Raw genomic sequence first — 114,919 nt, forward strand, 5'->3', positions numbered from 1 at the left:
TGGGTCCGGCTTAGATTGCCCCAGACACCCCGAAACACCCGAAGTGGGTCCCGCTTAGATTGCCCTGGTGGGTCCCAATAACGCTGCCATAGTCAGGAGATCATGATCAGGCAGCCCCATCATCTCGAGAGCTGTTTTGGCGAGATCGTGCGAAGCGCCGATGGACTGTCCGTCCGCGATGGACGCATAGAAGCGCGCCGCGTAGTTGATCGCATCAGAATCTCCGATCGAATCGGAATGACCGATAGCAAAGGCCGCAATGCCTTCTGTGAGGCGACGGGCCTGTTCCGCGGTCTTGCACGCATTCAGGACGACGAGAAGGGGAGTTTCGTCGACAGCTTGTAGAGCACGGCCAAGTAGCCGGCCGGACATCGCGCGGCCGTCATTGTGGGCGTCGACATCCTCTTCGAAGACGATGACGTCCTCGTTGCCGTGGCCGGAGAAGTGGACGACGTGAGGGGTGCCCTGCGTGAGACCGTTCAAGAGGTCCTCACCCGTCGCAGCCGGCCGGACGTCTAGCCGAACCTGATCGCGACCAGACGCGAACCGAACTGCATCCTGGATTTGCTTTTGCTCGCGTCCGACACGGAGGTCATCTCGGCCTGACGAGGTGAGGACGAGGATGCGGAGGCGCTCTTTCTTCGGCTGTCGAAGTTCGGCTATCGCTCTCTCGTGCACGTCGAAGCGCATCGCCGTCTCGTCGCGCAGACGGCCCGTCTCAGCTCTGGCTGCCGTCACTTGCTGAGCTCGTTGCCGTTCTAGGGCTGTGTCGGTCTGCTCACGCTTCCGCTCCGACGCCTTCTGTTCCGACCTCTCGGCGGCTGACAGCTGCTTTTGTAAAGCCACTTCCTCAACCAGGTACTTGCTCGCCTTGGTCTGCCAAGCGGCGGCGTCCTTGCCAGCGGCATTGGCGTCCTGCTCGTACCTGTCCGCGTCCCGCGATCGTGACTTTCGCGTCGAGTCGTTGCTCGTCTTGGATGCCGCAGCCCGAGCCTTCGTTGCATCGGCGCGCTTGGCGTTCTCCTTCGTTCGCGCCGCCGACGCCTTCTTCTCGGCATCGGCCTTTTGTGCGCGCTTCCGCTCGAGTTGAGACCGAATCGTCGAGCTGCTCATGGGACGAGGTTAAGGGAACGGCCCGACTCTCGAACGCGAAAGCGTCCAAGAGGCCGCACGGCGCGGTGACCTCGGCGCGCCCCCTGCGTCCGCGCATGGGGTGCTCATGCTCGAGGATCCCCCACTGGGCCGCGGGGCGGCCCGCCACCGCCCAGGTCAACTCGTCAACCATCTGGCGCCGTGGGGAGGCTTGCCCGATCGCAGGCGCGGCCACGGCAAGTCCAGTGCGCTTACGGGGTTGAGGGAGCCCGCAGGGGAAATCGCAGCGACCCTCGGGGGAAATGCAGCTTCATTAGGGTGTCCAAGGCCCGACTCCGCGGCGATTCAGGGGTTGTGCAAACAACCCGCCACAGAAAACCCCTGGTCATCCAGGGGTTTTCGCTTTTCCCCGAGGCCCGGTGGTGCGTATGTGGTGCAGCCTGCGAGGAGAGCCGCCTTGCGGAAGGCGTCCCGAAGCGTCAAGCGGGCGTGTTCCGTCGGAGTGCGGCGGTCCCGGCCCAGGCCTCGCGCGATCCGATGCGCGCGGATGGTGACGGGTTCCGGCGGCCCTACATCCGTCGCAGAGGACTCTGTGACGCTGGCGGGCTTTCCCGGGACGTACGGGTCTGAAGGGCAGCAGGCTCGAACAACGCGACTACCGGCGTTCGACCTCAGGCTGCTTCGCGGCATCTGAGCCCGGCCACTGCCGACGACAGGATGACCTGTACCCGATAGGCGGTCGTTCATCGGGGACCCAATAGGAGACATGACTTCTCTCGGTCTCCTACCGTGCCAGTGCACTGGTGGAAGCCGGGTCGCTTTCACCCCGAGGTTTGCGACACGTCACAAGTCTTCCTTGACCCACTGCGTCAGGCAGTTTTCGTTCTAGCTTGCCGATGTTGCTGAACGATCCCTATTCGAGGGCCCGGTGCCAGTAGGGTCGAGTTTTATTCAGGTTGCTCGTTGCCGAAGGCGGAGAATGCAGCGCTTCTCGAACTACTTTAATCTCGGTCTCACGCAGGCCTCTCTCGACTTCGTGAACATTGATGTCGTCGAGGATTCGCCCGTCTACATCGATCCGCATGCAATTCGTACCCAGCAGGGAACCTGGATCGAGGCTTGCCAGGACTCGATTACGTCGTACTTCGATTCGCTTCTCGATGCCATCCGGAACGACGATGCAGCGTATCTACGAGACCTGATTGGCCCACTCACGGAGCCGAATGAGACGCATCTCGGCGAAAGCAAGGGGAAGTCCAGCGGCAGATCCCTTGGAAGCGAAAAGCGGGCTCAAGAGCTCATCTCAGCGCTTCGAAGGAGCCGCGCAATTCAGAGCGGGCAGCTCACCGACCTGGAAGAGAGCATTCTCTTCGTCGACGGTGTCGGCATAGATATCTTGAGCGACATTACGACCTGCCTCATTCGGTCCCACCTGATCGACTACACGAAGAATCAATGCAGCTTCCACGGAGTGACCACAGAGCCGCAATTTGCGGAGCAGACGTGGGACGCGAGGGCACGAGCTTGGATGCCCGGGATTGAGCACGACCTGCCACGCGGTCCTGACGGGAGCTTGTTACTCGTACCGAAATCCATCGTGCGTGTTCGGCCCGAGTTGGACAAAGACAAATTCTTCAAGGGGTACATTCGGCCGTTCTATGAGCAGGCTGAACTGAGCAGAGGCGTTGCATCCGACTTCGTTCGACTGATCGCAGCCGGGACTAAGCGAGCCCGAATGAAGGTCAACTTGACCGACCTGGGAGATCACGTAGGTACGACCAAGGCCGCCATCGCGCGGCACGCCGAAGATTTTCCCGAGGCGATCAAGAACTACAGGGCTGACAAGAGCACGCCGACCGTGCCGCTCGACAACGCGCAGCTCGCTGAGCGAGTGAACGATGTCCTGCCTGATTTTGGAGAACTGCTCGATACGGTCAATGCGATCGCCTCAGGAAGAGCTGGGGCGACGCCCTACCACCGTTCTGTTGCGGCCTTCTTGACGGCAGCCTTTTCTGCAAGTCTCGGTAACGAGCGGCTTGAGAGCGTGCAACACGGGGGCCTGAAGCGTGTCGACATCACCTACGACAATGTCGCCGGTGATGGTTTTTTCCGGTGGCTGTCACTCCACTATCCCTCGGCCATTGTGGTCGTCGAGTGCAAGAACTATGAGGACGACCCGGCGAACCCGGAACTGGATCAGATCGCTATGCGATTTTCGCCTGATCGCGGTCGCTTTGGGCTGTTAGTGACACGGAGAATCGTTGACAGGCCGCGGATGGAAGCGAGGTGTCGCAGCGCGGCGACAGATGGGCATGGCTATGTGATTGCCCTAGACGATGCCGATCTGCGGCGCATCGCCGCGGATATCCAGGAGGCACTCGCTCACGACACGAACCCACGCGAGTTTCCACTCCTACGTGAACGCTTTGGCAAGCTCATAGGTCAGGGCTGAATCCGCGCGGGTGAGGTAGTGGCAGCTGACGTGGGCGCCCGATAGTCGATAGGTGATCGATCAGCGCCCCACAGGACCTTGCCGAGGGCCAAAACGTCCATGAGCGCTCACGACAGCAGCGTACGGAACCTCACAAGGTCGCGGGCGGTGAACGGCGTGAGCCTGTCGTAGCGGCCAGACGTCGGCCCACTGAGGAGATAGCCGAGGACCTGCGTCGTGGATAGCCCGAGTGCGCGCAGCTCCTCCGCCGCGTTGCGTGCACGGGCTTTCGACCGTTCGTCGGTCCAGCCTTTGTAGCCAGAGTCGACCAGCTCGTCCAATGCGTCTTGCGTGGGGTCGTCGACGTCCGCGGTGAGGACTTCATCCGTCACCATGTTCCGCGCACCGGTGAACTGTGCCCATCCACCAAGCGGGTCGCTAGGGTCCTCCGCGACGACGGCGAAGCCGTTCTCGGGTACTCGGACCTGTGCGAGTAGGTCATAGCTCGGCCGAATGATGGCCACGACGTCGTCAGCGGTGATCGCGGTCCGTGTTCTAAGTGTTCGATGCGGCCACGCACGAAGTTCGTCGGGAATCACCGTCATGTGATCGACGACAACGAGCCCGCGGGCGTGCGTCTTATCGCAGAGCTCGAGCGCGAGCTCAGCTGCGGTGGTGACACTCTCAGCACTCCACGGCACGTAGAGCACACGCGAACCAAGCAGTGCGGCAATTTCCTTACCAGTCATCGTTTCCCGGGTTCATCAACCACGTCCTTCCGGTGAAAGTCCCTGCGTCGGAGGTGTCGATCCGGTGGCGCAGGCGGCGCAGTCGAATAGAGGTCGGGTCGAGTCGCAGTAGCTTTGGGGTCTCAGGCCCGTGTAGGTCCATGCCAGGGTGAGCCCGCTGGCGGACCTCTTCGCCGGATTTGTCCTCAATATCGTCGGCCGTGGCGAAGACGACGTAGTTCGACCTCCCCGTGTGCGAGCTTGGAAAAACGATGCCATCCACCTTGGGGGTGGCAGCTCGTCGAAAGAACTCCGCGACGATCTGTGTGGGGACGTATTCGACGTGTTGGCGGCCGTCTGGCCGAATGGGCCGGCTGACCACCTGCTGGAATTCGTCAAGGAACATCAGCAGCACACGGAGTTCGAGTTGTGTCTCGTCGAAGGGCGACGGCAGCAGAGCTTTGGCGTGCAGCGACAGCATGCGAAGAGGCCGGCTGGGGTGAAAAGTTCCAACAACCGCGTGGTTGTCGGTCGTGTACGCAGCTACCTCGGTGAGGGCTGTTTCTTCGTCCTCAGCGCCGTAAAACATGGGGATTCCGGCGGGCGACATTCGGTTTGCGGACGCCTGAGGGGCGGGTGCAGGTCCGAGCGCGCGAGCATCTGCCGGGAGCTGGCGCCCCGGGTCGGCGTCGTGATACCAGTCCAGATCGTGAGGGAGCGTACGTGCACGGACGAAAGCGGAGGGCGTAGGCATGTGCTTGATTAGGCCGCTGTGGTCGGAGGCCAGTTGTCCTAGGCGATCTAAAAACTCGATGACCTCTCGGCCCGGTCCGGTCGAACCGGCGAACACGAAGCGGCTTTCATGCTTGACGGTCTCCTCGAACCGGCTCCACGCGAAGCTGATCTCGTCCGTGCCCACGGGTGCATCGAGAGTACCGACTTCCGGATCGTCGATCGCGGCACTAAAGAGATCCGAAAGCCGATCAGAGTGCGTCGATTCGAAGGCTATGGACGCAAGCTCGGAGACAGCCCAGGCTGTGTCTGTGGTCAACACATAAGATCCGTTGAAATACGGCGCTTGATCCATGCGGGTGTATTCACGCCAGAACGCCTCCATGAACGACGTCAGAACGTCGTTCAGCGGCACTGCGAAGGGTGGCTCCTCGGGCTGTCGCGTTCGACCACAGATGCTGCACGCGTACTCAGAAGCCGGCACGACGGCTGCCCGCAGGGAGGGATCGGCGACATGCGACAGGCAAATGGTCCCGTCGACGTCGCTCCATCCGCGATCGTCGTCATCGTTGAAGTACCCGGGCGGCATGAAAGGACGGTATCGGAAGCTGAGCCCATTGCGGCACCTTGCTTGACGAGTGCCCGGCTCACAGAAGTCTCAATAGCCGATCGCTATTCAGGCAAGCGGATGCGACCACAAAGGTCGGCGCTAGTTAGGTGGCAGATCCTCGTCGAAGGGCCACGAATGGCGACGGCGGCTCTCTACTCGGGCATTTCGGGGCCAGATGGGCCGAGGCCGGTACGTCGAATTAGTCGCCAGCCGCCGAATAGCCCACGGCGCTCTACGACAGACGGTTGGGGCTCGCGCTGACCAACGCCTTCCTGCCCTTGAAGGGTGGCCTTGAGCCGGTCGGTCTGCTTTCTTTGAACCGACGGTCCAAAGGCGAGTCCGAAGAGGAACGCGCCCACCCCAAGAACGGCAGCGACGGTGAAGATGGTGCCGTTGATCCAGTCCCAGACCCAAAACGACTGGTAGGCGCGGATACCGGACGAAATCGCTCCAACAGCTACGAGAGTTATTGCCGTCCAGCCCCAGACACCGAATCCAGGCGACATCTCAGCGACGACGACTCGGCGCACGAGGTGCTGGCGAGTGATCTGCAGCAAAATCGTGTGTTCCTGGTCCAAGTCCGTGTCGCGAAGTAGCGCGTCGATCCGCTCAAGTCGTTGCAGGACTGCGCGGTCGCGGAGCGGCAGGAAGGCCGTAATGACTAGTGCCGGGACACCTAAGAGGGCCGCTAAACCGGCGAAGTCAAAGCCGCTCAAGTCCATGTGTGCCCTCTGCCTTCCTCGCCCCTGATCGTAGAGGAAAGGCCTCCTGCAGCCGTTCTGCTCCGCACCCTACGCAGGCCACGTGTGGGAGCACGAATGCCAATTTGAAACGGCCGCATCAGCATCGCTCAAGGCTGTAAGCCGCTTTACCCCGGTGCCTTAAGCCATGGTCGGCCTCCCTCCTGAGAGCTCAGAGGCGTCCCGATAGACGATCGTTCACCGGGGCGCCTTTGTGGGTCCGTCTCAACCGGCTAAAGGCAAGTGGCGGTGTGGACCGCAGCGATAAGTGGCCGTGCTCCGACGCGTCATTCGTCGCCCCAGCACGTACTCCGATCGGCAATTGCTGCTCAGGAAGGGTGTGTCGAGCTGCTGCGAGTGTCGAACAACCGTCCCCTCGTCGAGATGTGATCCGGACCGACCTATCGAGACGACTGATTAGCGGCGCGAAGCGTGGGAGGGATTCGTTGTCAGGCGACCGCGGCGCGCTCTTCTTCGATGCCATCGACAAGGCTCTGAAGCGTTCTCGTCTTCAGTATCGGTTCAGCGTCGGCACGGTACCTGGCGTTGACGAGGTCCCGGAGTTCGAGGGCGCGTTGCAGCCGATCGGTCTCGACCTTTCCGCGCCACGCAGTCGGTGTCGCCAGAAGACGAGCCGCTTCGGCGGCCCTCGAGTGCAGGTAGTGGCTCCGGTAGTCCGTGACGGGGCCCATCAGCGAGTTTGCGCAGTGGTCGATTCGGCACAGCAGCTTCGTGCGGACGTCGCTGTGTCCAAGTAGAGCTCGAGCACGTTTCATGCTCAGCGTCGCCGCGAGCCCCGGAATGTAAACGCCCTGCCAAACGCCGCCGCCCTTGATCTTGTTGCCGGCCTCATCAACTTTCGGTTTCTGCTTCTGGCGGCTGATGTCACCAGCGTGATCGACGTGCTCCATCTGGCCAATGCCCATCGAGTAAGCGTCGACATGGCCGAGGGCGAACGCGGTCTGTCCGACGTTGCCGGATCGTCCCAGTACGACCCGGAGGCCGGCCGCTCGGAACGTATCCGCGATCGAAAAGGTTGCGCGGATCTTCGGAATGCCGTCGTCCTCGCTGCCCAGGGGTGTGAAGCGCAGCTCAATTTCATCGAATCCAGCAGCGGCGTACTCGGCGGCTAGTTTCGTGGCGTCGGCGGCGTTGAACCGAGCCCGCAGCATGAGAACAGGTCGAACGCGAGTGTCGGTGCTGAGCTTGGTGGCTTCGGCAAGGGCGAGGTTCAGATGACTGGTCCGAGAGTCGCGTGCGAGGAAGTGAGGCGGAGTGACGATGGTCACCGCAGAGGGTGTCGCTTCAAGAACCGCGTCAACGAGCTGCTGGCGCCGATCCAGGCTGGCGGCGAGGAGGCTGAGATCGTAGGGCGTCCCGGTGTAGCCCGGGAGGCCCTTCAAGGTGTAGCCGTGGTGCTCGAGTCGCTCAGTGCGAGGGTCGTAGAGCACCTCCAAGCCGGCGTCACGTGCTGCCTCTGCAGCGCCAAGCTGATTTGCCGCAGCTTTAGGGTGCAGCGTGATCGCGCTGAGCCCTTCGGGAGAGCGAGCGATGAAGTCTTCGACCTTTTTGTGGTCCTGGTGATCCAGTTGCAACTCGAGAGCCATCGTCGACGCACCTTCCTTGGTTTGGTGCCATACTAGCGACAGAATGACCGACAGAACTAGGACACGCTCATGAGCGCAACAGTGGATCGCGGCGCACTCGCGCACAAGGTGACCGACATCATCGACGGTCTAGGCCTTACCCAGGAGGAAGTCGGGACGATCGTTGACGCGTCGGCACGCTCCGTCGCTCGATGGTCAGTCGGCGAGGTCGTGCCCCAGCGGCTCAACAAGCAACGGCTTCTCGAGCTGGCATACGTGGCACAAGCGGTGACGGAGATTCTTCCCGCTGATGACGCAAATGTCTGGATGTTCACCCCGAACCGTCTCCTGCGCCACAACAGCCCGGCTGAAACAATTCACTCCGGCGAGTACCGCGACGTCCTGAACCTCATTGAGGCGATCGCGGAAGGCGTCGTAATTTGACCCAGCTCGACGACGAACTGGTCCAGCGCATCGACCAGCTCGGCGCCACCGCCTGGTCCGGCACCACGTACCGTTACACCACGGCACGACGGGAGCCACTTTCCGGAGCGGGTGCTCGCCTCAATGGTGGCCGGTGGAACCCGCCCGACATCTTCGCCACCGTCTATTTGGGAGCTCCGCTGAACGCAACAGTGGGTGAGCTCGAGCGTCTCGCCGATTCGCAGGGTTCCACTCCGGAACGCATGCTGCGTGTGCCCTACGTGCTGCATACCGTCGAGGTCACTGACCTGCCCATCCTGGATCTCACCGACCCCGCCGACCTCGATCGACTCGGTCTTACGACCGCGGACATCGCCGATGAGGACTGGACAGCATGTCAGTCCATCGGCCAAGCTGCATGGTTCCTTGGGCTCGGCGGAGTGCTTGCTCCTTCCGCATCCGGTGCGGGCCTCGTGTTGGCCGCATTCGAAACACGGGCAGTCATCTCGCTCGCCGTTAGCAAGAGCACGCCCTTCACGCCAGAGGTTTTGGCGGTCATTAGGGCAACCGGGCAACTCCCTGGAGTAGCGCCGTGACCAAGCGGTCCCAACTGGGCCGGCAGAAGTCACGACAGCTAGCGGCAAGCAAGTTCGTTCCTTACCTCACCGACGCGGTACTCCCTGCCGCGCGCGGTTACCTCCCCGCCGGACCCGACGCCCGGCTTACCGCCTCAGACGTCAAAAGGTTTTGCCGCGAGACGGCGTCGGAACCAGGCACCAGAATCGCAGTCCTCGGGGTGCTTAGAGCCCACGCCTCCAATGGTGCGGAAGTAGGCATCTCCGTCACCGCGCTCATGGTGTCTGTCCTTGGGTTCGCGTTCAGCTTGCTCAATACGATTGCGCGACCCGCCGGCTGGTTAACGGTTGTTCCGATTCTCGAGGCCATAGCCGTCTTCGTCTTCGCCAGCCTGGTGATCAGGGCTGCAGTCGCTGCGCACTTCCGAAAGATGATCGCAGTGACCTGGCTTGGTGCTTATCAAGATGCCCTCGCTGAAAGACCACTCCCCACTGCGACTCTAGCTAGGTTTTGGTCCCGATAGAGGACCCTTACCGGAGCCTTTCCGGACTGACCTATCGAGACGGTTTGAGCCATGCGGCTGCAGGAGAGGATCTGGTGCGCGCGATCGTTCGGCTACCGGACGCCGGCAAGGGCTAAGAACGCCTCCGCCGGTCAGCGAGCTTGCACGAGACCGTGGAGCCCGCTGAGGAGCGAGCTCTTTGGCTCTGCGTCATCCGAGATGAGCGGATCTCCGGGCGTGTCACCGCCCCGCAGAAATGCTCCGGGATTACGCCAGGGATCAGAGCAGCTGCGCGGGGACGTCGGCCAAGACGTCCTCAACCCGCGGGTGTCGACGGTGTCTCGTAGTGACGGAGGGTCGCCTTACGCTCCCGCCGTGGGAGTTCGAGGGTCAGGTGAGACGGCGGCGAACATTCTGCGCCGGCCGATCCCGACGCATCCGTTCGCGGTGCCGCCGGCCCCTGGCACGTTCGGTGTCTGGCAAATCCGCCGGGACCGTTCCGCACCCCTCGGCTACGTCCTCTCTCGCCACGACCTCGGTGGCATCGTCTACCACTGCTACGCCCACGGCCGAGACGATGCCGGCGGCCGCCCGTGGCTGCGCCGGAGCGAGAGCCTGAACAGTGCCGTGGCGTGGATGATCCAGCACGAGCGCGAGCTGTCGGCCCTGACGGGCCGGTTGCACCCCGAGCCGGACGAGTGGCCCTCGTGACGGCGGTAGCGCCCGGGCCTGAGCTGGTTCGTCAGGCACCGTCCCAAGGGCGACACCAGCGCCTACGCCGGCCGACGCGATCGACCAGGTGCGCGCCACGCTCCCTGAGGATCGCATCGTGACTTCGGTCGCTCCCTACTGAGGCCGGGAGGGCCGCCAGGGGCCGCGCGTAGCTTGGCTTCGGTCAGCTTTCCCCCAAGTTGGCCGAGAGCTGCCGGGCGGTCCCTAACCCGCTAGGCAGCAGCAGCCCCCGCATTCCGGCTCCCCCCAATCGGGCGGGGGCTTCTTCGTGCGCGCGGGCCGTTCTCGAGTCCGGTGCCGGCCCTGGTCACGGCCCGCTGCGCGCTCCCGGGGAGCCGCTGCTCGGTGCTGAATGCCCTTCCGGCACGTCTTTTTGCCGTGAAGCCTTCGGCGGCTCGGTCGCTGCGCTCCCTCGTAGCCACCTCCGGGTCTCCGTTCAAGTGGCTACGCCACCGGCTCCTCCGAGATTTTCGGCACGCGGTCGCAAGCTCCGTTATTTCGCGCCGGAATGCTCTCGCCTGCCGCCTTTCGGGTTGCACTGCACCCTTTGGGAGGCAGAGACGGTTGACGTCCTCGGCAGGGCACCACGACGACCGTGCGCCTCGAGAGGGAGTAGCAAGCCACCGCTTTACGGTCCGCCCACGACTTTTAGCTTTACGAGAGGTTTCTCGTGGCAGGGCCAGTGGCAACCGGTGTGGGAGCTGCCCGGGCTTGGAGTAGCGAAAGCGCCCGAGGGAAGCACCCTCGACCCGAGGTTTGCGCCTACATTGCCCTGCGGATACGTCGCAGACCATGACGGGCAGCGTTCCATTTGCTCGGCAATGTGTCGGGGATGCGGTCCATGAGTGGTTCGTGGGCACGGGTCAGAGCAGCTGGACGAGCACGATTGTCTACCCAATGCTCAGAAGCTGTAGCGATCGGCTTGAGTCGCCTCACGAAGACCATGTGGATGAGCGGGACCTGGCAGTGGATGGAGCGTCACCGGTCGAAGATCACGGCGAGCAGCTACCACTCGGTGGAAAGCGCTTGGCGCATCCACGTTCTCCCGGAGTGGGGCGGTTACGCGGTCGGCGCGGTTACCAAGCGGCAAGTGGAGGCGTGGCTGACGCAGCTCTCGGCTACGCGCTCGTCATCTTCGTGCTCTGCGTCGTCATGGAGATCGTCTCCAGCTCGGTGCGCGCCGCCATGCTCGGCGTCGCGCCGACCGGTCGCGGCCTCGGCGACCGCGTCGTGCGACGGGCCACGAGGAGGCGCGCCGCCGTCGGGTGCGTGAACTGAGACCATCTTTGTCGACACCCCGACAAGTTGTTGCTGCGCGATCTCATCTAGCGCATCGACTACATCGACTGGACGTCGGCGACCGGAAACGGTGCGTGGTCAATCCGTCCCCGATGGAACGTGGTCTCGGGACTTCGAGAAGTACCCGGCTCTGCCCGCAGGGCATCTCCTCCGAACCCTGAGCCCGGCTAGCCGTCGCACCGTGCCAAGCCTGCTCGTCAGCATTGATTGCGCGGGCTAGGCGAAGCGAGTCGACTTCTCAACGCGTTGAGCGACGAGGCACACCCCTACGCTCACCAGGCAGAGGGCGGCAGCGATGAGAAATATCCCGGCTTGATAGCCCGGAACGAGAAGCGGTAAGACGGCACCCAGGATGGAGCCTGTTTGGATGACGGTCATGAAGAGGGCAGCGCCTTGTCCGACATCTCGCCCCGTGACCCGGGCCAAGAGCACCACGCCGATGCTTTGGAAGCCTGCGGCGAATGCTGCGTAGACCACCTGCGAGGCCAGCAATCCGCCGTACCAGCGGAACACGAACAGCATGCAGAAAGCAATGATGCCGAGGGCGCAGATTGCTGCCAGAGTTCTGAGCTCCCCCCATTTGGATGTGCAGCGACCGATGAGGGGCAGTAGGGCGAGTTCTGCAACTGCCGTGACAATAAAGAGGGGGGCGATGGCTTCGCTGGGCATACCCGATTGGATAGCGAAAAGCGGTAGGTAAATGCCGCGGAGGGTGTCCACGCCCTTCATCATCGCGACAACCGCAATCGCCGCAACGAGAAGGGTTGCCGTTGCTTTGCGTCTCTCGGCTGTGCGTGGTTGGGGCTGCACCCTAGCTCGAACGGGAATGGACCTCGAAAAGTACGGGCTCCACGCGGTCAGAGCGCAGCAAGTAGCACAAGCCGCGCTCAAGGCGAGCGGGTGAATTCCCGCAAAGGCGGCGGCTGAATAAAGGCCGAGGCCGAGGATAAAGCCGAGCACCATGGTCTGACGGAGTTTAAAGACGATTCCATCCTGGCTGTCGGGATTCGCGGCAGCGACCCTGCCGAAGACCTGAGGCAAGGACGTCGTTGTCAGAAGCATCACGGCCGCGCCAAGGTAGAGATAAAAAGGTTTACTGGCACCAAAAAGAAGTACCAAAGTCCCGATCGGCACCAAAGCGGTCGTCAGTCGCAGAGGGCCGGCCGGGTACCCCCGTCGAGCTACGCGTGGCACGATCCCGAGACTATAAGATACAACGATGACTGCACTGGCGATGAAGTAGCAGACGATCTCCAGCTTGCTGAGCCCCGCGGCATTGAGGTGAACCGGTATCGCAACGGAAGTCATTCCGCTAAAAATTGAGGCGGCTAGTAGCAGCACCGAGGGGCTGAAATGTATCGCTCGAGCGCGCAGGCTCTGCAAGGTACTCATGGGTAGTTGCCCGCTCGTATCAGTTTCTCTGCCTCCTGTGTTGGGCTCGTTTGCGCTCACCTGAGGGCCTACTTGTGCGACTGTCTCGCTTGAACCGTGGGCACGACAGATCCCTGGCGCTTGAGAACCAGAATCCAGAACCACGATCCACGGGAAGCTGACCATGCCGGACGTCTGTTCTCTCGCGCCGAGAGAGGTTTCGGAGTAACGGCTTGTCCGAGTTGTGACGTCCTCGAGACGTGACGGGTAGGCGAGGTCATTTCGCATTCAGGCCCGCCGCGAAGCGCGCGCACAGATTCAGAAGGCGGAGTTGCGTCATCAATGTGGCGTCAGCGACTGGTGGACGCCATGCCCGATGTTCAGGTCGGCAGGCATGAACCTGTCCAGATCGTTCTGTTCGAGACAAGCAAGAACAATGCAATTCGAGGCCACGGCCCCATCCATCCAGCGAGGATCATACGGTGAATTCGCGTGGAGTCGTTTCTCCTCCCAAGCCGCCATATCATCCGCGAAGGCTTTGAAATCTCTGTATGAGCACCATGAATTGGTCATCGGTACGCCGAAGTGCTCAAGGTAGGTGCGCTCTCCACCTGTGTATGAAAACAGGCCGAGCCATTCAGGTAGTTGTCGCGCAACGAATGTTTGACACGCCTCGATTTGCCTTCGCTCGGGCACATCGGTGAGGCCGAATTCCTTGTTGAGGTCTGATATTCCGAAGGGCAGAAGATGCTCCCTGCCGTCACGGGAAATGATTTGAATACTGCCGCCGCCGACGTTGATGGCATCCGTGCCCTTGGCGTCGCTCGAGGTCGACACCGCCAGACGCAGCAACTCCGCTTCGGCTTCTTGGTCGATGATCTTGACCCTGAGTCCGAGTCGATCACAAGCGAACGAGAGCGCTTCTCCAAGATCGTGATCTTGCCGAAAGGCGGCAGTAGCAACGGCCTCGACGCTGCGCATGTCAGGAACATCGGTAAGCACGGAGGCCAAGACTGCCGCCAATTGGTCCACTCCCGAGGCACTCTCCATCACCTGCCAAGTAACAGTCTGTTCCAGCGTCAGTTCTCCTTCGACCCGTCGATACAACTTCACGCTGTGGCTACCCAGATCCAGGAAATGAGAGTCGCTCATTCTCATAGTGGCCTTCGTCAACGACGCCTCGTCTCTGATCGGTCGGCCTAGCTCGTCAAGGCTTCGTCGAGAACAAGCCGACGAATGGTGCCGAGCTCGTCATCGAAGCGAAGACCTATCTGCGGAAACACCTCGTCCAAGGTTCGGCTGTAGCCGGCAATGTTGGGATCGGTCATTGGTTCGAGGGTCAAGATTTGAAGGCCTTGCGCGATTGCGTACCCGACTTCCATAGACGCTGCCGTTCCGAGGTACCCGTCGACATTGGCAAGAACGAGGAACGACGAACGACGGATCATGGCGAAAATCGAGTCTTGTAGTGCGCGTGGGTCCTCGATGGGGTCTTCGTCGAGCAGGGCGAATTCCTGCCCGACATTGGTGACGATGTCGCTGACGGGCGCCGTGACTGCAACGTTTTCCGCGATGAGAGAGCGCTTCAGTGCGATCATCTCGTTGAAATGCTTGCGGTATGAACCACTGATGATCGTCTGCAGGGCCTGGTTGTTTGCGTTCATGGTTTGTGCCTTTAGATGGAAGCGAAAGTCGAGTGGGGGTTGATGCTTGACGGCGTCGTCAGCAGATCAACCAGTTGCTGGGAGCTCTGGTCGGCAGCGTCCTGGGATGCGGGGCTGTGAAGACGCGGTGGAAGGTGGTCGAGCGCGGCGCGCACGTCCGACCAAGCAGGCCTATCGCCTGTCACGTCGACTGCAGGGCCCCACACGGGCCCGGTATTGACGTCCGCATGCATCACAATCGCCCGCCCCAAGCGTTCGGCCCGTTCCCCGTTCGCGGTTCGTTCGGGGTTCGGGCCAGGGAGGACGACGGCAGGTATGCCCTCAGCGATGCACCGCAGAGTCGTCCCATGTCCTCCGTGATGCACCACAGCGCGGAGGCCCGGCCCTATGGCGTCGAGGTCCCAGAGCGTCCCGATCTGCACGCGCCCACGAGAAGGTTCTCCCGGGGCCGCGCCGACCATAGTTTCTCCGGTCGCGATATAGATGCTCCCGTTCCAGTCGGCGAAGGCGGCGAGAAACTCCTCGTCGGCAGATCCGGCCGTCCTGTAGAACAGCAGATCAGCCGCTCGACTGCCTGAAGTGCTGGCCTGCTTGTTCAGAAGGCCGGTGTGGACGATGTCCAGTTCTTCGACATAGGGGCCGACGATCGGCTCGAGTTCTGCTGTGCTAGGAACCGCCATTGTGCCCCGGGCGAAAAGCCACCGCGCGTCATCCGCAATGGGGTCAATCTCGAGCAAGGCCAGGACCTTGTTGATCGCATCCACAGGCAGCGTCCACGTTGCCGGAATCGTGGAACCGTCGTAGCAGTAGCCGGGTACTTGGTTGTCTTGGCAGATGGTAGCGAATTGGATTCCCTCTGCCAGGGCGGCGATCACCATCGGAATTCGACAATCGTTGATCACCATCGACGGCGCAACGTCGCGCAGAGTCTGCCGATCGAGCTCGACCGCTCGCATCAGGACATCGGGGTCGCTCCAGCTCAACCAGGGATCGACGGCTTCGGCCCAGGGCGGGTACGTCTTCGAGGGCCAGCCAGCAGCCTGGACGTGCTCCATGTGCAGTGAGTTGGAGTAGCCGTAGACGTACGGTTTCCAACCCGCATTGCCAAAAGCCTCCCCGATCCGAATGAGTCTGGTGATGTGGCCGTTGCCCCGGCCCCAAGACGTCAAAAGAACCGTCTTGCTTGAGCCCGTCAGGTGCTGGGCCGGGTCAAGCCCAGGGGCCTCGTCCCGCTGTACGGCAACGTCGTGCTTGATTCTCTGATCATTCACATCGTCACCGACGTAGATGTGTTGATGTTCGTTTTAGCGATGCGCAGCGGTCGCCTTCGACCCGAGCTTTTCGTCAAGACCTTGACCCCCTCGTCAATTCTTCTCGCGCCAGGGGAACCAGTAGTGCTTTCCCGTGGCGTCCTCGAACGTAACCAAGTGTTCACCAAGGCGTCAAGCGTTTGACATCAACTGCTACTTGCCGAACCTGTGCCAATGTAGAGGCACCGCGATACCGGGTGGATCGATTTTAGTGCGACTTACCGGGCATGTGACGTGCGTGGAGTCGCTCAAATCGTCCATGCCCGGCGGGGGACATCCGTGGGCGAACCTGTCCCATCAGGTGCGACATGCCACGACGCCATTGCGTCCAAATAGTGTCGTGGTTTCTGGGTCAGTGCGACAGTGCAGTCGATGAATGAGGAGGCTAAATGAGAATTCTGGTCGTCACGCCCTACTGGCCTTGGCGGGACAATACCGGTGCGCCGCAACGTGTAGGTGTTCTCCTCAGCGGACTTGCCCGCCTAGGGGAAGTGGATGTCCTCGCTCACTCTGACTTGGGGGATCCGTCCCAGGGTTTTGATAGTTACCCCGGGATTAGCGAGCTGCAGTCGGCCATGTACCCTGGGCCCCGTTCACCCCTGCGGCGCGTCCTAGCCGCCATAGTCGGCGCGGAGCAGGCTCGGATTGTCGCAGCCCGACGCGTATGCCTTCCGCTTGCTCGAAAGATGCACGGGAGGCGCAATTATTCCTTGATCTTCTACGTGCGCGAAATGAGCTGGTTCGTTGCGGCCGGCAGGCTCTCCTGCCCTGCCATCGTCGATGTCGACGACTTCGCGGAGGTCGTTCTGGATCGCTGGCTCGACGTGAACAAGAACGACCGCGGCGATAGCATCGGGCGACTCGAGGCAGGGCGTATGCGGCGACGATCGGCTCTTCTGCGCCGTCAACACCTGATCGTGGCCCGATCGGGAGCGCGACGACTCGTGGTCAGCGCGGCAGACGCCCGGCGAGTCCCGGGGGCGAACGCCGACATCGTCCCGAACGCTTATCCCCCCACCACAGAACCCGGCGGCGTCCCCCTGCATGAACGTAGGAACGTCCTGCTCTTCGTGGGAATGCACTTGTACGCGCCAAACGACGATGCGGCCCGATGGTTCGTGCAGGCCGTGCTGCCCCTCGTCGTAGACCACATCCCTGACGCTGAATTCCGGATCGTCGGGCGAGCCAACGATCGATTGTTCGCGCTCAATAGCAATCCGAACGTGACGGTCACCGGGCCCGTAGATGACGTGAAGGATGAGCTCTCGATGGCACGAGCGGTGGTCGTTCCGCTGCGTGTGGGCGGAGGCAGTCGCATCAAGATACTCGAGGCCATGGCCAGCGAGGTCCCTGTGGTCAGCACCACCATAGGAGCGGAGGGCCTCGAGGTGCGGCCCGGCACACACGCCCTCATCGCGGACACTCCTGGGGAACTCGCAGAGGCGTGCGTGCGAGCGCTTCGGCTCGGGGCAGATGTCACGAATATGGTCGAAGCGGGAGCCCGCCTTGCTCGACAGCACAGTCCCGAGGTCATTGCGAGACGCGTGCAAGATATTGCAGCCGAAGTCGGTCGCCCGGCAGAACGCTAGGTCGCGTGATCACGTCTCGGATTGATGCGTTCCTTCGCGTGATCGACCGCGAGGCCGGGCGGCTTCATGGCGTTTGTGAAAGCCAGGTGTACCTGAGGCTGCAGATCACGGGCCTTTGTGACGGCCCAGATGACCGTCGGCAGAAGGCTACGCCGAGTCAATCTCGGGGGAGCTGAAGCGGCCAGGCCAAACACAGGGCATCGGTGATGAGGGAGCTCGATTCCGGCCGGAGGATCTCGGGGTTGCACCGGGAGGATGAGCCGAGGTTCGGCCAGAACCGGGCCCTGTCGTTCCGCGGTGCAGCGAGTGTTCGTCAGCAGCCCGCCGGTGAAAGCCCCTGCATCGCAGGGGCTTTCCTCGTTCTCGGGCGAACTCGTCGGAGCCGGAAGCTCTAGCCCGCCCGCAGCACCTTCGGGCGCGACCACCCCGAGGAGGCGCGGTGTCGGTTCCGCCCGCACCGCGCCTCCTCGGGTGTCACCGTCGGGTGCGCTCGTCGACGGGCCGGCGGCCGGCGACGCGTCGCTCTGTGCCCGAGGGGCCTCCGACGGAGAGATCGACCTCGGCGTCCAGCCCGAACGTGCGTCTCAGGGCGGACCGTGCGGCGTGCCAGCCTGCCATCCCGTGCACACCCGGACCGGGGGCGGCGGATTGCGAGCAGAGGTAGATGCCCTCGCCCATCCGCCAGGGGTCGGGAGACAGCATCGGTCGTCGCACGAGCTGGCCCAGGTGGGTGCTGCCACCGAAGACGTCGCCACCGACGTAGTCGGGGTTCGCGGACGCGATGTCCGTGGCGGTCGTCGCATGCGTGGCCAGGATCACGTCGCGGAATCCGGGCGCGAAGCGCTCGACCTGACGGGTGATCGTCTCGACCGGGTCTTCCACGGAGCCCGCCGGGACGTGCATGTAAGACCACAGCACATGCTTGCCGGCCGGGGCGCGGCTCGGATCGACGACCGTGGGTTGAGACGCCAGCACGTACGGCGAGGAGGTCGATCGACCTCTGGCCACCGCCCGTTCCGCCGCCGCGATCTGCGCCCTCGTCCCGCCGAGGTGCACCGTGCCGGCTCGGCCGGCCTCCGACCGGGTCCACGGGACGGGGTCGGTCAGGGCGAAGTCGACCTTCGCGACCGCGTTCCCGAAGCGGAACCCCCTCAGCGACCTCCGGACCCACCACGGCAGCCTCACGCCCGCGACCTGCAAGAGAGTGGGGATGCTCGTGTCGAACAAGACCGCCTTCGCATCGGCGACGTCATCCCAGTGCGTCACGGTCCGCCCTCGCTCGATCGTGCCCCCGTGTCGCTCCAGGTCCGTCACGAGGGCATCGGTGATCACGCGGCTGCCACCTTCGGGGATCGGCCAGCCCCCGGCGTGCGCGTAACTCGTCAGGGCCAGCCCCACCGCCGCTGCGCCGATCGACGGCAGGGGCTGATTGCCGTGCGCTGCCGCGCCGGTGAGCAAGGCCGGCGCGATGTCGTCCGAGAAGCGAGCACCCCAGGCGACGCTTCCCTGCTCGAGGACGCGGAGACCCATGCGCACGGAGGTCGGCATGTCGCGGGGAAGACGGAGTAGTGGTCCCGTGGCGAGCTCGGCGACGGCGTCGACGTGGTCGACGAGAGGCTTCATCAGCCGGGTGTAGGCGACGCCGTCCCGACCGAGGGACTCAGCGGTCCGCTCGAGGTCGCGGTAGGCCAGACCGATCCTCCCACCGTCGAGCGGATGGGCGAACTGCACGTCGGGTACGACGAGGTCGACCCTCTTGTGCATCTCGAAACGTGACATGAAGGGGGACTGGAGCGCGAGCGGGTGAACGGCCGACCCCACATCGTGGAGGAACCCGTCGGCGGTCAGAGCCTCCGTGCGGGTGCTGCCCCCCGGGTGCGCTGCCCGCTCCACGACCTCGACGCTGAGGCCGGCACGAGCAAGGGTCACTGCTGCCGCCAGGCCGTTGGGGCCTGATCCGACGACTATCGCGTCAACCATGTTTCTCCCTCGCTGTGATGGGTGATGATCCAGTTGTTCGTCACCAGGACTTCTCGGTGACTCTGGGCTCTACTTGCCGGAATCGGGTTGGAGTTGCGCCTCGATGACCATGTTCTGCACCGAGGGGCCGCCCTGGGGGCGCTGGAGGCACGTGATCACGACGAGCCTGCCGGGCGAGTCGGCCCAGATGTCGCTTCGGTCGGCGATATCCGTCTTCTGGACGGGCCCGGCCTGGGTGACGGTGTAGCGGGACGCGCCGACGGTGATGGCATCTCCCGGCTGCACCTTCGATCGCCGGTTCTGCACATCGATGAGGTAGTTGCCCGGCGCGACTCCTCCGCCCCGCAGCGAGTGCATCGCGACGAAGACGGTGCCGTCGGCCGGATTCTCGAAAGACACACCCCGGTTCTCCACCCAATAGGCGGACGTGAAACCGGGTGGTTCGATGACACCGTCGGTCGCATCGAGAGTGTCGAGTGGAACGTCGAGCCCGACCGCGCCGACGGTGAACCTCGCCCTCGTGGGCGAACTGGCGGTTTGCCCCTCGGGAAGGGGATCCTCCAGATGGACCCTGTTTCCCCCCATGTCGACGGGAGCCGCGTCGGGGGCGGAATCGATCTGCAGCATCAGGGCGGCTGCGCTCACGAAGAGAACGGCGACCACCACGGCCGCGCTGATGATGAAAGCCACCGGGCTCGACCTTCTCCGGCGCCGTCCGGTCGATCCGGGCATGCTGTCGCTCGCTCGTGCTGATCGTTCTCGCACTTCGCACAACCTTTCGTGTTCGGGGACGGCGGCCCGAGCCCCCACAGGGACGTGTGTGTGGCGCACAGGAGAAAGCTCTCCAGCGGTCGCTGAGCTGGTCTTCTGTGCGATGTGTGGTGGGGCGCGAGCCCGGCCGTAGCCGAGCTCGCGCCCCACCAGGGAGGGGTCAGGCGTTATTCGCTGTCAGCCTCTTCGCGACGCCGGCGGCTGAACAGGCCGACCAGGAGCGCGAGCCCAGCAGCGCCCGCTGCGGCGAGACCGAGCCACGGCCAGGCCAGCGGGTGCTGTTCGACATAGCCACCAGTGGCCACGTGGAGCCCGTCCGCAGCTCCCTGCGTGCCCTGCGCAGCGGCCGAGGCGCTCGCGTTCGTAGCGGTGCTAGCGGTCGCGTTCGCTGCGGTACCGGCCGACGCGGTCGCGTCCGTGGCCGCGTTCGCGTTCGCGGTCTTCGCCGCGTTCGCGTTCGTTGCCGCGTTCGTGTTCACCGAGGCGTCCTTCGAGGCGTCGGCGATCGCGGCGGCTTTCGCTGCGGAGGATGCGTCACCGTTGGCCTTGGCGGATGCCTTGGTCTGGGTCTGGTCCGAGGCGTTGGCTTGAGCGGCTTGCTTCGCGGCGGCTTCCGCGGATGCTCCGGCGTCCTTGGAGGCGTCGGTCGAGGCATCCTGGGTCGCTGCGGCCTTCGCTGCGGCGTTGGCTTTGCTGTCCGCCGCGGCCGAGGCGTTGGTGGTGGCGTCAGCCAGTGCTGCGGCCTGGGCTGCGGGGTTCGCGTTGGAGTCAGCACCAGCGGACGCGGACGCGTTCATGTTCGCGTCCGCGTCCGCGGCCGTGTTGGAGTTCGAGTTCGAGTTCGAGCTCGAGTTCGCGTCGGGGTCCGGTGCAGGCTCGACGATGGTCGTGGCGCTCGACGTGTTGTTCTTCTCGACTTTGTCGGTGTCGTTGGGGAGGACCTTCGCCGTGTTGGTCACCTTCTGCGGTGTGTCCGTCGAGGTCGCCGCACTGAATTGGAAGCTCTGCTCCTCGCCCGGAGCAAGCCTCTTGACCGAGCACGTCACCATGTCGCCCGTCACTGAACAGCCCGGGTCTGTCACCTCGACGTCGGAGAGTCCCGCGGGGATCTTGTCCTGGATGATTGCGCCAGACGAGTTGACCTTAGACGCCTCGTTCTTCACGGTCATCGTGTAATCGATACGATCACCCGCCGTGACGCGCGCCGACGCCGTCTTCGTGATGGAGAGGTCGACAAAGGACGGGTTATTCGGCACATAGGTGCCATCTGCCCCGTCGGCGCTGGGACCTGACTGGGACGCGAGAAGAGTGAATTTCGGGTCACCCCCTGCATCTTGCAGGTCGTACTGGTAGACCGTGAGCTTCTCAGTGCTAGATGGCGACATACCGAACACGAGGTTGCCGTTGGGGTAGGTCCACGCCGCGATCGCATGAGCGTTGTCGCCCATCCCGGAGATTTTTCCGGCTCGGACGTTCCCGGTCTTGGGGTCAACGCGATACCACTTGCCATCAGTTACACCCCACAGATATCCACCTGCAGGTGCCAAGTCAGCCGTCGAGATCGGCTCGCTGAGTGGGATCGTCCTGACCGAGGGGGACCCAGAGGCGAAATCCACTGCCCAGATAACGTTCTGCGGATTTTGCGCCTGCACGAACATCGTGTCCGCATATTCACCTTCACCGAACGTCGCACCGTTGTACTGAGACTCTTGGTCCAGGGGCCCGAGAAGCTTGCCGAAATTGGCAGTCTCTGCTCCGGTAGCATCGATTTGGATCAGATTGTCGCCGCGTGTGAGTGCGTACATCATGCGATCCTTGGCGCGGAATGCCAAGGCGTTGTAGTTGTATTCGGCCGGATTTCCGCGCGCCTTGAAGTCGAATGCACCTTGGTCGTCCCGTACGGTTTCCCAGAGCTGGGTCTTCGCGTCAGATGCGCCGTTAATATATACTGTTGTGCTGGCGTATGCAGCCGGAGAATCATCCGGGAAAGGGATAGCGGCCGCCGGGGCTGCGGACGTCACAGGGTCGGCGACCGCGGGGGACTGCGCCCCCGTAAGGGCCAGAGCCGCGACACCGGTGCACGCGAGCCCGATGGTGATTCCACGCCGTGTGCGCCTGAAGAGGGAATCTGCTCTCAAGCCTTGTCCTGAGCTATCAATTCGATTGTTCGAAGTCACTTGTGTCATAGGAATTGCGTTCCTTTAGTTGCAGTTGCTGAGTCGTAGATGGGCTGCGAGCTCTTCGCCAACGGGGGTCCTCGCGCGACGTCGGCCCACGTTCGTCCGCGCCACCGAGCCAAGCGTTTCCCGCTCAGCGGACGTCCTCCGAGACGGCTCTCACTTCTCGGCACCGGGTCTGCCGAGTGTGGGGAACGCGCGCAACGTGGCATTCGAGAAGCGGTGGTGACACCGCTCGACCACGGTGGTTCGCACAGTTCTGGCGATGGTCATGTATGTCTTGTCGCGGATGAAGATCGCGTCGAGGGCGACCATCGTCAGGGAGAACCAGGGGAGGCCCATGAGCACGGCGATGCTCACGTGGAAGATCAGGATGATCAGCAGTGCGGCGATCCGGGTGGGGCGTCGCATGAGCATGAGGGGGAAGCTCACCTGGACGAGCACGGTGAGGACCGTCGCCAGGGCGACCAGGGGGGCCCAAGCGGTGAGGAGCTCGCTCAGTTCGGGCCAGGTGCCGAATTGCCGGGTCGTGATCGGCGCGTAGATGGCATAGCCGCTGTACCAGGGTTCGCCTTGTGCCTTGTAGAGCCCGCCTGAGGCGTAGACCATGCACAGCTGAGCCCCGATGACGATCACACTCAAGTTGTGGAAGAGATTCGGTACCCACGGCGGCAGGAGGGACCGAACACGGCCACGCAACGCCCCCATCGTGGTGGAGGGAGCCGGGCGAGCCCGCTCACGCCTGCGAGCGTCCACCGACCACACTTGGGACGGTGCGGTGAAGAACAGCGAGATCAGGGCGATGCGGGACAGGTTGTCGCTCTGGTCCTGGACGAGTGTGTTGATCGAGAGCAGCCCGACCCACTGCACGAAGAGGACCACGGTGACGAGCCTGGTCTTGTAGCCGACCAGGAAGAGGGTCGCGGTCACGAGGATGCTGAGCATCAGCAGGGTCAGGGCGGAGTCGTTGGTCGCGAGTCCGTTCACGAAGCTGAACGGCCAGATGGTGGCGAAGTCGCTGTTGGGATAGGCCAGTTCGCCGGTCCAGGCCGCTCCGGCGCCGAACGTGTACACGCGTGTCGAGAAGTTGCTCAGCGTGAACCCGATGATCGTCAACCCCAGGAGGATGCGAGCGACGGCGAGCCCGTAGACGGCATGCTTCTCGGCAAGGAGCCACTGCTCAGCCACGTGGAGCGACTCCACGATGCGTCGGAGGGAGGTGGCACCTACGCCTGACACGCGTTTCTCCGCTGCCTGCGGTAAGCGGTCGCCCGGAGAGCTCGTGTCGTCGATAGTCGTGATCGTGTGAGTGTCAGTGCGCATCGGTGCGCCCCCGTCCTGTGTCGGCCGTCGAGGGATCGGTAGGGAAGAGCTCGTGGAACGACGTGCCGTCTTGGTCGGGCAGGGTGATCAAGCCCCGCCATCCCGTGCGGAAGACCTGGACCGTCGGCCGTTCAGCGTGAGGTGAGTTGCGATCTGCGTAGGGCACGACGTTCTGGCGACTCGCTTCGTATTGCACGCGAACCACCTCGTCGCCCCACGTCGATTCGGCGACTTGGGTCGCGTAGGCGTCGGCGTATCGCTCTTGGACGATGAAGTCGATGACAGCTGAGCGGTTGTCCCCCTCGGCGAACATCGCGTCTCTCTCTCGACCCAGCCAGGAGTCGCCGGCGAAGTAGTTGAGCGCAGCGGTGTCCTTCTGCTCGCTGGTCAGAGCGTCGCCTGTGTCCTTCAGCGCACTGGCCTCTTGGACGGCGAGGCCTGCCGCACGGGGAGGAAACAGATTGTGATGCGACAGGGATTGCTCGACGTCGCTCGCGGCGACCCATTTGGTGGTGACGAGTCCTTGCTTGGTCGCGAGCACGGCGCGCACCTTGAGCTTGTAGTCACCGTTGATCGGTTCCGGGGCGAACACACTCCAGCTCTGGCCGAACCACGGGAGCATGTACGCGCGCAGGATGTCGCCGGGAACGAGTTGCCTCAACGCGGTGGGGGGTGAGATCCACAGGAACGAGGCGAAGATGTGGAACACGGTGAATGCGACCGCCCCGATCGCGACCGCGCGCATGACGGCTCGTCGTGATCGGGTATCGGGAAGAGGGGCTGGTACGGGTTGCATGATGAATCTGTCCTTTTCGGGTGTGTGCGAAGGCGGGCGCGGAGGGTCGCTACGACCTCGGGGGCGCCAGAAGGCACCCTTCGGGCGGCCGGGCGCGCCGATGCAGCACCTGCCCTCGGCAGAGCGTTCATGCCGAGGGGAGATGCCAGAAGATCCGGGCTGGTGTGTGAACAGTAACATTTACGACCAGAAAAGTAAGGAAATATCGCATGTTGGTCTGGTCAGGCCGTCGACGAGGCTTGATTTAGCGGGGAAAAAGCGATTCATAAGAATCAGCTGAGTGGCATCAATCCAACATTTGCCGTCGGCAGACCTCTGCGTCTAGGTTGATCTCCGCGCCGGGCAGGCGCAGCCGATGCGGGTTCGTGCTGCCTGCCGGCACCTCGCCCCATGGGGCCTGCCGGTTCGGGTCGACAGGCCCCATGGGGTCTTCGGCCCCCGGGTGCGGTCAGGCGTGCCCTCGTGCGAGCCCGACGGGCCCCGTGCTCAGTGCGTCTCTTTCGCCACGCGCAGGAAGGTCGAGACCCCTCGTCCCATCTCGTCGGACCAGATCGCGCGCAGGGACCGGGCGAGGGGTGGCCCTGCCAGCTCGACGCGGACGAGAGTCCCCGCTGCGAGGTCGGTCTCGACCGTTCGTCGGCTCATCGCCGCCGGTGCGATGCCGGCTCGAGCGGTTGAGCGGACGATGGCCGTCGTCTCGAGCACGGCTGCGGGAGTGGCCAGCGTCAACTCGGACGCCTCGAGCCAGGCCTCGACGGTCTCCCGCGTCCCGGACCCGGGCTCGCGCATCAGCAGCGCCGTGTCGGCCAGATCCCTGGCACTGATGCTCGGCACCATGGCCCATGGATGGTCCGGGGTGACGACGACGACCAGTTCGTCCTCGGTGATCACGGTCGACGAGAGTCCCGATGGGGCCGAGGGGGTCTCCACGAACCCGATGTCGGCGTCACCGGAGCGGACCAGCGCGACGACCGTGGCCGAGTTGTCGGCCAACAGACGTGCAGTGCAGTCAGGGGCGCGGCGCCGGAATTCTCGCAACCAGGACGGGGCCAACAGCTCAGCTATGGTCTGCGACGCCGCCACCACGATCGAGCCGGGCGCATCGCCCAGCGCGGCCACGTCCGCCTCGAACCTGCGCGACGCTTCGAGGACCGGCCGCCCCAATTCGAGAAGGAGCCGACCGGTATCGGTCATCGCGGACCCCGCGGCGGAACGGCGCACCAACGGCTGACCGACGGCGAGTTCCGCAGCTCGCACGCGGCCGGACACGGCCTGTTGGGTGACCCCGAGGGCCGAGGCCGCGCGCGAGATCGACCCGGTCTCGGCGACCCGCTCGAGGACCTCGAGGGTGTCGAGGTCCAGCGTCCGATCGGTCAGGCGTTTGGGCGTCACAAGAAGACATTGTGCCCCTCCCAAGACGATCGACGTATCCCGAGCGGCCGGAAACGGAGACGCTTGTCGCATGACCTCCGTCGACTCCGCCCCTGTCCCGGCGCCGCCCCGGCGCGCCGAGAGGCCTCGCAAGCGAATCCTCCGAGAGCTCGAGCGACCGGGGCAGATCGTGTCGAACCTGACGCCGAACTGGTTCGCCTCCGTCATGGGGACGGGCGTCGTCGCCGTCGCCGCCTCCTCGCTTCCGCTGCAGTTCCCCGGTCTCCGCACCGGCGCGACGGTCGTCTGGTCGATCTCCGCGGCTCTCCTGGTCGCGCTCACCCTCGCGACCGGACTGCACTGGTCGCGACACCGCAGCACCGCGATGACGCATCACCGGCACCCGGTGATGGCCCACTTCTACGGTGCGCCGCCGATGGCGTTGCTCACCGTCGGCGCCGGTGCCCTCTTGCTCGGCAAGGACTGGATCGGGCTGCCCGCCGCGGTCGCCGTCGACTGGACGCTCTGGACGATCGGGACTCTCGGCGGGCTGGTCACGGCGGTCCTCGTGCCGTCTCTGGCCTTCACCCGACACGAGAACGGGCCTGCCGCCGCGTTCGGTGGCTGGTTGATGCCGGTCGTGCCACCCATGGTCTCGGCCTCGACGGGCGCCCTGCTGCTGCCCTACACGCCCGAGGGCGAGGCTCGCGAGACACTGCTGTGGGCTTGCTACGGTTTCTTCGGCCTCAGCCTGATCATGTCACTCATCGTGATCACGCTGATCTGGCATCGACTCATGCAGCATCGGGTCGGCCCCGCCGTGTTCGTGCCGACCCTCTGGATCGTCCTCGGTCCTGTCGGACAGTCGATCACGGCGGTGAACCTCCTCGCGTCGAACGCTCCGACCGTCGTCGATGCCGGCACCGCGCACGCCCTGCTCGTCATCGCGCTCTTCTACGGGTTCGCGATGCTCGGGTTCGGCCTCGCCTGGACGGCGACGGCCCTCGCCATCACGATCCGCACGGCACGGCAGCACCTACCGTTCAGCCTGACCTGGTGGTCGTTCACATTTCCCCTCGGCACCTGCGTCACCGGCCTGAACGGTCTCGCGCTGCACTCCGGCCTGCATGTCGTGGGCTACCTCGCCGTGCTCTACTTCGCGGGTCTCGTCACGGCCTGGATCGTCGTCGCGGCCCGGACCTTCCACGCATCCGTCATCCGAGGAACCCTTTTCGCGCCCCCGGCGGTCAGCGTGGTCGACGTGGACTGAGGCGCCTTCAGCGCCCGGCTACTCGCCGCGGGTGAGGGTGCGGGCGTGACTGATGATGTTGTCCCAGTTGATGGCGGCGTCGAGGTGCTGCAGATGGAACTGGGCCTGCGATCTGACGCGTTGCTCCGCCTCGGTGATCAGCGGGTTGTCGATCTGGGCGGCGAGTGCGCCGAACTCGTCGTCGAACGTCATCTTCGCCCCGCGGTCGTGTTCGAGCAAGCGCGGCAGGAGGTCTGCCATGTGCTCACGGGCGACGCGGAGCGCATCGTCGGGGATCCGGTCGAGGTGCTCCAGGACGAAGGCGCGGATCATCTGCATGTACTCCGCCGCGCGACGGTACGAATCGGCGGAACGGTCCGGGACGCGGGTGTAGCGATTCGGCTCCATCTCGATCAGGCCGTCCACGGCGAGCATGGCGAGGGCCTCCCGGATGGGAGTGCGGGACACCCGCAGCCAGGTGGTCAGGTCCGCGTCGTTGATCTTCTCGCCGGGTTCGAGTTGTCCCTTCAGGATCTCCTCCCTGATCTGGGAGTAGACGCGGTCGCGGATGAGCTGACGCGGAGGCTCAGGTGTCGGCTGCGGAACTGGCATGCATGAAAATATATGGCATCGGCCGTGTTTCGCCGCGTCAGTGCTCTGGGTGCAGGCTCTCGTCGGCCGGGGTGGTCGTCCACGAGGTGAAGTGCACCGTCAGGTCGGCACGCGACGGGGCGCAGCAGAACGGGCCCGCACTCACGACGGCCTCGGGGGCGAGCGGGGCCACACGGACCAGACGCCATGGCTCGGCGTCGACGCGGGCCCGCACCGTGACCGCGTCGCCCGACCGGCTGGCTCGGATCGTCACGGTCCGGCCGGTCCAGTCCACTGGGGAGAGTGACCAGTCCGACTCGCCTCGGGTCACCACGGCCCCGAGGCTCTGCTCGCCGTCACTGAGTTCCACGCCGGCCTTGACCCAGGTCGTGGGATCGACCGAGACGAAGACGCCGGCCTGGTCGAACTGGGCCGAGAAATCGAGGACGAAGGACACCTCCATCGCCGTGCCCTGGGCGAAGGGGGCGACCAGGGCGTGCTCGGTGTCGTGGACGAACCCGTACGACGTGATGCGCCAGGCGTCACTGCCCTCGGCCGCCGTGACGCGCATCCCGTCGTCGGCGACGTCCACCGCGGTGGGCTCGGTGGTCCAGGTGCCGGTGGCCCAGGCGATGTCGGTCATGGGGTCCCCCTTCTCGGTGGTGGTCGAGGCCGTCGAGCTCGTCGAGGACGTCCCTGCCAGCGTAGGCCCGGCTGGTGTCGGGCGCGACGTCGCGTGACGGGCACCGCGCCTCCTTGGTTGTCTGGGTGCGGCGCGTCAGCGACCGCGACGCACGAGAGAGAAGAGGCCACATGTCGACCTGGTTGATCACCGGATGCTCCACGGGGCTGGGGCGAGCCTTCGCCGTCGAGGCGCTCACCCGCGGGCACGACGTCGTCGTCACCGCGCGCGACGCCTCCGCCGTGCAGGACATCGCCGACGCCCACCCCGACCACGCCGTCGCCACCGCCCTGGACGTCACCGACGCCGACCAGGTGACCGCGGCCGTGGACCTCGCCACCGACCGGTTCGGCGGCGTCGACGTGCTCGTCAACAACGCCGGCTACGGCTACCGCTCCGCCGTCGAGGAGGGCGACGACGCGGACGTCGCCCGCCTCTTCGACACGCACTTCCACGGCAGCGTCCGCACCATCAAGGCCGTGCTCCCCGGCATGCGCGCTCGCCGCAGCGGCACGATCGTCAACCTGTCGTCCATCGGCGCTCGCCGCACCGGGCCCGGCTCGGGCTACTACGGCGCCGTCAAGGCCGCTCTCGAGCAGATGACCATGGCCCTGCGAACCGAGCTCGCTCCGCTCGGCATCACCGCGACCGTCGTCGAGCCGGGCTCGTTCCGCACCGACTTCTCGGGCCGCTCGCTCACGCAGTCCGCGACCCCGATCGCCGACTACGCCGAGACCGCCGGTAAGCGCCGCATCGAGGCCGACACCTCGGACGGCACCCAGCCGGGCGACCCCGCCGCGGGCGCCCGCCTGCTCGTCGACGCGGTCGAGTCGGGCCGGTCGCCGTACCTGCTGCTGCTCGGCTCGGACGCCGTCGAGATCGTCACGGGCGCCCTCGACGACCTCCGGGGTGACGTCGAGGCCTGGGCGGAGCGCAGCCGCGCCACCGACTTCGACGCCTGAGAGGTGCCGACCGCCCGCGTTTGTGCGGAGAAGTTAGCCTCGTCGGATGAACGCGTTCCCGAGGCAGCTCCACGTCGGTCTCGCCGCCGCCGGAGCGTTGGCCGCCGGCAGCGTCGTCGCCCTCGTCGTCGAGCGCGTGCCCCTCGCCTTCGCCCTGTGCGCGGCAGCGGCGGTGGTCTCGAGCCTGGGCCTGTGGCTGGCCATCCGCCGGCAGGCGGTCGACCGCGACCGCCTCGTCGACCTGGCCGAGCTCGCCTCGCGCCGGGCCGACCAGGCCGCCGTCCTCAGTCACGAGATCCGCACTCCGCTCGCCGTCATCCAGGGTGCGGGCGAATTGCTCGCCGAGCAGGACGCCGGCCCGCTGACGGCCCAGCAATCGGTGTTCGTCGACCGCATCGTCGACAACGCGGTCCGCATGCACACGTTCTCGGAGCAGCTGCTCACCCGGGCCCGACTCGAGGCCGGCCTGTTCTCGCTCGACCGGACGGTCGTCGACCTCCGCTCGCTCTTCCGCAGCGTCGTGGACGACCTCAACCAGGTCACCGACACCACCATCGTCCTCGACGCTCCCGGTGCGCCGGTGAGGGCGTTCATCGACCCGCAGTTGATCCGGCAGGTGCTCGTCAACCTGGTCGACAACGCGGTGCAGCTCGAATCGGCCGACGACCGGGTCGAGGTGCGCATCGTGCCGGGTGACGACGAGGTCTCGGTCTCGGTCAGCGACGGGGGGACGGGCATGACCGACGAGCAGCGTGAGAAGCTCTTTCGACGGTTCTCGAGCGGTCGCCCGCTCGGCAACGGCACGGGCATCGGGCTGTTCATCTCGCAGCAGTTCGTCCAGTTGCACGGCGGCCGCATCTACGTCGACACGATCTCGGGGAAGGGCACGACGATGATGTTCACGCTGCCCCTGACGCCTCCGGGTCGCACCGGCGGTCCGGCCGCCCGCCGGGCACGACGGGAGCTGCGCCGGTGACCGACCACGCACCGCTCGCGTTCGTGGTCGACGACGAGCCCGCCATGCTCGACATCGTCACGTTCGCCCTCGAGACCCAGGGCTTCGAGACGAGGTCGTTCAGGTCGGCCGAGGCGGTCTGGCCCGAGCTGCTCCGCTCGAGACCCGACCTGGTCGTGCTCGACGTCATGCTGCCCGGGGTCTCGGGCATGACCCTGTGCACGCGCATCAAGGACCGGTGGGACGTGCCCGTCATGCTCGTCACGGCCAAGGGCGAGACGCCCGACCGCATCGCCGGTCTCGAGGCCCGAGCCGACGACTACATGGCGAAGCCCTTCCACCCGCGAGAACTCGCGCTGCGCGCCCAACGACTCGTGAGGCGCCCCGAGGTGGGACGTGAGGCCGTGACGTCGGCCGGGGGCCTCGAGCTCGACGCCGTCGGCCACGAGGTCGTCGTCGGCTCGGAACGGGTCGCCTTGACGACCAACGAATTCCGACTGCTGGCCGCGCTCATGGCTCGCCCGGGGGTGCCCGTCAGCTTCACCGAACTGTTGCTGCTCGGTTGGGGCGAGTCCGACCGGCTCGGTGACCGCGACATGATCAAGGCCGCGATCTACCGCATGCGTCACAAGCTCGACGCCGTCGCGCCGGGCAGCTCGGGCGTCATCGAGAGCATCCGCGGCACCGGCTACCTGCTCCGCCCGCTGCCCTGACCCCGTGCCGTGCCGTGCCCGTGCCGTCCGCGTGTCCGTGGGGGACGCCCGTCGGTGACGAGCTCGTCACCGTTCGTCACCGACTCGTGACGAGCGCCGGGCGCCTCGCTGCCTAGCCTCGAAGAGCGAGCTCGCCGCGCTCGCCAAGACATCCGCGTCGGGTCGGCCCCGCCTCCCGACGTGCGCACCTGAACGAAGGAGTTCACCCCATGCACCGTCGCACGGTCCCCACGTCCCTCGCCGCCGCCGCCGTCGTGGCCGTCCTGGCCGGCTGCGCCGCCGGTGGGAACGGTTCAGGAGGCGCGGAGGGGTCGAGCGATCCCGTCACGTTCATCTGCACCCCGCAAGAGGACTGGTGCCAGCTCGTGGCGTCGGAGTTCACCTCGGCCACCGGCATCCGCGCCGACTACGTCCGCCTCAGCGGAGGCGAGGCCGTCGCGCGACTGAGCGCGACGGGGGACTCGCCCGAGTTCGACGCGTGGTTCGGCGGCGGGGCCGAAGGGCACCTCGCAGCCGACGAGGCCGGCTTCATCGAGCCCTACACGTCCCCGAACGCCGAGCGGATCGCCGACGAGTACAAGGACCCCGACGGCCGGTGGACCGGTGTCTACGTCGGCGCCCTGAGCTTCTGCTCGAACACCGACGTGCTCGACGAGATCGGGGCGAAGGCGCCCACCTCGTGGCAGGACCTGCTCGACCCGAAGTTCAAGGCCAACGTCGCCATGGCGCACCCGGGTACCTCGGGCACGGCGTACCAGGCGCTCTGGACCGAGGTCGACCTGAACGACGGAGACCAGGACGCGGCGCTGGCCTACTTCACCAAGCTGCACTCGAACATCCTGCAGTACTCGAAGAGCGGCAGCGCGCCCGGTCAGATGGCCGGTCGCGGCGAGGTCGCCACGGGCGTGATCTTCGCCCAGGACTGCCAGAAGTTCATCAACGAGGGCTTCACGAACCTGACGACCACGTTCCCGAAGGAGGGCACCGGGTACGAGGTCGGCGCCGTCTCGCTGCTCGCCAACGCCCGGAACCCCGAGGGGGCCAAGGCGTTCATCGACTGGACCCTCACCGCCGAGGCGCAGGACCTCGCGGCCACCGTGGGCAGCTACAGCGTCCCGACGAACCCTGACGCGACCCTGACCGACGACATGGTCGACCTCGACGAGGTCACGCTCGAACCGGTCGACCTCGACGACGCCGGCGCGGCGCGCACCGAGCTCGTGGCCCGCTTCGACACGGAGGTGGCCCCCGCTCCGAAGGAGTAGGTGCCGAGACGACATGACCACGACACTCGACGCGGCCGCCGGCGCGCAGACCGCCGCCGCCGCACCTCCACCCCCTCCCGGCCGGCGGCCGGCGGCCCGGACCCGTTCACGAGCCGACCCCGGGGTCGTCGTCCTCGGCCTCGCGGTCGCGGTGGTGATGGCCTTCCTCATCGGCTACCCGGTGCTCAGCCTGTTCTCGGCGGCCTTCGCCCCCGACGGGCTGGCCGTCCTCGGACGCATCGTGACCGAACCCACCAATCACCGCATCGTGCTCAACACCCTCGTGCTGGGCCTGGTCGTCGGTACCGTCGGCACCCTGATCGGGTTCCTCTTCGCCTTCGCCCAGGTGCGCGTGGCGTTCCGGGGCAAGCGGGCGTTGCACCTGCTCGCCATGATGCCGATCGTGGCACCGCCGTTCGCCGTCGCGACCGCAGTCATCACGCTCTTCGGTCGCAACGGTGCCATCAGCAACGGGCTGTTCGGCATCAAGGGTGACGTCTACGGGCTGCCGGGGCTCGTGCTCGTGCTCTCGCTGTCGTTCTTCCCCGTGGCGTACATGAACTTCCGCGGCATGTTGCAGTCGCTCGATCCGTCGCTCGACGAGGCCGCGTCGGGGCTCGGAGCGAGCAAGCTCCGGGTGTTCTTCTCCGTCACGATCCCCATGCTCGTCCCGGGGTTCGCCGGGTCGTTCCTCCTGCTGTTCGTCGAGGCCATCGCCGACCTCGCGAACCCGCTGGTGCTGGGCGGCGACTACACCGTGTTGGCCAGCCGCGCCTACCTGGCGGTCACCGGCGACTACAACACCAGTGCGGGTGCCGCGTACTCGTTGACGATCCTGGTGCCCGCGCTGTTGGTGTTCCTCGTCCAGCGCTACTGGGTCTCGAGGCGCAGCGTCGTCACGGTGACGGGAAAGCCCACGGGTCACAGCGAGCCGATCCGCGCGGCGAGCATCAGGGTGCCGGTGCTCGTGCTCGTCGGTGCGATCAGCGCCCTCATCGTGACGATCTATCTGACCGTTCTCTCCGGCGGGTTCATGAAGGTACCGGGCGTGAACAACGAGTTCACCCTCGACCACTTCCGTTTCGTCCTCACCGGCCTCGGCTCCAAGGCCATGAGTGACACCGCGACCCTCGCCCTGATCGCCGCGCCCGTCGCGGGTGTCATGGGCATGCTCATCGCGTGGCTCGTCGTCCGGAAGCTCCGGCGCACCGCGGCCCTGCTCGACTTCGTCGGCATGCTCGGCCTCGCCGTGCCCGGCACCGTGCTCGGCATCGGCTACGCCCTCAGCTACATCACCCCGACGACGGTCTTCGGCGTCCAGGTGCTGCCGGCGCTCGCCGGTGGCACGGCGGCCTTCTCGGGTGGCATCGCCATCGTGATGGTCTACATCACGCGCTCGCTGCCCTCGGGCCAACGAGCGGGCATCGCCTCGCTGAACCAGATCCACCCGGCGATCGAGGAGGCGTCCACCTCGCTGGGTGCCGCCTCGGGCACGACGTTCCGCAAGGTGACGTTGCCGCTCATCCAGTCGGCGCTCGTGTCGGGCCTGACCTTCGCCTTCGCGCGGTCGATGACGACCTTGTCGCCCATCGTCTTCCTGACGACGCCCGGCATCAAGATCATGACCTCGCAGATCCTCGCCGAGGTCGACTCCGGCCGCTTCGGCAACGCCTTCGCGTACTGCACGGTGCTCATGATCATCGTCCTCTCGCTCATCCTCGTCATCAACCTCCTCGTCCGAAAGGTGATCTTCCGTGGTCGCACTCACAGTCGTTGACGATCCCGACGCCCTCGCCGCGGCCGTCGGACTCGACGTCCCCACCGCCTCCGGGCGCATCACCTTGGCGGGTCTCAGCAAGCGCTACGGCAGCCGCGCCGACGACCCGCTCGCCGTCGACTCGATCGACCTCGTCATCGAGCCGGGCGAGTTCATCACCCTGCTGGGTCCGTCCGGTTGCGGCAAGACCTCGACCCTGCGCATGATCGCCGGCTTCGAGGTGCCCACCTACGGCTCGCTCGACCTCGACGGTTCGGACATGGTCCACGTGGCCCCGAACCAGCGGCCCATGTCGATGGTGTTCCAGTCGTACGCGCTCTTCCCGCACCTCTCGGTCCGCGAGAACGTCTCGTACGGCCTCAAGCTGAAGAAGGTGCCCGGGGCCAGACTCCGCGAAGAGGTCGACACGGTGCTGACGATCATGAACCACATGGCGTTCGCCGACCGGGCCCCGCACCAGCTCTCGGGAGGGCAACAGCAGCGGGTCGCGTTGGCCCGTGCCCTGGTCATGCGGCCCAAGGTGCTGCTGTTCGACGAGCCGCTGTCGAACCTCGACGCGAAGCTGCGCGTGCAGATGCGCAACGAGATCCGCCGCCTGCAGCGCCGCCTGGGCATCACGAGCATCTTCGTGACCCACGACCAGGACGAGGCCATGACCCTGTCCGACCGGATCGTCGTGATGAACAAGGGCCGCATCGAGCAGGTCGACGTGCCCGACGTCGTCTACCGTCGCCCGGCGTCGGTCTTCGTCGCCGACTTCATCGGACGGGCGACCTTCCTCGACGCCACCATCGTGGCCCGACCGAGTGACGGTCGTGCCCGCATCGTCGCCCTGGGAGTCGAGTTCGAGACCGCCTCGCACGACGACGTCACCCTCGACACCGAGGCCCTGTTGATGATCCGCCCGGAGTCGGTCCGCCTCTCGGGCCGGGTCGACGCCGGGGACGTGCACGACGACGTCGGTCGCGTGCTCAACACGATCTTCCACGGCGACAGCGTCGAGTACGAGATCGAGACCGACTCGGGGACGATCGTCGCCAGCGTCTCCGACCCCTCGGTCGACGACATCCTGCGGCCCATGGACTGCGTCCGCGTGAGCATCGCCCCGGATCGCGGCTGGCTCCTGCCGAAGGGCGCCTCGGACGACACGCTCGTCGCCGACCACTGACCCACCACCCCACCACCCCACCGCCTCACCGGCAGAACAGGACCACATGACCAGCAGCGAAACCCGCACCGGTGCGCAGGCTCGGAAGGGCCTCACCGCGTTCCTCGCCGCGCCGCCGCCCGCACCCCGCCTCGACCCGGCCACCGTGGCCCGGCGCTACCCGCGCCTGCGACTGCAGGTGTTCGTCGGCATCTTCATCGGGTACGCGGCCTACTACCTGATCCGCAACAACGTCCCGCTCGTCGCCACCATCCTCAAGGACGAGAACGGTTTCAGCACCGTCGGACTGGGCATCATCACCAACGGCGTCCTGCTCGCCTACGGGTTCAGCAAGTTCCTCAGCGCGATCGTCAGCGACAAGAGCAGCGCCCGGTTCTTCCTCCCGATCGGGCTGGCGTTGTCGGCCTTCGCCAACCTGTTCATCGCCTTCGTCCCGGCGGTGGGCGCCTCCGTGGCGTTCTTCGCGGTGGTCATGATCTTCAACGGCTTCTTCCAGGGGATGGGCTGGCCGCCCAGCGGCCGCACCCTCGTGCACTGGTTCTCGACCTCGGAACGCGGTGGCAAGACCGCGATCTGGAACGTCGCCCACAACGTCGGAGGCGCGGGTGCCGGTGGTCTCGCCGGTCTCGCCCTCGCCTGGTTCGGAGGGTGGCAGAGCGTCTTCTGGTTCCCGGCCGTCGTCTGTCTCGTCATCGCGGTCGTCGCGCTCGTGTTGCTGCGCGACACCCCGGAGTCCGAGGGCCTGCCTCCGATCGAGGAGTTCCGCAACGACCCGGCACCCGTCGAGACCGACGCCGCCGACGAGGGCGCGTCGACCTGGACCACCATCCGCCGCTACGTCATCACGAACCGCACGATGGTGAACCTGGCCCTGGCGAACGTCTTCGTCTACACGCTGCGATACGGCGTGCTGGTCTGGGCGCCGGTGTACCTGGCCGAGGTGCGCGGCGCGAGCCTGGGCGAGGGCATCGCCGGCTTCTCGCTGTTCGAGCTGGCGGGTATCCCCGGCACCCTGCTCTGCGGCTACATCAGCGACAAGGTCTTCAAGGGGCGTCGCTCGCCCACGGGCATCCTGTTCATGTCGGCCGTCGGCGTCGCGGTCGCCGTCTACTGGCTCTCGCCGGTCGAGGGGCCCCTGTGGGTCTCGCTCGCGATGCTCGTGCTGATCGGCGGCCTGATCTACGGGCCGGTCATGCTGATCGGCCTGCAGGCGCTCGACCTCAGCCCGCGGTCGGTCGCCGGCACCGCGGCCGGCTTCACCGGTCTGTTCGGCTACGTGCTCGGAGCCACGCTGGCCTCGACCGGCATCGGCCTTGCCGTGCACGCCTTCGGCTGGGACGTGACGTTCGTGCTGATCCTGGCCTGCGTCGTCGTGGCCATCGTGCTGCTCTCGATCGTGGGTCGCGACGAGCGCGCCCTCGCCGCTCGCAAGCTCGAGCGCCAGAGCCAGGCCGGAGGCGTCCGCTAGGTCGCGACGCGACCACCCCGGGAGGCGCGGTGCCGGTTCGTCCCGGAACCGCGCCTCCTCGGGTCCGCGACGTCAGTCGGTCGGGGGCGTGTAGAACTGCAGGTCGTTGCCCTCGGTGTCCTTGAACGGCAGGATGCGCCCCCACGGGTGCTCGCTGATCGTGCCGGTCACGTCGGCGCTGCGCGACCGGAGGTCGGCCAACGCGTCTTCGAGGCTGCCGTCGGGCTGGAACGTGATGACCGCGCCGCCCTCGCTCGACGCCGCGGCCTCTTCGCGACCGTTCAGGCCGATCATCAGGCCGTTCGCGTCGATCTCGGTCCAGTCGTCGCTCTCGCTCGTCACCGTGAGACCGAGCGCGTCACGGTAGAACGCCGTCGCCCGTCCCATGTCGGTCACGGGCACCCACACTGTTGCCACTCCGCTTGCCATGTCGACTCCTTCGTCCGGCACCGGACCACCCGGTGCTGCGGCTGCCTCCTTGCTACGCCGCGCACCGCTCGAGCCGTGTCGCGAGTCAGGGCACTTTCCCACCCGGAGGCGTGTCTCACGGGTGCCGAGAGGTGAACCGCGCACCGCGCCTCCTGCGGACCGTCGCCTCGGGGTCCTGTCAGGGTCACCCACGATCGACGCAGGAGCGTAGCGTCGAACACCGGGGCGAGCGTCGTCGAGCGCCGTGTTCCGACCCGCCCCTCACCCCCGGACCGAACCCACCCCAGGAGACCCATGCGCACCGTCAACGCCTACGCGGCACCGTCCGCCACCGAGCCCCTCGTCAAGACGACCATCGAGCGCCGCGACGTCGGCCCCAAGGACGTCATGATCGACATCGCCTACGCCGGCATCTGCCACAGCGACATCCACACCGTCCGCGGCGAGTGGGGCGAGATCCAGTACCCGCAGGTCGTCGGTCACGAGATCGTCGGCACCGTGGCCGAGGTCGGCTCCGAGGTCACGAAGCACGAGGTCGGCGACCGTGTCGGCGTCGGCTGCATGGTCAACTCGTGCGGCGAGTGCGAGTACTGCACGCGCGGCGACGAGCAGTACTGCGCCAAGGGCAACACCGGCACCTACACGAGCGTCGACCCGATCGACGGCACCGTGACCCAGGGCGGCTACTCGCAGGCCGTCGTCGTCACCGAGGACTTCGTGCTGCGCGTGCCCGAGTCGCTCGACTACGCCGCCGTCGCACCGCTGCTCTGCGCCGGCATCACGCTGTACTCGCCGCTGCACCACTGGGGCGTCACCGAGGGCACCAAGGTCGCCATCGTCGGCATGGGTGGCCTCGGCCACATGGGCGTGAAGATCGCCGCCGCCCTCGGCGCCGACGTCACCGTGCTGTCTCAGACCACCTCGAAGAAGGACGACTCGCTGCGCTTCGGCGCCAAGGCCCACTACGCCACCAGCGACGAGCAGACCTTCACCGACCTGGCGAACTCGTTCGACCTGATCATCAACACCGTCTCGGCGAAGATCGACATGGGCGCCTACCTCGGCCTGCTCGCCGTCGACGGCACGCTCGTCAACGTCGGCGCCCCGTCGGAGCCCCTCGAGGTGCCCGCGTTCGCGCTGATCCCCGCCCGTCGCAGCTGGGCCGGTTCGGCCATCGGCGGCATCCGTGAGACTCAGGAGATGCTCGACTTCTGCGCCGAGCACGGCATCGTGCCCGAGACCGAGCTGATCGACGCCGACCGGATCAACGAGGCCTACGACCGCGTCCTGAAGTCGGACGTGCGCTACCGCTTCGTGATCGACGCGGCGACCTTCGCCTGATCCGAGCCCGTTCCGGGGTGGCCTGCCGGCCGCCGTCGGCCATGAACCCGGTTTCGAACCATGCACCCAGAAGCATTCGGGTGCATCCTTCGGAACCGGGTTCACGGGTTCATGAACCCAGGAGGCGCGGGTCGGTCTAGAGGAACCCGGTCACCGCGACGGCGACCGCAGCGAGCAGGGCCACCACGGCCAACACCTTCGACGACCCCATGACGAGTCGGCGCCGGGGCCCGCCGTCGTAGGGCTCGTCGTCGGCGTCGCGCAGCTCGGGCGGCAGCTCGGCCTCGCGGCGGCGGCGCTCGTGGTCGAGTCGGGCGGCGCGTTCGAGTCGGGCGACACGCTCGGCCTCGTGCTGCCGGGCCAGCTCGGCTCCGCGATCGCGGGCCACCAGCTGCTCGAGCTCTCGGTGGGCGTCGTGCGACCAGGTCTCGAGGTCGTCGTCGGGTGGGCTCACCGGCTCGTCCGGCGTGCCGTCGTCCATTCGCATGCGGGGCCTCCGTCGCGGGGCAGGGATGCCGTCGAGGCTAACCTGCGCCGCCTGGGTCCGCGCCCGGGTCCGCACCGACCGATCGCCGCCGCCACGCCACCACGCCGCCACGCAGCTCGTTGCCAGCCCGCACACGGTTCGTATAACGTCTATGCGGAATGCGAAATGTCCGACTCGGGAGGGGGCGTTCGTGTCCGACCGATCCTCGGGGGCGTCCCCTCACGCGGTCCCGTCGCCGAAGGCGAGGCCCACCTCGCCGAGGCCGTCCAGCCGGTGCTCGAACGTCCTGCGTCGGCAGACGACGTCGTGCTCGGCGGACCGGGCAGGGCGACCGATCGACGAGGGTCCGCCGGCGCCGCGACCGGGGGTGAGACGGTGACGGAGCACGGCGGCCTTCCCGCGCCTCGACCGGCGACGATCGTGCGTCCGGGCCAGCCCCTGGGGCTGCGGCTCGACGCCCGGCACGACGAGTTCAGCGACCTGCTGTTCTCCTGCTCGCTCGAGGACGTGGGCCCGTCGGGCCGGTCGTGGTTGCGCGCGCGGTACGCCGAGATCGTTCCCCTCGTGCTCGCCCCGGCCCTGTCCGCCGTGGAGCACGGCCGTCCCTTGCCGGCCTCCTGTCTCGACGAGCTGCGCGCGGTCGCCCGACGCAGCGCGGCCTGTCCCGAGGCCGACCTGGCCGTCGTGCTGCGCGGGGCCCTGCCCGCCCTGCGCGCCTTCTCGCTCGTCATGCACTCGGCATCGAGTGGGCGTGCCGGCACCCTCGTCCTCGCGATGGCCCGCGCCTCGCAGATCGCCCACGAACTCGGCGCCTGCTGGGCCGAGGAGTGGGCGCGGCACCGCCTCCCGCGACCGATGACCGTGACCCCCGAGAACCCGGGAGGCGCGAACGTCTCACCACCATCACCTACGACCCTGGGGTCCGACCTGTCCCTCGACCTCGTGGCCGACGCCCCCGACCTCGACGAGGTCGACAGGCAGATGCTCACGCTCACCGCCTACGGGCTCTCGAACGCCGAGATCGCCCGCGAGACGGCCTACAGTCGCCAGGCCGTGGCCTGGCGACTGGCGCGGCTCATGCGCACCTGGAGCGCACCCAACCGGACGGCGCTCGTCTCGGTCGCCTTCGTCACGGGCGTCATCCGGTCACGCATCGTGCGGAGGGGGCGTCAGTGGGTCGGACAGGAGGCGCGCGCGGCACCGACCCGACCCGCGCCTCCTGGACGACCCGCACCCTGAGCGCGCGCGGACGAGCCCGCCCCGGCATCCGGTGGGGACGCCGGGGCGGGCTCGTCGGGCAGAGAGAGATCAGCCGCCGTTGACGTGGATGACGTTGCCGGTCCTGTAGATGTTGCCGAGTACGCCCCAGTTGAGGTAGCCGCCGTCACCGTGGTTGGTGACCCTGCCGGGGCCGTCGAACCAGTAGATGACGTAATTGCCGCCCTTGATGGTGATCCCTTGGGCGTGGGCGATCGAGCCCGTGACGCTGATGGGCTGGTTCTTGTTCACGACCGCCACCGTGAGGCGGTCGGGGTTGCCGCGGTTGTAGTAACCGACGTCCAGGGCGGCCAGCACGGCACCGGAACGGTCGGCCTGGTCGTTGACGGCGGCGGTGATCGCGTTGACGAGCGCCATCGCGTCGAGGTTGATGTTGCCGTTGATGTTGCCGTTGAAGGACCTGGGCGAGGCGGGAGCCGTCGCCTGTGCGGGGGCGGCGGCCTGTGCGGGGGCGGCGGCGAAGCCACTCAGCCCGGTGATGGCGACGCCGCTCACGGCGGCGGCCGCGAGGAGGGCCGTGGTCTTCGACTTCAGTTTGCTCATGATTCGTCCTCTTTCGTCATTGAATAGGAGTTCGAGTTGCCGCGCTTCGTGTTGCCGAGTGAAGCTTCCCTGCGAGACCGATCCTGCGGCCGGCGACGACGCGACGCACGCGTTCGCAGTCGACGTTGGTCAGGTGACCAACGATCGACGCGCTCTGCGGACGGGGCCTCGGGGGCGAAGCGGGCCGGGCCGAATCGCGGCGGTGGCGCGCGCCGGCACCCACGCGGCTGAACGGCTGCCGAGAGAACGCCGACCGCCGACCCGCCTCGGCGCATCCCGCCTAGCGTCCCCTGCATGACCGTCACCTTGCCTCCCGCCGCCCGCCTCGACGACCGGACCGTGGTCGTCACCGGAGCCAGCTCGGGCATCGGCCGCGCCGCGGCCCGAGAGCTCGCCCGCCGCGGGGCCACCGTCGCCGTGGTCGGTCGCAACCCCGACCGCACCCGCACGGTCGCCCACGAGATCGGTGGTCGCGCCTACCTCGCCGACTTCTCCGACCTGTCGAGCGTGCGCGAGCTCGCCGAGCAGCTGCTCGCCGAGAACCCGCGCATCCACGTGCTCGCGAACAACGCGGGTGCCACGATTCCTGAGCGAGCACTCACGGTCGACGGCCACGAGACGACGTTCCAGGGCAACCACCTCGCTCCGTTCCTGTTGACGGCGTTGCTGACGCCGCGCCTCCTCGAGACCGCGAAGGAGGCGCCGGCCGGGTCGGTCCGCATCGTCCAGACCTCGAGTGCGGGCAACCTCTTCGGCAAGGTCGACCTGGACGACCTCGACAACGCACGGGGCCCGTGGGCCGGCGGCTTCCGCGCCTACGGCACGTCGAAGCTGCTCAACGTGCTGTTCACGCGCGAGCTCGCCCGACGCCTGCCGCGCGCCGGCGGCGGGGTCGACGCGTTCGCGTTCCACCCCGGGTTCGTCGCCTCGGGCTTCGGCGGCGACGGGGCGTTCATGACCGCGGCCAAGCGCCTCGCCGTGTCGACCGAGGACGGCGCCGAGCCGCTGATCCGCCTCGCCGGCGCCCCGACCGTGCCGGCACCGAGCGGCAACTACTTCGATCGCCTCAAGGCACCCGGCCGCGTCGCCCGTCAGGCGGCCGACGCCGATCTCGCCCGCCGCCTCTGGGACGAGAGCGCCCGCCTGCTCGACCTCGACGAGACGATCTGACCCGGCCCGGTCGGGGGCTCCCGGCCTCGGCGGGCCCGACGAGAGGGCAGAAGATGCCCTTCCGCCGCGTGGGGCGGACATCTTCTGCCCACTCGACGAGGTTCGATGGCCTACCTGGCCGTCGAGGTGCGCGAGGCGCGACGATGACCGCCCGACCGCACCCGCGCCTCCGGCTGTCGGAGAGATCGCCGCCGGCTAGTGGGGCGGACCGGTCGAGTGGGCGGAAGGTGTCGTTCCCCGCCGAGGGAAGGACACCTCGTGCCCACTCGATCGCCGGGACGAGGAGGCGCGGGGCGGGTGGGGTACGCCAGGCCGCCTCTCGGTCGAGCAAGTCCCAGCGACTGCCCAGCCCCCCTGGGTGCACCGAGTGCGTCGCTGCACTTAGTGTAGGCAGGTGACCGTCAAGAGCCTGGTGCCCGACCGCCGTGCCGCCCTGAAGGCGAAGCACCGCCAGGCCATCGTCGACGCCGCCGACGCGCTCATCGCCGAGCGCGGTTCTCCTCGGTTCAGCGTCGACGAACTCGCCGAGCGCGCCGACGTCTCGCGTCGCACGGTCTTCAACCACTTCTCCTCCCTCGACGAGGTCGTCATGACGGCCTGCACGCGCGTGCTCACCGGCGCCGTAGACGAGTTCCGGGCCGCGACCGCCGCGACGCCCGTCGGCGACGGCAGCCGCGCCTCCTTGTTCGCCGAGGTCATCCAGGCCGTGCAGGGCATCGACCTGCCGGCCGTCGTCTCGTACCTCTGGGGCGTCCTCGGCGACGACGGCGGCGACCCGCGGTCGCACAGCCTGATCCAGGACGTCTTCACCCGCGTCACCGAGCAGCTCTCGATCGAGATGGCCGAGCGCAGCCCCGCCACCGACCCGCTCGAGGCCGAGGTGCTGGTCAGCTCGCTGATGAACGGCATCGCCGTCGTCGCGCGCCACTGGATCATGCGCACCGGCGCCGTGGTCGACGGGGACACCCGTGCGGTCTGGGCGGACCTGCTCGAGCGCATGGTGACGAGCATCCGCACCGGCTACGGGCCCACGACGACGCCTGCCCCGGTGGCACCTGACCCGACCACCCCCTGACCCGTCGGTCGGCCCGCCCGGCCGACCCGCACCTCCTTCTCGACGACGCGACGTGAGGCCCACCCCCGCAACCCGCATCACCCTGCACCACCCCTGGAGGAACAGACACCCATGGCATCCCTGCTCTATCGACTCGGTCGGTTCTCGGCCCGGCGGGCCTGGCTCGTCATCGTGGCCTGGCTCGTCGTGCTCGGCCTCGCCGGCGGCGCCTTCGCGCTGTTCGGCGGCACGCTCACCACGGCCGTCAGCATCCCCGGCACGGCGACCCAGAAGGTCAGCGACGAGCTCGCCGAGAAGTTCCCGCAGGCGAGCGGCGGCACCGGCACGGTCGTCTTCACGACCACCGGTGACTCGGCCTTCACCGACCAGCAGAAGTCCGACATCGCGGCCCTGCTGACCGACGCGAAGACGCTCGACGACGTCAAGGGCACCACCGATCCCTTCGCCACCCAACAGCAGATCGACGACCAGGCGCAGAAGATCACGGACGGCCGCGCGCAGATCACGGCCGGCGAGGCCCAGATCACCTCGGGTCAAGCACAGATCGACGCCGCCACGGCCCAGATCACCGCCGGCCAGCAGCAGCTCGACGCCGCCAAGGCCCAGGCGCAGGCCGCCGGTGGGGCCGCCCTCGCCGCCGCCACACCGCAGCTCGAGGCACAGCAGGCCCAGCTCGACGCGGGCACGCAGCAGATCGCCACGCAGCAGTCCACCCTCGACGCGGGCAAGGCCGAGCTCGAGACGCAGAGCGCGACCCTCGAGCAGGGTGCGAAGCTGCTCGCACTGACCGACGGCATCCGTCAGGTGTCGACCGACGGCTCCACGGCCGTGGCCAGCATCCAGTTCGACAAGGCGCTCAACCTCGTCACCAGCGAGAACAAAGAGGCCGTCGTCGAGGCCATGAACGACGCCGAGATCGACGGCGTCGAGGTCGAGGTGTCGAACGACATCGCGGCCAGCATCCCCGAGATCCTCGGCCCGGGCGAGGTGGCCGGCGTGGTCATCGCCGCCATCGTGCTGTTCGTCATGCTCGGTACCCTGATCGGTGCCGGCCTGCCCCTGATCAACGCCCTGATCGGCGTCGGCGTCGGCGTGCTCGCCTCGCTGTCGCTCTCGGGCGCCGTCGAGATGCTGTCGGTCACGCCCGTGCTCGGCGTCATGCTCGGCCTCGCGGTCGGCATCGACTACTCGCTGTTCATCCTCAACCGGCACCGGACCCAGCTGAAAGAAGGGGTACCGCTGCACGAGTCGATCGGCCTGGCCAACGGCACGTCGGGCAACGCCGTCGTGTTCGCCGGCTCGACCGTGCTGATCGCCCTGCTCGCGCTCAACCTGACCGGCATCCCGTTCCTCGGCCTGATGGGCACCGTCGGCGCCGTCTGCGTGTTCGTCGCCATCTTGATCGCGATCACGCTCACCCCCGCGCTGCTGCGCCTCGTCGGCCTGCGCATCCTCACCAAGAAGGCACGCAAGAACGTCGGCCACACCGGTGCCGTCCGGGTGCCGACCAAGCCGATGAGCACCGTCCGTGCCGTGCTGACCCTCGTGGCCGGCGTGGCCGTGCTGCTCATCATCGCGATCCCCGCGCTCTCGATGCGCCTCGGCCTGCCCGCCGGGTCGTCCGAGCCGGTCGACTCGAGCGCGTACAAGGCCTACAAGCTGGTCGACGAGAAGTTCGGCGCGGGCGTCAACGGGCCCCTGGTCGTCGTGGCCGACCTGCCGACCGCGATCTCGGACGACGACCTGGTCTCCGAACAGGTGCGCATCGGCACGATCCTGAAGGACCAGGACGACGTCGCCGCGGTCGCCCCGATCGGCGCCTCGGACGACGACACGTTGCTGGCGTTCCAGGTCGTGCCCAAGGGCGGGCCGACCGCCGAGTCCACCGAGCAGCTCGTGCGCGACCTGCGCGGCCTCGACATCGACGACGTCTCGTCGCTCGGAGTCGCCGGCAACGCCTCGGGCAACATCGACGTCAGCGAGAAGCTGGCCGGTGCCCTGCCGCTCTACCTGCTCGTCGTCGTCGGACTCTCGCTGATCATCTTGATCTTCGTGTTCCGGTCGATCCTCGTGCCGATCACGGCGACCATCGGCTTCGTGCTGTCGCTGTTCGCCGCGTTCGGCGGCGTCACCGCGGTGTTCCAGTGGGGCTGGCTCGGCCCGGTCTTCGGCGTGCACGACCCGGGGCCGATCCTGAGCTTCCTGCCGATCCTGATGGTCGGCGTGCTGTTCGGACTCGCCATGGACTACCAGTTGTTCCTGGTCAGCGGCATGCGCGAGGCGTACGCCCACGGTTCGCCGGCCCGCCTGGCGGTGCAGCGCGGCGTCCACGCCGGACGCACCGTCGTCACGGCCGCGGCGCTCATCATGACGGCGGTCTTCTCGGGCTTCGTGTTCTCGAACTCGGTGATGATCCAGTCGATCGGGCTCGGCCTGGCGCTGGGCGTGCTCGTCGACGCGTTCGTCGTGCGCCTGCTGCTGATCCCGGCCGTGATGCACCTGCTCGGCGACGCCGCGTGGTGGCTGCCGAAGTGGCTCGACCGCATCCTGCCCGACGTCGACGTCGAGGGCGCGTCCCTCGAGCGCTCCCGGCCGCACGCCTCGGCGGCGGACGCCGGCTCGGGTCCAGGTGACGGGCACGTCTCGCACGTCGATCCGACCGTCCCCGTCGACGCCGTCCCCGACGGCAGCGACCCCGACCACCACGGGCGTCACGCGGGCTGACCCCGCACGTCGCACCACCGACCGGACGTCGCACCACCGAATTCGGTGGTGCGACGTCCGGTTCGTGGTGGCTCGGGGCCGGGGCCGGCCTCGTGGACTCGACCCGCGCCTCCTGAACCGGGTCGCACTACGCTCGCGTCGTCGAGCCACCCTCGTGCGTGGTTCGTCGACGCGAGCGTGGTGCGACCCGCCGAGGCCGAGGCCGAGGAGGCGCGGGGCCGTTGCCGACGGCAGCTCGCCGACGTAGGGTGGCCCGGTGATCATCCCGTCCGCACCTGCGACGCCCGTCGGGCGTGAGGGGGTCGTCGGCGCCGCGTGCGCCGGCTGCAGGTAGTCGGGTCTCCGCAGCGGATCGGCCGTCGAGGTCGGTCCGTGCACCGCCGTGCCGCGCGGGCTGCAGCCCCGGCACGGTCCCACGAGAACACCCGGGTCGGCCGACGCGTCGACGGCGGGCACCCGGGCGGTCGCCGATCGCCCGTGCCCGCCGACGTCGCCGCTGCCCGGGCCCGACGACCGGAGAACCACATGATCCCCCTGACCGAGAAGACCGTCCGCGCCTCGTTCGTCAACGCGAGCCGCAAGGAGGCCTCCGACCTCACCCTGCCCCCGGGCTTCGCCGACATCGACTGGACCGACCTCGAGTACCTCGGCTGGCGCGACCCCAAGCTCGCGCGCCGGGCCTACGTCGTCGTGCCGATGCCCGACGCCCACGACCCGACCGGCGCGCACGGTCCGGGCCCGACGGTCGCCGGCGTCGTGCTGCGCCAGGCCGAGGCGTCGCCCCGCCAGCGGGCGCAGTGCACCTGGTGTCAGGACGTCCGCCTGCCGGCCGACGTGCTGTTCTACGGCGCCAAGCGCGCCGGTGCGGCCGGACGCAACGGTGACACCGTCGGCACGCTCGTCTGCGGTGGCTTCGAGTGCTCGGCCAACGTCCACGTCACGCCGCCCGAGGCGTACCTCGGGTTCGACGTCGAGGCGGCCCGGCTCGAGCGCATCGCGAGCCTGCGCGTGCGGGCCGCGGGCTTCGTCGAGAACGTGCGCCGCGCCTCCTGACCCGGCGAGAACCGGGACGCACCACCGTCGCGTCGTCGAACCACCCTCGTGCGTGGTTCGACGACGCGAGCGTGGTGCGACCTCGTCTCGGCGGACGCGGCGACCGCCGAAGCGCGGACGGCGCAGGAGGGGCGGGTCGGCCCGCTCACGGACCCCGGCGGTACCCTGATGGGTATGTCGTCACCCGCCTGCCCGCTGCGCGCCCCGCGCCGGGCGCGCACGGCGCGGCAGGCGTTCCCGAAGCGGCTCGTGCTGACGAAGCGCACCTGCGGCACGAACGGCTGGATGAGCCTGTGGGGCAGCAACGCGCACGGCGAGATCGCCGGGTGCCCGCCGCCCGTGGCGTAGCGCCGCTCCTCGTCGTCGACGGGTCGAGCGGACGCCCCGCCCTGCTCACCGACGCTCTCGAAGGACGACGACCATGACCGATCCCACTCCCGCCGAGCGGACTGCCGCTCCTCCGGCTCCCGCCCACGCGCCCCACGCCGCCGGTCGGGCCGAGCGGCTCTCACGCTTCCTCAGCCGCGACACGACCGGCGGCCTGCTGCTGCTCGCCGCGACCGTGCTCGCGCTCGTCCTGGCCAACAGCCCGGCCGGCTCGTTCTACTCGGCCGTGCGCGACGTGTCGTTCGGGCCCGAGGCCCTGCACCTCGACCTCAGCGTCGGCGCCTGGGCGGCCGACGGCCTGCTCGCGATCTTCTTCTTCGTGGTCGGCCTCGAGCTCAAGCAGGAGTTCGTCGCCGGCTCGTTGCGCGACCCCCGCGTGGCCGTGCTGCCCATCGCCGCGGCGGTCGGCGGGGTCGCCCTGCCGGCTCTGATCTTCACGCTGATCAACCTCGGAGCGGGGCCCGACGCGCTCCAGGGCTGGGCGATCCCGGCCGCGACCGACATCGCGTTCGCCGTCGCCGTGCTCGCCGTGGTCGGCAAGCGACTGCCCCCGGCCCTGCGCACCTTCTTGCTGACGCTCGCCGTGGTCGACGACCTCATCGCGATCACGATCATCGCCGTGTTCTACACGGCGGGCATCGCCTTCGTCCCGTTGCTGCTCGCGCTGCTGCCGCTCGCCGCGTTCGCCGTGCTCGTCCGGCGCGGGGTGCGGTCGTGGTGGCTGCTGATCCCGCTGGGCGTCGTCGCCTGGGCGCTGGTGCACGCGTCGGGGGTGCACGCCACGATCGCCGGGGTGCTGCTCGGCCTGCTCGTGCCCGCGGTGGCCACGGCCCGGGCAGGCGTCACCCACGTCGGCCCCGACGGCCACGAGGTGCGGCACCCGCTGACCCACCACTTCGCCGAGCGCTGGAGCCCCGTCTCGTCGGGCGTGGCCGTTCCGATCTTCGCCTTCTTCTCGGCCGGGGTGACCGTCGGCGGCTTCGGAGGCCTGGTCGAGTCGTTGAGCGACAGCGTGGCGATCGGCATCGTCGTGGCACTCGTGCTCGGCAAGTCGATCGGCATCACCGGAGCGTCGCTGCTCGTGACGCGCCTGCCGGGCATCCGGCTCGACCCGACCCTGCGGTGGGGCGACGTCGTCGGATTGGCGTTCGTGGCCGGCATCGGGTTCACCGTGTCGTTGCTCGTGGGCGAGCTCGCCTACGGCACCGGCAGCGCACAGGACGACGTCGTCAAGGTCGGCGTCCTCGTGGGCTCGCTCGTCTCGGCCCTGATCGGCGGCACGATCCTCGCCGTGCGTGGTCGGTCCCGGGCCCGCCTCGACGGCTGACGCTTCAGCTCGCCGGGCGCGGTCCCGGGCCCGCCTCGACGGATGACGCTTCAGCTCGCGGGGCGCGTCGCGACGATCGCCTCGGCGGCCGCGACGAGTGTCGACTCCATCTCGGGCGTGGCGCCGCTCGCGTAGCCGATCTGGAGCCACGATCCGTCGCTCACGAGGTCGACGTAGCACGAGCTCCCCTCGCCGCTGACGCAGACGAAGGTCGCGGCGTCCGCGCCGGCGACGGACACGGGTTCGCTCTCGTCGCTCGGCTCGTAGGCCCACTCGCCGCCCGGGACGATCGTCACCCGGAACTCGCCGAAGGTGCCCTCCGGGAACGGCTCCTGGGGAGGCGCGACCCACCGACAGTCGAGCGACGGGTCCTTCGTGTCCGAGATGCCGTCGACGGGACTCGACGAGACGTGTGCGTCCGGACCGACGAGCGCAGGCGATCCGAGGATCGTCGGGATCGACGCGCCTTGCAGCGACGCGCAGGTCGCGTCGGCCCAGACGGTCGCGGGCGGTTGCCAGGCGGCGGTGGGGGCGAGCCCGCCGAGCGTCGACGACAGGCTCTGCAGCGCACCGGTGACGTCGGCCCGTGCCCTCGACGAGTCCCAGTCCCCGCTCGTCTGGTCGTACGAACCGGACGTGTCGTCGAGGTACGACAGCGAGATCCACCACGGACCCGTCACGACGGAGGCGCGACACGACGCCATCCCGTCCTCGCCGCACGAGATCGACGACGACCGTCCCACACCCAGTCCGGACTCGCCGGCGGCCCGTCGCTCGGCGGTCCACCGTGAACCGGTCGTCACGTCGTCCGACACCCGGACGGTCACGTTGGCGAACGAACCGGCCGTCGAGGTCCAGACGCACGAGAGGACGCCCTGCTGTGCCAGGCCCGCCTGAGCGGTGCGGTCGTAGTTCGTCGGCAGCAGTTCGGGGGCGAAGACGGGGTCGGGCACGAACGAGGTCAGGTCGACGCCGCTCGTCAGCGTCGCGCAGTCGATCGGGGCGGACGGCACCGGTGCCACGACGGGCGCCACCGTCGGCGTCGGACGCGGTGTCGCCGTCGGTGTCGCGGTCGGTGTCGGGGTGGGCGTGCCGGTCGGCGTCGCGGGAGCCGAGGCCTGGAACGGCGAGGGCAGCATGCCGAGCGCGAGGGCTCCCGAACCGCCGCCGATCGCCAGCAGCGCGGCCAGCCCGAGGCCGAGACCGAGGGTCCGGTTGCGCTTGCGGCGGGGGGACTCCGTGGTGCGCTCGAGGACGTTCTGCTTCATCGTGACGAGCATGCGGGCCAGCTCGTCTCCGGCGGGGGGCTCAGAGTTCATCGTTCATCACCGCCTTCTTCTTCAGTCGCGATCGGGTGCGCGACACGCGTTGGGTGACGGCGCCGATGCTCAGGCCGACCCGGGCCGCGGCCTCGCCGTAGGGGCGCCCCTCGATCAGGCAGAGCTCGACGATCTGCCGGTCGACCGGGCCCAGGGCGTCGATCTCGTCGCGGACCCACCGCAGCCGGTCACGCGCCTCCTCGCCGTCGTCCGGGGCGACCAGGTCGTCGGGCAGGTCGTCGGTGGCTGCGCGGGCCTGCTTGCGGCGCAGGTTCGCGGCGTGGTTGCGGCAGACGACCAGGAGCCAGGGCAGCAGCGAGTCGTCGGGCAGGTCGATCTGGTCGACCTTCTTCCAGAGGGTGACGAAGGTGTCCTGCACGATCTCCTCGACGTCCATGCGGGTCGCCGCCAACGCCCACGCGTACCGCGTCACCGTCGCCGCGTGCCGGTCGAACAAGGCCGACAGTGCCCGTTGGTCACCCCCGACCGTGCGTCTGACGAGCTCGTCGTCGCCCTCCGTGTCGTGATCCACGTCCACCCCCTCACTAGAGGAGTGTCGCGGAACGGACGAACCTGACACGGGATCTCGGACGGATCGGCGGACGGCCCGACACGACGGTCAGGGGCCCGGCCACCCGCGGTCGGTAGGGTGCGCGCATGACCTCGCCCCGCGCCTCCGTCCTGTTCGTCTGCCAGAAGAACGGGGGCAAGTCCCAGATGGCCGCCGGGCTCATGCGTGATCTCGCCGGCGACGAGGTCACGGTCGTGTCGGCCGGGACGAAGCCCGGCACCGACCTCAACGCGCAGTCGGTCGAGACGCTCGCCGAGCTCGGCATCGACCTCGGCGACGAACACCCGAAGCCGCTCACCGAGCAGATGGTGCGCGACGCCGACGTGGTCGTCGTCCTCGGGCAGGAGGCGCGGGTCGACGAGGTCCCCGGCACCCGGTTCGAGACGTGGATCACCGACGAGCCCTCCGAGCGCGGCATCGAGGGCATGGAGCGCATGCGTCTCGTCCGCGACGACATCCGCGCCCGTGTCGTCGACCTCCGCGACCGCCTCTGACGCGCACGAGCGAACGGAGGCGGTGGCGACCTCTCAACGTCACCACCGCCTCCCGGGCCGCCGCTGCCACGGCCACGGCCCACCCGCACCGACCTCCACCGTGAACCGGGGGTCGGGCGGGAGTCGAGCCGCCTACCCCTTCACGCCGCCGGCGCTCAGGCCGGACTGCCAGAAGCGCTGCAGGAAGAGGAACGCCACGACCAGCGGCAGGATCGACACGAACGACCCGGTCAGCACGGTCGAGAACAGCACCTGGGCGCCGCCGCCTCCGGTCGCCGCCTGCTGCCACTGCGCCAGGCCGACCGTCGCCGGGAAGAGCGACGGGTCGTTCAGCATGATCAGCGGCAGGAAGTAGTTGTTCCAGGTCGAGACCAGGGCGAAGAGCAGCACGGTGACGATGCCCGGCGCGAGCAGCCGCGACGCGATCGTCAGGAAGATGCGCAGTTCGCCGGCCCCGTCGATGCGGGCCGCCTCGAGCAGGCTGTCGTCGACGGCCTCGCTCGCGTAGACGCGCATCAGGTAGACGCCGAACGGGCTGACCAGCGACGGCAGGATGATCGCCCACGGGGTGTCGACGAGGTTCGCCGCGCTGAACAGCAGGTAGGTCGGGATCGCCAGCGCCGTCAGCGGCACCATGACCGCCCCGAGGATCAGCCCGAAGACGAACGACCTGCCCTTGAACACGTACTTCGCCAGCGAGTAGCCGCACATCGTGGCGAGCACCGCGGCACCGACCGAGCTGACCACGGCGTAGAGCACCGTGTTGCCCATCCACTGCACGAAGATGCCGTCCTGGAACGTGAACAGCTGAGCCAGGTTGTCGCCCAGGGCGAAGGTGCGGCCGAAGGCCAGGCCGAACGTCGAGAAGATGTCGCCGTTGGTCTTCGTCGCCTGGATCGCCAGCCAGATCAGCGGCAGCAGGAAGTACGCCAGCGTGATCCAGAGGATCACGGTGAGGATCGGCGTCTTGCGCTTGGAGCGCTCGACGCGACGTCGCGGACGGCGCCGACCCGCGCCTCCCGAGCTCTCGAGCCGACGGGCGGGGCGGTCGACGGACGTGGCCCCGGCGGTGTCGACGGGGGCGGGTGCGATCGTCACGACAGTCGTTCCTTGCGTGAGGTGGCGAGCTGCACCACGTAGCTGATGATCATGATGAGGAACCCGAGCAGGAACGCGATGGCCGCGGCGTAGTTGACGTCCTGGTTCTTGAACGCGACGTTGTACGCGTAGAGGTTCGGGGTGAAGTCCGAGCCGATCGCGTTGGGCGCGATGCTGTAGAGCAGGTTCGGCTCGTTGAAGAGCTGGAACGACCCGATCACCGAGAAGATCACGGTCAGCAGGATCGCCGAGCGGATCGCCGGGATCTTGATGCTCCACGCCACCCGCCAGGGTCCGGCGCCGTCGATCTCGGCGGCCTCGTACATCTCGGTCGGCACGCTGCGCAGCGCGGCGTACAGCACGATCATGTTGTAGCCGATGAACTCCCAGCTGACGATGTTCATCGTGCTGCCGAGCACGTTCTGCGGCGACAGCAGGTCGGGCGGGGTGAGCCCCAGACCGCTGATCACCTGGGCGATCAGGCCGGACTCGCGGCCGTAGAGGTAGCCCCACATCAGCGTCGCGACGACGCCGGGCACGGCGTACGGCACGAAGATCGCGAGGCGCACGAACTTGCTGCCGGCCACGCGCCCGGTGTCGAGGGCGAGTGCGACGAACAGGGCGATCACGAGCATGATCGGCACCTGCACGAAGAGGAACAGGGCGACCCGGCCGAGGCCGGCCCAGAAGCTCGGGTCGTTCAGCGCGCGGCTGTAGTTGGCGAGGCCCGAGAAGACCTGCCCGCCGACGAGCTGCGAGGTGAAGGTGCTCAGGTAGCCCGCGTAGCCGAGCGGCACGAGGAACATCGCCGCGAAGACGAGCAGGAACGGGATCGCCAGCGCCCAGGCCGCGACGAGCTGCGGTCGGTGCAGCGAGCTCGTGCGCCGCGGGGTGGCGGGCTGACGGGACGAGGAGGCGCGGGTCGCGTCTCGACGAGGGGTGACGGAGGTGGACATGGGGCTCCTTGCCGGGCCGAGGGGGTGCCGCCCGCAGGCGGGCGGCACCCCCCGTGAGCGCTACTTGACGGTGAAGCCCTGCTGCTTCGCGTAGGTCGTGACGTCGTCCTGCCAGGCCGTCAGAGCGGCCTCGAGGTCGGAGTGGTCGGCGATCGCCTTGCCGAGCGTGTCGTTGAAGCTCGAGTAGACGTAGTCCATGAACGGCAGCCACTGGAAGTCGGTGCTGACGGTGTCCGAGACGCCCGCGAAGAGCTCGTTGACCTTCTGGCCGCCGTAGAAGTCCGAGGCGGTGTCGGTGAAGTCGCTGCTCGACAGGGTGTCGGTCGTCGTCGGGAACAGGAACTGCTCGTTCGCGAAGGCGAGGGTCGACTCGGGGTCGCTGTTCAGGAACTTGCTGAACTCGGCCGCGGCGATCGGGTTCTGCGTACCCGTGATGACGGCGTCGCTCGACCCGCCCCAGTTGCCCGAGACGTCCTCGCCGGCCTTCCACTGCGGGATCTTCGCGGCGGTCCATTTGCCGCTGGTGTTCGCGGCCGTGCCCTGCAGGAAGACCGGGCCCCAGGCCGCGGTCTGCCAGCTGGCGTACTTGCCCGACGAGAAGCCCTGGTACCAGGCGTCGTTGAAGTCGGCGTCGGTCGAGACGAGGTCCTTGTCGATGAGGTCCTGCCAGAAGCTCACGACCTTCTGCGTCTCGGTCGAGTCGAGGTCGATCCCGACGGTCTTGTCGCCGTCGTACGAGAACGGCTTGGCGCCGGCCTGCCAGAACAGCCCGACGATCTGGCCGGGGTCGTTGCCGGGCAGGTTCGAGATGTACGAACCCGTCTTGTCCTTGATGGTCTGCGCGTCGGTGGCGAAGTCGGCCCAGGTCTCGGGGGCCTTCGTCAGCCCGGCCTGCGCGTAGATGTCCGAGCGGTACAGGTTGCCGAGGGGGCCCGAGTCCTGCGGCACCGACCAGACCCCGGTGTCGTCCGCGACCTGGTTCCAGACCCACGGGACGTACTTCGACTCGAGGTCCGCGCCTCCGTAGGGGGTCAGGTCGACGAGGCTGCCGGTCTGACGGAACGAGGGGATGTACTGGTACTCGATCTGGGCGACGTCGGGTGCGCCCTTGCCGGCCTTGAGCGCCGTGCGCAGCTTGGGGTACTGCGCGGTGCCGGTGCCCACGTTGACCACGTCGACCTTGATCTTCGGGTACTTGGCCTCGAACAGGTCGACCTCCTTCTGGACGTCGGGCACCCAGGTCCAGAACGTCAGGGTGGTGTCGGTGTCCATGGCCTTGTCGACGTCGGCCTGCGAGACCGGTGCGGTGGTCGAGCCGCCGCCCGATCCGCCGGACGGCGCGCAGCCGGTCAGCACGAACGCCGACACGACGGCGAGTGACACGAGCGCCTTTGCTGTGGTCTTTCTCTTCATGGTGGTTCTTCCTCGAGGGGGTGGGGGAGTGGTGCGGGGTCGGGTGGTGCGGATCGGAGGAGCGGGTCGCCTACGACGCGGTGTCGGCGCTCGTGGCGCGGTCGGTGTCGGCGCGGTCGGCGGCGGTGTCGACGAGTTCGTAGACGTGGGCCGCGCGCGGGGCGAGGGTCAGGGCGGTGCCGGCGGCGACGACCTCGCGGGTCTCGAGGTCGCGCACTGCCCTGGGGGTGGTGACGGCGGCCTCGTGGGCCGACCAGTTCGAGACGAAGGCGAGCCCGGGGGCGTCGGCTCGTGAACCGGTGGTGACGGTGACCGTCTCGGTCGCCGCCCACGCGCCCGCCGCCGTGGCCGGCACGAGCCAGCGGGCGATCGAGCGCGAGAGCTCGGGGTTCGGCACGGTCGCGACGTAGCTGACGCGACCGGCTCCGGAGGCGCGGGTCGTCAGCACCGCGTCGGCCCCGATCTCGGTCGGCGCGGCCCGCAGCACGACGGTGGCGTCGTCGACGTGCAGGACGTCGGCCCAGCGGGTTCCGGCCGAGCCTGGCTCGAGGGCGAAGGGTGCGTCGGCCGGGACGGCGGCGGCACCGGGGACCGGGCCCGCGCCTCCTGCGGTCGTGCCGTCGGCGCCCCCCGTGCCGTCGGTGGTCTCCGGTTCGACGACGTGCACGGCGAGGGGCTCGTCGAGGTTCGTGTACTCCTCGTACCAGACGCCCGCGGGGCCGGAGAGGCGGGCGGGGGCGGGGTCGCGGCGGGCCCGGGCGAGTTCGTCGCCGTAGGCCGTGCGGATGCCGATCACGAGGTGGCCGCCGGCCTCGGCGTAGGCGGTGAGCGCGGCGAGGGTCGCGTCGTCGACGACGTACAGCGCCGGCACGACGAGCACCGGGTGCGACGCGGCGAGCTCGGCGGGGTCGGCGGCGAGGAACTGCGCCACGTGCTGGATGCGCACCTGCGCACCGGCTTCGGCCAGCCCGCGGTAGTGGGCGTCGAACAGGTGCAGGTACGACTCGGGGTCGGGGCTGCCGTCGGCCCGGGCGAGCGGCGGGTAGGTCTCGAACGACCACTTGGTCTCGGTCGACCAGAGCATCAGCACGTCGGCGTCGGGTTCGAGGCCGTCGATCGCTCCGCCGACGGCCTTGAGCGTCGCACCCAAGGCCGCGACCTCTCGGTAGATGCGGCCGGGACGCTGGCTGTGCGGCAGCACGCCACCCCAGTAGGTCTCGACGCCGAAGTGCAGGGTGTGCCAGTGCCAGTACTCGACCATGCGGGCCCCGCGCGAGACGAGGGCCAAGGCGGCCTGCTTGATCTGGCCGTCGAACGGCGGGTGGTTCTGCCAGGGGCCGCCGATCGACTGCGCGTTGGTCTCGGTGACGAGGAACGGGGCCTGCGCCGACGAGAACGCCCGGTCGCCCCACTGCTGCAGGGCCCAGACGCCGGTGTGCCACCAGCCGGCCTCGCGGGGCACCTCGACGCCGAGGGTCAGGCCGTCCTGCATCTTGTAATAGGGGTTGCCGGCCGTCACGTCGAGGCTCTCGACGAGCCGCTCGTCGGCCACCTGCGGCCGCGAGTACGAGATGCAGGTGGTGACGAACTGGTCGTCGCGGGCGTACTCGCGGACGACGTCGGCCTGCCAGGCGATCAGCTCGTCGGCCAGCTCGCCCTGGAACCGCCGCCATTCGAGGTCGTACTGCGGCTGCACGTTGCCGTCAGGACGCCAGAGCTGCGACCACTCGGTCAGGCGGTGCGACCAGTAGACGAGACCCCACTCCTCGTCGAGGCGTTCGACCGTGCCGTACTTCCGCTGCAGCCAGGCCACGAAGCGGTCGAACACCTGGTCGTTGCGCGGGCGCTCGTTGCCGGGCTCGTTGTCGACCTGCCAGCCGATCACGGCGGGGTGCTGCGCGTAGCGCTCGACGACCTTGCGGACGACGCGCTCGGCGTAGAAGCGGTAGGCGGGGTGGCTCTGGTCCATCTCCTGCCGGGCGCCCCAGCCGGCACGGACGCCGGTCGTGCGCTCGGCGGCGATCTCGGGGTGCCGCACCTGCAGCCACGGCGGCACCGCGTAGGTCGGGGTGCCGAGGACCACCGCGATGCCCCGGGCGTGGGCGCCGTCGAGCACCGGCTGCAGCCAGTCGAGGTCGAACTCGCCCTCGCGCGGCTCCCACGTCGACCAGACCGACTCGCCCACCCGGATCACCGTGAAGCCCGCGTCGACCATCAGGTCGAGGTCACGGTCGAGGGTGCCCGCCTGCTGGTACTCGGCGTAGTAGGCGGCTCCGAAGAGAACCCCGGAGTGGCGTGGTGCTGACGTCATCGTTGACCCGTTCGTGTGTGTCGGCTGCGGTGGCGACCGCCGATGTCGTCCCGCGGTGCTCGGGATGTCCGGTGGATGTTGTCGATAACATCGGCGTCTGCGGAGAATGTAACCCACGCCTCGGCGCCAGCGCAAGACCCATTTCCGACGGGTTCCCGCGTGTCGGTGCCGCGCCTCCTGCCCGCCTGTCCTGCTCGGCCACCGCGCGGGTTCCGGTGTGCAAATCGCGACAACCGCGTCCGCGATCAGCCCTCCGCGGCGAAACGAGCGGCGTGTCGCGCGTGTTTCGTCGCGATTTGCACACTGCGGACGTCGCGGGCGGTCGGGTTCGGCCCGTGGCGGTGCGGCGGTGCGGCGGTGCGGTGGTGCGGTGGCGCGGCGGTGCGGCGGTGCGGCGGCGCGCCGGGGCTCAGGAGGCGCGGGCGGCCCGCACCCCGGGGCGTCAGCCGCGCGCGGGTGCGGTCGAGGCCCGCGCGACCAGGGACGGCACCGGCAGGCGGGTGGCCGTGTCGGGGCTGCGCCCCTCGATGCGGGCGATCAGGCTCGTGATCACGTGCGCCCCCTCGAAGCCGAAGTCGAGCGCCACGGTCGACAACGACGGCACCATGAACCGTGCCTCGGGCACGTCGTCGTTGCCGACCACGCTGACCTCGTGCGGCACCGAGACGCCCGCGGACGCGAGGGCGGCGAGCAGTCCCATCGCCATCGCGTCGTTGGCGACGGCCACGGCGGTGAAGTCGTCCGTGCGGGCGGCGAGCCGCAGCCCGATGTCGTAGCCGGCGGCCGCGGACCAGTCGCCGACGTGGCTGACCGTCACCGCGCCTCCGGACCCGGTCATGGCCTGCCCGAACCCGTCGGCGCGCTCGCGGGCGGCCAGCCATTGGTCGGGCCCGGCGACGTAGGCCACGCGGCGGTGGCCGAGGCTCACGAGGTGTTCGGCCGCGACCCGCCCGGCGTGCTCGTTGATCGACTCGGTGGTGCCCTCGACCATGAGGCCGAAGTCGCGTGCGACGGGGACCGAGATCGCACGACGTTCGAGCGCGGAACGGGCGACGGCCGTCTGCGCGGTGACGACAATGCCGGCGATCTGCTGCCCGAGCATGAGATCGAGGGCGTCGTCGACCGAGCGCTCGTCGACGCCGTCCATCGACACGATGTCGGTGACGTAGCCGAGCGAGCGCGCGGCCTCGGTGGCCCCGGCGATGGTGCGGGCGGGGCCCGACTGCTGCATGTTGTCGGCGAGCAGCCCGATGCGGTTCGTCCGCTGCAGGCGCAGGTAGCGGGCTGCCGAGTTGGGGCGGTACTCGAGCTCGGCGAGTGCCTGCTCGACCTTCTCGCGGGTGGCGGGACGAATGCCCTCGAAGCCGCGGAGGAACCTGCTGACGGTCTGGTGCGAGACGCCCGCGCGCTTCGCCACGTCGTAGATCGTGGCGTCCTTCATGCCCCGAGGGTAGCGGTGCGTCGTGCTCGCGTGGGTGTCGGCGACGTCCTGGGGTCTCGGTGGTGCCCGGGTCTCCGGCTGGATGGTGCCGATCAGGCCGTGCGCTCGATCTCGCGGGTGATGCCGACCAGCACGCGGCGCATGTACGGCGCCCAGGCGAAGCGGACGATGCCCCGCACGATCAGCCCCCGGCCTGGTCGGGCGAAGAACGAGTAGGTCCAGTCGACCCGCGTGCGACCGCTGGGCGTCGCCCGATAGCTCCAGTCGGCGCGGCCGCCGGTGACCAGCCGCCCGAGCAGCCCGGTGAACTCGCTCAGCTCGTAGACGAAGGCCCCGTCGGGCTCGACGCGGACCAGGCTCTCGACCACGCTGCTGCCGTCCGACAGCTCGAGCCGGCGCGTCCGCCCCACGGCGTCCCACGGCCCGGTCTGCTCGTGGACGGCGACCACGGCCGGGATCACCCCGGCCCGCGGATAGAACCCGACGGGGGTCAGCGGCGTCGCGATGCTCCACGCCCGGTCGAGCGGAGCGGCGGCGACGCGTGCGGTGCTCGCACTCGCGGTGACGGTCATGCCCTGGAGTTCGGAACGGTGGGCGGGAACGACGGGACCGGTCCTCCCCAGGCGCGCCGCGCCTCCTGGTCGTCCACCGAGGAGGCGCGGGTCGACGCCCGCGGACGCCCGTCGAGAGCAGACTGGTCGCGTGAAGACGACGACGTTACCCACCACCGACCGCCCCTCCTCGACCATCGTCCTCGGGCTCATGCGCATCTCGGGCATGACCGACGACTCGATCCGTGAACTCGTGGCCGAGGCCCGCGACCTCGGCATCGACTTCTTCGACCACGCCGACGTGTACGGCGACCACCCGCACCACTGCGAGCAGCGTTTCGGCGACGCCGTCACCATGACCTCGTCCGAGCGCGACGCGATCCGGCTGCAGAGCAAGGTCGGCATCCGCGACGGCTTCTGGGACTTCTCGACCGAGCACATCCTCGAGTCGGTCGACGCCTCGCTCGCCGCCCTGCGCACCGACCGCCTCGACGTGCTGCTGCTGCACCGCCCCGACGCCCTGGTCGAACCCGACGAGGTCGCGGCCGCCTTCGACCAGCTGCACGCCAGCGGCAAGGTGCGACACTTCGGCGTCTCGAACCACACGCCCGCCCAGGTCGAGCTGCTCAAGCGCAGCGTCACGCAGCCGTTGATCGCCAACCAGGTGCAGCTCAGCATCACCCACGCGCCGCTGATCGCCGCCGGCGTCGCGGCCAACATGGCAGGGCTCGACCAGTCGCTCGACCGCGACAACGGCATCCTCGACTACAGCCGCCTGAACGACATGACGCTGCAGGCCTGGTCGCCGTTCCAGAAGGGGTTCTTCGACGGAGTCTTCCTCGGCGACCGCGAGGGCTACCCCGAGCTCAACGACGTGATCGACGATCTGGCGGCGAAGTACGACGTGCCGCCGTCTGCGATCCCCGTGGCCTGGATCACCCGCCACCCGGCCGACATGCAGGTCGTGCTCGGCACCACGAGCGTCGCCCACCTGCGCGACAGCGCCGCAGGGTCCGACGTGCCGCTGACCCGGCCCGAGTGGTACCGGCTCTTCACGGCGGCCGGGCACACGCTGCCGTAGCGGGCGCGCTGCGCTGCGCTGCGCTGCGCTGAGCTGCGCTGCGCTGCGCCACGAAGTGAACAGACCGCCATCTTCCCGCGTGGCGGGTCGTTCACTTCGTGGCGGGGTGGCGGGGTGGCGGGCCGCGTGCGGGGTCACACTCCGACCGCCTCCGGGGGAATGTCCTAGGGTCGACAGGGCGTTGGGACGCACAGACCGGTGCAGAGGCCAAGGTGCCTCCCGTGCCCCGCCCGCACCCCGAAGGGACCATCGTGACCCAGCCCAAGATGAACGTCGAGTCGTTCAACCTCGACCACCGCACCGTCGCCGCGCCCTACGTGCGCGTCGCGGACCAGAAGACGCTGCCGCACGGCGACGTCATCACGAAGTTCGACGTCCGGTTCACCCAGCCGAACGAGGGCCACCTCGACATGACGTCGGTCCACTCGCTCGAGCACCTCTTCGCCGAGCACTCGCGCAACCGCTCGGGCGACGTCATCGACTTCTCGCCCATGGGCTGCCAGACCGGGTTCTACCTGATCCTGCAGGGAGACCCCGCGATCGACGACGTCCTGTCGCTGATCGAGGGCACCCTGACCGACATCACCACCGCGACCGAGGTCCCCGCGGCCAACGAGGTCCAGTGCGGCTGGGGAGCCAACCACTCGCTCGAAGGTGCGCAAGAGGTCGCCCGCGACTTCCTCGCGGCCCGCGACGAGTGGTCGACCGTCACCCGATGACGGGGACGCACGCCGCGCCTCCTGCCGAGGGGGTCGCGGCGGTCGCCGCTCCCTCGATCATCGTCGTCGTGGCGATGAGCGACGAGGCCGAACCGTTCGTCTCGCGTGCGACGCGCGTCGGCGAGCCGGTCGCGGTCGGCGGGTCGCTGCAACGCGTCGTCGAGATCGACGGTGTCGAACTGTTGCTCGTGCAGAGCGGCATCGGGTTCGTCAACGCGGCCGGCGCGGCCACCTCGGCCATCGTGCGGTCCGGTTCGCTCGAGGGTGTCGTGCCGACCGTGATCAGCGCCGGCACCGCCGCCGGCATGGGCTCCGGCATCGAGATCGGCGACGTCGTCGCAGGCTCCGAGTACGTCAACCTCGACGCGGACGCGCGCGTCTTCGGCTACCGGCTGGGGCAGGTGCCCGGCATGCCGGCCAGCTTCCATGCCGACGAGGGATTGGTGGAGGCGGCGGTCGCCTACGACACGTCGGCCGCGTCGGGTGCGCGCGAGGCGTCGGGCGCGCCGGGTGCGCCGCGGGGCGGCTGGGCCGTGCGGCCCGGGCTGATCGCCTCGAGCGACGCCTTCATGACCGCCGAGCGCGTGATCGGCGTGCGCAGCGCGTTCGCCGACGTGGTCGACGTCGACGCCGTCGACATGGAGTCGATGGCGATCGCCCAGACCTGCCACGTGCATCACGTCCCGTTCGTCTCGGTGCGTGGCATCAGCGACCTGGCCGGGCCGGACGCCCACGACGTCCACGACGAGAACCTCGCCCTCACGGCGGGGCGGTCCGCCGACGTCACGATGCACCTCGTCCGGGCGATCGTCGCGGGCTGAACCCGGCGCGCCGCCCGGCGGAACGCACCTCTCGCCGGACGTCGACCCGCGCCTCCTGTCGTCGAACCCCGTTCCGTGCCATGAACCACGAACATTCGGGGTTCGTGCCACGAACGGGGTTCTCGCGCGGGCGCCGCGCCGACGACACGAGCCCGAAACACGCGTGCCGTCACGACGAAACGCGTGTTTCGTACGCTGACGGCGACCACCCGGCATCCCCACGATCAGGAGTCCCGATGTCACAGTCCCCGCCCGAGTCGCCCGAGCCTTCGACGTCCACGGTCGCGACCGCCCAGCCGCCCGCGGCGACCCACCCCGTCGACCGTGTCCCCCCGCTGCGCCGGCTCTTCCCGCTCGGCCTGCAGCACGTGCTCGCGATGTACGCCGGGGCGGTGGCCGTGCCGCTCATCGTCGGCGGGGCGCTCGTCGGCATGGGCCGGCTCGAGCCCGGCGACATCGCGTACCTGATCAGCGCCGACCTGTTCGTGGCCGGCATCGCGACCATCGTGCAGTCGGTCGGGTTCTGGCGCTTCGGGGTGCGGCTGCCGTTGATGCAGGGCTGCACCTTCGCCGCCGTCGGGCCGATGATCGTGATCGGCGGCGAGTACGGCATCACGGCGATCTACGGCTCGGTCATCGCGAGTGGCGTCTTCATGATGTTGCTGGCGCCGTTCTTCTCGAAGCTCGTGCGGTTCTTCCCACCGATCGTCACCGGCACGGTGATCCTGATCATCGGCGTCTCGCTGATGGACGTCGCCGCCGGGTGGGTCGGAGGAGGCGCGGGTTCCGCCGACTTCGGACGCCCGCTCGACGTCGCCTTCGCGGCGGGCACCCTGCTGCTGATCGTCCTGATCGAGCGGTTCGCGCCTCCTGCGCTCCGTCGTCTGTCGATCCTGCTGGGGCTCGTGGTCGGGACCCTCGTGGCCTGGCCGTTCGGGCTGACCGACTGGAGCGGTGTGGGCGAGAGCGCCTGGTTCGGGCTCGCGTTGCCGTTCCACTTCGGGCTGCCGACCTTTCCGGTGAGCGCGATCGTGTCGATGTGCATCGTCGGCCTGGTGATCATGACCGAGACCACCGGCGACATCATCGCGGTGGGCGAGATCGTCGACCGACCGGTGACGCCGCGCCGCCTCGCCGACGGGCTGCGGGCGGACGGCCTCTCGACCGTCATCGGCGGCGTCTTCAACACGTTCCCGTACACGGCCTTCGCGCAGAACGTCGGCCTCGTCAGCATCACGGGGGTGAAGTCGCGGTACGTGGCGACGCTCGCGGGTGGCATCCTCGTCGTGCTGGGCCTCGTGCCCGCGCTCGGGGCCGTCGTCGAAGGCGTGCCGGTGGCGGTGCTCGGTGGGGCCGGGGTCGCGCTCTTCGGCATGGTCGCGGCGAGCGGCATCCGGACGCTGTCGAAGGTCCGCTTCACGAACAGCAACATCCTGATCGTGGCGATCGCGCTGGGCGTGAGCCTGCTGCCGACGGTCAGCCCCGACATCTATGCGCAGTTCCCGACCTGGTTCACCATCGTGTTCGACTCGGGCATCAGCGCCGGGGCCATCGTCGCCGTGCTGCTGAACCTGCTGCTCAACTCGCCGCGGGTGCAGGCGCGTGACGAGGGCGCGGACCACGACGTGTCGGCGCACGACGCCGTGCGCGGGCCCGCGGCACCGGCCGAGGTGACCGACCGCCAGGCCTGAGCCGCCCCGTGATCCGGTACGTACCGGATCAGGCTCGGGGAGAGAGGCCCAGCACGGCCCGGCTCGGCCCGACCAGGCCCGGCCCGGCTCGGCCTGACCAGGCCCGGCCCGGTTCAGCGGCCGCCGACGAGGCGCCAGAGGCGGTCGCGTGACATCGGCAGTTCGTACGGCCGCACCCCGAGGGCGTCACGGATCGCGTTCGCCAGGGCCGGGGCCACCGGGTTGTACGGTGCCTCGCTCATCGACTTCGCACCGAGGGGACCGAGGCCGTCGTGCGTGGTCGCGAAGTGCACCTCGGTCTCGGGCACGTCGCCGAACTTGGGCATCCGGTAGTTGCGGAACGCCGTCGTCAGCACGCGACCCTCGCCGTCGAGCAGCATCTCCTCGTACAGCGCCGTGCCGATCGCCTGAGCCGTGCCGCCCTCGACCTGCCCACGCAGCTGCTCGGGGTTCAGCACGACCCCGGCGTCGACCGCCTGCACCGACCGCAGCAGGCGCACCTCTCCGCTCGCCCGGTCGACGGCGACCTCGAAGCCGTGCACGTTGAACGCCACCGAGCGGGGGGTGCCGTCGTGCGCCCCGTCGGCGGCGAGCGGACCGTCGGCCAGCAGCCGCTCGCTGGACACCAGCACGGTCGCGTCGGCACCCGGGCCGACCCGCACCACGACTCCGCCCGCGACCACCTCGGGGGCGGTGCCGGTGTCGACGGCGTGACCCGCGCCTCCTGCGATCGCCAGGGCGCGGTCGACCATCGCCGCGCGCAGCTTGTGGGCGGCGGCGAGCAGGGCCTTGCCCGCGACGACCACGCCCGCCGAGCCGTAGGCGCCGGTGTCGTACCGTGCCACGTCGGTGTCCGACTGCCGGACGACGACCCGGTCGGGCGTGGTGCCGAGTGCCGAAGCGACGAGCTGGGTGTGGACGGTCGTGGTGCCGTTGCCGAACTCGGCGGTGCCGACGCCGATGTCGTAGCGGCCGTCGGGCAGCAACTCGATCGACGTGTCGGCGAAGTGACCCCGGGGCGGGATCGTCGCGATCATGGCGAGGGCCATGCCGCGCCCGGTCGACCAGGTCGGACCGACCGGGGCAGGAGGCGCACCCGCGGGGGCAGGAGACCCGAGCGCCTGCTCGACCAGGTCGAGGCACTGGTCGAGTCCGTAGCTGCCGATCAGCAGATCGCTCTCTTCGTCGGGGTCGGTGACCACCATCGGGTCGCCGGGGACGACGACGTTGCGGCGACGCAGCTCGAACGGGTCGATGCCGAGCTCGCGGGCGAGTTCGTCCATCGCGGACTCGACGGCGAAGACGACCTGGCCGAGGCCGTACCCGCGGAACGCACCCGAGGGCAGGTTGTTCGTGTAGACCGACTCGGCGTCGATGCGCTTGTTCGGGCAGCGGTAGACGCTCGTCGACTCGTGCACCGAGTGGTACATCACGCCGACGCCGTGGTTGCCGTAGGCGCCGGTGTCCATCAGCTGGTCGACGTGCAGCGCGGTCAACACGCCGTCGTTCGTCGCCCCGACCCGGACGCGGACGCGCATCGGGTGACGGGTCGGGGCGATCGTGAACTCGTCCTCGCGCGTGAACTCGTACTGCACGGGTCGACCGGTGCGCAGCACGGCCAGGGCCACGAGGTCTTCGGTGATCAGCTCTTGCTTGCCGCCGAAGCCGCCGCCGACGCGTGCGGCGACGACGCGCACCTGCTCCTGTGGCAGGTCGAAGACGTGCGCCAGCTCGTCGCGCACGAGGAACGGCACCTGGCTCGCCGTCCGGATCACGAGGCGTCCGTCGTCGTCGAGCCAGCCGCGGGCGGCGTGCGTCTCGAGGGCTCCGTGCGAGACGCGCTGTGTGCGCCAGGTGCCCTCGACCACCGCATCCGCCGCGACCAGGCCGGCCTCGACGTCGCCGGTCTCGTCGTGCATCGCGGCGACGGTGTTGCGCTCGGGGAAGGCGATGCGCGACACCTCGCTGGTCTTCTCACCGTGCAGCAGGGGAGCGCCCGGCGTCCGCGCCGCCTCGGGGTCGAACACGGCGGGGAGCGGTTCGTACTCGACGACGATCGCGGCCAGGGCGTTCGTCGCCGTGCGGACGTCGTCGGCGACCACCGCGGCGACCCGCTGCCCGCGGAACCGCAGCACGGGGTCGAGCACGAGTCCGTCGTCGGGATCGTCCTCGCGGTCCTCGTGGCGACCGGTCGAGAACAGCGTGGCGGGGGAGTCGCGGTGCGTCAGCACCAGGTGCACCCCGGGCAGCGCCTCGGCGGCGCTCGTGTCGATCGAGGTGATGCGGGCGTGGGCGTGCGGGCTGCCGAGCACGGCGAGGTGCAGCAGCTTCGTCGTACTGCGGAAGTCGAGCGTGAAGGGTTCGCCACCGGACACCACGCGCATCGCCGCCGGTGCCCTCACCGACCGACCGGCCGCCTCTCCGTCCGCCGGGGTCACCGTGTTCGTGACGCCGCAGATGGCGTCGCCGATCGCCCGGTAGCCCGTGCACCGGCAGAGGTTGCCCTTCAGGAGGCGCGGCAGATCGCTCGTGTCGGCCTCGGTGAACGTCGAGGCCGTCACCACCATGCCGGCCGTGCAGAAGCCGCACTGGAACCCGGCCGCGTCGGCGAAGGCCTGCTGCACGGGATGGGGATGCTCGGGGGTGCCGAGACCGGCCGCCGTCGTCACGGCCCGGCCCCCGAGACGGTGCGCCGGGTAGATGCACGAGTGCACGGGCTCGCCGTCGACGAGCACCGAGCAGGCACCGCAGTCGCCCGCGTCGCAGCCCTTCTTGACCGAGTGCACGCCGTTCTCGCGCAACACCGTCCGCAGCACCTGGCCGGGGGCGACGTCGGCGTCGAGGGATAGGCCGTCGACCTCGAACGTGACGTGTCTCGGGGTCATGGCGCGCCTCCCGGGTGCGTGGTGGTGGTCGGGGACGGGGCGCCGGCGCGGGCACGGGCGGCGGTGCTCCGCGGGTCGTGGGTCGGCTCGCGGTGCGGTCGCGTGCGCTCCGCGCCGGCGACGGCTGGCGGCGCGGACGCGGGTGCGGGTGCGGGTGCGAGCGCGGGCGCGGGCCGGCCGAGTTCGACGCGCAACTCGTCGGCGAAGCGCGCGCTCATGGCGCGACGCCAGTCGGGGGCGCCGTGCGGGTCGGAGTACCAGCAGTCGACGCCGGCCACCGCGTCGGCCAGGGCCCGTTCGCCGGGCACCTCGTCGAACCGCAGCTGGACGGGACGGGTCGTCCCCGCCGTGATCGTGACGACGAACTCGCCGTCGAGGCCGAGCCGGGCCGTGACCAGGGTGCCCGAGCGGCCCAGGGGACTCAACGAGATGCGTCGGAACCCGGTGCGCGATCGCAGCGAGTCGAGTGGCACCTCGAGCGTGCGCAGCACCTCGCCCGGCTCGAGCGCGTTCTGCACGACCCCCGTGACGAAGGTCGAGACGGGCAGGCGCCGCTCACCGCCGTCGGTGGTCCAGACGACCGCGGTGGCGTCGAGCGTGGACAGAAGGGACGTCATGGCGCCCGCCGGCAAGCCGAGGGCGACGTTGCCGCCGACCGTCGCGACGTTCCAGATCTTGAACGAGGCGAGCAGCGAGTTCGCGCACTGGTCGATCAGCGGGTGGGCGCCCCAGTCGTCGTCGGCGGGCAGTCGGAGCAACTCGGCGATCGTGCAGGTGGCGGCGATGCCGACGGCGCCACCGCCGACGGCGTCGGTGCTGCGTTCGATCGGCGTCCACCCGAGCGAGGTCAGATCGACCAGGCCGGTCAGCCCGGGCTGGCGTTCGGAGAACAGCCACGTGCCACCGCCGAGGGGGCGTTCGCCGGGCGCGAAGACGATCTCGTCCCGGCGTGACGGGGTGCGGATCTCGCGAACGGTGGTCAGGTCCATGGGAGGACCCACTCTGCACGACCGCGGTTTCGAGCATGTGTCGGCTCGCTCGGCGTCGAACGACCGGCGCGTCGTCGAACCACGCTCGGGGGTGGTTCGACGACGCGGACGTGGTGCGGCCTGCGATTTCCTGCGACGAGCACGGACAGCGCGTCGCCAGGTGCCCAGGAGGCGCGGGGCGGCCAGCCGCGGTCGTCGCCTCGGGGCACCGTCGCTAGGGTGTGCGTCATGATCGAGCTCGACGACGCCACCCTGCGTTCGCACCTGCTGACCGCCCTCGACGTCGAACGATGGGCCGACGACGTCGCCGCGCAGGCGCCGTTCGCCGACGCCGACGCGCTCATCACGGTCGCGGCGGCCGCCGCCACGCCGCTCAGCGCCAACGAGATCGACGAGGCGATGGCGCACCACCCGCGAATCGGCGAGAAGCCGGTCGGCGACGGGGCCGCGCAGGAGTTCAGTCGACGTGAGCAAGGGTCCGCGGCCGACGCCGACGACGAGACCCTCGCGCAGCTGCTGGCCGAGGGCAACGCCGCGTACGAGCGGCGTTTCGGCCGGGTGTTCTTGATCCGTGCCGCCGGTCGGAGCCGGGCCGAGATCGTCGGCGAGCTGCACCGGCGGCTCGGGCTCGACGACGACTCCGAGCTGCGGATCGTCGGCGCCGAGCTGCGCGACATCGCGCTGCTGCGGCTCCAGGCGACCTTCGCGGACTCCGCTGCTTCCGCCGACTCCGCCCGGTCGACGTCCTCCGGCCGCACGGACGGGGCCGGCGCATGAGCCACGTCACGACGCACGTCCTCGACGCCGCGCTGGGCCGCCCGGCAGCCGACGTTCCCGTCGCGCTCCACGACGCCCGCGGTGTCGTACTCGCCACCGGCGTGACGAACGCCGACGGGCGCGTGCCCGAGCTGGGCCCGGACGCCCTGCCCGCCGCCGATTACCGACTCGTCTTCGAGACCGCCGCCTACTTCTCGGCGACGCAGCGCGACTCGTTCTACCCTCGCGTGACGATCGACTTCACGCTCGCCGACGAGTCGAGCCACTACCACGTGCCCGTCCTGCTCAGCCCGTTCGCGTACTCGACCTACCGCGGCAGCTGACACCCGTCGCACGCCGGCTCAGTAGTCGGTGCGGTGGTCGTGGGTCAGCCACGCCTCGAACGGCGCCGGCGCGTTCGTCGGGCGCACCTCGTCGACGGGGAGGTCCCAGGTCGACCGGTCGCGCGCGAACAGCTCGTAGAACTCGAGGTCGTCGAAGCCACCTCGTGCGGCGTCGTGGCGGTCGGCCGCGTAGACGACACGGTCGACGCGCGCCCACAGCGAGGCCGACAGGCACAGCGGGCAGGGCTCGCACGAGGTGTAGAGCGTCGTGCCGGCGAGCGAGAAGTCTCCGACCGCCTGGCAGGCCGCGCGGATCGCCGTGACCTCGGCGTGCGCGGTGGGGTCGAGGTTGGCGGTGACCCGGTTCTGCCCCTCGGCCACGAGCTCGTCATCGCGGACGATGACCGCGCCGAACGGCCCCCCTCCGTTCGCGACGTTCTCGACGGCCAACTCGATCGTTCGTGCCAGCCAGCGGGCGTCGGCGGCGTCGGTCACGGTGTCTCCTCGGGGTGCGGCGGGCGTGGGGTCGGTCGACTCGGCGACGCTCACGCGAGACCCGCCGAGGCGCGCCAGGCGTCGTGGGCCGGCGGCGCGTCGTCACGCAGCACGGTGGCCTCGATCAGGCCGTAGGGCCGGTCGGCGGCCCAGAACACCTCGCCCGGGTTCTCGAGACCGAAGGGTGCCAGGTCGTAGGCGAAGTGGTGCTTGTTGGGCGCCTTGAGGCGTACCTCGACGATCGACGGGATCGCCTCGAGGACTGCCGTGCCCATGTGCCACAGGGTCTGTTGCAGGGCGAGCGACTGCAGGGTGGCGAACTCACGGACCATCAGGCGCTTCACGTCGGCGTACGTGGCCTCCCAGTCGACGTCCGTCGTGCCGAAGCGCCACTTCGCGTCCAGCGCCGTCGCCATGACCCGGTCGTGCGTCTCGGGCAGGGTCGTGAACTCGTCGGTCAGGAATCCGGCGAACTCGGACCCGGTCGACTTGAGCAGGACGAGGTCTTTCAGGCCGCCGACGACGTACTCGCCGGTGTCGTCCACCGTGACGGCGGCGGTGCGTACCTCTTGCCCCGAGCGCAGCCAGGTGTGGTCGTGCTCCGCGCCGTCGACGACGGCCCGCTGCCAGTCGTACTGCTCGATCTCGACGCGGGCGCCGGTGACCGGCTCGACGTCGTGCACGAAGTGGCGGGCGAGTTCGAGCCCGAAGCGCTCGACGGCCTCGACGCCCTTCGACTTCGCGAAGGCGAACGCGGTGTTCTTCTGGGTGTCCGTCGGCAGGACGGCGCTCTGGTCGCCCCGCAGATACGCCGCGTCGAAGGGACCGCGCAAGGCCGTCGTGACGTTGACGTCGCGGATCTCGTGTCGGGGCCCGTCGCGATAGAAGCGCACGAGTCGCGACTCCGCTTTGCCGTACTGGTTGTCGCCGAGGATGATCGCCATGCGGCGATGATCACACAGCCGTGTGAACGACTTGTTTCACGATCGGCGCATTGTGAACAACTCGTTTCAGAAGGCTTATCGGGACGAGGCGTCCACTCGCTACTGTGCTGGGCATGGCGATCTTTGAGGCGATTCCGGCACCCCACGCGGGCCCCGTTCCCGCGACCCCGATCCTGCAACCATTGGCTCGGGGCGATCGAGACGAGGGGGTCGTCTACCTGCCCGCGACCCCTGCCACGACGCTGTGGGGGCGCCTGCCCTGCGCCTCCGACGAGCCCGTGCTCACGATCGACCCGGGCACCGCCGTCCTCATCGACACCCTCAGCCACGAGGGTGTCCTCGACGACCAGGGGCGTGACCCCCTGGCGTTCTTCGCCCGCCACGGGGTACCCGCCGGGCACGTGCTCGACGACGCGGTCGCGCTGGCCGCGGCCGATGACGACCAGCACGGTCGCGACCCGGGTGCCGACGGTCCGCACGTGGTGACGGGGCCCATCGCGATCCGCGGAGCGCAGCCCGGCGACGTCGTCACGATGACCCTGCTCGACGCGACACCGCGGGTGCCCTACGGCGTCATCTCGAATCGTCACGGCCGCGGCGCCCTGGCCGGTGAGTTCCCGCTCGAGGCGGGCCTGGTCAGCGTCTTCGCGGCGGTGGACCACGAGCCCGACGGCTCACTCGTCGGCACCCTGCCGCTCGTGCCGGGTGCCGACCACACCGTGCGGTTTCCTCTGCATCCCTTCCTGGGCATCATGGGTGTCGCCGTCGCGGGTGACGAACGACCGCATTCGGTGCCGCCCGGGACGCACGGGGGCAACGTCGACATCGCCCTGCTGACCGAGGGCGCCTCGCTGCACCTGCCCGTCCAGGTGCCCGGGGCCCTGGCGTACGTCGGCGATCCGCACTTCGCCCAGGGCGACGGCGAGGTCGCGCTCACGGCGATGGAGGCCAGCCTGCGGGTCACCGTCCGGTTCGACCTGGTGCCGCGGGCCGAGGCCGTCGCGCTGTTCGGTGAGATCTCCGGGCCACTGGCCGAGACGGCCGAGCTGCTCGTGCCCACCGGTCTCGACGAAGACCTCGACGAGGCGGTCCGCGCCTGTGTCCGGGCGGCGATCGATCTGCTCGAGGCCCGCTACGGCATGGACCGCAGTCTCGCCTACGCGTACCTCTCCGCAGCGACCGACTTCGACATCTCGCAGGTCGTCGATCTGGTCAAGGGCGTGCACGCCCGCATCCGCAAGGCGGACTTCGGTGGCTGACGCGATGCGTGCCGACGTGCCCGGCCCCGAGGAGGCACGGGTCGGCTCGGGCACCGTCCCCACGACCGTCGAGGGTCACCTGCCCGACGGCCTGATCGCCGCGTTCGACGCCTACGAGCGGGCGCTCGCGGCCGACGACCAGGTCGCGCTCGCGGCGTCCTTCGAGCCGACCGCCACCGTGATGCGCGCCGATGCCGGGGGGCTGCTGGTCGGGCACGACTCCATCACGGCCTTCCGGGGCCGGCGCGGGTCGGGTCCGGTTCGTCGTGTGCTCGAGTGCCACGTGCGGGTCGTCGCCGCCGACGCCGCGCTGATCGTGTCCGTCAACGCCCCGGCCTCCGGCGGGCGGGGGGTCGTCACGCAGCTCTGGCGCCGCGAACCGGGGTCGGGGTCGGGGTCGCCCGATGGTCGCCCGTGGCGCATCGCATCGGCGCAGGTACAGGCGCCGCCTCCTGCGATCGACCGCCGGGTCTGGCGGGTCGTGGGCGAGCCGCTGGTCTCGGGGCGTCGCGACGACGGGGTGACCGGCGCCGCGCCTCCTACCGGGTCGCGAGCGGGTTCCGCCGATGGCGGCGGTCCGTCGTCCACCCGGCCGCTCGCGGGCGAGACCGTCGCCGTGAAAGACCTGTTCGCCGTCTCGGGTCACGCGATCGGCGCCGGGGTGCCTGCACGTCTCGCCGGTGCCACGACCGAGCCGCACCACGCGGCCGCGGTACGGCACCTGCTCGACGCCGGGGCCGACCTGCGCGGCATCGCGCAGACCGATGAGTTCGCCTACAGCATCGCCGGGCGCAACTCGGCATACGGCACCCCGCCCAACCCGGCCGTGCCCGGGTCGATCTCGGGTGGTTCGACCAGCGGCCCGGCCGCTGCCGTCTCGCTCGGCCAGGCGAGCATCGCGCTCGGCACCGACACCGGGGGGTCGCTCCGGGTGCCGGCGTCGTACCAGGGGCTCTGGGGCATCCGCACGACCCACGGCGCCGTCGACCGCACCGGGCTGCTGCCGCTCGCGCCCGCGTTCGACACGGTCGGCTGGTTGACCCGCGACGCCGACACGCTCCGTCGGGCGGCCGAGACGTCGGTGCCCGTGGCCGACCAGGTGTCGGTCGAGCCGACGTACGTCGTCGATCCGGCCCTGCTCGCGTCGGTCGCACCCGAGGTGCGGGCCGAGTTCGGGCGCGCCCTCGACGAGGCGACCGCGGCGGGGCGCATCGAGCGGCCTGAGCCGGTCGTGCTGGGCGACGTCGCGCAGCTGTTCGAGCTGTTCCGTGTGTTGCAGGCGTTCGAGGCCTGGCAGTCCGACGGCGCCTGGATCTCCGCTCACCCCGGCGAGCTCGCCGCCGACGTCGCGGCCCGCTTCGCGTTCGGCGCGACGGTCTCTCCCCGACGGGCCGAGGAGGCGCGGGTCGCCCTGGGCGACGAACGTCGTCGTCTCGAGTACCTCCTCGCCGGCCGTGTGCTCGTACTCCCCAGTGCGTCGTCGGCCGCTCCCTCGCTCAGCGCGACGGCGGCCGAGGTGGACGCGGTGCGCTCGGCGACCCTCGGGTTGACCTGCATCGCCGGCGTGCTCGGTGCTCCCGCCGTCTCGGCTCCCGTCCTCGAGGTGCCGATCGCGCCCGGCCGGCAGGCGCCCGTCGGGCTGTGCCTCGTGGGGCCGCGCGGTGGCGACCTCGCGCTGCTCGATCTCGCGGCGACGTGGGCGACCTGATGCTCGGCTCGCACGACCTCCCGGACGATCAGCAAGGCCGCGGCCTCGTGAGAAGCCCGGGGGCGATCGCCTGGTCGGGCCGGTGACGGCCGGCGGCCGACGCGTTCACCTGCATGAAACACGGGTTGCGTAGGGTGGGCCGGGTGAAACGAGTCTTCCAGCCGATCGACCCGCCCGCCCGACTGTTGATGGGCCCCGGGCCGATCAATGCCGACCCCCGGGTCCTCCGTGCGATGTCGGCTCAGCTGGTGGGGCAGTACGACCCCGCCATGACGGCCTACATGGACGAGACGCAGGCGCTGTACCGCGAGGTCTTCCAGACCGACAACGAGCAGACCCTGCTCGTCGACGGCACCTCGCGGGCCGGCATCGAGGCCTCGCTCGTGTCGCTGATCGAACCGGGCGACAAGGTGCTCGTGCCCGTCTTCGGCCGCTTCGGGCACCTGCTGCGCGAGATCGCCGAGCGTTGCGGGGCAGAGGTCCACGTCATCGAGGTGCCGTGGGGGCAGGTGTTCGCCCTCGAGACCATCGTCGAGGCGATCGAGCGCGTCCAGCCGAAACTGCTCGCGGTCGTGCACGGTGACACCTCGACGACCGTCGCCCAGCCCCTCGAGGGGCTCGGCGAGGTCTGCGCCCGCCACGGCGTGCTGTTCTACACCGACGTCACCGCGTCGATCGTCGGCAACACCTTCCGCACCGACGAGCTCGGGCTGGACGCCGTCAGCGCCGGCCTGCAGAAGTGCCTCGGCGGCCCGTCGGGTTCGTCGCCCGTCACCTTCAGCGAGCGAGCCGTCGAGGTCATCCGGGCCCGCACGTCCATCGAAGCCGGAATCCGCGGCGACGGCGACACGACGAGCGCCCACCGCATCGCCTCGAACTACTTCGACCTCGCGATGATCTTCGACTACTGGGGGCCGCAGCGCCTCAACCACCACACCGAGGCGACGACGATGCTCTGGGGTGCCCGTGAGTGCGCCCGCCTGGTGGTCGACGAGGGCGTCGACGCCGCGGTCGCCCGACACGAACTGCACGGTCGCGCCATGCTCGCGGGCGTGACGGGGCTCGGCCTCGAGACCTTCGGCGACCTCGCTCACAAGATGAGCAACGTCGTCGCCGTGGTGATCCCCGACGGCGTCGACGGCGACCGGGTGCGCGGCGCCCTCCTCTCCGATTTCGGCATCGAGATCGGCACCTCGTTCGGCCCCCTGCACGGCAAGGTCTGGCGCATCGGCACGATGGGCTACAACGCGCGCCGCGACACCGTGCTCACCACCCTGGCCGCCCTCGAGGCCGTGCTCCGCCGCGAAGGGGCGCCGATCACGAGCGGCGGCGGGGTCGGCGCGGCCTACGACGTCTACCTCGACGTCGACCGTGCAGGAGGCGCGGCGTGAGTGGCGGGGCCCGCCTCGTCCTCGAGCGCTGCGATGCCCTGGCCGCGGTCTCGAGCAGCCCGACCGGCATCGAGCGCGTGTACCTCTCGCCCGAGCACGCTCGCGTCAACGCGATGGCCGGCGAGTGGATGACTCAGGCCGGCATGGTGACGTGGCAGGACGCCGCCGGCAACCAGCGCGGTCGTTACGAGGGCACCGAGCCGGGACTGCCCGCCCTGCTGCTCGGCTCGCACCTCGACACGGTGCCCGACGCCGGACGTTACGACGGCATCCTCGGCGTGCTCCTCGGGATCGCCCTGGTCGAACGTCTCGAGGCCACGGGCAGTCGTCTGCCCTTCGCGATCGAGGTGCTCGCCTTCGGTGACGAAGAGGGCACCCGTTTCGGCACCGCCCTTCTCGGTTCGCGCGCCGTCGCCGGCACCTGGCAGACCGAGTGGTGGTCGCTGGTCGACGCCACGGGCACGACGTTGCGCGACGCGTTCCGCGCTTTCGGCCTCGACCCCGACCGGGTGGCCGACGCCGCGTACGACCCCGCCGACGTCGTGGGCTACCTCGAGACCCACATCGAGCAGGGCCCCTACCTCGAAGAGGCCGACCGGGCCCTCGCCGTGGTCTCGTCGATCGCGGGCGCGCGGCGGTTCGAGCTAACCCTGACCGGGGTCGCCGGCCACGCGGGCGGCGTGCCGTTCCACCGCCGGCACGACGCGCTCGCCGGGGCCAGCGAGATCGTCCTGGCGGTCGAACGTCTGGCCCGCGAGGCCGACTGCGTCGCCACGGTCGGCCGGCTGCAGGCCTTCCCCGGCGGGGTGAACGTGATCCCCGGGCTGGTCGAGTTCAGCCTCGACCTCCGCGGCGAGCACGACGACCGACGTGACGAGGTCTGGGCCGACATCCAGGCCGTCGCCGCCGAGGTCGGAGGGCGTCGCGGCCTGACCTTCTCCGTGGACGAGACCCACCGTGCGCCGGCCGTCGTGGCCTCGCCGCGCCTCCGGGGATTCGTCCGCGACGGCATCGCCGCCACCGGAGACGTCGACCCGATGGTCCTGTTCTCGAAGGCCGGGCACGACGCCATGGCCGTCGCAGAGCTGACCGAGTGGGCCATGTTGTTCGTCCGCTGCGGCAACGGAGGCATCAGCCACCACCCCGACGAGATCGTCACGACGGCCGACGTGGCGGTCGCGCTCGACGCCTTCGAGGCCGCCGTGCAGGCGATGGCCGCGGCGCACCCGGTCGTGGCGCAGGCGTCCGCGTGAGCGCGCCGTCCGGTGACGCCGCGATCGGTGACGTTGCAGTCGGTACGGAGCCGGCAGGCGACGCAGGAGGCGCGGGTCCGGTCGAAGGGGCGGGCATCCGCGACCGCATCGATTCGGGCTACGGCCGCCTCTCCCCGCGAGAACAACGAGCCGCGGACTTCATCCTCGACCACCTGGACGATCTCGCCGTCTACACGGCCACCGAGATCGCCGAGCGGAGCGGCGTCTCGAAGGCCACGGTGTCGCGGTTGTTCCGGCGGCTCGGCTTCACCGACGCGCAAGAGGTGCGCGACCAGGCGCGGGCGTCGCGCAGCCGAGGCGTCCCGGTCGGGCCGACCCGCGCCTCCGGTGGCCTCGCCGACCACGCCGAGGCCGAACGACGCAACCTCGACCTGATGCTCTCGGGGTTGGCCGACGGCCGGCTCGAGCGGGCTGCCGCACTCGTGGCCGTGGCCGAGCGCGTCGTCGTGGCGGGATTCCGCAACAGCTACCCTGTGGCGCTCCACCTGCGGCAGCAGCTGATCCAGGCGCGGGACGACGTGCGCGTCGCGCCGCAGCCGGGCCAGTCCATCGGCGAAGAGCTGGTCGGGCTCGGGGCACGGGACGTCGTCGTCCTGGTGGGGTTCCGCCGTCGGCCGGCCGGGTTCGCCGGAGTGCTCTCGTCACTGGCCGCGCGCGGTGTGCCCGTGGTGCTGATCGCCGACCCGTCGCTGCGCGGGGTCGAGGTGACGGTACGACTCGACTGCCCGGTCGAGACCCCTGCACCCTTCGACAGCTACGCCGGCGCGATGAGCCTGGTCGCGTTGCTGGCGGGCGCCGTGCTGACCGAGACCGTCACGGCCGGACGGCCCAGAGCCGGCCGCAGCCGCGTCGCCGAGATCACCGAGCTGTACGCCGAACTGAGCGAGCTCGAATAGCGCCGGTCGGCATCACGGCTCGCTCAGTGCCGCAAGGCCGGTCCGTGGCCCGGCAGCACGACCCGCGCCCCGCGGTCGACCAGTCGTCCGTAGGTGCGGCCCGCCTCGGCGAGGTCGGAGTGGAAGATCGGGTGCAGCATCTGCACGCCGTCGAGCCGCGAGGTCGGGTGGCCGGTGACGAGCGCGTCGCCCGTGATCAGCACGTCGTCGTCGGGCAGCGAGAAGACGGTGTGCCCGGGAGTGTGGCCGACCGCTGCCGTCGGCACGACGCGGTGGCCGCTGAACGTCCGTGACGCTCCGAGATCGAGGGGCGTGACGTCGGCCACGGCCACGTCGCCCAGGCCGCCGGCGCGCACCGCGTGCAGCACCCACCGGGCGAATCGTGGCTTGTACAGGTGGGGCAGGACGTCGCCCACGGTGACCTGGTGCAGCTGCTCGCGCGTCACGTTCGGGACCTCGGCGGGTGCCGCGAACACCTCGAACCCGTGTCGCCGGCGCAGCGCGGTGATCGTGCCGATGTGGTCGCTGTGTCCGTGCGTCACGAGCACCGACGCGAGACGGGTCTCGCCCTCGCCCGCCGTCGCCGCGACCGCCCGCAATGATGACTCGACCAGCTCGAGGTCGGCCGGATAACCGGCGTCGACGAGCGTCAGGGTGCCGTCGCCCGCGAGGATCGTCCAGTTCGACGCGGGGCCCTCGACGAAGTGCACGCCTGGGGCGACCTCGACCGGGGCGCTGCCGCCCCTCATGAGGCGAGCCCGGTGTCGGGTCGGACGAGCAACCGTGCCGGAGGCGCGCTCGGCCCGGCCAGCCGACCGCCCACCCACGTCGCCGCGACCTCGCCGATCAGTCGTGCGTCGTCGTACGCGGTCACGGGGTTGCGGTGCGAGAGGTCGTCGACGTCGACGGTCACGGGTGTCTCGGGGGCGAACGCGACGAGATCGGCGTCGGCGCCGACGCCGATGCGTCCCTTCGTGGGGAGTCCGACGAGGGCCGCGGTGCCCCGTGACATCCAGCCCACGACGGTCTCGAGGGCGATGCCTCGCTGGCGGGCTCCCGTCCAGACGGCGCGGAAGCTCAGCTCGAGACCCGAGATTCCGCCCCACGCGACGTCGAAGTCCCCATGCCCGGCATCGGAGCCACCCGCGAACTTGAGCGCACGGGTCGAGGGGGAGTGGTCACTCGCGACGACGTCGATCGTGCCGTCGACGAGGCCCTGCCAGAGCAGCTCGCGGTTGGCCTCGCCGCGGATCGGCGGGCAGCACTTGAACTGCGTCGCGCCGTCACCGATGTGCTCGGCGTCGAAGGTCAGGTAGTGCGGGCAGGTCTCGACCGTCAGCCGCAGCCCGTCGGCCTTGGCGGCCCGGATGGTGTCGAGCGCCGTCGCCGAGGAGAGGTGCAGGACGTGGGCCCGCCCACCCGTCGCACGGAGGGCCTCGACCACGTGCTCGATCGCCGTGAGCTCGACCACGTCGGGACGCGAACGGACGAACGCGTCGTACGCCGCGCCTCCGGCCGGGGCCGCGGCCGAGGCCGCGTCGAGCCGCTCGGGGTCTTCGGCGTGCACGATCAGCAGCCCGTCGAAGTCGGCCAGCTCGGCCATCGCCACGTGCAGCTGCTCGGTCGACAGGTGCGGGAACTCGTCGACGCCCGAGGGGGACAGGAACGCCTTGAACCCGAAGACGCCGGCCTCGTGCAGCGCCCGCAGGTCGCCCGTGCCGAGGTTCGCGGGGATGGCCCCGCCCCAGAACCCGACGTCGACGACCGACTGAGGGCCGGCGGCGGCACGCTTCTGGTCGAGCGCGTCGACGGACGTGGTCGGCGGGATGCTGTTCAGCGGCATGTCGACGATGGTCGTGACGCCCCCGGCGGCGGCGGCGCGAGTCGCGGTCGCGAAGCCCTCCCACTCGGTGCGGCCGGGCTCGTTGACGTGCACGTGACTGTCGACGACGCCGGGCAGCAGCACCTGGTCGTCGGGCAGGGTCACGTCGACGGTGGCGTCCACCTCGTCGGCGAGGCCACCGATCGCCACGACCCGGCCGTCGCGGACGACGACGCTCGCCTCGCGCCAGCCACCGTCGACCAGCGCACGACGGGCTCGGACGACGAGGTCGTGTCGCCGGGCGTCAAGCACGAGCGGCCCCGTTCGCCCCGCTGGTCGCCGAGCGCGCCTCCTGGGTGTCGGCCGAGCCCACGGCCGCGACCTCGGCCTCGCGTGCCTCCGCCTCGCGCGCCTCGACCTCTTTCCGTCGCTCACGCAGCAGGTGCCCGGCCAGCGCGACGAGCAGCGTCAGCCCGCCCGCGACGCCCATGCCGACACCGATGTGCACCTGCAGCAGCAGGGCCCCGACGCCCGCGCCCGCGAGGATCAGCACGACGGCGAGCACCCGCCGCGGGAAGTTCTTGCCCGTGCCCCCGGCGAGCTTCGACTCGGACGCGAGCCCCACGATCGTCGAGGTGACCACGACGGTCGTGACGTCGGCGACGGCGATCTTGCGCGCGGCAGCCGCCTGCAGACCCATCGCGGCACCGAGCAGGCCGGTGATCGTGAAGGCCCACGGAGTGTTCTCTTCGGGCACGAAGAAGAACGTCGAGACGCCGAGCCCGAGCAGCACGCCGCCCGTCACGCCGAACGAGATCGTGCTGCGGCCCGACCAGCCGACCCGGCCGCCACGCAGCACCCGGCCGCCGATCGCGGCGCCGAGCAGGAAGGCGGCGAGGGCGACGATCGGCCCGACGATGGGAAGGCCGTCGGCCTGCGCGATGGCCATGCCGAGGATGACCACGTTGCCGGTCATGTTCGCCGTGAACACACGGTCGAGGCCGAGGTAGCCGACGGCGTCGATGATGCCGGTGGTGAACGTCAACGTCAGCATCATGACGAGGTGCATGCGCGCCTGGTTGCGGCGGAATCTCTTCACGGGGGTCCTCTGGTGCTCGGCGCCGCGGGGCACGGCGGGGCGGGCGACTACGGCGGCGTCGGCGCATCGGGTCTGCCGTCGATCGTATGGTCGGGGCGGCGTCGTGCGCGAACCCCGGGCCGAGCGTGTGGACGGACGGAGGCGCGGTGCGGCTGGGGAGGGGGGCGAGATGTCAGGACTTGCCACTCACGTTCGAAGGTGTGCGGCAAGTCGTGACATCTCGGCGGGGCGGCCCGGTCAGCGGCGGCGGACGACCAGGGTGTCGGCGAGTCCGGCCGTGGCGTCGGCGGCCACGGTGCCGGTGCGGGCGAAGTCGGCCCAGACCTGGCGCACCTTGCGGCCACGGCGGTCGACGTCGTCCCAGGCGGTGGTGCCGATGAGGCGGGTGTGCCCCCAGGCCTCGCGACCGCCGAGCAGCAGCGGCAGCTCGGTGATGTGGGCGGCGCCGAAGGCCGTGCCCTCGGGCTCCCAGGTGAACTCGAAGGTCGAGACGCGCCCGCCGGCGGCCCGGTGCCGTTCCGCGAAGGCCCGACCGGCCCGGTGGTAGACGGCCTTCGTCGTGGTGTCGACCATCACCCGCCGGATGGCCCGGCCGACCACGGGCAGCCCGAAGAGGCCCTGCAGCAGCGGCGAGAACTCGGCGAACACGGCGGTCTCGTCGGACGTGGCGCCGATCAGGAGGTCGATCTCGGGGGCGACCTCGCGCCAGGCGTCGTCGGCGTCGGGCTCGGCCGGCAGCGGTGCCCGTCCGTACTGGACGCCGAAGGCCATGCCTCCGCGCAGGCCGAAGCGCTTCGCCGCGCGTTCGGCCACCGATTGCCCCGCGAGCAGTTCGTCGAGCGGGGCGTCCGCGCGGGGCGTGCCCACCGCCTCCGTCATCGCCTTCACCATGCGTCCGCGTCCGCGCACGATGCCGAGCGGGGCGCTCTGCACGATGGCCCGGGCGAACAGGCCCCGGGCGCCCTCGCTGATCATCAGGTGCGCGATCGCGTCACCGCCGGCCGACTGGCCGAACAGGGTGATGCGCGAGGCGTCACCGCCGAACGCCTCGATCGTGTCGTGCACCCATCGGACGGCCGCGAGCTGGTCGAGCAGACCGAGGTTGGCGGGCACCTCGTCACCGTCGCCGAAGAAGCCGAGCATGCCGAGCCGGTAGGTCACGGTGACGACGATCACGCGCTGTTCGGCGACGAGGGCGCGCGGGTCGTAGACACGCAGGTCGCCCGCCCCCGACACGTACGAGCCGCCGTGGATCCACACCATGACCGGCACGCGCTCGTCGGACGGCAGGTCGACGGGCAGGGTGATCGACAGGCGCTGGCAGTGTTCGTCGTCGACCATGCCGACGGCGGCTCCCTCGATCAGGGCGTCGAGCCCGGGTGACGCCACCTGCGGAGAGGCCGGGGCGCGGTCGAAGGCGAGCAACGGCGACGACCACGGGGCGACCGGGCGCGGCGGCTCGAACCGGTCGGCCTCGGCGTAGGGCACGCCGAGCACCCGCACGACGTCGCCGTCGACGCGCCCCACGACACGGCCCGAGGGGGTGTCGAACTCGCGTCTCGCGGCGCGGTCGTCGGTGTCGACGACGGGCTCGCCCGGGGTGGTCGGTGTGCTGGCGGTCGATCGTGGAGCGTCCTGGGTCACCCGACCATCGTGCCCCTCACCGCCCGTCTAGGCTCGCGGGATGACCGCCCCCACTCCTCCTTCGCCCGGGTTCTACCGCCACTTCAAGGGTGGCCGTTACGAGGTGCTCGGTACCGCCCGTCACAGCGAGACCGACGAGCCGCTCGTCGTCTACCGTGCGCTCTACGGCGAGCAAGGGCTCTGGGTCCGGCCGCTCGCGGCCTGGTCCGAACACGTGCGGCGCGACGGTCACGACGGGCCGAGGTTCGAGCCCGAGGCCTGACCGGGCGACCCGCCCGGTGAGCCGGGACGAGGAGGCGCGGAGCCCGTCAGTCAAGTCACAGCCGGTTGATAGCCGCGCGGCAGGACACTCGGCTCATGAAGTTCTCACGTCGCTCCCAGCGCCCCCAGGGTGCGTCCACAGACGGGGCCGCCGCGGACGACGCGACCCGCGCGGCCGCACCGACCGCGGCCGCCACTCCCGCCGGCGACCCGACCCGCGCCTCCTCGCCCGGAGCTGCGTCGCCCGGAGCCGCGCCGACCGGAGCCGCGCTGCCCCCGGGCATGCTGATCGCGGGCGCCTGGGCCTGGCGTCTGCTCGCGGTCGCCGCCGCGCTCGCGGTGCTCTTCTGGCTGATCGCGACGCTCGAGGAGATCGTCGTCCCGCTGCTGATCGCGATCCTCGTGTCGGCGTTCCTCGTGCCGGTCGCCGGGTTCCTGCACCGACACCGCTGGCCGCGCTGGCTCGCCATCGTGGCGGCCCTGCTGGCCGGGGTGGTCGTCGTCGGCGGGCTCGTGCTGCTCGCCGTGACGCAGATCCGCGCCGGGCTGCCGCAGATCGAGAAGCAGTCCGTGGCGCAGTACGACCAGTTGACGACCCTGCTGCAGGGGCCGCCGCTGAACCTCACGAACGCCGACGTCGACGGCTACCTGAAGGACGCCCAGAGCGCGCTGCAGACCGAGAGCAGGTCGATCCTCAGCGGCGTGTTGTCGATCGGCACCGCGGCCGGGCACCTGCTGGCCGGAGGCCTGCTCACCCTGTTCGCGACGATCTTCCTGATGATCGACGGTCGCGGCGTCTGGGCCTGGACCGTCCGCCTGTTCCCGAAGGCGGCCCGCCCGGCCGTCGACGGGGCCGGCCAGGCGGGCTGGCACACGCTGACGTCGTTCGTCCGCGTGCAGATCGTCGTCGCCGCCGTGAACGCCGTCGGCATCGGTCTGATCGCGTTCTTCCTCGGGTTGCCGCTCGCCGTGCCGATCGCGATCCTGGTGTTCCTGGCGTCGTTCATCCCCGTGGTCGGAGCGATCGTGACCGGTGCGCTCGCGGTGATCGTCGCCCTGGTCTTCGCCGGGCCGATCCAGGCCGTCGTCATGCTGGCCGGCGTGCTGGTCGTGCACCTGCTCGAGGCCCACGTGCTGCAGCCGCTGGTCATGGGCTCGGCCGTGCGGGTGCACCCGCTCGCGGTCGTCTTCGCCGTGGCGGGCGGGTCGTACGTGGCCGGCATCCCGGGCGCGCTGTTCGCCGTTCCGACGGTGGCCGTGCTCAACGTGATGGTCAAGTACGTGGCGACGGGCTCCTGGCGTCGATCGGGCGTCGCGGCCGACGTCGTCGAGGCGCCCGAGGCGTCGTGATCGTGCGCTGCTGACCCGCCTGGCCCGCGCCTCCTTCGCTGGGATGAGGGAGGCGCGGGTCGATGTCATCCGCTCGACCGATGCGCCGGACTGCATGGTTCGACAGTGGATTGTGTGGTTCTACTCAGGAAGTCTCTGCATACTCGTCACTTCGCCCGGGCGCGTGCGCCCCTCCCGATCGAGTCCTGACCCGGTCGGGCAGCCGAGGCGGACGAGTCGAGGCCCCACGGCCTCGCGAGACCGACACCGACCTGTCACGGCCCCACGCCCCGTCGCGTAAGGACCTGCCACCCGCGAACGCCCCGAGCGTGCGGTGCGGCACCGCCGTGTGCGCCCCGCCCGACCGGAGGCGCGGGTCGGCCGAGCACGAGGACCACATGACCCCCGAGAACACCCCCGCCACCGGCGAGAAGTCCGCGACCGCCGAGGCGAACCCGACCGTCGCCGAGGCTCCCGCCACGCGCCGCTCGCTCGCCGCCGTCCGACGTCGCACCGCCCGTCGCCGCCTGTCGCTGATCGGGGGAGTCGCCGCCGTCGCCCTCGTCGCGGGCACCGGCTTCGCGGTCACCTCGATGTCGGCCGCCGGCGCGGACACCATCTCGGCGGAGCAGCACGCGGCCGACGTCAAGCAGCAGAAGGTCGACATCGCCACGTCGCTGGCCCAGGCCAAGGCGCGCTCCACGATCCAGATCGCGAACCAGGTCGTGGCCTCGACCTCGAGCAGGACCGACGCCAGCGAGCTGCAGACCCAGGTCGCCTCGCTCGCCGACTACGAGAAGCTCGACGCCTCGACGCTGAACGACCGCGTCGAGAAGACCGCGCTCTCGGCGCAGACCGTGCAGGCCGCCGCCGCCGAGGCCGACCGCCAGGCCGCTGCCGCGGCCGCCGCCGCGCAGGCCGCCGCCGAAGCCCAGGCCGCTGCCGAGGCGAAGGCCGCCGCAGAGGCCGCCGCCGCCGCCGAGGCCGCTCGCGCCGCCGCCGACAACTCGGTCGCCGGGGCCAAGGCGACGGCCCAGTCGCTCGCGTCGTCGCAGTACGGCTGGGGCAGCGACCAGTACTCGTGCCTCGTCTCGCTCTGGACCAAGGAGTCCGGCTGGAACTACAAGGCCTACAACCCCAGTGGCGCGACCGGCATCCCGCAGGCGCTGCCCGGCAGCAAGATGGCCTCGGCCGGCAGCGACTGGGCGACGAGCGCCAAGACGCAGATCACCTGGGGCCTCGGCTACATCAAGTCGGTCTACGGCACCCCTTGCGGCGCCTGGTCGCACTCGCAGTCCGTCAACTGGTACTGAGCAGGGCTCGCCGGTCCCGCCCGAACCCGGCGGGGGTCTCGGGATGCACCACCTTCTGGACGTCGCACCACGGATATCCGTGGTGCGACGTTCGTGCGTGGTGCGATGCCGCTCCGAGGGGGCTCGGTGGCTAGTTCTGCGGGGGGATGGTCTGCCGGTCGGTGGGCTTGTCGGTCGTGACGGGGGTGGGGCGCGGTTCCGGGCTGGTCGGGCTCGGAGTCGGCGTCACGGTGCCGCCGGTGGGGGGTACGGGCGCCGGAGTCGGGGTCTCCGGCGTCGACGACGGGCTCACGCTCGGGCTGACGGTCACCACGGGGTCGTCGTCGTTACCCCCGCAGGCCGTCAGCATCCCCACCGCGAGCACGACCGTCGCCGCGGCCGCACCTGTGCGCCCGGTCGTCCTCGGTCGTCCACGCTTCGTCGTCGTCCCCATGTCGGGAGCCTACGCGCGGCCTGACGACGGCCGTGGCCCCGTCGAGCTCGAGTACTCGTTCGCTCGCGGCGACCACCTGCACGTCGTGGGTTGCCACGATGACGACGGCGCCGTCGTCGGCCAGTTGGCGAAGTACGTCGAGGACCACCTCCGCATTCGCGTCATCGAGCGCCGCGGTGGGTTCGTCAGCGAGGACGACCCGGGGCTCGTGCAGAACGAGGCGGGCCAGAGCGACCCTCTGTTGCTCACCCCCGCTCAACCGGGACACCTTCGTCGTCTCGACCCCCTCCAGGCGAATTCGTCGGAGGGCAGCGGATCGTCGCCTGGCCCGCTCTCGTGACGCGACCCTCTGGGCAGTGAGGGCGACGTCGAGGTTCTGGGCGACGGTCCAGCCGTCGACGAGGCCGTAGCCCTGGAAGAGGAACCCGAAGACGTCGCGATGCAGACGTCGTCTGGCCCGACCTCGCGCACGGCTGAGTTCGGCGCCCTCGTAGGCGATCGACCCCGATGTCGACGGTTCGAGCAGCCCCAGGCAATGCAGAAAGGTGGACTTCCCCACCCCGCTAGGGCCCACGATCGACGTCGTGGTCCCAGCGTCGAACGTCACGGTGACGTCCTGCCAGAGCATTCGCCCCGAACGGGCCTTCGACAGATCTGCGACGACCAGAGACGATCGGGCACTGCCGGATGACGCCGGGCTGGGGGTCGTGGACGGGGCATCAGGACGCACCATGGATGTCTCCTTCGGTTGGGCGCCGACCGGTTCTCGTGCCGGTTGGCGAGGCCGTCCCTCGCGAGCGACCTTCACACCAGAGGGCCGTCGGCCAGGCCAGGAGGACGAAGGCTGCGGCGAGTGCCAGGCCGGCGGTGACCGTTCGTGCCATGGGGATCTCGGGCATGGTCATCTGCTGGGGGCTCAGGAAAGAGGCGAAGGGCGCCGCGCCGCCGAGCGCACCGATGAGGATCATCATTCGCCCGTGGCGACGGAACGGGCCGAGGCCGTGGATGCGCCGGACGGACAGTGATAGGGCACGAGAGCGGACGGACGCCCAGACGAGGAGGAGGACCATCGCAGCAGCCGACAGGGAGCACAGCCACAGCGTGACGAGTGATTGGTCCCTCCAGGCGCGCCATTGCGGCACGAGCGAACCGGTCTCGTCCCGGACCTCCGTCTGGGCGAAGACGAGATCGCGGATGCCGTGTTCCTCGAGCGCTGTCTCGAGCTCGTCCTGCGAACCGATGTACAACTCGTCGCCCGTGCTCATGGCTGCCAGGTGGTAGTCAACGCTGAGGACTCGCCGGCTCGGGGGGATGACGACCACCACGGGGTCGACGAGTACGTCCTCGCCCGTATCCGTGCGCGGATAGGCCGTCAGCAGAGGGAGCTCGAAGGGGGAGCGATACGTCTGGACGGAGACGGCTGCGACGGGGACCCCGGCGAAGCAGTCGGCGTCGGGGCAAGTGAATCGCGTCTCGACCTCGCGCTGGAAAGCTACGAATTCTCCTACGCTGAACTCGAGAGCCCCGGCCTCGGGTGCCAGACCGGAGGGCACGAGGACCCGCACCCGGTCATGGGTGCCGCCGACGAACTCGTCGACCCCGCTCGGTGCCTGTGATGCCACCTGCTGCAGGTAGGTGCTGTTGACCACCACGCAGTCGACCGGCAACGAGAGGCCCAGGCATCCGGGGTCGAGGTAGTTCAGCAGGAGGTGGCCGGTCGCCTCCTCACTGGCGACGAAGCGGGACCAGCCGGGTGCCTCACGCTCCACGACGGAGTCCTCCGTCGCCCGCAATGAGATGATCCGGGCCGATCGATCGCGCCAGGAGTCGTGCTTCACCGTGGCGGCGAGGAGACCGGCGTCGGCTTCCGCCAGTGCCTCCGTCGCGGCGAGCATGGATGCCCCGACGGCCAGGAGGGTGGCGCCCGCGGCCACCCCGAGGATCGTCCCCGTGCGGCGGTCGTGAGGCCGCAGCGCCGGTCGTGACTCGCCGTGGGTCGCGAGGGCCGCGAGCGTGGTGATCGCGATCATGGTCCCTCCGGACAGCGCCGTGATCTGCGCCACGAGGAGACCGGTCGGACCGATGGTCTGTCGGGAGCCCCACGCGAGGGTGGCCGTCGCCAGCCAACTGAGCCAGGTCGTCGCCCACAAGGCCACGACGAACGTCGCCGTCTTCACGAGGTCACCGCCCGACACCACGCAGCGGGAAAGCCCGTGGACGCGACGAGCCCGTCGTGAGCCGGCGGTCAGAGACCAGGCTGCCGCCGACGTCGCGAACAGGAAGGCGGCGACAGCGACCACGAGGAGGGGCGGGACCACCGTGACGGCTTGCGCGGCAGTCGCTGCTGCATCGTTCCACACGACCTCCGCCGTGAATCCGTCACGGCGGAGGTCGTCAGCGGAGCGTTCGATGTCGCCGTCGGAACCGAAGACGGTCCACTGGCCGTAGATCGTGTCGACGCCGGCCTCGAGGACGCAGGTCTGCGTCGATGCGAGACGGGTGCCGAAGTCGGGAACGTGCCTACCCGGTACCAGGGCGTCGGGCGCCCCGGGCTGGCCCATGAAACCAGGGGAGAGGATGAGGGTGCGTCGGACGCCGTCCGGGGTCGCATCGAAGGTCACGAGAGCCGCGGCCAGGTCGTTGCCCTCGAAGTCCGCGACCACGGTCGCAGGTTCGTTCTGGCCACCTGGTCCCGACGTGATGTGGATCTGGGCGGGAGCCGACAGGGGGAACAGCTCTTCGGTCCTCTCGGCGATGAGGTGTGCGGCGACGACCGAGACCATCGACACGAGGACGAGGGAGGTCCGGAGGATCACGTGCATCGAGGCTTCCTGACGGGGAGGTCGAGTGGGGTCGGGAGTGGTGGCGCGTCACGCGGCGCGGGACGCGCCACGCAGCTCAGCTCGTGATGCGGTAGTACGCGTAGTCCACTCGATTCGGGGTGGCGGTGCCGTAGGCGAACGACCACTGGCCCGGGCTCGTGTTCGCACTCTGCGTGATGCGGCCGGCGGCCGTCTTCACCGAGGACCCGTGCCACCTGCTGCGGTGGAAATAGTTCGAGTACAGGCGAGGCTTCGTGCCGTAGGTCCAGGACGACTCGACCACGAAGCCTCTGCTGCGGACGCTCGCGGTCGTCCCTCGCGTGCCGGACTGAACCGCCATCGAGCCGGACTCGACGACCGTCGATTCAGGGGCGGACAGTGCTTCTGCGTTCGCCGCCGTCGTGCCGGTCACCAGCAGAGCGACTGCGAGAGCGCCGGTGGCGAGAGGGGAGAGGATCTTCATGCGGTGCCTTCCTGGAGGGGTGAGCATCTGCTCGACCCACCCAGGAAAGCATCGATATGTGATCTGCGCAATGTCAGACATCGACCTGTGGACAACCGTCTTCACGACGTCCGTTCGGTGCGAGTGCGGAACGGGGCGCTCACCGGTGGCCCCGTAGTAACGTCGATCGTCGTCCGCGAACGACCTCGACCTCAGCGCTCCTGCGTCAGACCGCCCCGACCAGCGTCCACGCCCCGCCGTCGCGCCGCGTGACCCGACCCTGCACGACGTCGGCCAGCTCGCCCACGGTCGCCTCGACGACGGCCCCGATGCGGTGCGCGGGCTCGTCGGCTGCGCACTCGTACCGCACCACCAGCCGAGGTTCGCCCCGCACGAGGGTGACGTCGCTCGCCTCGACCGTGGTCAGCCCCGCCGCACTCGCGGCGGCCGCGGGCAGCACGGAGTCGGGCCGCACCCCGGGTCGCAGGGTGCCGACGGTGAGCGTGACGCGGTACGAGGGCATGCGCTCATCCAACCCGGCGCCACCGACATCGCGCCGTGGTCCCAGCAGGGTCGCAGCGCCTTCACGGCACACCCCGAAACACGCCCGACTCACGACCGTGCCACCCTCTCGTCATGAAGCGCACCGCGTCCGCCCGGCTCGAGTTCGACGTCGACGGCCCCGCCGAGTTCGTCCTGTCGATCGCCGCCTCGCGCGACTACGCCGCCACGACCCTCGGCCGCCCCGCCGGCACCGCAGGCCCCGCCGACTCCGCCCGCATCACCGAGGAGGCGCTGGTCGTCACCCAGCACGGCGCGCCCCTCGTGGTCCGCGAGCTGCACGACCACCACGGCACCCTCCTCCACCTGTGCGACGTCGGGGCCGGCCGGGTCACGGTCAACTACCGGGTCGTCGTCGACGGTCGCCTCGACGAGCCCCCCGTCGACGAGCTCGATCTCGTGCGGTACCGCCGTCCGAGCCGCTACTGCGAGTCCGACACCCTCAGCCCCACCGCTCGCGCCGAGTTCGGCTCGCTCGAGGGTCGCGAGCTGCTGGCTGCGGTCGCGACGTGGGTCGGCTCGCACCTGGCCTACGTGCCCGGGGCCAGCGCCCCGACCGACGGTGCCGTGCAGACCCTGCTCGACCGGCAGGGCGTCTGCCGCGACTACGCCCACCTCGTCATCGCCCTGCTGCGCGGGCTCGACGTGCCCGCACGGCTGGTCAGCGTCTACGCCCCGGGCCTGTCACCGATGGACTTCCACGCCGTGGCCGAGGCCTACGTCGACGGTGCCTGGCACGTGGTCGACGCCACCGGGCTGGCCCCGCGGCAGACGCTGCTCCGCATCGCGACCGGCCGGGACGCCTCCGACACGGCGTTCCTGTCGAGCCACGGCGGCCGGGTCACGGTGGCGGGGATGCAGGTCGGGGCCGTGGCCGACGAGTTGCCGCGCGACGACGTGAGCACCTTCGTCAGCCTCGGCTGACCGCCCGCCGGCACCGCGCCTCCTGCGCTCGGCCCGGCACCCGCCCGGCACCCGCCTGGATCAGTCCTCGCGGTGGGCGAGCTTCGCGCCCTCGCGGGCCCGGACGGCGGGCTCGTTCTGGTGCACGCCCGCCGGCCACGACTCGGGCCCGGCCGTGCCCGCCGGGTACTCGTCGATGGCGACCCGGCCGGCCTTCCAGGCCTCGACGACCGGCGCGACGATGCGCCAGCCCTCCTCCGCCGAGTCACCGCGGACCGACAGCGTCGGGTCGTCGTCGAGGATGCCCTCGAGCACCTCGCCGTAGGCCGTCAGGTCGGCCGCGCCGAAGTCGGCGTGCAAGGAGGCGCGCGACAGGTCGTACGAGTCGCCCGGCCCGTTGACGTTCAGCTCGAGCGACATCTCGTCGGGCGAGATCGCGATGCGCAGGCGGTCGGGGGTGCCGCCGCCGACGAACTCCTTCGGGACGTGGGTCGGCGGGCGGAACGTGATGACGATCTCGCGACGACGCGACGCCAGGGCCTTTCCCGACCGCAGCAGGATCGGCACGCCCGCCCACCGCCAGTTCGCCACCTCGACGACGACCTCGGCGAGGGTCTCGGTCTCGAGCGACGGGTCGACGCCGTCCTCGTCGACGTAGGCGGGCAGGGTGCGGCCGTCGACCTCGCCCTTGCCGTACCGGGCACGACGGGTGTTCTCGACGGCGTCGTCGTCCCAGACGTGGGTCGCGCGCAACACCAGTTCCTTCTCGTCGCGCAGGTCGGCGGGGCCGAGCGTCGCGGGGGCGTTCATCGTCAGCACGGCCATGACCTGCAGCAGATGGCTCTGGATCATGTCGACCATGGCGCCGGCGTGGTCGTAGTAGCGGGCGCGGTTCTCGAGGCCGAGCTCCTCGTCGTAGACGATCTCGATGCTCTCGACGTGCTGGTTGTTGAGCATGGGCTCGATCAGGCGGTTCGCGAAGCGCAGACCGAGCAGGTTGAGCACGGTCGAGCGACCCAGGAAGTGGTCGACGCGGTGCACCTGGTCCTCGTGCACGAGCTTCAGCACCTCGCGGTTGAGCCTCTTCGCGCTGGCGAGGTCGGTGCCGAACGGCTTCTCGAGCGCGAGTGACGTGCCCTCGGGCAGGTCGACCTTCCGCAGCGCGGCGCAGGCCTTCTCGGTGATGGCGGGCGGCAGGGCGAAATAGATCGACGGAGGCGCGTCACAGGCTTCGACCAGGCCGCGGAGTCCGTCGACCCCGGTCACGTCGGCCGTGACGTACGTGGTCGACTCGAGCAGCGCGTCGACCGCGGGGCCGCTCGCGTGGACGCTGTCGAACGACGTCTTGACGCGCTTCTTCCACTCGGCGTCGGTGTACTCCTCGACGCCTGCGCCGATCAACTGGACGCGACGCGTCGGCTCGAGTGCCAGCAGCCCGCCGAGGCCGGGCATCAGGAGGCGCGCGGCGAGGTCCCCGCTCGCGCCGAGGATCAACAGGGTCGCCGGTTCGGGGGCCTTCTTCGCGCTCATGCCGTGCACGGTAGCGGGTCGGCCCCGGCCGTGCCCGGACGAGGGCGGCGTAGCGTGCGAGCATGAGCGACCAGACCTACACCGCCCGCTTCGTCGGCCACGACGAGACCACCACCGAAGAACTCACCCTCATCGACGGCCTGCCGCAGAAGAGCGTCACCCGCCCGGGAGCCTCCGACGGCGAGGACCTCATGTGGGAGCTCGACGACGACGCCGGTGAGGGTGGCGAGTACGTCTACCGTTCCCTCGGCGTCTCGGGTCACGACTACAGCTGATCTGCCCGCCCTGCCTGCCCTGCCCCGGCACGTCGAGATGTCACGACGTGCCGCTCACCTTCGAAGATGAGTGGCACGTCGTGACATCTCGATAGGGCGGGGGAGGCGCGACCCACGCCTCTCGGAGGCCCGTGGGTCAGGCGCGGCGGGTGGGGCGCACCGACACGACCTCGGCGGTCGCCCCGTGCGGCAGGTCCACCACGAGCCGAACGGCGTCGGCGACGGACTGCGGCTCGAGGTAGAGCGAGGTGTCGTACGTGCCGCCCTCGGCCGCGACCAGCTCGTGCTGCATGTCGGTGTCGACGCGGCCCGGGTGCACCGAGCTGACCCGCACGCCGTGCGGGCGTTCCTCGTCACGGAGGGCGTCGGTCAGCGCCCGCAGCGCGAACTTGCTCGCCGCATAGGTGCTGCCGTTCGGCCCGGCCGTGAACCCCGAGCCGCTGTTGATCGCGACGACCGTGCCCTGGGCCGCCCGCAGCGCGGGCAGGAGCTGACGGGTCACCTCGGCGACGGCGAAGACGTTCACCTCGAACACGCGCCGCCAATCGTCACGCGAGGTGTCGGCGACGGCCCGGCCACCGATCACACCGGCGGCGTGCACCAGCACGTCGAGCTCGTCGAGGTCGGGCACCGCGAGGGCAGGGCCCGAGAGATCGGCGACCCACGCCGTCGCGGACGGGAGGTCGGCGGCGATCGCCCGCAGCGCCTCCTCGTCCCGGCCGTGGACGATGACGTGGTGGGTGCGGGCGAGGTCGCGGACGACGGCGAGGCCGATGCCCCGCGAGCCCCCGGTGACGAGTGCGGTCTTCATCGCTTCAGTCTGCCGGTCAGGCGAGCGGGTCGTGTCCCCAGTTCATCAGCGACCAGCGCCACCTCGTGTCGGTGACGTCGCCCGAGGGGCGCTGCTTCGAGTGGCGGGCGACGTATCCGTGCACCTTCTCCATGTGCTGCCAGTCGGCGTCGGTCAGGTCGGCCTTCTTCTTCTCGAGGATGCGCACGATGTGTCGGCCGCTCTCGTGCCCGACGGACTCGCCGCCGTCCTTCTGCCCCACCTCGCGCGACTCGTCGGTGTCGAGCCAGTCGCGCAGCGTCGAGGCCGTCATGTTCACGTCGTCGTCGAACTGTTCCCAGGTCTGCTGCCGGTCGTCGTCTGCCATGGGACGAGCCAAGCACGCGCCGCACCGCACCGCCGGATCGGCGATGATGGCACGGTGCGCACCCTGACCACCGGCACCGCCGCCCTGCTGCTCGCCGCCTCGCTCACGGTCACGCTGACCTCGTGCTCGGCCGACGGCAACAATCCGACGGTCGCCCCGCAGGCGAAGATCCCCGCCGGGCTCGCCGTCGAGGGGTACGCCATCGCCTCGCCCGACGCGACGTCGGCGGCCGTCGAAGCCTTCGACCGCAGCGAGGCGGCGATCGACACCGTCGGCGTCTCGGGTGTCGCGATCACGACCGGAGGGGGCGGCGTCGCCCCGAGCGACGAGTCCGCCAACTCCCTGCGCGAGGCCGCGCAGTCGGCCGGCAAGAAGGCCGAGCTGCTCGTCGTCAACGCCGGGCAGGACGGGTTCAGCAGTGAGCTCGCGACCCGGCTGCTGTCGAACCGGGCCAACCGCGAGCTCGTCGTGTCGGGTCTCACCGGCGAGGTGGTCAACGGCGGCTGGGACGGCGTGCAGATCGACTTCGAGTCGCTCTCGGCCGAGGACGCCCCGGGGCTGGTCGACTTCGCCGCCGAGCTGCGCGACGCCCTGCCCGACGACGCCACGATCTCGATGGCCGTCCAGCCCAGCACCGACGCGGCGGGGTACGAAGACCTCGGTTACGACCTGGCCGCCCTGTCCGACTCCGTCGACCGCTTCGTGCTCATGGCCTACGACCAGCACGGCACCGGCTTCAGCGAGCCCGGGCCCGTCGGGGGCCTGCCCTGGGTCGGCGAGGTACTCGACGCGGCGCTCGAGCTCGCCCCCGCCGACCGCCTCGACCTCGGCGTGGCGGGGTACGGCTACCGCTGGACGGGCGAGGGGACCGCAGGAGGTGCGGTGTCGGTCGCCGAGGCCCGCACCGGGGCGCGGTCCACGGGTTCATGGGACGCCGAGCAGGCCGAGTACACGGCGTCGCCCGACGACGGATCGACCCTCTGGTGGTCGGACGGTCGCTCCATCACGGCCCGAGCCGACCTGGCCGCGTCGAAGGGCCTGCACGGGGTCGCCATCTGGCAGCTGACGACGGGCGACCCGATCCGCCGCGGCTGACGCCCGGGTGGTGGTCCTTGCCAGCGGCTCTTCCGGTACCTGTCGGATCGTCGGGAGCAGGAGGGACGGGTGTCGGATTCGATGATCCGGTACGTACCGGATCAGCGCGAGAGAGGGCAGCCCTTACGGCGTGACGATGCCGATCGGGCCGGTCAGCTCGGGGATCTCGCGGTCGCTGAGCAACCAGCGCTCGCCACGACCGGTGACCAGGAAAGCCAGCGGGCCCGGGCGGCAGACGACGAGCGCCCCGCCCTCTTGGTGCAGCACGCCGTCGAGCGCGCCGCCGAGGTCGCGGTCGTCCTCGGAGCCCGAGGCCGACAGGACGGCGCAGCGGCCCTCGGCGCCCATGGCCTGCAACAGTCGGCGCATGCCCTCGGGGTCGCTGCGGTCGGGGCCGAGCGGGTGGGCGACGGCCATGTCGACCCAGTCGACCGAGCCGGTCAGGTCGGCGAGGGCCTGCTCTTCGGGCCCGGCCGGGTCGACGGCGAGGTCGTGGACGGACTGCTTGCGATCGGGCGCGGCGAAGGCCTCGAGCGCGGTGATGACGGAAGGGGGGAGCGACGCCACGGGTGTTCTCCTGTCGAGGGGTTCCACCCATCCTCCCACCCGGGGTGCCCTCACAGGTCCGTCCACAGGCGGAACAGCGAGCGCGCGCCCGGTCGAGCCGTCGCACTACGCTGCCGGAGAGCCGCCCCACGCGCGACCACGACCCGACCAGCCCACCCACGACGACGACGGAGACACCGTGAGCGACGCCCCCGGCCAGCAGCCCTGGCAGCAGCCCCAGCACCCGCAGCAGCCCCAGCAGCAGCACCCGCACCAGCCCCAGCAGCAGCCCTACCCCGGCCCCGGCGGGTACTCCGACCCCCTCAAGGGCACCAACCCCGGCGTCAGCACCTCGACCCCCTTCGTCTGGGTGCTCGTCGTGCTGCCGCTCGTACAACTGATCGGCCTGGCCTTCTGGGACATCCCCGACTACCTCGAGCGCACCGCCACGATCACGCCGGGCGTCTACCAGTCGCCGTTCACGGCGGGCTACCTGGCCTACATGGGCATCGGCCTGCTCGTCTACGTGCTCACGGTCGTCTTCGCCTGGCTCGACCACCGGGCCCTGGTCGCGCGGGGCATCGTCAAGCCCTTCCCGTGGCCGTGGGCCTTCCTCACGGTCGTCTACGTCATCGGCCGTTCGGTCGTCGTGAAGCGCCGCACCGGTGGCGGGCTCGCCCCGCTCTGGCTCTTCGTCGCCGTGTACCTGATCACGATCGTCGTCGCGTTCTCGGTCTTCATCTCGGCGTTCGCCCAGTTCGTGCAGACCATGCCGTCGCTCCCGACGGCGCCGTAGTCGGCGACGCGAGGCGCAGGAGGCGCGGGTCGACCGAGCTGGCCGGCTCGCGCCTCCTGGGTCCCCCTGCTGCGAGGATGGACCCGTGACCTCCTCCACCGCACCCCGCCTCGGTCTGCTGCTCGACGTCGACGGCCCGATCGCCAGCCCCGTGACCCGCAGCATCGCGCTGCCCGAGATCACCCGTGACCTCGTCGCGCTCGCCGCGCTCGGCATCCCGATCGTGTTCAACACCGGACGGTCGGACGCCTTCATCCGCGACGAGGTCGTCCGCCCGCTGCTCGCGGCCGGACTGCCCGCGGGGTCACGCGTGCACGGCGTCTGCGAGAAGGGAGCCGTCTGGTTCACGATCGGCCCCGAGCACGGCCCCGACGGCATCGGCCCGATCGAGGTCGACTCGTCGCTCGCCATGCCCGCCGACTTCGGCGCCGAGATGCAGGCGCTCGTCGCCGACGAGTTCTCCGACCTGGTCTTCTACGACACGACCAAGCACGCCATGGTCTCGATCGAGCAGCTCACCAGCGTCGAGTCGTCGACCTACCTCGCCCGGCAACGCGACCTCGACGAGAAGGCGATGCAGGCGCTGGTCCGCCGTGGGTTCGGCGTGCGCCGTCTCGACGACGTCCGGCCCGACGCGTCCGGCGACGTGCAGTGGCGCGTCGACCCGACGATCATCTCGACCGACATCGAGTCGGTCCGGCTCGGTAAAGACCTGGGTGCCGAGCGGGCTCTCGAGCTGCTCGCCGCCGACGGCGAGCCCCCGCTCGCCTGGCGCACGGTCGGCGACTCGCGGAGCGACTACGCCATGGCCGACTGGCTGCACGCGCAGGGCCACCCGGTCGCCCACGTCGACGTCCGGCCCGCCGACGGCGTCCCCGCGACGCCGTACCCGGTCCTGACGAGTGCCGCGGGCGCGATCCACGACGAGGCCGGCGCCGAGTTCCTCGCCGGATGGCTGGCCGACCTGACCGCCTGAGCCGGGGACACGCCCGACGTGCCCCCCCGGACGGGGTGAGACGGGTGAGCGTCAGCCCCCAACGGGTGTCACCTGCCCGCTGTCCAGGCGGGCTGTGACCCTTTCGAGGGGGCCTACCCCCCGAACGGGTGTCGTCGAACGGCCCGAACGGCCCTGTACTGTTTCGACACGTCCCCGGTACGGTCCCCCGAAAGGCCCACACCGGAGACCAGCCCGTCGATCGAGTGGCCCGAACCATTCGCAGTCGACGGACCCGAATCGGGAGTCCCTAGCTCCCACCCGGCCACCGCTCACCCCGGTGCGTCACCTCGAAGTCGCCGCTGTCGCCGACGCCCCTCCGGACGTCCGTCGGCACTTCCCCCCGCCGCCGGCGTCCGGTCGTCTCTCAGACCCGAACCCGGAGAGAACACGCATGTCCCGAACCATGCGCGTCCGCGACAGCGACGCCGAAACCCGACCCGACACCGGACCCGCCCTCGACGTGGCACCTCGCTCGCGCAGCGAACTGAGGCGCCTGGCACACCACGACGAGGCGCGCCGGCCGCGCGCACGCCCCTCGACCCGCCAGACGAGCGACCACCACGCGTCGGTCGTCTCGCGCACCGAGGGGCGTGCCCACTCGCCGTTCATGGTGTTGCTGGTGCTCGCCTGCACCATGGGCATCCTGCTCTACGGCCAGTTCCTGTTGAACCCCGCCAACCGCGGTGACCTGCTGCCCTACGTCGCGGTGATCATCGCCGAGGCCGTCCTGGTACTGCAGGCCCTGCTGGCCATGTGGACGATCCTCTCGGGCGGCCAGAACCCCCGCGACTTCGACTTCCACTCGACGCAGGACACCCTGTACGACGAGGACGCCATCGACCGGCTCGGCGTGCGCGACCAGCCGCACCTGTGGCCGATCGTCGTCGACGGGAAGACCGTGGTCGTGGACGTCTTCGTCACGGTCTACGGCGAGGAGCTGTCGAAGATCGCGATGACGGTCCAGGCCGCCGTCGCGATGCAGGGCGCCCACCGCACCTGGGTGCTGGACGACGGTCGCAGCGACGAGGTCAAGGAGCTCGCCGCGACGCTCGGTGCCCGGTACATCCGCCGACTGACCAGCAACGGCGCCAAGGCGGGCAACGTCAACTACGCGCTGTCGGTGGCCAAGGGCGACTACTTCGCCATCTTCGACGCGGACTTCGTGCCCAAGCCGATGTTCCTGCACGAGACCGTGCCGTTCTTCATCGACGAGAAGGTCGCCTTCGTCCAGACCCCGCAGTCGTACGGCAACCTCGTCAGCATCGTCAGCCGCGGCGCCGGCTACATGCAGGCCGTCTTCTACCGGTACATCCAGCCCGGTCGCAACCGGTTCAACGCCGCGTTCTGCGTGGGCACCAACGTGATCTTCCGCCGCGCGGCGATCGACGAGGTCGGCGGCATCGACACCGACTCGAAGTCCGAGGACGTCTGGACGAGCCTGTTCCTGCACGAGGCCGGCTGGCGGTCGATCTACATCCCGATGACGCTCGCGATCGGCGACGCCCCCGAGACCATCGAGGCGTACAGCAAGCAGCAGTTGCGCTGGGCGACCGGCGGCTTCGAGATCCTCTTCCGGCACAACCCGTTGAGTCCTCGCCGCACCCTGACGATGGACCAGCGCTTCCAGTACACGCTGACGGCGACCCACTACCTGACCGGCATCGCCCCGTTGCTGCTGATCATGGTGCCGCCGATGGAGATCTTCTTCGACCTGCGTCCGATGAACCTGCACATCTCGGTGCTCCAGTGGCTGCTCTTCTACTCGGGCTTCTACCTGCTGCAGATCGCGCTGGCGTTCTTCACCCTCGGATCGTTCCGCTGGGAGGTGCTCATGCTCGCCTCCGTCTCGTTCCCGATCTACGTCAAGGCCCTCTGGAACGTCCTGAGCGGCAAGGACACCGCGTGGCACGTGACCGGCGGCGGCAAGGCGGCGAGTCCGTTCAACGTGCTCGTCCCCCAGGTGCTGTTCTGGCTCTTCCTGACGCTCACCTCCCTCGTGGCGATCTGGCGCGACTGGGACAACCGCGTGCTCACCCTCGCCACGGTCTGGAACCTCATCAACACCGCCGTGCTGTCCGCGTTCCTGCTGGCGGCCCTGCGTGAGGCCAAGGCGATCAAGCGTGCCTCCCGTTCGGGCTCGAGCGCCCGCACGACGATGGCCGGCACCGTGACGACCGGTCCCGTCGCCACCCAGGAGCTGCGGACCCAGGTCGCCCGCCCCCTGCCCCGGAGCCACGACGAGTTCCTCGAGCTCTCGGCGGAGCAGCGTGCCGAGCAACGGCGCCGCGACGACGAACGGCGTCACCTGCTCGAAGCCGAGCTGGCGGTGGTCGACGACCGCCACGCCGACCAGACGGGCCACGACGACCCGGCCACCCGACCCGACCGACACGACACGAACGACCGAGAGAAGGTGGTCTCATGACCTGGGGAAACAGGATCAAGATGACCGTGGGCATCCTCGTGGTGATCGCCCTCGTGGCCGTCTTCACCGTGATCTTCACACAGCGGCAGGCACAGGTCATCAGCACCAGCGCCGCCATCGCGAGCCAGGACTTCACGGTCGGCACGGACTACAGCGGCACGGTGACGTCCGCCGACGCCGAGGTCGGCGACCGGGTCTCGAAGGGCGACGTCCTCTTCTCGCTGCAGAGCCCTTCGTTGCAGAAGGACCTCGCGGACGACGTGGTCGTCCCCGACACGGACGCCTACACGGTGGCCGACGACGGCACGATCACCTTCATGGCCACCGTCGACGGCACGCTCTCGCAGCTCGACGTCCGTGAGGGCGGGTTCTTGGGGTCGGGCACGACCGTCGCGACCATCGAGAAGGCCGGCACGCTCTTCGTGGACGCCGACTTCACGCTCACCCCCCGCGACTACGAGCGCATCCAGGACGGCGCGACCGTCGACGTCATGCTGCCGAACCAGGTGGTCGTCGAGGGCAGCGTCGACCTGGTCAGCGTCGAGACCAAGGACGGCGCGGCCGCGGCCACCGTCCGCGTCGTCAGCGACGGGCTGAGCGAGGGGTCGTACAACGGTCTCGTCGCGAGCGGCACGCCGGTCGAGGCGACCATGCACCTCCGTGACGACGGCATCCTCGCCGGGCCGGTCGACACCATGCAGGACTTCCTGCGCCAGATCGGGGTCTGACGATCCTCGGTGCAGCGAGAGAGACGACGGGTCGGCTCGACCGACGGGATCGTTCGGGATCACCGATCGGTTCCGGGTCGGCCCGTCACCCCCAGGAGGCGCGGGTCGAGGCCCGACCCGCCCCGCGCCTCCTGACCCTCCGGCGCCTCGTCGCCGGCGTGGCCCTCGGCACGGCCGGCGTGCTCGTGCTGGCCGGCTGCACCGGCGGCTCGGCCACGGACGGCGACGGGGACACCACGGGTCGCCCCGACGCCGGGGGCGACGTGTTCCCGGCCTCGCAGGTCGACCCGCTGGTCGCCGCCCTGCCTCAGGAGTCGGTCGGCCCCGTGCCGGCGATGCGCCTCGCCGACGGGCTCGTCCCGCCGACGAACACCTGGTTCTCGGGGCTCGTCTTCGGTGACGAGCCGATGCCGGTCTTCCCGTTCCCGATCTCGTTCCAGCTGACCGCCGACGGTCTCGCCGCGGGGCTCCCCGCGCCGGTGGCCTCCGAGAAGGCCGTCGTCGCCCCCGCGCGGTCGGACGTGACCCTCGACGTCGGCGCGACGGCCACCGAGGTCAGCGCCTACGACAAGGTCTCGGTGACCGTCGCCCACCTCGACGGCGGCACGGTGCTCGGCCACACGACCGTCGCCGAAGGGTCGCCTCTCGTGTCGTACACGGCCGCGACCGCGCAGACCGACACCCTCGGGGCCGCCGTGCAGACCGTCGGCGACGGCCGGGGCACGCTCACCGTCGGCGACACCACCTGGGGCGTCGCCGTCACGGGCGGGAGCCTCGACGGTACGGCCGTCCGGCTCGACGAGGGCGGCTCGGTCGTGCTCGTGCCGATGCCCGACCAGGCGACCGGCGACCAGGTGCGGACGCTGCTCGACGCGGCCGCCTCGCCGCTGGTGTCGGTGACCACCGCGCACCGCGCCTCCGGGTCCGGTTCGACGGCCGTGTCGACCACCGAGCTCGGGTACGAGACGGCCGCCGGGGGAGACACCCTGCTCGTGTCGGCACCCCACATGGGCGACTCGGCCGCCGACGGCGGCACCGGGCTGAGCTACGAGACCGTCTACGGCACCGTGCCCCTGTCGACCGGTTCGGCCTTGTCGTTCGACGCGCCCGTCACGACGGCCTCCGCGGCCCTCGACCTCTCGGGTCTGAGCGACGACGAGAAGGATCGGCTCGGCGACCAGGTCGTCGCCGACGTCGCCGCGACCGAGGCGCCCGCGGCCGACACCTACTTCGGCGGCAAGGCGCTCTACCGTTCGGCCATGCTGCTGCAGCTCGCCGAGCAGCTCGGCGACGACGCGTCGGCCGACACCCTGCGCGCCTCCCTCGTCGACCGGCTCGACACCTGGACCGACCCCTCGGGTTGCACGGTGCGCGACCAGGAGTGCTTCGTGTACGACCCCGCCGTGAAGGGCGTCGTCGGCAAGGTGGCCTCGTTCGGTTCGGACGAGTTCAACGACCACTACTTCCACTACGGCTACTTCCTCTACGCCGCCGGCGTGGTCGCCGCCGACGACCCCGAGCTGGCCGAACGTTGGCGACCGGTCATGGACCTGCTCGCCGCCGACATCGCCTCGGGTGCCGACAACCAGGCGTTCCCCGACCAGCGGGCGTTCGACCCGTACTGGTCGCACAGCTGGGCCTCGGGCTACTCGCCGTTCGCCGACGGCAACAACCAGGAGTCCTCGTCCGAGGCGGTCAACGCCTACGCCGGCCTGTCGCTCTGGGCAGCGGCCTCGGGCGACGACGCGCTGGCCGGCCAGGCCTCGTGGATGCTGAGCAGCGAGGCGTCGTCGGCCCTCGCGTACATGCTGTCGCCCGACCTGAGCGCCCCGCAGCTCGCCGGGTACGACCACGAGATCGTGTCGCTGACCTGGGGCGGCAAGCGCGACTACGGCACCTGGTTCTCGGCCGAGCCGTCGGCCATCGCGGGCATCCAGCTGATCCCGCTCAACCCGACCTCGGTCTCGTACCTGACGTCGTCGGCGGCGGGCGGTGCCGAGCGCATCGCTGCCGTCGTCGCCGAGGCGAGCGCGTCCGGCTTCGACACGCCCCTGGGCGACTACGTGCTGATGTACTCGGCGTTGCAGGGCCCCGACGCCGCCGCCGAGGCCCTGACGGCGCTCGCCGACCTGCCCGAGACGGGCATCGACGACGGCAACTCGCGGGCCTACGCGATGGCGTACGTCATGAGCGCCGGGGCGCGGTAGCGCGGGCGCGGGCGCGGGCGCGGGGGCGGGCGCGGGGGCGGGCCGCGGCGTGCCGCGTCAGCCGACGACGCGCACCCGGTCGACCAGACGCTGCACGCTGCCGTCGGGGCGGTTCGCCACGAGCGCGCCGCCCCAGAAGCCGAGCTGGTCGCGCTCGGCGTCGAGCCGCCAGAGGCGGTGGCCGTCGGCCAGGTCGAAGGCGGTGACCGTCGACGTGCGGCCGCTCGAGGTGGTCGTGGCGTAGCCGGTGGTGCGGCCGACGAGCGCGATCTCCGACTCACCCGGCACCACGGCCCGGGCCACCTCGTCACCGGACCCCGCGTCGAGCAGGCGGACGGTGCGCTCGCCCGCCTCGTCCGACGTGAGGGCGCCCGAGGCCGCCGCCGCGCCTCCTGGTTCGAAGGTCTGGGCGAAGACGAGCGCCCCCCGGCCGCCGGCGGGGTCGGTGGTGACCCGTGCCAGGCCGTGGCGGCGGTCGCGGGGCGGGGTGGTCCAGAGCTCGGCTCCCGTGCGGCGGTCGACGCAGACCACCCCGGGCGTCGTCGAGAAGACGACGCAGTCGCCGGTCGTCTGCACGCCGCGGTCCTGGCGGAAGCCGTGCCGCCAGAGCTCGCGTCCGTCGAGCGAGAGAGCGACGACGGTGCCGTCGGTGTCACCCGTCGAGGTCGGGATCGCCGGGTCGAGACCGACCATGACGAGGTCGCCGTCGACGACGAGTGACGTGGCGGTCGGCAGGTCGGGCCCCCAGGCGCCGGTCTCGCCCGTGCGCCCGTCGACCGCGGTGACGACACCGCCGTCGAGGACGAGCAGGCCGTCGGGGGTCAGGGCCTCGTCCTGGCTGCCGGTGGTGTCGCCCGTCCACACGGGGGTGTCGAGGTCGTCGGCGTCGAAGAGCGAGAACTCACCCGTCCCGGGTTCGGAGTCGTAGTAGACCCGCGAGTCCTGGTACGAGAACTGGGGGTCGCTCGAGACGAGGGCCCAGGAGGCGGTGGCGTCGGTCAGTCGGGCGCGCCCGTTCGGCGAGGTGGTCACGTCGGTCAGCTCGCCGGTGCCGAGGTCGAGGCGGGCGTACGACGAGGCGAAACCGTCGCCGCCGAAGCCCAGCGTCGAGACGAGGGTCGTGTCGGTGGCCCCGTCGGCGGGCCAGACCTGCACGAATCCGCTGCCGGCGTCGAGCTCGGTGCCCAGGTCGATCCACCAGCGGACGGTGCCGGTGACGGGGTCGACGCGTGCGAGCCGGCTGACGGTCTGGGCGGTGCTGCCGAAGCCGCCGTCGAAGCGGCAGTCGGTGTCGACGTCGGTGGCCGAGCTCGTGCCGGTGTCGTCGTCGCCCTCGGCCCCGCTGGCGCTGACGAGGACGTCGCCGCCGAGCCGGTCGGGGCCCACCGCGGGCTCGGCCTGCCAGAGCAGGCAGCGACCCCGATCCGCCGGCACGCCGACGTCGGCGGGCGTGAGCGTCCACGAGTCGGGGACGGGCTCGTGCCGCAGGTCGTCGCCGACGACACCGTCGAGGGTGGCGGCGGACGAGTAGCGCGGGGCCTCGACCAGGCCGACGGTGGTGACGAGCGCCGCGGCGACGACGACCGCGGCGATCACGAGCGTGAGGCGGCGAGGGCCGGAGGTGCGGTGCCAGACGGCGAGTCCGCTGCGGCGGGCGCGCGCGAGCGGCTGGTCGCTCGGTCGGGCGTCGTCCGTCACCCGGCCATGCTACGAGCCGGGTGCGTGGCCGGGCCGTGAGCGGTCCCGCGGTCGCGACCCGCGCCTCCGGGGCTTCCGGGGTCGGCCGTTAGGCTGGTGCGGGCCGTCCGGCCCCGGCTGCCGGTGCCTGACGGTTCCGTCTGACGGCCCTGCCCGCCGTCCGCCGCTCGCCCGCCCGCCCCCTGAAGGAGCCGTGCCATCGAAGCCGTCGTCATCTCGATCCTCGCCCTGGCGATCGTCGTGCTCGTGGTGATCCAGGTGATCTACCGGCGCCGCGTGCTGCAGCGCCGTGAGGCCGCCGGTCAGCGGGTCGTCGGTCGTGGCACCTACGTCGTGTTCGGCGTGATGGCGGCGTTCTTCCTCTTCGCGGTGTTCGTGTTCCCGCTGCTGGTGCGGGGGTAGCGACATGCGCCCCGGTGCGGCGGCCGACCTGGACGCGTGCCTGGCGCTCTGGGTCGCGGCGTGCGCGGCGCGCGACGGGCAGGCGTTCGCCGGGGTCGCCGAGCGGGCCCGGCCGAAGTTCGACGCGGGCGTCGTCTGGCTGGTCGCGGACGGCGTCGACGGGGCCGACGGCTTCGTGCTCGCGACGCGCCCCGGCAGCGGCCTGCCCGGCGACCCGGCCGACGCCCCGGTGCTCGGCCTGTTGGCGACCAGGCCCGGTGCGCAGGCGCAGGGGCTGGGGCGTGCCCTGCTGAGGGAGGCGACCCGGCGGCTGAGCTCGCTCGGTCACGAGCGTGCCGTGTTGCACGGGCTCCTCGACAACGTCGCGGCGGTCCGCCTCTACGAGGGCGAGGGGTGGGTGGCCGCGGGCGAACCGTACGACCACTCGCTGCTGAAGCGGCCCACGCAGCGGTTCGAACGGGTGCTCTGAACGGAGCGGATCAGCCGCCCTCGGGGCGGGCGAAGCCCGAGCGGAACGCGAAGACGGCCGCCTGGACTCGGGTGCGGCTGTCGGTCTTGGCCAGCAGGCTCGAGATATGGCTCTTGACGGTGGCCGTGCTCACGAAGAGCTCTCGGGCGATGTCGACGTTGCTGAGACCCCGGGCCACGGCGTCGAGGACGTCCCGCTCGCGATCGCTCAGCGAGTCGAGGGCTGCACGATGGCGGTCCGCGTCCGGCGACGCGGGGGCCGGGGCGACGCGCTGCTCGATGAGGGCGCGCGTCATGGCCGGGTCGATCAGCGAGTCTCCCCGTGCCGCCGACCGCACCGCCGCGGCGATGAGGTCGGGCCCGGAGTCCTTGAGGAGAAAGCCCGAGGCGCCGGCCGCGATCCCGTCGAACAGGTGCTCGTCGTCGTCGAAGGTCGTGATGAGCACCACGGCGCAGCCGATCTCCGGCACGATGCGCCGGGTGGCCGAGATGCCGTCGAGCCGGGGCATCCGGATGTCCATCACGACGACGTCGGGTCTCAGGGCGAGGGCGTCGACGACGGCGTCCTCACCGTCGGCGCTCTGACCGACGACGTCCACGTCCGGTTCGGCGTCGAGCATCGTGGCGAGCCCTGCCCGGGCGATGGCCTGGTCGTCGACCACCAGGACCCGAAGCGTCACGCCGCCCGCCCAGCGCTCGACGCCGACGCCGCAGCCACAACCGTCGTGGCCGGCAGCTCGGCGCGGACCCGCCAACCGGTCCCGTCGGGGCCCGGCCCCGTGGTCAGCGAACCGCCGGCCGCGCGGACCCGATCGCGCATGGACGGTATGCCGGCCCCGCCCCGGGGCACGTCGGGGAACCGCTCGCGGGCGGGACCGGGGTCGGTCACCGTGACGACCGTCGCGCCGGACGTGTCGTCGAGCGTGACGTGCACCCGGTGGGCCGACGAGTGCAGCATCGCGTTCGTCAGGCCCTCGCGCACCACGGCCAGGACCGTGACGCGACGCTCGGTCGGCAGATCGTCGCCGAGGTGCACCATGCTCTCGACCTCGTAGCCGAGCGACGTCAGGCGGCCGGTCATCAGGGCCAGTTCGTCGACGACCGAGGTCGTCCCGGCGGCCTCGGCGGGTGCTGCCCGGAGCACGCGCAGCACTCCGCGGATGCGCCCCAGGACGTCCTGCCCGCCGGCGGCGATGTCCCGCATGGCGGGGGCCAGCTGCTCGGGGTGGTCGTCGGCCACCCGGAGGGCGGCCTGCGCCCTGATGACCAGGGCGGCGACGTGGTGGCCGACCTCGTCGTGCACGTCCCGGGCGATGCGGGTGCGTTCGTGTTCCGAGATACGTGCGACCTCGCCCGCCCGCAGCACGAGCAGCTCGCGGTTCGTCCTCGCGAGCTCGGTCGTGGCCTCGCGCTGCCGACGGAGCAGGACGGCGACCGTCACCACGATGCCGCAGGCCAGGAGTCGGCCGAGCACGACGGAGCGGTCCTGCCCCGCGTCCGACAGCAGCACCTGCGAGAGCGGCACCCCCTGGACACCGGCCGCGGCGACGTCACGCCACGGCAGGACGACGAGCACGGAGAGGGTGACGAAGGTCGCCCCGGTGGCGAGGACCGGCCCGCGTCCCGAGATGGTCAGGAAGACGACGACGGCGAGCGGCACGAGCGCCTCGGGCGGCCCGAGGTAGAGACCGTACAGCGCCGGGGGGAGGGGCGCGAGGGTCGTGTAGGCCGTGAATGCGGTGACGACGACCAGCGTCTCGACGGGCCAGCGGTGGAGGGTCGCACACGCGACCAGCGCCACGACGCCGAGGTAGAGGTACCCGGGGAGCGCCTGCGGGTACCACTCGAGTCGGAGGGCGACGGCGAGCCCGCCGAAGTAGGCGGCCCCGACGAGTGCCAGCACGACGAGTCGCGTGCGCCCCCGGTCGGTCGTCGCGGTCCCGTTCGTCTGCACGGCCTCCACGCTAACGCCGACCCCGTGCCGTGGCCTCGGCCGAAAGGACCAATCCGGCGGGGTCCGCCGCCCGGGCGAGTTCGAGCAGCTCGACCTCGGCCCCGTGCGCGTTCGCGTTCGTCGGGCGGGGCACGGGCTCCGCCTCGAGGCAGCGGGCCAGCAGGCGTTCGACCAGGCCCGCGCGACGCGTGAGGTCCGCGGCGTCGAGGGTGCCCGGCAGGATACGGACCTCGACGGTGTCCCGCACGGGCCGGTCGGTCACCAGGGCGGTCAGGTTCACGTCGGCGTACTTCGTCAGCCCGGTCGCCGCCGCGGCCGCCTGCAGCTGGGACCAGTCGTCGACCTGCCCCGTGCCCCGCGGGTCCGTGCTGCCGACGAGCTCGACCAGGGCGGACGGAAGCGGTGCCAGGCGCGTGCACGCGGGGTTCGTCCCGAGCACGGCCCGCAGGGGGTCGTGCCACCACGAGAACAGGCGCACCAGGTTGGAGAAGGCGGCGACCGATCGGAACGGGGCGCCGTCGAGGTGCAGGTGCACGGCCGCCTCGACCGGCACCATGAAGCCGAGCTCGCGGGCCGGGCCGAGCAGGCGCTCGAGGCAGGTCTCGTGGTCGGCGACGAGCGGCGGCGTGACGATCTCGCACGGTCGCTCTCGTCCCGCCGCCAGCGCGGAGGCCAGGGCGATGCTCGAGCCCGCTCCGTCGCGCAGGCGTCGCACGGTGCCGACCGTCTCGACCGTGCTGCCGAAGAGCGCGGCCGCTTCGTCGAGGGCGCGGTCGAAGGGCGTGTCGGGCGACGAGTGTCGGGCCACGAGACGCAGGAGGCGCGGGTCGTCGGAGAGCACCCGGTACGACCGGTCGTCGGTCGGGACCGCCTCGGCGGGGCGCGCGTGCGTCGACGGCCCCACCCGCGCCTCCTCGTGGTCGCGGCGGAGGTCGTCGACGAGCGTGACGTCGTCGACGAGCTCGGCGACCGGCCGGCCGCGGGCGTCGGAGACGACGTAGCCCGGCGTCAGGTGCCAGAAGTGCCCCATGCCCGGCACGAGTGACGGCTCGGAGTCGGTGTGGAAGGTCCGGGTGACGTGGCCGTCGAGGTCGCCCGCGAGACGGTCCGCCAGGGTGCGACGGCTCGACCCGGGCGGGGCGATCAGCTCGATCTCGAAGCCGATGCGGGAGTGGAGGGTCGTCATGGGGCTTCCCTGTCGGGTGCGGGTGCGGGTGCGGGTGCGGGTGCGGGTGCCGCCGGCGGGCGACCCGTCCGGGCCGCCCGTCGGCGGTGCGGGGGTCAGAGGGGCAGGTCGTCCCCGGCCAGCAGGGCCGCACCGGCACGGACCATGGCCGACCGGGTGTCGCTCTGCCACAGGCCGGCGAGCTGCGCCGCTTCGGCGTCGCCGTAGCCGACGAGGCCGAAGGCGCGGGCGTCCTGGTCGTCGGTGTACGAGGTCGGCGCGGCCGGCACCTGCTCGTGGGCGAGCAGCAGGCCGCCGACCTTGGCCTTGGCCGTCGAGACGTCGTCGCTGCCCCAGGCGACGGCCAGTCCGAGGGCCTGGGTGAAGTCCTGCGCGAACGTCCCCTCGGTGCCCGCGGCGAAGAAGGCCGCGCTGCGTTGTTCGTCGGTGTAGGTCGCCGTCGTGGCCGCGCCCGGTTCGAAGGGCAGTGCCGTGCCGGCCGTCAGCGCTGCCCCGGCTTTGCCCTTCGCCGTCGTCGTGTCGAGCCCCCAGACGACCGCCAGGTTGAGGGCGTCGTCGGCGTACGGGGAGGCGGCGAACGCCGCCAGGTCGGCAGCGGTGTACGTGACCTTCGGCACGCTGGCCGTCGTGGGCTCCGACGCCGCCTGGGCGGCGGGGGAGCTGCCCGGGGCCGCGAGGACGCCGAGTGCTCCGAGCCCGGCGACCGAGCCCGCGAGAGCGCAGGTGACCACCGCGGTCGCCGCCACCCGGCGGAACGCGGAACCGGTCGAGCGGCGCGGGGCGCCGGCACGGTCGGTGCCGAGGCCCTTGGTCGTCGTGGTCGCGTCGTGGAAGTCGTTCGTGTCGTTCATGTCGTTCTCCTCGTTCGGTCGGTCGGCCGGGGTGACGGGGTCCGCCACGTCGTGACCACGGCCGACGCTAGGAGGCGCCGACGCCGGGCGACAAGGGTTCGCGACGAGGTCTGGCCGGTCGACGGCGGACGGTGGCCGTCGGGACGAGTCCGGCGTGGCCGGCCCTCCTCCGAAGGGATGGTCTGCGGGCCGAGCACCCGCGTGGTCACCGGGTGCGACCGTCGGTCGGACGCCAGAGCGGAGCGGGGTCGACGGCCTCCGAGACGCGCCGGGCGGCGACGCCGAGCTGACGCGCCTGGGCCGCGGTGAGGCTGTCGAAGACGAGCCTCCGCACGAGGGACTGGTGCCCGGGGGTCGCCCGCTCGACCTGCGCGTGACCTTCGCCGGTCAGCACGGCCAGGGTGAACCGGCCGTCGGACGGGTCGACGACGCGGCGGACCCAGCCCTTGGCCTCGAGTCGCGTGACGGCACGGGACAGGCGCGAGAGGGTGCAGCTCGCGTAGCCGGCGAGGGTGCTGAGCCGCAGCGTGCGCTCGGGAGCGCCGTCGAGAGCGGTCAGCACACCGTGCTCGAAGTGCGTCACGTCGCCATCGCGCTGCAGCTGGGCGTCGAGCGCAGCCGGCAGTCGCTCGAGCAGGGTCGCGACGGCAGCCCAGACGTCGAGCTGTTCGTCCGTCAGTGCGGGGGGCGCGGGAGGCGCGGGGGGCGTGGACACGGCTCGAGGCTACGGCACGCCCGCCGCTCGGTCGACTTGCCCGAGCAAGCGTCGCCGCCTAGGTTGACTTGCTCAAGCAAGTCACATCAGCAGGAGGAACCATGGATCTTCGTCTCGACGGCACGACAGCCCTCGTCACCGGCTCGACCCAGGGCATCGGCCGCGCCGTCGCGTCGGTGCTTGCGGCCGAAGGGGCCCACGTGATCGTGAACGGCCGGGACGAGGCGCGGGTGGCCGCCGCCGTCGACCGTCTGCGCGCCGACCACCCGGGCGGCGCCGTCGAGGGATTCGCGGCCGACCTCGCCGAGCCCGCCGAGCTGGCCCGGCTGTTCGACGCGCTCGACGACCGGGGTGGCGTCGACGTGCTCGTGAACAACGTCGGCCTCTTCGGCCTGGACACTTTCGGGTCGGCGACCGACGACGACTGGGCCAGGTACCTCGAGGTGAACCTGATGAGCGGCGTGCGCCTGTCGAGGCACCTGCTCGGCGGCATGCTCGACCGAGGCCGGGGGCGCATCGTCTTCGTCGGCAGCGAGTCCGGGGTCGACGTCCCGGCCGACATGATCCCCTACGGCGTGACCAAGGCCGCGACGATCGCCCTCGCCAACGGGCTCGCCAAGCTGACGCGGGGCACGGGCGTGACGGTCAACACCGTGCTCGGCGGGCCCACCTGGTCGGACGGCGTCGCCGCGGCCGCCGCCGGTGTCGCGACCGCCCAGGGCGTCCCCGTCGAGCAGCTGAAGGAGGCGCTGGTCGCCCGACGGGGGACGTCCCTGCTGCAGCGCTTCATCGACCCCGACGAGATCGCCTCGCTGGTCGCCTACCTGGTGAGTCCGCGGGCGTCGGCGACCAACGGTGCCGCGCTCCGCGCCGACGGTGGGGTGCTGACCGGCATGCTGTGATCCCGGGGCGGGCGGGCACCGCGCCTCCTCGTCCGCTGCCGGTCGTCGTCCACCGCACAGCGCCACGTCCTGGACACGACACCATGACTAGTCGTGGTGTCGTGCCCACCTCGTGGTGTCGTGCCCGATGCGCGGCCCGGCGTCACCCGCGGTCGGCCACCGCCGTCGGGTCGTCGAGGCGGCGGACGACGCCGTCCTGCCCCGTGACCACGAGGTGCGGACCCCAGAAGCCGATGTCGAGCGCGTCGGTGGGCGAGGTCCGCCAGAGCTCGCGGTGGCTGTGCCCGTCGAAGGCGACGACGGACGACCGGCCGTCGACGCCGAACACCAACTGGTAGACGGTCGTGCGGCCCCGGGCCAGCGGCGCCGAATACCCCGGCATGGTCGCCGTGAAGGCCACGTGCCCGTCGTCGGCGTCGAAGGTCGTGACGGTCGAGGTCTCGTCCCCGAAGGCGCTCGAGGGCGAGACGGACACCTGCACCTGGTCGAACGCCGAGTCGGGCAGGGGATTCCAGCCGGACTGCACGGTCTGCCCGCTGCGGACCGGCACGGTCGTCGTCCACCGGCTCTCGCCGGTCGAGGGCGACAGGCAGGTCACCGAGACCCGCCCGCCGGGGTCGTCCTGGCCGTCGTCGTCGCCCGCACCCCTCGGCCCCTCGACCACGGGGTCGCCGCTCCGGGCGGTGGCCGTGACGGTGACGCAGCGGTCCGACACGATCAGCGAGGCGTCCCCCGGGATGTCGGTCGACCAGTCGATCGCTCCGGGGTCGTCCTGCGAGAACGCGACGAGGCGTTGACCGTCCACCGCCGCGAACGCGACGAGCACGTGGTCGCCGGCCTTCTCGGGCCAGCCGTAGGCGTCGTCGTCGATCGGCACGGGGTGCACGGCGCCGGTCGCGGCGTCGATCACCCGAGACCCGTCACCCGCCGTCGTCAGCACGTACAGCTCGTCGTCGAACAGGGTCACGGTCGCCTGGGACGGCTCGTCCCCGCGCCACGACACGGTGTCGAGGTCGTCGAGCGGGTGCAGTTCGAACCGGGTCAGGTCGTCGTCGTCGGTCGTCGGGCCCGTGCCGTCGGCCCCGAACCGCGACCGCGGCTGGTGCGAGACGAGGACGCTCGACGACGAGAGGCCCTCGATGCGCGTGACCTCTTCGGCGTCGCTCGACTCGACGGTCGCCGAGCGGTCGGTGACCTCGCCGGTGTCGAGGTCGAGCCGCGCGAGGGTCGAGCCGGTGTCGACCTCGACGGTCAGGGTCCCGGCACGGCCGTCGTCGTCGGGCGTCACCGACACCGAGCGGACCGCCCGGCCGAGGGCCGTGGCCACGTTCGCGCTCCAGATCACGTCGCCGGTCTCGCCGTCGACCCGGACGAGGCGCCCGCCCGACCCGCCGCACCGGTCGGACAGCTCGGCCGACTGGGCGGACATGATCGCGTCGTCACCGACCCCGCCGACCCGCAGGTAGTAGGTGCATCCGGCGGGCGTGCCCGGTGTCGACGCGGCGCTCAGGTCGGTCCGCCAGACGGTCGTCGTCGGTTCGCCGCGCAGGTCGTCGACCAGCATCGCGGGTCGCGCCGGGGCGTCGTACCGCGGCTGCATCGCGAGGCCCGCGCCGACGACGAGCGCGGTCACCGCGGCGACCGCGCCGACCGTCAGCCCCAGGCGGCGAGCCCGGGAGGCGCGGGCCCAGACCCGGCGCAGCGCACCACCGGTCCGGCCTCCGAACGTCCGCAGCGGGGACGGCCCCGCGCGCCTCCCTGCTCCGGTCGACTCCACCCCGTCCGACTCGTCGCGAGCGTCGGCGTCGGCGTCGGCGTCGGCGTCGGCGGAGGGGCCACCGGGGCGACCGGGCAGCGTGGTGGGGGACCCGGAGGAGCCGCCCCGCGCCTCCCAGGCTGCCGACGGGCGCCCGGGGCGCTCGGGCTGCCACGACCGTCCGTTCACATCGTCCCTCCCGCCCGCCATGCTACGAGACGCGGCCGGTCCGCCGGTATGCTGGCGCGTCGTCCCCCCGGCTGGGGCCGCGCGCCCACCAGCCCACCCCGCCCGCACCACCCCAGGAGGCAGCATGAGCACCGTCCCCAAGTCCCGGGGTCTCAGCACCCTGTGGCGCACCAAGTCGGTCGAATCGTCACTGGCCGACTCGACGGGGCCCGAGAACGGGCTGAAGCGCTCGCTCGGCGTCACCGACCTGACCCTCATGGGCATCGCCGTCGCGGTCGGCGCCGGCATCTTCTCGGTCGGCGCCAACGCCGCCGCGAACTTCGCGGGCCCGGGCGTCACGCTGTCGTTCATCCTCGCGGCGGTCACCTGCGGCCTCGCGATCATGTGTTACGCCGAGTTCGCCTCGACCATCCCGGTCGCGGGCAGCGCGTACACGTTCACCTACGCCACTCTCGGCGAGTTCCTGGCCTGGATCATCGGGTGGGACCTCATCCTCGAGACCCTCACCGGCGCGGCCGTGCTCGCCAAGTACTGGGGCATCTACCTCAGCACGGTGTTCGCGGGCTTCGGCCTCGACGTGCCCGACACCCTGTCGATCGGCCCGCTCGAGCTGAGCTGGGCGCCGTTCGTCATCGTCGCCTTCTTCACCGTGCTGCTCGTGCTCGGCACCCAGCTCAGCTCGCGGGTCGGCAGCGTCTTCACCGTGATCAAGGTGGCGATCGTGCTGTTCGTCATCGTGGTCGGCTTCTTCTTCGTCAAGGCGTCGAACTACACGCCGTTCGTCCCCGAGTCGCAGCCCCGCCCGGCCGGTGAGGGCGACGTCTGGACGCAGTCGCTCTTCTCGTTCGTCTCGGGCGCCGAGCCCGCGCAGTACGGCGTCTTCGGACTGCTCGCCGGCGCCTCGCTCGTCTTCTTCGCCTTCATCGGTTTCGACGTCGTCGCCACGAGCGCCGAAGAGGTCAAGGACCCGCAGAAGACCATGCCCCGCGGCATCTTCCTCGGCCTGGGCATCGTCACCGTGCTCTACGTGCTCGTCTCGATCGTGCTCACCGGCATGGTCTCGTACCGCGACCTCGCCGCCGTCGAGGCCCCGACCCTCGCCACCGCCTTCGACCTGGTCGGAGTCGGCTGGGCGGCCCAGGTCATCGCGATCGGGGCCCTGATCGGCCTCACCACGGTCATCATGGTGCTGCTGCTCGGCCTGGCCCGCATCGTCTTCTCGATGGCCCGCGACGGCCTGCTGCCCCGCTGGCTCGCCAAGACCTCGGCCACCCGCAAGACCCCGGTGCGCGTGCAGGTCATCGCCGGCGTGCTCGTCGCCCTCATCGCCGGGTTCACCGATGTCGGCGTCCTCGAAGAGATGATCAACATCGGCACCCTGTCGGCCTTCGTCCTGGTCAGCATCGGCGTCATCGTGCTGCGTCGCACGCGACCCGACCTGCCCCGTGCGTTCCGGGTGCCGCTGTCGCCCGTGCTGCCGATCCTCGCGGCCGTGCTCTGCGTCTGGTTGATGTTCAACCTGACGACGCTCACCTGGGCACGGTTCGCCGTCTGGCTCGTGATCGGCGTCGTCGTGTACTTCGCCTACGGGCGTCGGCACTCGCGGGTCGGGCTCGGCGAGGACGCCGCCGCCCCGGCACCCGCCGTCGACGCCGGTGGCCGGCCGCACTGAGCGGCATCGCCGATCGACGAAGAACCCCGTTCCGGACGATGAACCCCGAATCCTGGGGATTCACCGTCCGGAACGGGGTTCTTCGCGGCGGGCCCGGGGTGGCCGGTGCCGGTCAGGAGGCGGGGGGCGTGTCGAGCGCGTCGACGGCGGCGACGACCTCGTCGACCTCGGTGCGGGTCGTGTAGTCGACGTGGACGTCGGCGAAGACGACCTTGCCGTCGCGGTCGACGACGAGGACGGTCGGGAACGGCACGTCGGCGGTCGCGTCGGCGTTGCTGTCGGCGACGTCGAAGCCGAGGTCGGAGTGCACGGCGCGGGCGGCCGCGACCGGCTCGGTCTGGATGCCGAGGGCCCTGACGAGCACGTTGCCCGGGTCGGACAGGACGGGGAACTCGAGCCCGCCGTTCTCGACGGACTGCTCGCTGCCCTCGGGGGTCTGCGGGCTGATCGCGACCAGGGCGACGCCGCGATCGCGCAGCGCGGGCAGCAGGTCGGCCTGGTAGGTCTTGAGCGTCAGGTTGCAGTAGGGGCACCAGGCGCCGCGGTAGAAGACCAGGACGGCCGGGCGCTCGCCGACGGTCTCGGACAGCGAGACCTCGTCACCGGCGGTCGTCACGAGCGTCGCGTCCACGATGGTGTCGCCCACCCGGACGGCGGCCGCGGGGACACCCGCGTCACGCAGACCCGACTGCTCGTCGTCGAAGACCTTCGTGGCACCTTCGCCGATCTCGGCGTTGAAGCCTTCGTTGAACTCGGTCACCTGGTCGGCGATGCGGGTGGGGGAGTCGGCGTTCGACATGGAGGTCCTCTCGACCGGGGCGGGACTGACCGGGTTCGGGCCGGTCATCTCGATCGAGGGTAGGCGGATCGCGCCTCACCGTCCGCACCCGGCGCGTTCTCGTTCGCAAACGTCCTGCAGGGCGCGGGCACGGTCGCGCGTCGAGGAGGGGCACACCGAGCGGAGCCCCTCTGGTCGCGTCACACGCGGGACTCAGCTCTGGCAGCGCGGGCACCAGTAGGTGTCGCGCAGTTCGAGTTCGCTCTCGCCGAGCTCGCCCCGCCGGATCTTCGTGCCGCAGCGGAGGCACGGCTTGCCGGCGCGGCCGTAGACCCAGTCGGTCGTGCCGCGGAGGTTGCCGGTCGTCGTGCGGTCGACCCGGTCTTTGTTGGCGTGGATCAGCCGGTGCGCGAGGTCGATCATCTTGGGTCGGTTCTCGACCTCGCCGACGGGCCTCGTCGGCAGCACACCCCGGAGGAAGCAGAGCTCGTTGCGGTACACGTTGCCCACGCCGGCGAGCACCCGCTGGTCGAGCAGCGCGAGCCCGACCTCGCGGGCCGGGTCGGCCTCGAGGTTGTCGAGGGCCCGCTCGGCGTCCCAGTCGGGGCCGAGCAGGTCGGGCCCGAGGTACGAGACCACGCTGTCGTCGTCGTCGCGGGCCACGAGCTCGACGATGCCGAGGTCGAACCCGACGGCGACCCAGTCGGCGGTCTCGAGCACGACCCGGGCCTGGTACGCGGGGCGCTTCCATTTCGTGCCGTGCCGGTAGACGTGCCACGAGCCCTCCATCTTGAGGTGCGTGTGCAAGGTCAGGTCGCCGATGTGGTGCAGCAGGTGCTTGCCGCGGGCGATCACGTCGTCGATCACCTCTCCGCTGAGGTCGACGGTGGCGAACGCCGGCACCCGGAAGTCGCTGGCGGTGAGCGTCTGGCCGTGCAGCACCGCGTCGAGGTTCTTCGCGGCGCGGTATACGGTGTCTCCTTCGGGCATCGGTCAGGCCCTCAGCCGGATGCCGCTGGGCGTCGGCGCGAACCCGGCGTCGCGCAGGGCGTCGCCGAGGGCGGTGCCCAGCACGAACTCGCCGTCGACCCGTTCGACCGCGAGCTTGCCGATCCGGTTGCGCACGGTGGCGGCCAACGAGCCCGCGGCCAGGGCGAGCTCACGCTCGTCGGGCTCGCCGAAGGTCAGCACGGTCTTGCCGCCGCGTTCGACGTAGACGACGAGCCGCCCGTCGACGAGGACCACGAGCGAACCGGCCTTGCGCCCCGGGCGGTGACCGGACTTCTTCTTGCCGTTCGCGCCTCCTGCGGTGTCGTCCGCCTCGCGGTCGCCGACCCTCGAGGAGGCGCGGGTCGCGCCGGCCGCCTCGGCGCGCGTCCCTGCTCCCGTCGCCGTGGTCGCCGCCGCCGCGGTGGCGGCTCGGGCCGCCGCGCTCGCGCCGGCCGCCGCCTCGTCGGCGGACGCCCCGTCGAGCGTCTGCCCGGGCCAGGGCAGGGCGGCGCCGTAGGGGTTCGCCGGGTCGGTCGCGGCGAGGGTCACCACGGGCACGTCGCGGTGACGACCTGCGGCGACGAGGGTGTCGTCGTCACGGCGGTCGCCCTCGTCACGCACGAACGACCGGAGGCGGTCGACCGTCGGCCCGGTGGCGAACTGAGCCGCTCCGAGGCCCTCGACGAAGTAGCCGCGGCGGGCGCGGCCCGTCTCTTCGAAGCCGCTGAGCACTTTGTAGGCCGTCGAGAAGCCGCCACGGACGCCCTCGTTGACGACGGCGCCTCGGGTGACGACGCCGTGCCGCTCGAGCAGGATCTCGGCCGTCGCCGCGGCACGCACGGTGCCGTCGGGTTCGGCGAGGGGCAGCAGCGACCATCGGCCACCGACCGTGGGCGGGCCCGCCTGACGAGGCATGGCGACGCGGCCTCGGCTGCGGTACGACGAGCGGGACCGCGTCGGGGTGCGGGGCCTCGGCGTGCGTCCGCCGCCGACTTGGGTGCGCAGGGGGGCGAACGTGTCGTTGGTGATCTGGCCTGCCCAGACGAGCTGCCAGATGGCGGTGACGAGCGAGTCGTCGTCGGTGCTGCCGACGGCGTCGGAGAGCTGGCGGAAGAAGTA

At 70.1% G+C, this 114,919-nt stretch carries 103 protein-coding genes (1 of these 103 cut by a window edge); 49 read left to right on the forward strand and 54 right to left on the reverse strand.

Features of this window, described 5'->3' with window-relative positions:
- Positions 1-54 precede the first annotated feature (54 nt).
- A complete protein-coding gene (locus tag EDF50_RS09950) occupies positions 55-1,113 on the reverse strand; it encodes a CHAT domain-containing protein (protein WP_123519422.1) in 1,059 nt (352 codons plus the stop codon).
- 958 nt (positions 1,114-2,071) lie between these two features.
- Here EDF50_RS09950 and EDF50_RS09955 point away from each other — a divergent pair.
- Positions 2,072-3,544, forward strand: coding sequence for a hypothetical protein (locus tag EDF50_RS09955; RefSeq protein ID WP_123519423.1), 1,473 nt, complete (start codon positions 2,072-2,074; stop codon positions 3,542-3,544).
- Positions 3,545-3,651: 107 nt separating this feature from the next.
- Here EDF50_RS09955 and EDF50_RS09960 read toward each other — a convergent pair whose 3' ends face one another.
- From EDF50_RS09960 to EDF50_RS09975, 4 genes are all read right to left on the reverse strand, one after another.
- Positions 3,652-4,272, reverse strand: coding sequence for a hypothetical protein (locus tag EDF50_RS09960; RefSeq protein WP_148076810.1), 621 nt, complete (start codon positions 4,270-4,272; stop codon positions 3,652-3,654).
- Positions 4,262-5,572, reverse strand: coding sequence for an RES domain-containing protein (locus tag EDF50_RS09965; RefSeq protein WP_123519425.1), 1,311 nt, complete (start codon positions 5,570-5,572; stop codon positions 4,262-4,264). The genes EDF50_RS09960 and EDF50_RS09965 overlap by 11 nt, the downstream gene beginning before the upstream one ends.
- Positions 5,573-5,745: 173 nt before the next feature.
- Entirely contained in the window at positions 5,746-6,315 is a 570-nt protein-coding gene (locus EDF50_RS09970; RefSeq protein ID WP_123519426.1) for a hypothetical protein, read from the reverse strand.
- Positions 6,316-6,782: 467 nt separating this feature from the next.
- Positions 6,783-7,940, reverse strand: coding sequence for a hypothetical protein (locus EDF50_RS09975; RefSeq protein WP_123519427.1), 1,158 nt, complete (start codon positions 7,938-7,940; stop codon positions 6,783-6,785).
- A 69-nt stretch (positions 7,941-8,009) separates the two neighbouring features.
- On the opposite strand from EDF50_RS09975, the gene EDF50_RS09980 reads away from it, so the two are divergent.
- The 4 genes from EDF50_RS09980 to EDF50_RS09995 all read left to right on the forward strand — a co-directional run bounded on the left by EDF50_RS09980 (position 8,010) and on the right by EDF50_RS09995 (position 11,430).
- Complete coding sequence (locus tag EDF50_RS09980; protein WP_123519428.1) at positions 8,010-8,363, forward strand: antitoxin Xre/MbcA/ParS toxin-binding domain-containing protein; 354 nt, start codon at positions 8,010-8,012, stop codon at positions 8,361-8,363.
- Complete coding sequence (locus EDF50_RS09985) at positions 8,360-8,938, forward strand: RES family NAD+ phosphorylase (RefSeq protein WP_123519429.1); 579 nt, start codon at positions 8,360-8,362, stop codon at positions 8,936-8,938. Before EDF50_RS09980 ends, EDF50_RS09985 begins: the two co-directional genes overlap by 4 nt.
- 857 nt (positions 8,939-9,795) lie before the next feature.
- On the forward strand, positions 9,796-10,131 hold the full coding sequence (locus EDF50_RS09990) for a hypothetical protein (protein WP_148076811.1): 336 nt from the start codon (positions 9,796-9,798) through the stop codon (positions 10,129-10,131).
- Between the two features lie 1,119 nt (positions 10,132-11,250).
- Positions 11,251-11,430: a hypothetical protein gene (locus EDF50_RS09995; RefSeq protein ID WP_123519431.1), complete on the forward strand. Its 180-nt coding sequence runs from the start codon at positions 11,251-11,253 to the stop codon at positions 11,428-11,430.
- A gap of 237 nt (positions 11,431-11,667) precedes the next feature.
- Here EDF50_RS09995 and EDF50_RS16445 read toward each other — a convergent pair whose 3' ends face one another.
- From EDF50_RS16445 to EDF50_RS10015, 4 genes are all read right to left on the reverse strand, one after another.
- On the reverse strand, positions 11,668-12,843 hold the full coding sequence (locus tag EDF50_RS16445; RefSeq protein WP_148076812.1) for an MFS transporter: 1,176 nt from the start codon (positions 12,841-12,843) through the stop codon (positions 11,668-11,670).
- 318 nt (positions 12,844-13,161) lie between these two features.
- Complete coding sequence (locus EDF50_RS10005) at positions 13,162-13,974, reverse strand: exopolyphosphatase (RefSeq protein ID WP_158612681.1); 813 nt, start codon at positions 13,972-13,974, stop codon at positions 13,162-13,164.
- A 47-nt stretch (positions 13,975-14,021) separates the two neighbouring features.
- On the reverse strand, positions 14,022-14,486 hold the full coding sequence (locus EDF50_RS10010) for a hypothetical protein (protein ID WP_123519434.1): 465 nt from the start codon (positions 14,484-14,486) through the stop codon (positions 14,022-14,024).
- 11 nt (positions 14,487-14,497) lie between these two features.
- Positions 14,498-15,757: a glycosyltransferase gene (locus EDF50_RS10015; protein ID WP_123519435.1), complete on the reverse strand. Its 1,260-nt coding sequence runs from the start codon at positions 15,755-15,757 to the stop codon at positions 14,498-14,500.
- Positions 15,758-16,506: 749 nt separating this feature from the next.
- Here EDF50_RS10015 and EDF50_RS10020 point away from each other — a divergent pair.
- Positions 16,507-17,385 (forward strand): glycosyltransferase family 4 protein, encoded by an 879-nt coding sequence (locus tag EDF50_RS10020; protein ID WP_158612682.1) that lies wholly within the window; start codon positions 16,507-16,509, stop codon positions 17,383-17,385.
- A 474-nt stretch (positions 17,386-17,859) separates the two neighbouring features.
- Here EDF50_RS10020 and EDF50_RS10025 read toward each other — a convergent pair whose 3' ends face one another.
- The 6 genes from EDF50_RS10025 to EDF50_RS10050 all read right to left on the reverse strand — a co-directional run bounded on the left by EDF50_RS10025 (position 17,860) and on the right by EDF50_RS10050 (position 25,824).
- Positions 17,860-19,365 (reverse strand): NAD(P)/FAD-dependent oxidoreductase, encoded by a 1,506-nt coding sequence (locus tag EDF50_RS10025; protein WP_123519437.1) that lies wholly within the window; start codon positions 19,363-19,365, stop codon positions 17,860-17,862.
- Positions 19,366-19,434: 69 nt separating this feature from the next.
- Positions 19,435-20,055, reverse strand: a complete 621-nt coding sequence (locus EDF50_RS10030) for a class F sortase (RefSeq protein ID WP_123519438.1) — start codon at positions 20,053-20,055, stop codon at positions 19,435-19,437.
- 248 nt (positions 20,056-20,303) lie between these two features.
- Positions 20,304-22,157: a DUF11 domain-containing protein gene (locus tag EDF50_RS10035; protein WP_158612683.1), complete on the reverse strand. Its 1,854-nt coding sequence runs from the start codon at positions 22,155-22,157 to the stop codon at positions 20,304-20,306.
- A gap of 315 nt (positions 22,158-22,472) precedes the next feature.
- Positions 22,473-23,501, reverse strand: coding sequence for an HTTM domain-containing protein (locus EDF50_RS10040; RefSeq protein ID WP_158612684.1), 1,029 nt, complete (start codon positions 23,499-23,501; stop codon positions 22,473-22,475).
- A gap of 124 nt (positions 23,502-23,625) precedes the next feature.
- A complete protein-coding gene (locus tag EDF50_RS10045) occupies positions 23,626-24,381 on the reverse strand; it encodes a DUF5819 family protein (protein ID WP_123519441.1) in 756 nt (251 codons plus the stop codon).
- Positions 24,382-24,918: 537 nt separating this feature from the next.
- Positions 24,919-25,824, reverse strand: a complete 906-nt coding sequence (locus tag EDF50_RS10050; RefSeq protein ID WP_123519442.1) for a LysR substrate-binding domain-containing protein — start codon at positions 25,822-25,824, stop codon at positions 24,919-24,921.
- A gap of 70 nt (positions 25,825-25,894) precedes the next feature.
- On the opposite strand from EDF50_RS10050, the gene EDF50_RS10055 reads away from it, so the two are divergent.
- Positions 25,895-27,073, forward strand: a complete 1,179-nt coding sequence (locus EDF50_RS10055) for a TDT family transporter (protein WP_123519443.1) — start codon at positions 25,895-25,897, stop codon at positions 27,071-27,073.
- A gap of 18 nt (positions 27,074-27,091) precedes the next feature.
- Here the strand turns inward: EDF50_RS10055 and EDF50_RS10060 are convergent, their stop codons facing one another.
- Entirely contained in the window at positions 27,092-27,664 is a 573-nt protein-coding gene (locus EDF50_RS10060; protein WP_123519444.1) for a GntR family transcriptional regulator, read from the reverse strand.
- 37 nt (positions 27,665-27,701) lie between these two features.
- Positions 27,702-28,286 carry a DUF1349 domain-containing protein gene (locus EDF50_RS10065; RefSeq protein WP_123519445.1) on the reverse strand — a complete coding sequence of 195 codons (585 nt, stop codon included), beginning with the start codon at positions 28,284-28,286 and terminating at the stop codon, positions 27,702-27,704.
- A 170-nt stretch (positions 28,287-28,456) separates the two neighbouring features.
- On the opposite strand from EDF50_RS10065, the gene EDF50_RS10070 reads away from it, so the two are divergent.
- The 7 genes from EDF50_RS10070 (at position 28,457) to EDF50_RS10100 (ending at position 36,633) form a co-directional block, all read left to right on the forward strand.
- Complete coding sequence (locus EDF50_RS10070) at positions 28,457-29,287, forward strand: oxidoreductase (RefSeq protein WP_123519446.1); 831 nt, start codon at positions 28,457-28,459, stop codon at positions 29,285-29,287.
- Positions 29,288-29,333: 46 nt separating this feature from the next.
- Positions 29,334-30,263: a sensor histidine kinase KdpD gene (locus tag EDF50_RS10075; RefSeq protein ID WP_123519447.1), complete on the forward strand. Its 930-nt coding sequence runs from the start codon at positions 29,334-29,336 to the stop codon at positions 30,261-30,263.
- On the forward strand, positions 30,260-30,955 hold the full coding sequence (locus EDF50_RS10080) for a response regulator transcription factor (RefSeq protein ID WP_233570536.1): 696 nt from the start codon (positions 30,260-30,262) through the stop codon (positions 30,953-30,955). Before EDF50_RS10075 ends, EDF50_RS10080 begins: the two co-directional genes overlap by 4 nt.
- 209 nt (positions 30,956-31,164) lie before the next feature.
- A complete protein-coding gene (locus tag EDF50_RS10085) occupies positions 31,165-32,220 on the forward strand; it encodes an ABC transporter substrate-binding protein (protein ID WP_123519448.1) in 1,056 nt (351 codons plus the stop codon).
- A 13-nt stretch (positions 32,221-32,233) separates the two neighbouring features.
- Positions 32,234-33,997, forward strand: coding sequence for an iron ABC transporter permease (locus tag EDF50_RS10090; protein WP_123519449.1), 1,764 nt, complete (start codon positions 32,234-32,236; stop codon positions 33,995-33,997).
- On the forward strand, positions 33,975-35,165 hold the full coding sequence (locus tag EDF50_RS10095; RefSeq protein WP_123519450.1) for an ABC transporter ATP-binding protein: 1,191 nt from the start codon (positions 33,975-33,977) through the stop codon (positions 35,163-35,165). The genes EDF50_RS10090 and EDF50_RS10095 overlap by 23 nt, the downstream gene beginning before the upstream one ends.
- Before the next feature lie 46 nt (positions 35,166-35,211).
- Complete coding sequence (locus EDF50_RS10100; RefSeq protein ID WP_123519451.1) at positions 35,212-36,633, forward strand: MFS transporter; 1,422 nt, start codon at positions 35,212-35,214, stop codon at positions 36,631-36,633.
- Between the two features lie 72 nt (positions 36,634-36,705).
- Here the strand turns inward: EDF50_RS10100 and EDF50_RS10105 are convergent, their stop codons facing one another.
- Positions 36,706-37,062, reverse strand: coding sequence for a VOC family protein (locus EDF50_RS10105; protein ID WP_123519452.1), 357 nt, complete (start codon positions 37,060-37,062; stop codon positions 36,706-36,708).
- 294 nt (positions 37,063-37,356) lie between these two features.
- Here EDF50_RS10105 and EDF50_RS10110 point away from each other — a divergent pair, with 294 nt between their 5' ends.
- Positions 37,357-38,403 (forward strand): NAD(P)-dependent alcohol dehydrogenase, encoded by a 1,047-nt coding sequence (locus tag EDF50_RS10110; RefSeq protein ID WP_123519453.1) that lies wholly within the window; start codon positions 37,357-37,359, stop codon positions 38,401-38,403.
- Between the two features lie 136 nt (positions 38,404-38,539).
- Here the strand turns inward: EDF50_RS10110 and EDF50_RS10115 are convergent, their stop codons facing one another.
- Positions 38,540-38,890 carry a hypothetical protein gene (locus EDF50_RS10115; RefSeq protein ID WP_148076813.1) on the reverse strand — a complete coding sequence of 117 codons (351 nt, stop codon included), beginning with the start codon at positions 38,888-38,890 and terminating at the stop codon, positions 38,540-38,542.
- Between the two features lie 165 nt (positions 38,891-39,055).
- Between EDF50_RS10115 and EDF50_RS10120 the strand changes: the two genes are divergently transcribed.
- Entirely contained in the window at positions 39,056-40,129 is a 1,074-nt protein-coding gene (locus EDF50_RS10120; RefSeq protein WP_123519455.1) for a LuxR C-terminal-related transcriptional regulator, read from the forward strand.
- Between the two features lie 69 nt (positions 40,130-40,198).
- Here EDF50_RS10120 and EDF50_RS10125 read toward each other — a convergent pair whose 3' ends face one another.
- Entirely contained in the window at positions 40,199-40,711 is a 513-nt protein-coding gene (locus EDF50_RS10125) for a hypothetical protein (protein WP_123519456.1), read from the reverse strand.
- A 294-nt stretch (positions 40,712-41,005) separates the two neighbouring features.
- Here EDF50_RS10125 and EDF50_RS10130 point away from each other — a divergent pair, with 294 nt between their 5' ends.
- From EDF50_RS10130 to nhaA, 6 genes are all read left to right on the forward strand, one after another.
- Positions 41,006-41,881 (forward strand): SDR family NAD(P)-dependent oxidoreductase, encoded by an 876-nt coding sequence (locus tag EDF50_RS10130; RefSeq protein ID WP_123519457.1) that lies wholly within the window; start codon positions 41,006-41,008, stop codon positions 41,879-41,881.
- 394 nt (positions 41,882-42,275) lie between these two features.
- Complete coding sequence (locus EDF50_RS10135; RefSeq protein ID WP_123519458.1) at positions 42,276-42,956, forward strand: TetR/AcrR family transcriptional regulator; 681 nt, start codon at positions 42,276-42,278, stop codon at positions 42,954-42,956.
- Positions 42,957-43,067: 111 nt separating this feature from the next.
- Entirely contained in the window at positions 43,068-45,680 is a 2,613-nt protein-coding gene (locus tag EDF50_RS10140; RefSeq protein ID WP_123519459.1) for an MMPL family transporter, read from the forward strand.
- Between the two features lie 525 nt (positions 45,681-46,205).
- The gene (locus tag EDF50_RS10145; RefSeq protein ID WP_123519680.1) at positions 46,206-46,733 is read left to right on the forward strand and encodes an FBP domain-containing protein; all 528 of its coding nucleotides are present in this window, start codon (positions 46,206-46,208) and stop codon (positions 46,731-46,733) included.
- Positions 46,734-46,907: 174 nt separating this feature from the next.
- Positions 46,908-47,081: a hypothetical protein gene (locus EDF50_RS10150; RefSeq protein WP_233570538.1), complete on the forward strand. Its 174-nt coding sequence runs from the start codon at positions 46,908-46,910 to the stop codon at positions 47,079-47,081.
- A gap of 73 nt (positions 47,082-47,154) precedes the next feature.
- Positions 47,155-48,447, forward strand: coding sequence for a Na+/H+ antiporter NhaA (gene nhaA, locus EDF50_RS10155; RefSeq protein WP_123519460.1), 1,293 nt, complete (start codon positions 47,155-47,157; stop codon positions 48,445-48,447).
- Positions 48,448-48,497: 50 nt separating this feature from the next.
- Here the strand turns inward: nhaA and EDF50_RS10160 are convergent, their stop codons facing one another.
- Positions 48,498-49,766, reverse strand: coding sequence for a hypothetical protein (locus EDF50_RS10160; RefSeq protein WP_148076814.1), 1,269 nt, complete (start codon positions 49,764-49,766; stop codon positions 48,498-48,500).
- A complete protein-coding gene (locus EDF50_RS10165) occupies positions 49,756-50,298 on the reverse strand; it encodes an RNA polymerase sigma factor (protein ID WP_123519682.1) in 543 nt (180 codons plus the stop codon). The genes EDF50_RS10160 and EDF50_RS10165 overlap by 11 nt, the downstream gene beginning before the upstream one ends.
- A gap of 125 nt (positions 50,299-50,423) precedes the next feature.
- Here EDF50_RS10165 and EDF50_RS10170 point away from each other — a divergent pair, with 125 nt between their 5' ends.
- On the forward strand, positions 50,424-50,831 hold the full coding sequence (locus tag EDF50_RS10170; protein WP_123519462.1) for a low molecular weight phosphatase family protein: 408 nt from the start codon (positions 50,424-50,426) through the stop codon (positions 50,829-50,831).
- A 132-nt stretch (positions 50,832-50,963) separates the two neighbouring features.
- On the opposite strand, the gene EDF50_RS10175 is transcribed toward EDF50_RS10170, so the two are convergent.
- The 6 genes from EDF50_RS10175 to EDF50_RS10200 form a co-directional block, all read right to left on the reverse strand.
- On the reverse strand, positions 50,964-51,929 hold the full coding sequence (locus tag EDF50_RS10175; RefSeq protein ID WP_370453992.1) for a carbohydrate ABC transporter permease: 966 nt from the start codon (positions 51,927-51,929) through the stop codon (positions 50,964-50,966).
- Positions 51,926-52,885, reverse strand: a complete 960-nt coding sequence (locus EDF50_RS10180; protein WP_123519463.1) for a carbohydrate ABC transporter permease — start codon at positions 52,883-52,885, stop codon at positions 51,926-51,928. Before EDF50_RS10180 ends, EDF50_RS10175 begins: the two co-directional genes overlap by 4 nt.
- A gap of 60 nt (positions 52,886-52,945) precedes the next feature.
- The gene (locus tag EDF50_RS10185; protein ID WP_123519464.1) at positions 52,946-54,298 is read right to left on the reverse strand and encodes an ABC transporter substrate-binding protein; all 1,353 of its coding nucleotides are present in this window, start codon (positions 54,296-54,298) and stop codon (positions 52,946-52,948) included.
- Between the two features lie 70 nt (positions 54,299-54,368).
- On the reverse strand, positions 54,369-56,609 hold the full coding sequence (locus EDF50_RS10190) for a beta-galactosidase (protein ID WP_123519465.1): 2,241 nt from the start codon (positions 56,607-56,609) through the stop codon (positions 54,369-54,371).
- 442 nt (positions 56,610-57,051) lie between these two features.
- Positions 57,052-58,050 (reverse strand): LacI family DNA-binding transcriptional regulator, encoded by a 999-nt coding sequence (locus EDF50_RS10195; RefSeq protein WP_123519466.1) that lies wholly within the window; start codon positions 58,048-58,050, stop codon positions 57,052-57,054.
- Positions 58,051-58,142: 92 nt separating this feature from the next.
- The gene (locus EDF50_RS10200; protein WP_123519467.1) at positions 58,143-58,622 is read right to left on the reverse strand and encodes an SRPBCC family protein; all 480 of its coding nucleotides are present in this window, start codon (positions 58,620-58,622) and stop codon (positions 58,143-58,145) included.
- 130 nt (positions 58,623-58,752) lie between these two features.
- Here EDF50_RS10200 and EDF50_RS10205 point away from each other — a divergent pair, with 130 nt between their 5' ends.
- From EDF50_RS10205 to EDF50_RS10220, 4 genes are all read left to right on the forward strand, one after another.
- On the forward strand, positions 58,753-59,682 hold the full coding sequence (locus tag EDF50_RS10205; RefSeq protein WP_123519468.1) for an aldo/keto reductase family oxidoreductase: 930 nt from the start codon (positions 58,753-58,755) through the stop codon (positions 59,680-59,682).
- 266 nt (positions 59,683-59,948) lie between these two features.
- Positions 59,949-60,401: an S-ribosylhomocysteine lyase gene (locus EDF50_RS10210; RefSeq protein WP_123519469.1), complete on the forward strand. Its 453-nt coding sequence runs from the start codon at positions 59,949-59,951 to the stop codon at positions 60,399-60,401.
- Complete coding sequence (gene mtnN, locus EDF50_RS10215) at positions 60,398-61,222, forward strand: 5'-methylthioadenosine/S-adenosylhomocysteine nucleosidase (RefSeq protein ID WP_123519684.1); 825 nt, start codon at positions 60,398-60,400, stop codon at positions 61,220-61,222. Before EDF50_RS10210 ends, mtnN begins: the two co-directional genes overlap by 4 nt.
- 236 nt (positions 61,223-61,458) lie before the next feature.
- Positions 61,459-62,913: a nucleobase:cation symporter-2 family protein gene (locus tag EDF50_RS10220; protein ID WP_123519470.1), complete on the forward strand. Its 1,455-nt coding sequence runs from the start codon at positions 61,459-61,461 to the stop codon at positions 62,911-62,913.
- 113 nt (positions 62,914-63,026) lie between these two features.
- Here EDF50_RS10220 and EDF50_RS10225 read toward each other — a convergent pair whose 3' ends face one another.
- Together EDF50_RS10225 and EDF50_RS10230 are read right to left on the reverse strand one after the other, a co-directional pair.
- Positions 63,027-65,798 (reverse strand): molybdopterin cofactor-binding domain-containing protein, encoded by a 2,772-nt coding sequence (locus EDF50_RS10225; RefSeq protein ID WP_123519471.1) that lies wholly within the window; start codon positions 65,796-65,798, stop codon positions 63,027-63,029.
- Positions 65,795-66,787: an FAD binding domain-containing protein gene (locus EDF50_RS10230; protein WP_123519472.1), complete on the reverse strand. Its 993-nt coding sequence runs from the start codon at positions 66,785-66,787 to the stop codon at positions 65,795-65,797. Before EDF50_RS10230 ends, EDF50_RS10225 begins: the two co-directional genes overlap by 4 nt.
- Before the next feature lie 228 nt (positions 66,788-67,015).
- Between EDF50_RS10230 and uraD the strand changes: the two genes are divergently transcribed.
- On the forward strand, positions 67,016-67,564 hold the full coding sequence (uraD, locus tag EDF50_RS10235) for a 2-oxo-4-hydroxy-4-carboxy-5-ureidoimidazoline decarboxylase (RefSeq protein WP_123519473.1): 549 nt from the start codon (positions 67,016-67,018) through the stop codon (positions 67,562-67,564).
- Positions 67,561-67,887, forward strand: a complete 327-nt coding sequence (gene uraH, locus EDF50_RS10240) for a hydroxyisourate hydrolase (protein WP_123519474.1) — start codon at positions 67,561-67,563, stop codon at positions 67,885-67,887. The genes uraD and uraH overlap by 4 nt, the downstream gene beginning before the upstream one ends.
- An 18-nt stretch (positions 67,888-67,905) precedes the next feature.
- On the opposite strand, the gene EDF50_RS10245 is transcribed toward uraH, so the two are convergent.
- Complete coding sequence (locus tag EDF50_RS10245; RefSeq protein WP_123519685.1) at positions 67,906-68,382, reverse strand: nucleoside deaminase; 477 nt, start codon at positions 68,380-68,382, stop codon at positions 67,906-67,908.
- A gap of 50 nt (positions 68,383-68,432) precedes the next feature.
- Positions 68,433-69,326: a factor-independent urate hydroxylase gene (pucL, locus tag EDF50_RS10250; RefSeq protein ID WP_123519475.1), complete on the reverse strand. Its 894-nt coding sequence runs from the start codon at positions 69,324-69,326 to the stop codon at positions 68,433-68,435.
- A gap of 113 nt (positions 69,327-69,439) precedes the next feature.
- Here pucL and EDF50_RS10255 point away from each other — a divergent pair, with 113 nt between their 5' ends.
- From EDF50_RS10255 to EDF50_RS10275, 5 genes are all read left to right on the forward strand, one after another.
- Positions 69,440-70,585, forward strand: a complete 1,146-nt coding sequence (locus EDF50_RS10255; RefSeq protein WP_123519476.1) for an acetamidase/formamidase family protein — start codon at positions 69,440-69,442, stop codon at positions 70,583-70,585.
- Positions 70,578-72,293 (forward strand): AtzH-like domain-containing protein, encoded by a 1,716-nt coding sequence (locus EDF50_RS10260; RefSeq protein WP_233570540.1) that lies wholly within the window; start codon positions 70,578-70,580, stop codon positions 72,291-72,293. The genes EDF50_RS10255 and EDF50_RS10260 overlap by 8 nt, the downstream gene beginning before the upstream one ends.
- Before the next feature lie 143 nt (positions 72,294-72,436).
- Positions 72,437-73,684 carry an alanine--glyoxylate aminotransferase family protein gene (locus tag EDF50_RS10265; RefSeq protein ID WP_304999895.1) on the forward strand — a complete coding sequence of 416 codons (1,248 nt, stop codon included), beginning with the start codon at positions 72,437-72,439 and terminating at the stop codon, positions 73,682-73,684.
- On the forward strand, positions 73,681-74,937 hold the full coding sequence (locus tag EDF50_RS10270; RefSeq protein WP_123519478.1) for an allantoate amidohydrolase: 1,257 nt from the start codon (positions 73,681-73,683) through the stop codon (positions 74,935-74,937). The genes EDF50_RS10265 and EDF50_RS10270 overlap by 4 nt, the downstream gene beginning before the upstream one ends.
- Positions 74,934-75,854, forward strand: coding sequence for a MurR/RpiR family transcriptional regulator (locus EDF50_RS10275; protein ID WP_233570541.1), 921 nt, complete (start codon positions 74,934-74,936; stop codon positions 75,852-75,854). The genes EDF50_RS10270 and EDF50_RS10275 overlap by 4 nt, the downstream gene beginning before the upstream one ends.
- Positions 75,855-75,877: 23 nt before the next feature.
- On the opposite strand, the gene EDF50_RS10280 is transcribed toward EDF50_RS10275, so the two are convergent.
- From EDF50_RS10280 to EDF50_RS10295, 4 genes are all read right to left on the reverse strand, one after another.
- Positions 75,878-76,603: an MBL fold metallo-hydrolase gene (locus tag EDF50_RS10280; protein ID WP_123519479.1), complete on the reverse strand. Its 726-nt coding sequence runs from the start codon at positions 76,601-76,603 to the stop codon at positions 75,878-75,880.
- Positions 76,600-77,988 (reverse strand): allantoinase AllB, encoded by a 1,389-nt coding sequence (gene allB / locus EDF50_RS10285; protein ID WP_123519480.1) that lies wholly within the window; start codon positions 77,986-77,988, stop codon positions 76,600-76,602. Before allB ends, EDF50_RS10280 begins: the two co-directional genes overlap by 4 nt.
- On the reverse strand, positions 77,981-78,775 hold the full coding sequence (locus tag EDF50_RS10290) for a DUF1275 family protein (protein WP_233570543.1): 795 nt from the start codon (positions 78,773-78,775) through the stop codon (positions 77,981-77,983). Before EDF50_RS10290 ends, allB begins: the two co-directional genes overlap by 8 nt.
- 237 nt (positions 78,776-79,012) lie before the next feature.
- Positions 79,013-80,419: a carboxylesterase family protein gene (locus tag EDF50_RS10295; RefSeq protein ID WP_123519481.1), complete on the reverse strand. Its 1,407-nt coding sequence runs from the start codon at positions 80,417-80,419 to the stop codon at positions 79,013-79,015.
- Between the two features lie 40 nt (positions 80,420-80,459).
- Between EDF50_RS10295 and EDF50_RS10300 the strand changes: the two genes are divergently transcribed.
- The 3 genes from EDF50_RS10300 to EDF50_RS10310 all read left to right on the forward strand — a co-directional run bounded on the left by EDF50_RS10300 (position 80,460) and on the right by EDF50_RS10310 (position 83,322).
- A complete protein-coding gene (locus EDF50_RS10300) occupies positions 80,460-80,681 on the forward strand; it encodes a DUF1653 domain-containing protein (RefSeq protein WP_123519482.1) in 222 nt (73 codons plus the stop codon).
- A 95-nt stretch (positions 80,682-80,776) separates the two neighbouring features.
- Entirely contained in the window at positions 80,777-82,030 is a 1,254-nt protein-coding gene (locus tag EDF50_RS10305; RefSeq protein WP_123519483.1) for an AI-2E family transporter, read from the forward strand.
- A gap of 377 nt (positions 82,031-82,407) precedes the next feature.
- Entirely contained in the window at positions 82,408-83,322 is a 915-nt protein-coding gene (locus tag EDF50_RS10310) for a phospholipase (RefSeq protein WP_233570545.1), read from the forward strand.
- Between the two features lie 326 nt (positions 83,323-83,648).
- Here the strand turns inward: EDF50_RS10310 and EDF50_RS17105 are convergent, their stop codons facing one another.
- The 4 genes from EDF50_RS17105 to EDF50_RS10340 all read right to left on the reverse strand — a co-directional run bounded on the left by EDF50_RS17105 (position 83,649) and on the right by EDF50_RS10340 (position 87,542).
- Positions 83,649-84,488 (reverse strand): ATP-binding cassette domain-containing protein, encoded by an 840-nt coding sequence (locus EDF50_RS17105; protein ID WP_123519485.1) that lies wholly within the window; start codon positions 84,486-84,488, stop codon positions 83,649-83,651.
- Positions 84,475-86,577, reverse strand: coding sequence for a hypothetical protein (locus tag EDF50_RS16450; protein ID WP_148076815.1), 2,103 nt, complete (start codon positions 86,575-86,577; stop codon positions 84,475-84,477). The genes EDF50_RS17105 and EDF50_RS16450 overlap by 14 nt, the downstream gene beginning before the upstream one ends.
- Before the next feature lie 76 nt (positions 86,578-86,653).
- The gene (locus EDF50_RS10335) at positions 86,654-87,040 is read right to left on the reverse strand and encodes a lactococcin 972 family bacteriocin (RefSeq protein ID WP_199738727.1); all 387 of its coding nucleotides are present in this window, start codon (positions 87,038-87,040) and stop codon (positions 86,654-86,656) included.
- Positions 87,041-87,245: 205 nt separating this feature from the next.
- A complete protein-coding gene (locus EDF50_RS10340) occupies positions 87,246-87,542 on the reverse strand; it encodes a hypothetical protein (protein WP_043596776.1) in 297 nt (98 codons plus the stop codon).
- Between the two features lie 113 nt (positions 87,543-87,655).
- Between EDF50_RS10340 and EDF50_RS10345 the strand changes: the two genes are divergently transcribed.
- Positions 87,656-88,504, forward strand: coding sequence for a transglutaminase family protein (locus EDF50_RS10345; protein WP_123519488.1), 849 nt, complete (start codon positions 87,656-87,658; stop codon positions 88,502-88,504).
- 60 nt (positions 88,505-88,564) lie between these two features.
- Here the strand turns inward: EDF50_RS10345 and EDF50_RS10350 are convergent, their stop codons facing one another.
- The gene (locus tag EDF50_RS10350; RefSeq protein WP_123519691.1) at positions 88,565-90,013 is read right to left on the reverse strand and encodes a glucose-6-phosphate dehydrogenase; all 1,449 of its coding nucleotides are present in this window, start codon (positions 90,011-90,013) and stop codon (positions 88,565-88,567) included.
- Between the two features lie 62 nt (positions 90,014-90,075).
- Between EDF50_RS10350 and EDF50_RS10355 the strand changes: the two genes are divergently transcribed.
- Positions 90,076-90,288, forward strand: a complete 213-nt coding sequence (locus EDF50_RS10355) for a hypothetical protein (protein WP_123519489.1) — start codon at positions 90,076-90,078, stop codon at positions 90,286-90,288.
- A gap of 136 nt (positions 90,289-90,424) precedes the next feature.
- On the opposite strand, the gene EDF50_RS10360 is transcribed toward EDF50_RS10355, so the two are convergent.
- Positions 90,425-91,099, reverse strand: a complete 675-nt coding sequence (locus tag EDF50_RS10360; RefSeq protein WP_123519490.1) for an SDR family oxidoreductase — start codon at positions 91,097-91,099, stop codon at positions 90,425-90,427.
- A 16-nt stretch (positions 91,100-91,115) separates the two neighbouring features.
- Positions 91,116-91,445 (reverse strand): DUF3140 domain-containing protein, encoded by a 330-nt coding sequence (locus tag EDF50_RS10365; protein WP_123519491.1) that lies wholly within the window; start codon positions 91,443-91,445, stop codon positions 91,116-91,118.
- Between the two features lie 54 nt (positions 91,446-91,499).
- On the opposite strand from EDF50_RS10365, the gene EDF50_RS10370 reads away from it, so the two are divergent.
- A complete protein-coding gene (locus tag EDF50_RS10370) occupies positions 91,500-92,540 on the forward strand; it encodes a glycosyl hydrolase family 18 protein (protein WP_123519492.1) in 1,041 nt (346 codons plus the stop codon).
- A 123-nt stretch (positions 92,541-92,663) separates the two neighbouring features.
- Here the strand turns inward: EDF50_RS10370 and EDF50_RS10375 are convergent, their stop codons facing one another.
- Complete coding sequence (locus EDF50_RS10375) at positions 92,664-93,107, reverse strand: hypothetical protein (protein WP_123519493.1); 444 nt, start codon at positions 93,105-93,107, stop codon at positions 92,664-92,666.
- Between the two features lie 178 nt (positions 93,108-93,285).
- Here EDF50_RS10375 and EDF50_RS10380 point away from each other — a divergent pair, with 178 nt between their 5' ends.
- The 5 genes from EDF50_RS10380 to EDF50_RS10400 all read left to right on the forward strand — a co-directional run bounded on the left by EDF50_RS10380 (position 93,286) and on the right by EDF50_RS10400 (position 100,239).
- Entirely contained in the window at positions 93,286-93,882 is a 597-nt protein-coding gene (locus EDF50_RS10380) for a hypothetical protein (RefSeq protein WP_123519494.1), read from the forward strand.
- A gap of 85 nt (positions 93,883-93,967) precedes the next feature.
- A complete protein-coding gene (locus EDF50_RS10385; RefSeq protein WP_123519495.1) occupies positions 93,968-94,858 on the forward strand; it encodes a hypothetical protein in 891 nt (296 codons plus the stop codon).
- Between the two features lie 412 nt (positions 94,859-95,270).
- Complete coding sequence (locus EDF50_RS10390; RefSeq protein ID WP_233570549.1) at positions 95,271-97,304, forward strand: glycosyltransferase; 2,034 nt, start codon at positions 95,271-95,273, stop codon at positions 97,302-97,304.
- Complete coding sequence (locus EDF50_RS10395; RefSeq protein WP_123519497.1) at positions 97,301-98,032, forward strand: HlyD family efflux transporter periplasmic adaptor subunit; 732 nt, start codon at positions 97,301-97,303, stop codon at positions 98,030-98,032. The genes EDF50_RS10390 and EDF50_RS10395 overlap by 4 nt, the downstream gene beginning before the upstream one ends.
- Positions 98,033-98,190: 158 nt before the next feature.
- Positions 98,191-100,239: a glycosyl hydrolase gene (locus tag EDF50_RS10400; RefSeq protein ID WP_123519498.1), complete on the forward strand. Its 2,049-nt coding sequence runs from the start codon at positions 98,191-98,193 to the stop codon at positions 100,237-100,239.
- Between the two features lie 57 nt (positions 100,240-100,296).
- On the opposite strand, the gene EDF50_RS17060 is transcribed toward EDF50_RS10400, so the two are convergent.
- A complete protein-coding gene (locus EDF50_RS17060; RefSeq protein ID WP_123519499.1) occupies positions 100,297-101,937 on the reverse strand; it encodes a PQQ-binding-like beta-propeller repeat protein in 1,641 nt (546 codons plus the stop codon).
- Positions 101,938-102,183: 246 nt separating this feature from the next.
- On the opposite strand from EDF50_RS17060, the gene EDF50_RS16660 reads away from it, so the two are divergent.
- Complete coding sequence (locus EDF50_RS16660; protein WP_158612687.1) at positions 102,184-102,339, forward strand: hypothetical protein; 156 nt, start codon at positions 102,184-102,186, stop codon at positions 102,337-102,339.
- Between the two features lie 4 nt (positions 102,340-102,343).
- Positions 102,344-102,808, forward strand: a complete 465-nt coding sequence (locus tag EDF50_RS10410) for an N-acetyltransferase (RefSeq protein WP_123519500.1) — start codon at positions 102,344-102,346, stop codon at positions 102,806-102,808.
- Between the two features lie 10 nt (positions 102,809-102,818).
- Here the strand turns inward: EDF50_RS10410 and EDF50_RS10415 are convergent, their stop codons facing one another.
- The 5 genes from EDF50_RS10415 to EDF50_RS10435 all read right to left on the reverse strand — a co-directional run bounded on the left by EDF50_RS10415 (position 102,819) and on the right by EDF50_RS10435 (position 107,513).
- On the reverse strand, positions 102,819-103,487 hold the full coding sequence (locus EDF50_RS10415) for a response regulator transcription factor (protein WP_123519501.1): 669 nt from the start codon (positions 103,485-103,487) through the stop codon (positions 102,819-102,821).
- Positions 103,484-104,761 carry a sensor histidine kinase gene (locus EDF50_RS10420; protein ID WP_158612688.1) on the reverse strand — a complete coding sequence of 426 codons (1,278 nt, stop codon included), beginning with the start codon at positions 104,759-104,761 and terminating at the stop codon, positions 103,484-103,486. The genes EDF50_RS10415 and EDF50_RS10420 overlap by 4 nt, the downstream gene beginning before the upstream one ends.
- A gap of 10 nt (positions 104,762-104,771) precedes the next feature.
- Positions 104,772-105,947 (reverse strand): amidoligase family protein, encoded by a 1,176-nt coding sequence (locus EDF50_RS10425; RefSeq protein WP_123519503.1) that lies wholly within the window; start codon positions 105,945-105,947, stop codon positions 104,772-104,774.
- 95 nt (positions 105,948-106,042) lie between these two features.
- Complete coding sequence (locus EDF50_RS10430; protein WP_148076816.1) at positions 106,043-106,798, reverse strand: hypothetical protein; 756 nt, start codon at positions 106,796-106,798, stop codon at positions 106,043-106,045.
- Between the two features lie 205 nt (positions 106,799-107,003).
- Positions 107,004-107,513: a MarR family winged helix-turn-helix transcriptional regulator gene (locus EDF50_RS10435; protein ID WP_123519505.1), complete on the reverse strand. Its 510-nt coding sequence runs from the start codon at positions 107,511-107,513 to the stop codon at positions 107,004-107,006.
- Positions 107,514-107,614: 101 nt separating this feature from the next.
- Between EDF50_RS10435 and EDF50_RS10440 the strand changes: the two genes are divergently transcribed.
- Positions 107,615-108,415: an SDR family NAD(P)-dependent oxidoreductase gene (locus tag EDF50_RS10440; RefSeq protein ID WP_123519506.1), complete on the forward strand. Its 801-nt coding sequence runs from the start codon at positions 107,615-107,617 to the stop codon at positions 108,413-108,415.
- 142 nt (positions 108,416-108,557) lie between these two features.
- On the opposite strand, the gene EDF50_RS10445 is transcribed toward EDF50_RS10440, so the two are convergent.
- Positions 108,558-110,360 (reverse strand): PQQ-binding-like beta-propeller repeat protein, encoded by a 1,803-nt coding sequence (locus EDF50_RS10445; protein ID WP_158612689.1) that lies wholly within the window; start codon positions 110,358-110,360, stop codon positions 108,558-108,560.
- 124 nt (positions 110,361-110,484) lie between these two features.
- On the opposite strand from EDF50_RS10445, the gene EDF50_RS10450 reads away from it, so the two are divergent.
- Positions 110,485-112,032, forward strand: coding sequence for an APC family permease (locus EDF50_RS10450; protein WP_123519508.1), 1,548 nt, complete (start codon positions 110,485-110,487; stop codon positions 112,030-112,032).
- A 112-nt stretch (positions 112,033-112,144) separates the two neighbouring features.
- On the opposite strand, the gene EDF50_RS10455 is transcribed toward EDF50_RS10450, so the two are convergent.
- The 3 genes from EDF50_RS10455 to EDF50_RS10465 form a co-directional block, all read right to left on the reverse strand.
- Positions 112,145-112,831, reverse strand: a complete 687-nt coding sequence (locus EDF50_RS10455; protein ID WP_123519692.1) for a peroxiredoxin-like family protein — start codon at positions 112,829-112,831, stop codon at positions 112,145-112,147.
- A gap of 192 nt (positions 112,832-113,023) precedes the next feature.
- Positions 113,024-113,800 carry a DNA-formamidopyrimidine glycosylase family protein gene (locus EDF50_RS10460; RefSeq protein ID WP_123519509.1) on the reverse strand — a complete coding sequence of 259 codons (777 nt, stop codon included), beginning with the start codon at positions 113,798-113,800 and terminating at the stop codon, positions 113,024-113,026.
- A 3-nt stretch (positions 113,801-113,803) separates the two neighbouring features.
- Positions 113,804-114,919, reverse strand: the 3' end of a protein-coding gene (locus EDF50_RS10465; protein WP_123519693.1) for a DEAD/DEAH box helicase. The gene runs 3,807 nt beyond the window's last position; only the last 1,116 of its 4,923 coding nucleotides appear in the window; its start codon lies off the right edge, out of view; the stop codon is at positions 113,804-113,806.

Origin of the sequence: Frigoribacterium sp. PhB24, from assembly GCF_003755185.1 — a bacterium.
GTDB lineage: Bacteria > Actinomycetota > Actinomycetes > Actinomycetales > Microbacteriaceae > Frigoribacterium.

Coding starts and splice junctions, on each gene's coding strand:
- EDF50_RS09950 (WP_123519422.1), bottom strand. CDS start 1,113: ATGAGCAGCTCGACGATTCGGTCTCAACTCGAGCGGAAGCGCGCACAA.
- EDF50_RS09955 (WP_123519423.1), top strand. CDS start 2,072: ATGCAGCGCTTCTCGAACTACTTTAATCTCGGTCTCACGCAGGCCTCT.
- EDF50_RS09960 (WP_148076810.1), bottom strand. CDS start 4,272: ATGACTGGTAAGGAAATTGCCGCACTGCTTGGTTCGCGTGTGCTCTAC.
- EDF50_RS09965 (WP_123519425.1), bottom strand. CDS start 5,572: ATGCCGCCCGGGTACTTCAACGATGACGACGATCGCGGATGGAGCGAC.
- EDF50_RS09970 (WP_123519426.1), bottom strand. CDS start 6,315: ATGGACTTGAGCGGCTTTGACTTCGCCGGTTTAGCGGCCCTCTTAGGT.
- EDF50_RS09975 (WP_123519427.1), bottom strand. CDS start 7,940: ATGGCTCTCGAGTTGCAACTGGATCACCAGGACCACAAAAAGGTCGAA.
- EDF50_RS09980 (WP_123519428.1), top strand. CDS start 8,010: ATGAGCGCAACAGTGGATCGCGGCGCACTCGCGCACAAGGTGACCGAC.
- EDF50_RS16445 (WP_148076812.1), bottom strand. CDS start 12,843: ATGAGTACCTTGCAGAGCCTGCGCGCTCGAGCGATACATTTCAGCCCC.
- EDF50_RS10005 (WP_158612681.1), bottom strand. CDS start 13,974: ATGAGCGACTCTCATTTCCTGGATCTGGGTAGCCACAGCGTGAAGTTG.
- EDF50_RS10010 (WP_123519434.1), bottom strand. CDS start 14,486: ATGAACGCAAACAACCAGGCCCTGCAGACGATCATCAGTGGTTCATAC.
- EDF50_RS10025 (WP_123519437.1), bottom strand. CDS start 19,365: ATGGTTGACGCGATAGTCGTCGGATCAGGCCCCAACGGCCTGGCGGCA.
- EDF50_RS10045 (WP_123519441.1), bottom strand. CDS start 24,381: ATGCGCGCGGTCGCGATCGGGGCGGTCGCATTCACCGTGTTCCACATC.
- EDF50_RS10055 (WP_123519443.1), top strand. CDS start 25,895: ATGACCTCCGTCGACTCCGCCCCTGTCCCGGCGCCGCCCCGGCGCGCC.
- EDF50_RS10060 (WP_123519444.1), bottom strand. CDS start 27,664: ATGCCAGTTCCGCAGCCGACACCTGAGCCTCCGCGTCAGCTCATCCGC.
- EDF50_RS10065 (WP_123519445.1), bottom strand. CDS start 28,286: ATGACCGACATCGCCTGGGCCACCGGCACCTGGACCACCGAGCCCACC.
- EDF50_RS10070 (WP_123519446.1), top strand. CDS start 28,457: ATGTCGACCTGGTTGATCACCGGATGCTCCACGGGGCTGGGGCGAGCC.
- EDF50_RS10075 (WP_123519447.1), top strand. CDS start 29,334: ATGAACGCGTTCCCGAGGCAGCTCCACGTCGGTCTCGCCGCCGCCGGA.
- EDF50_RS10085 (WP_123519448.1), top strand. CDS start 31,165: ATGCACCGTCGCACGGTCCCCACGTCCCTCGCCGCCGCCGCCGTCGTG.
- EDF50_RS10090 (WP_123519449.1), top strand. CDS start 32,234: ATGACCACGACACTCGACGCGGCCGCCGGCGCGCAGACCGCCGCCGCC.
- EDF50_RS10100 (WP_123519451.1), top strand. CDS start 35,212: ATGACCAGCAGCGAAACCCGCACCGGTGCGCAGGCTCGGAAGGGCCTC.
- EDF50_RS10105 (WP_123519452.1), bottom strand. CDS start 37,062: ATGGCAAGCGGAGTGGCAACAGTGTGGGTGCCCGTGACCGACATGGGA.
- EDF50_RS10110 (WP_123519453.1), top strand. CDS start 37,357: ATGCGCACCGTCAACGCCTACGCGGCACCGTCCGCCACCGAGCCCCTC.
- EDF50_RS10115 (WP_148076813.1), bottom strand. CDS start 38,890: ATGCGAATGGACGACGGCACGCCGGACGAGCCGGTGAGCCCACCCGAC.
- EDF50_RS10120 (WP_123519455.1), top strand. CDS start 39,056: ATGTCCGACTCGGGAGGGGGCGTTCGTGTCCGACCGATCCTCGGGGGC.
- EDF50_RS10125 (WP_123519456.1), bottom strand. CDS start 40,711: ATGAGCAAACTGAAGTCGAAGACCACGGCCCTCCTCGCGGCCGCCGCC.
- EDF50_RS10130 (WP_123519457.1), top strand. CDS start 41,006: ATGACCGTCACCTTGCCTCCCGCCGCCCGCCTCGACGACCGGACCGTG.
- EDF50_RS10140 (WP_123519459.1), top strand. CDS start 43,068: ATGGCATCCCTGCTCTATCGACTCGGTCGGTTCTCGGCCCGGCGGGCC.
- EDF50_RS10145 (WP_123519680.1), top strand. CDS start 46,206: ATGATCCCCCTGACCGAGAAGACCGTCCGCGCCTCGTTCGTCAACGCG.
- EDF50_RS10150 (WP_233570538.1), top strand. CDS start 46,908: ATGTCGTCACCCGCCTGCCCGCTGCGCGCCCCGCGCCGGGCGCGCACG.
- nhaA (WP_123519460.1), top strand. CDS start 47,155: ATGACCGATCCCACTCCCGCCGAGCGGACTGCCGCTCCTCCGGCTCCC.
- EDF50_RS10160 (WP_148076814.1), bottom strand. CDS start 49,766: ATGAACTCTGAGCCCCCCGCCGGAGACGAGCTGGCCCGCATGCTCGTC.
- EDF50_RS10170 (WP_123519462.1), top strand. CDS start 50,424: ATGACCTCGCCCCGCGCCTCCGTCCTGTTCGTCTGCCAGAAGAACGGG.
- EDF50_RS10180 (WP_123519463.1), bottom strand. CDS start 52,885: ATGTCCACCTCCGTCACCCCTCGTCGAGACGCGACCCGCGCCTCCTCG.
- EDF50_RS10185 (WP_123519464.1), bottom strand. CDS start 54,298: ATGAAGAGAAAGACCACAGCAAAGGCGCTCGTGTCACTCGCCGTCGTG.
- EDF50_RS10190 (WP_123519465.1), bottom strand. CDS start 56,609: ATGACGTCAGCACCACGCCACTCCGGGGTTCTCTTCGGAGCCGCCTAC.
- EDF50_RS10195 (WP_123519466.1), bottom strand. CDS start 58,050: ATGAAGGACGCCACGATCTACGACGTGGCGAAGCGCGCGGGCGTCTCG.
- EDF50_RS10200 (WP_123519467.1), bottom strand. CDS start 58,622: ATGACCGTCACCGCGAGTGCGAGCACCGCACGCGTCGCCGCCGCTCCG.
- EDF50_RS10210 (WP_123519469.1), top strand. CDS start 59,949: ATGAACGTCGAGTCGTTCAACCTCGACCACCGCACCGTCGCCGCGCCC.
- mtnN (WP_123519684.1), top strand. CDS start 60,398: ATGACGGGGACGCACGCCGCGCCTCCTGCCGAGGGGGTCGCGGCGGTC.
- EDF50_RS10220 (WP_123519470.1), top strand. CDS start 61,459: ATGTCACAGTCCCCGCCCGAGTCGCCCGAGCCTTCGACGTCCACGGTC.
- EDF50_RS10225 (WP_123519471.1), bottom strand. CDS start 65,798: ATGACCCCGAGACACGTCACGTTCGAGGTCGACGGCCTATCCCTCGAC.
- EDF50_RS10230 (WP_123519472.1), bottom strand. CDS start 66,787: ATGGACCTGACCACCGTTCGCGAGATCCGCACCCCGTCACGCCGGGAC.
- uraD (WP_123519473.1), top strand. CDS start 67,016: ATGATCGAGCTCGACGACGCCACCCTGCGTTCGCACCTGCTGACCGCC.
- uraH (WP_123519474.1), top strand. CDS start 67,561: ATGAGCCACGTCACGACGCACGTCCTCGACGCCGCGCTGGGCCGCCCG.
- pucL (WP_123519475.1), bottom strand. CDS start 69,326: ATGGCGATCATCCTCGGCGACAACCAGTACGGCAAAGCGGAGTCGCGA.
- EDF50_RS10255 (WP_123519476.1), top strand. CDS start 69,440: ATGGCGATCTTTGAGGCGATTCCGGCACCCCACGCGGGCCCCGTTCCC.
- EDF50_RS10280 (WP_123519479.1), bottom strand. CDS start 76,603: ATGAGGGGCGGCAGCGCCCCGGTCGAGGTCGCCCCAGGCGTGCACTTC.
- EDF50_RS10300 (WP_123519482.1), top strand. CDS start 80,460: ATGACCGCCCCCACTCCTCCTTCGCCCGGGTTCTACCGCCACTTCAAG.
- EDF50_RS10305 (WP_123519483.1), top strand. CDS start 80,777: ATGAAGTTCTCACGTCGCTCCCAGCGCCCCCAGGGTGCGTCCACAGAC.
- EDF50_RS10310 (WP_233570545.1), top strand. CDS start 82,408: ATGACCCCCGAGAACACCCCCGCCACCGGCGAGAAGTCCGCGACCGCC.
- EDF50_RS17105 (WP_123519485.1), bottom strand. CDS start 84,488: ATGGTGCGTCCTGATGCCCCGTCCACGACCCCCAGCCCGGCGTCATCC.
- EDF50_RS16450 (WP_148076815.1), bottom strand. CDS start 86,577: ATGCACGTGATCCTCCGGACCTCCCTCGTCCTCGTGTCGATGGTCTCG.
- EDF50_RS10335 (WP_199738727.1), bottom strand. CDS start 87,040: ATGAAGATCCTCTCCCCTCTCGCCACCGGCGCTCTCGCAGTCGCTCTG.
- EDF50_RS10340 (WP_043596776.1), bottom strand. CDS start 87,542: ATGCCCTCGTACCGCGTCACGCTCACCGTCGGCACCCTGCGACCCGGG.
- EDF50_RS10345 (WP_123519488.1), top strand. CDS start 87,656: ATGAAGCGCACCGCGTCCGCCCGGCTCGAGTTCGACGTCGACGGCCCC.
- EDF50_RS10350 (WP_123519691.1), bottom strand. CDS start 90,013: ATGAGCGCGAAGAAGGCCCCCGAACCGGCGACCCTGTTGATCCTCGGC.
- EDF50_RS10355 (WP_123519489.1), top strand. CDS start 90,076: ATGAGCGACCAGACCTACACCGCCCGCTTCGTCGGCCACGACGAGACC.
- EDF50_RS10360 (WP_123519490.1), bottom strand. CDS start 91,099: ATGAAGACCGCACTCGTCACCGGGGGCTCGCGGGGCATCGGCCTCGCC.
- EDF50_RS10365 (WP_123519491.1), bottom strand. CDS start 91,445: ATGGCAGACGACGACCGGCAGCAGACCTGGGAACAGTTCGACGACGAC.
- EDF50_RS10390 (WP_233570549.1), top strand. CDS start 95,271: ATGTCCCGAACCATGCGCGTCCGCGACAGCGACGCCGAAACCCGACCC.
- EDF50_RS10395 (WP_123519497.1), top strand. CDS start 97,301: ATGACCTGGGGAAACAGGATCAAGATGACCGTGGGCATCCTCGTGGTG.
- EDF50_RS10410 (WP_123519500.1), top strand. CDS start 102,344: ATGCGCCCCGGTGCGGCGGCCGACCTGGACGCGTGCCTGGCGCTCTGG.
- EDF50_RS10425 (WP_123519503.1), bottom strand. CDS start 105,947: ATGACGACCCTCCACTCCCGCATCGGCTTCGAGATCGAGCTGATCGCC.
- EDF50_RS10430 (WP_148076816.1), bottom strand. CDS start 106,798: ATGAACGACACGAACGACTTCCACGACGCGACCACGACGACCAAGGGC.
- EDF50_RS10440 (WP_123519506.1), top strand. CDS start 107,615: ATGGATCTTCGTCTCGACGGCACGACAGCCCTCGTCACCGGCTCGACC.
- EDF50_RS10450 (WP_123519508.1), top strand. CDS start 110,485: ATGAGCACCGTCCCCAAGTCCCGGGGTCTCAGCACCCTGTGGCGCACC.
- EDF50_RS10455 (WP_123519692.1), bottom strand. CDS start 112,831: ATGTCGAACGCCGACTCCCCCACCCGCATCGCCGACCAGGTGACCGAG.
- EDF50_RS10460 (WP_123519509.1), bottom strand. CDS start 113,800: ATGCCCGAAGGAGACACCGTATACCGCGCCGCGAAGAACCTCGACGCG.